At 64.8% G+C, this 111,569-nt stretch carries 106 protein-coding genes, 1 tRNA gene, 1 other RNA gene and 8 pseudogenes (2 of these 116 running past the window's edge); 60 read left to right on the forward strand and 56 right to left on the reverse strand.

Annotated features, from left to right (window positions below; translation table 11 throughout):
* The 3 genes from HYN69_RS14345 to HYN69_RS14355 form a co-directional block, all read left to right on the forward strand.
* Positions 1 to 1,328: the 3' end of a PAS domain-containing hybrid sensor histidine kinase/response regulator gene (locus HYN69_RS14345; RefSeq protein WP_108436340.1), read on the forward strand. 1,690 nt of this gene lie to the left of the window's left edge; the window shows 1,328 of its 3,018 coding nt (coding positions 1,691-3,018); the start codon falls outside the window, past its left edge; its stop codon occupies positions 1,326 to 1,328.
* A 112-nt stretch (positions 1,329 to 1,440) separates the two neighbouring features.
* Complete coding sequence (locus tag HYN69_RS14350) at positions 1,441 to 2,658, forward strand: FAD-binding domain-containing protein (protein ID WP_108436341.1); 1,218 nt, start codon at positions 1,441 to 1,443, stop codon at positions 2,656 to 2,658.
* Between the two features lie 307 nt (positions 2,659 to 2,965).
* A complete protein-coding gene (locus HYN69_RS14355) occupies positions 2,966 to 4,855 on the forward strand; it encodes a family 16 glycosylhydrolase (protein WP_108436342.1) in 1,890 nt (629 codons plus the stop codon).
* Between the two features lie 86 nt (positions 4,856 to 4,941).
* Here HYN69_RS14355 and HYN69_RS14360 read toward each other — a convergent pair whose 3' ends face one another.
* Positions 4,942 to 6,039, reverse strand: coding sequence for an alkene reductase (locus tag HYN69_RS14360; protein WP_108436343.1), 1,098 nt, complete (start codon positions 6,037 to 6,039; stop codon positions 4,942 to 4,944).
* Positions 6,040 to 6,297: 258 nt separating this feature from the next.
* Between HYN69_RS14360 and HYN69_RS14365 the strand changes: the two are divergent.
* Positions 6,298 to 8,261: pseudogene (locus HYN69_RS14365) on the forward strand (3-hydroxyacyl-CoA dehydrogenase NAD-binding domain-containing protein).
* A 10-nt stretch (positions 8,262 to 8,271) separates the two neighbouring features.
* Here the strand turns inward: HYN69_RS14365 and arsJ are convergent.
* From arsJ to HYN69_RS14380, 3 genes are read right to left on the reverse strand one after another with little or no spacing between them, the layout of a single operon-like run.
* Complete coding sequence (gene arsJ / locus HYN69_RS14370; RefSeq protein ID WP_230426567.1) at positions 8,272 to 9,537, reverse strand: organoarsenical effux MFS transporter ArsJ; 1,266 nt, start codon at positions 9,535 to 9,537, stop codon at positions 8,272 to 8,274.
* A 2-nt stretch (positions 9,538 to 9,539) separates the two neighbouring features.
* Positions 9,540 to 10,547, reverse strand: a complete 1,008-nt coding sequence (locus HYN69_RS14375) for an ArsJ-associated glyceraldehyde-3-phosphate dehydrogenase (protein WP_108436344.1) — start codon at positions 10,545 to 10,547, stop codon at positions 9,540 to 9,542.
* Positions 10,548 to 10,550: 3 nt separating this feature from the next.
* Positions 10,551 to 11,396, reverse strand: a complete 846-nt coding sequence (locus HYN69_RS14380) for a metalloregulator ArsR/SmtB family transcription factor (protein WP_108436345.1) — start codon at positions 11,394 to 11,396, stop codon at positions 10,551 to 10,553.
* 228 nt (positions 11,397 to 11,624) lie between these two features.
* Here HYN69_RS14380 and HYN69_RS14385 point away from each other — a divergent pair, with 228 nt between their 5' ends.
* From HYN69_RS14385 to HYN69_RS14405, 5 genes are read left to right on the forward strand one after another with little or no spacing between them, the layout of a single operon-like run.
* Positions 11,625 to 12,491, forward strand: coding sequence for a PhnD/SsuA/transferrin family substrate-binding protein (locus HYN69_RS14385; RefSeq protein WP_159082490.1), 867 nt, complete (start codon positions 11,625 to 11,627; stop codon positions 12,489 to 12,491).
* 3 nt (positions 12,492 to 12,494) lie between these two features.
* Positions 12,495 to 13,298 (forward strand): phosphonate ABC transporter ATP-binding protein, encoded by an 804-nt coding sequence (locus HYN69_RS14390; RefSeq protein WP_108436347.1) that lies wholly within the window; start codon positions 12,495 to 12,497, stop codon positions 13,296 to 13,298.
* The gene (gene phnE / locus HYN69_RS14395; RefSeq protein WP_108436348.1) at positions 13,295 to 14,092 is read left to right on the forward strand and encodes a phosphonate ABC transporter, permease protein PhnE; all 798 of its coding nucleotides are present in this window, start codon (positions 13,295 to 13,297) and stop codon (positions 14,090 to 14,092) included. Before HYN69_RS14390 ends, phnE (HYN69_RS14395) begins: the two co-directional genes overlap by 4 nt.
* A gap of 5 nt (positions 14,093 to 14,097) precedes the next feature.
* Positions 14,098 to 15,357 (forward strand): alpha-D-ribose 1-methylphosphonate 5-triphosphate diphosphatase, encoded by a 1,260-nt coding sequence (locus HYN69_RS14400; protein ID WP_108436349.1) that lies wholly within the window; start codon positions 14,098 to 14,100, stop codon positions 15,355 to 15,357.
* Positions 15,354 to 16,229 (forward strand): lysophospholipid acyltransferase family protein, encoded by an 876-nt coding sequence (locus HYN69_RS14405; RefSeq protein ID WP_108436350.1) that lies wholly within the window; start codon positions 15,354 to 15,356, stop codon positions 16,227 to 16,229. The genes HYN69_RS14400 and HYN69_RS14405 overlap by 4 nt, the downstream gene beginning before the upstream one ends.
* A gap of 4 nt (positions 16,230 to 16,233) precedes the next feature.
* On the opposite strand, the gene phoB is transcribed toward HYN69_RS14405, so the two are convergent.
* From phoB to HYN69_RS14420, 3 genes are all read right to left on the reverse strand, one after another.
* Positions 16,234 to 16,935 carry a phosphate regulon transcriptional regulator PhoB gene (gene phoB, locus HYN69_RS14410; RefSeq protein ID WP_108437234.1) on the reverse strand — a complete coding sequence of 234 codons (702 nt, stop codon included), beginning with the start codon at positions 16,933 to 16,935 and terminating at the stop codon, positions 16,234 to 16,236.
* A gap of 60 nt (positions 16,936 to 16,995) precedes the next feature.
* Positions 16,996 to 18,048 carry a PstS family phosphate ABC transporter substrate-binding protein gene (locus tag HYN69_RS14415; RefSeq protein ID WP_108436351.1) on the reverse strand — a complete coding sequence of 351 codons (1,053 nt, stop codon included), beginning with the start codon at positions 18,046 to 18,048 and terminating at the stop codon, positions 16,996 to 16,998.
* A gap of 98 nt (positions 18,049 to 18,146) precedes the next feature.
* Complete coding sequence (locus HYN69_RS14420; protein WP_108436352.1) at positions 18,147 to 19,010, reverse strand: CHAD domain-containing protein; 864 nt, start codon at positions 19,008 to 19,010, stop codon at positions 18,147 to 18,149.
* Positions 19,011 to 19,174: 164 nt separating this feature from the next.
* Between HYN69_RS14420 and phnC the strand changes: the two genes are divergently transcribed.
* From phnC to HYN69_RS14445, 5 genes are all read left to right on the forward strand, one after another.
* Positions 19,175 to 19,999: a phosphonate ABC transporter ATP-binding protein gene (gene phnC / locus HYN69_RS14425; protein ID WP_407925231.1), complete on the forward strand. Its 825-nt coding sequence runs from the start codon at positions 19,175 to 19,177 to the stop codon at positions 19,997 to 19,999.
* A 34-nt stretch (positions 20,000 to 20,033) separates the two neighbouring features.
* Positions 20,034 to 20,945, forward strand: coding sequence for a phosphonate ABC transporter substrate-binding protein (gene phnD / locus HYN69_RS14430; protein WP_108436353.1), 912 nt, complete (start codon positions 20,034 to 20,036; stop codon positions 20,943 to 20,945).
* Positions 20,946 to 21,020: 75 nt separating this feature from the next.
* Entirely contained in the window at positions 21,021 to 21,902 is an 882-nt protein-coding gene (gene phnE, locus HYN69_RS14435; protein ID WP_108436354.1) for a phosphonate ABC transporter, permease protein PhnE, read from the forward strand.
* Complete coding sequence (phnE, locus tag HYN69_RS14440) at positions 21,903 to 23,222, forward strand: phosphonate ABC transporter, permease protein PhnE (protein WP_108436355.1); 1,320 nt, start codon at positions 21,903 to 21,905, stop codon at positions 23,220 to 23,222.
* Between the two features lie 2 nt (positions 23,223 to 23,224).
* Positions 23,225 to 23,842 carry an LbetaH domain-containing protein gene (locus HYN69_RS14445; RefSeq protein ID WP_230426430.1) on the forward strand — a complete coding sequence of 206 codons (618 nt, stop codon included), beginning with the start codon at positions 23,225 to 23,227 and terminating at the stop codon, positions 23,840 to 23,842.
* An 8-nt stretch (positions 23,843 to 23,850) separates the two neighbouring features.
* On the opposite strand, the gene HYN69_RS14450 is transcribed toward HYN69_RS14445, so the two are convergent.
* On the reverse strand, positions 23,851 to 25,032 hold the full coding sequence (locus HYN69_RS14450; protein ID WP_108436357.1) for an alpha-D-ribose 1-methylphosphonate 5-triphosphate diphosphatase: 1,182 nt from the start codon (positions 25,030 to 25,032) through the stop codon (positions 23,851 to 23,853).
* A gap of 68 nt (positions 25,033 to 25,100) precedes the next feature.
* Positions 25,101 to 25,808 carry a phosphonate metabolism transcriptional regulator PhnF gene (gene phnF / locus HYN69_RS14455; protein WP_108436358.1) on the reverse strand — a complete coding sequence of 236 codons (708 nt, stop codon included), beginning with the start codon at positions 25,806 to 25,808 and terminating at the stop codon, positions 25,101 to 25,103.
* A gap of 104 nt (positions 25,809 to 25,912) precedes the next feature.
* On the opposite strand from phnF, the gene phnG reads away from it, so the two are divergent.
* The 8 genes from phnG to phnN all read left to right on the forward strand — a co-directional run bounded on the left by phnG (position 25,913) and on the right by phnN (position 31,469).
* Entirely contained in the window at positions 25,913 to 26,359 is a 447-nt protein-coding gene (phnG, locus tag HYN69_RS14460; protein ID WP_108436359.1) for a phosphonate C-P lyase system protein PhnG, read from the forward strand.
* Complete coding sequence (phnH, locus tag HYN69_RS14465) at positions 26,356 to 26,925, forward strand: phosphonate C-P lyase system protein PhnH (RefSeq protein ID WP_108436360.1); 570 nt, start codon at positions 26,356 to 26,358, stop codon at positions 26,923 to 26,925. Before phnG ends, phnH begins: the two co-directional genes overlap by 4 nt.
* The gene (locus HYN69_RS14470; RefSeq protein WP_108436361.1) at positions 26,925 to 28,013 is read left to right on the forward strand and encodes a carbon-phosphorus lyase complex subunit PhnI; all 1,089 of its coding nucleotides are present in this window, start codon (positions 26,925 to 26,927) and stop codon (positions 28,011 to 28,013) included. Before phnH ends, HYN69_RS14470 begins: the two co-directional genes overlap by 1 nt.
* Before the next feature lie 200 nt (positions 28,014 to 28,213).
* Complete coding sequence (locus tag HYN69_RS20670) at positions 28,214 to 28,561, forward strand: endonuclease domain-containing protein (protein ID WP_159082491.1); 348 nt, start codon at positions 28,214 to 28,216, stop codon at positions 28,559 to 28,561.
* Positions 28,558 to 29,433 (forward strand): alpha-D-ribose 1-methylphosphonate 5-phosphate C-P-lyase PhnJ, encoded by an 876-nt coding sequence (locus HYN69_RS14480; protein ID WP_108436363.1) that lies wholly within the window; start codon positions 28,558 to 28,560, stop codon positions 29,431 to 29,433. Before HYN69_RS20670 ends, HYN69_RS14480 begins: the two co-directional genes overlap by 4 nt.
* Positions 29,433 to 30,242, forward strand: a complete 810-nt coding sequence (gene phnK / locus HYN69_RS14485; RefSeq protein ID WP_108436364.1) for a phosphonate C-P lyase system protein PhnK — start codon at positions 29,433 to 29,435, stop codon at positions 30,240 to 30,242. The genes HYN69_RS14480 and phnK overlap by 1 nt, the downstream gene beginning before the upstream one ends.
* A 4-nt stretch (positions 30,243 to 30,246) precedes the next feature.
* On the forward strand, positions 30,247 to 30,930 hold the full coding sequence (gene phnL / locus HYN69_RS14490) for a phosphonate C-P lyase system protein PhnL (protein ID WP_108436365.1): 684 nt from the start codon (positions 30,247 to 30,249) through the stop codon (positions 30,928 to 30,930).
* On the forward strand, positions 30,927 to 31,469 hold the full coding sequence (gene phnN, locus HYN69_RS14495; RefSeq protein ID WP_108436366.1) for a phosphonate metabolism protein/1,5-bisphosphokinase (PRPP-forming) PhnN: 543 nt from the start codon (positions 30,927 to 30,929) through the stop codon (positions 31,467 to 31,469). Before phnL ends, phnN begins: the two co-directional genes overlap by 4 nt.
* Here the strand turns inward: phnN and HYN69_RS14500 are convergent.
* Positions 31,451 to 32,137: a DUF1045 domain-containing protein gene (locus HYN69_RS14500; RefSeq protein WP_108436367.1), complete on the reverse strand. Its 687-nt coding sequence runs from the start codon at positions 32,135 to 32,137 to the stop codon at positions 31,451 to 31,453. The two genes, phnN and HYN69_RS14500, sit on opposite strands and share 19 nt — an antisense overlap.
* Positions 32,138 to 32,229: 92 nt before the next feature.
* Here HYN69_RS14500 and HYN69_RS14505 point away from each other — a divergent pair, with 92 nt between their 5' ends.
* Complete coding sequence (locus HYN69_RS14505) at positions 32,230 to 33,372, forward strand: alpha-D-ribose 1-methylphosphonate 5-triphosphate diphosphatase (protein WP_108437236.1); 1,143 nt, start codon at positions 32,230 to 32,232, stop codon at positions 33,370 to 33,372.
* 617 nt (positions 33,373 to 33,989) lie between these two features.
* Here HYN69_RS14505 and HYN69_RS14510 read toward each other — a convergent pair.
* The 3 genes from HYN69_RS14510 to rpoN all read right to left on the reverse strand — a co-directional run bounded on the left by HYN69_RS14510 (position 33,990) and on the right by rpoN (position 37,548).
* A tRNA-Met gene (locus HYN69_RS14510) sits at positions 33,990 to 34,066 on the reverse strand.
* A 61-nt stretch (positions 34,067 to 34,127) separates the two neighbouring features.
* On the reverse strand, positions 34,128 to 36,149 hold the full coding sequence (locus HYN69_RS14515) for a hydantoinase/oxoprolinase N-terminal domain-containing protein (RefSeq protein WP_108436368.1): 2,022 nt from the start codon (positions 36,147 to 36,149) through the stop codon (positions 34,128 to 34,130).
* A gap of 151 nt (positions 36,150 to 36,300) precedes the next feature.
* Entirely contained in the window at positions 36,301 to 37,548 is a 1,248-nt protein-coding gene (gene rpoN / locus HYN69_RS14520; RefSeq protein WP_108436369.1) for an RNA polymerase factor sigma-54, read from the reverse strand.
* A 289-nt stretch (positions 37,549 to 37,837) separates the two neighbouring features.
* Here rpoN and HYN69_RS21950 point away from each other — a divergent pair.
* Positions 37,838 to 38,800: pseudogene (locus tag HYN69_RS21950) on the forward strand (FAD-dependent oxidoreductase); the annotation flags it as partial.
* A gap of 123 nt (positions 38,801 to 38,923) precedes the next feature.
* Positions 38,924 to 39,937 carry a selenide, water dikinase SelD gene (gene selD / locus HYN69_RS21955; RefSeq protein WP_407925259.1) on the forward strand — a complete coding sequence of 338 codons (1,014 nt, stop codon included), beginning with the start codon at positions 38,924 to 38,926 and terminating at the stop codon, positions 39,935 to 39,937.
* A 123-nt stretch (positions 39,938 to 40,060) separates the two neighbouring features.
* Here selD and mnmH read toward each other — a convergent pair whose 3' ends face one another.
* Both mnmH and argE read right to left on the reverse strand, forming a co-directional pair.
* Positions 40,061 to 41,104, reverse strand: coding sequence for a tRNA 2-selenouridine(34) synthase MnmH (mnmH, locus tag HYN69_RS14530; protein ID WP_108436371.1), 1,044 nt, complete (start codon positions 41,102 to 41,104; stop codon positions 40,061 to 40,063).
* Complete coding sequence (argE, locus tag HYN69_RS14535) at positions 41,104 to 42,258, reverse strand: acetylornithine deacetylase (protein ID WP_108436372.1); 1,155 nt, start codon at positions 42,256 to 42,258, stop codon at positions 41,104 to 41,106. The genes mnmH and argE overlap by 1 nt, the downstream gene beginning before the upstream one ends.
* Before the next feature lie 117 nt (positions 42,259 to 42,375).
* On the opposite strand from argE, the gene HYN69_RS14540 reads away from it, so the two are divergent.
* From HYN69_RS14540 to HYN69_RS14550, 3 genes are all read left to right on the forward strand, one after another.
* Positions 42,376 to 43,029, forward strand: a complete 654-nt coding sequence (locus HYN69_RS14540) for a hypothetical protein (RefSeq protein WP_108436373.1) — start codon at positions 42,376 to 42,378, stop codon at positions 43,027 to 43,029.
* Positions 43,030 to 43,216: 187 nt separating this feature from the next.
* Positions 43,217 to 44,203 carry a class I SAM-dependent methyltransferase gene (locus tag HYN69_RS14545; protein WP_108436374.1) on the forward strand — a complete coding sequence of 329 codons (987 nt, stop codon included), beginning with the start codon at positions 43,217 to 43,219 and terminating at the stop codon, positions 44,201 to 44,203.
* A gap of 29 nt (positions 44,204 to 44,232) precedes the next feature.
* Entirely contained in the window at positions 44,233 to 45,054 is an 822-nt protein-coding gene (locus HYN69_RS14550; protein WP_108436375.1) for an SDR family NAD(P)-dependent oxidoreductase, read from the forward strand.
* Between the two features lie 12 nt (positions 45,055 to 45,066).
* On the opposite strand, the gene HYN69_RS14555 is transcribed toward HYN69_RS14550, so the two are convergent.
* Positions 45,067 to 45,465 (reverse strand): hypothetical protein, encoded by a 399-nt coding sequence (locus HYN69_RS14555; protein ID WP_108437237.1) that lies wholly within the window; start codon positions 45,463 to 45,465, stop codon positions 45,067 to 45,069.
* Between the two features lie 125 nt (positions 45,466 to 45,590).
* On the opposite strand from HYN69_RS14555, the gene hemF reads away from it, so the two are divergent.
* Entirely contained in the window at positions 45,591 to 46,451 is an 861-nt protein-coding gene (gene hemF, locus HYN69_RS14560) for an oxygen-dependent coproporphyrinogen oxidase (RefSeq protein ID WP_108437238.1), read from the forward strand.
* A 48-nt stretch (positions 46,452 to 46,499) separates the two neighbouring features.
* The gene (locus HYN69_RS14565; RefSeq protein ID WP_108436376.1) at positions 46,500 to 46,844 is read left to right on the forward strand and encodes an Imm10 family immunity protein; all 345 of its coding nucleotides are present in this window, start codon (positions 46,500 to 46,502) and stop codon (positions 46,842 to 46,844) included.
* 119 nt (positions 46,845 to 46,963) lie between these two features.
* Here the strand turns inward: HYN69_RS14565 and HYN69_RS14570 are convergent.
* A pseudogene (locus tag HYN69_RS14570) lies at positions 46,964 to 49,470 on the reverse strand (ABC transporter permease).
* On the reverse strand, positions 49,467 to 50,138 hold the full coding sequence (locus HYN69_RS14575) for an ABC transporter ATP-binding protein (RefSeq protein ID WP_108436377.1): 672 nt from the start codon (positions 50,136 to 50,138) through the stop codon (positions 49,467 to 49,469). Before HYN69_RS14575 ends, HYN69_RS14570 begins: the two are co-directional and overlap by 4 nt.
* On the opposite strand from HYN69_RS14575, the gene HYN69_RS14580 reads away from it, so the two are divergent.
* From HYN69_RS14580 to HYN69_RS14590, 3 genes are all read left to right on the forward strand, one after another.
* Positions 50,137 to 50,832: an arylesterase gene (locus HYN69_RS14580; RefSeq protein ID WP_108436378.1), complete on the forward strand. Its 696-nt coding sequence runs from the start codon at positions 50,137 to 50,139 to the stop codon at positions 50,830 to 50,832. The two genes, HYN69_RS14575 and HYN69_RS14580, sit on opposite strands and share 2 nt — an antisense overlap.
* Positions 50,833 to 50,969: 137 nt before the next feature.
* Entirely contained in the window at positions 50,970 to 52,391 is a 1,422-nt protein-coding gene (locus tag HYN69_RS14585) for an FAD-binding oxidoreductase (protein ID WP_108436379.1), read from the forward strand.
* The gene (locus HYN69_RS14590) at positions 52,388 to 53,578 is read left to right on the forward strand and encodes an MFS transporter (RefSeq protein WP_108436380.1); all 1,191 of its coding nucleotides are present in this window, start codon (positions 52,388 to 52,390) and stop codon (positions 53,576 to 53,578) included. Before HYN69_RS14585 ends, HYN69_RS14590 begins: the two co-directional genes overlap by 4 nt.
* Positions 53,579 to 53,585: 7 nt before the next feature.
* On the opposite strand, the pseudogene hemE reads toward HYN69_RS14590, so the two are convergent.
* Positions 53,586 to 54,616 (reverse strand): annotated as a pseudogene (hemE, locus tag HYN69_RS14595) (uroporphyrinogen decarboxylase).
* A gap of 96 nt (positions 54,617 to 54,712) precedes the next feature.
* Here hemE and hemC point away from each other — a divergent pair.
* Positions 54,713 to 55,657 carry a hydroxymethylbilane synthase gene (gene hemC, locus HYN69_RS14600; protein WP_108436381.1) on the forward strand — a complete coding sequence of 315 codons (945 nt, stop codon included), beginning with the start codon at positions 54,713 to 54,715 and terminating at the stop codon, positions 55,655 to 55,657.
* A gap of 9 nt (positions 55,658 to 55,666) precedes the next feature.
* Here hemC and HYN69_RS14605 read toward each other — a convergent pair whose 3' ends face one another.
* Positions 55,667 to 56,464, reverse strand: a complete 798-nt coding sequence (locus HYN69_RS14605) for a glutathione S-transferase family protein (RefSeq protein ID WP_174213626.1) — start codon at positions 56,462 to 56,464, stop codon at positions 55,667 to 55,669.
* A gap of 157 nt (positions 56,465 to 56,621) precedes the next feature.
* Here HYN69_RS14605 and HYN69_RS14610 point away from each other — a divergent pair, with 157 nt between their 5' ends.
* Together HYN69_RS14610 and iolG are read left to right on the forward strand one after the other, a co-directional pair.
* The gene (locus HYN69_RS14610; protein WP_108436382.1) at positions 56,622 to 57,404 is read left to right on the forward strand and encodes an SDR family oxidoreductase; all 783 of its coding nucleotides are present in this window, start codon (positions 56,622 to 56,624) and stop codon (positions 57,402 to 57,404) included.
* Between the two features lie 53 nt (positions 57,405 to 57,457).
* Positions 57,458 to 58,459 carry an inositol 2-dehydrogenase gene (iolG, locus tag HYN69_RS14615; protein WP_108436383.1) on the forward strand — a complete coding sequence of 334 codons (1,002 nt, stop codon included), beginning with the start codon at positions 57,458 to 57,460 and terminating at the stop codon, positions 58,457 to 58,459.
* 197 nt (positions 58,460 to 58,656) lie between these two features.
* On the opposite strand, the gene clpS is transcribed toward iolG, so the two are convergent.
* Complete coding sequence (gene clpS, locus HYN69_RS14620; RefSeq protein ID WP_174213662.1) at positions 58,657 to 58,986, reverse strand: ATP-dependent Clp protease adapter ClpS; 330 nt, start codon at positions 58,984 to 58,986, stop codon at positions 58,657 to 58,659.
* A 200-nt stretch (positions 58,987 to 59,186) separates the two neighbouring features.
* Here clpS and HYN69_RS14625 point away from each other — a divergent pair, with 200 nt between their 5' ends.
* The gene (locus HYN69_RS14625) at positions 59,187 to 59,894 is read left to right on the forward strand and encodes an HAD family hydrolase (protein ID WP_108436385.1); all 708 of its coding nucleotides are present in this window, start codon (positions 59,187 to 59,189) and stop codon (positions 59,892 to 59,894) included.
* A 174-nt stretch (positions 59,895 to 60,068) separates the two neighbouring features.
* Entirely contained in the window at positions 60,069 to 61,706 is a 1,638-nt protein-coding gene (locus tag HYN69_RS14630; RefSeq protein WP_108436386.1) for a D-alanyl-D-alanine carboxypeptidase family protein, read from the forward strand.
* 126 nt (positions 61,707 to 61,832) lie between these two features.
* Here the strand turns inward: HYN69_RS14630 and ccoS are convergent, their stop codons facing one another.
* From ccoS to ccoN, 8 genes and pseudogenes are all read right to left on the reverse strand, one after another.
* Positions 61,833 to 62,003 carry a cbb3-type cytochrome oxidase assembly protein CcoS gene (gene ccoS, locus HYN69_RS14635; RefSeq protein WP_108436387.1) on the reverse strand — a complete coding sequence of 57 codons (171 nt, stop codon included), beginning with the start codon at positions 62,001 to 62,003 and terminating at the stop codon, positions 61,833 to 61,835.
* 3 nt (positions 62,004 to 62,006) lie between these two features.
* Entirely contained in the window at positions 62,007 to 64,196 is a 2,190-nt protein-coding gene (locus HYN69_RS14640; protein WP_108436388.1) for a heavy metal translocating P-type ATPase, read from the reverse strand.
* Between the two features lies 1 nt (position 64,197).
* Positions 64,198 to 64,647, reverse strand: a complete 450-nt coding sequence (locus HYN69_RS14645; RefSeq protein ID WP_108436389.1) for a FixH family protein — start codon at positions 64,645 to 64,647, stop codon at positions 64,198 to 64,200.
* Positions 64,648 to 64,649: 2 nt separating this feature from the next.
* Positions 64,650 to 66,068 (reverse strand): cytochrome c oxidase accessory protein CcoG, encoded by a 1,419-nt coding sequence (gene ccoG, locus HYN69_RS14650; protein ID WP_108436390.1) that lies wholly within the window; start codon positions 66,066 to 66,068, stop codon positions 64,650 to 64,652.
* 334 nt (positions 66,069 to 66,402) lie between these two features.
* Positions 66,403 to 67,284 (reverse strand): cytochrome-c oxidase, cbb3-type subunit III, encoded by an 882-nt coding sequence (ccoP, locus tag HYN69_RS14655; protein WP_108436391.1) that lies wholly within the window; start codon positions 67,282 to 67,284, stop codon positions 66,403 to 66,405.
* A 3-nt stretch (positions 67,285 to 67,287) separates the two neighbouring features.
* Positions 67,288 to 67,482: a cbb3-type cytochrome c oxidase subunit 3 gene (locus HYN69_RS14660; RefSeq protein WP_108436392.1), complete on the reverse strand. Its 195-nt coding sequence runs from the start codon at positions 67,480 to 67,482 to the stop codon at positions 67,288 to 67,290.
* 12 nt (positions 67,483 to 67,494) lie between these two features.
* Positions 67,495 to 68,220: a cytochrome-c oxidase, cbb3-type subunit II gene (ccoO, locus tag HYN69_RS14665; protein WP_108436393.1), complete on the reverse strand. Its 726-nt coding sequence runs from the start codon at positions 68,218 to 68,220 to the stop codon at positions 67,495 to 67,497.
* 13 nt (positions 68,221 to 68,233) lie between these two features.
* Positions 68,234 to 69,834: pseudogene (gene ccoN / locus HYN69_RS14670) on the reverse strand (cytochrome-c oxidase, cbb3-type subunit I).
* A gap of 288 nt (positions 69,835 to 70,122) precedes the next feature.
* On the opposite strand from ccoN, the gene HYN69_RS14675 reads away from it, so the two are divergent.
* Positions 70,123 to 70,971 (forward strand): universal stress protein, encoded by an 849-nt coding sequence (locus tag HYN69_RS14675; RefSeq protein WP_108436394.1) that lies wholly within the window; start codon positions 70,123 to 70,125, stop codon positions 70,969 to 70,971.
* Between the two features lie 285 nt (positions 70,972 to 71,256).
* Here the strand turns inward: HYN69_RS14675 and fnrL are convergent, their stop codons facing one another.
* A complete protein-coding gene (fnrL, locus tag HYN69_RS14680) occupies positions 71,257 to 72,003 on the reverse strand; it encodes a transcriptional regulator FnrL (protein ID WP_108437240.1) in 747 nt (248 codons plus the stop codon).
* Positions 72,004 to 72,087: 84 nt separating this feature from the next.
* Between fnrL and hemN the strand changes: the two genes are divergently transcribed.
* Positions 72,088 to 73,443: an oxygen-independent coproporphyrinogen III oxidase gene (hemN, locus tag HYN69_RS14685; protein WP_108436395.1), complete on the forward strand. Its 1,356-nt coding sequence runs from the start codon at positions 72,088 to 72,090 to the stop codon at positions 73,441 to 73,443.
* Here hemN and HYN69_RS14690 read toward each other — a convergent pair.
* The 6 genes from HYN69_RS14690 to HYN69_RS14715 all read right to left on the reverse strand — a co-directional run bounded on the left by HYN69_RS14690 (position 73,440) and on the right by HYN69_RS14715 (position 81,191).
* Complete coding sequence (locus HYN69_RS14690) at positions 73,440 to 74,669, reverse strand: glycosyltransferase (RefSeq protein ID WP_108436396.1); 1,230 nt, start codon at positions 74,667 to 74,669, stop codon at positions 73,440 to 73,442. The two genes, hemN and HYN69_RS14690, sit on opposite strands and share 4 nt — an antisense overlap.
* Complete coding sequence (locus tag HYN69_RS14695; protein WP_108436397.1) at positions 74,666 to 76,261, reverse strand: ABC transporter ATP-binding protein; 1,596 nt, start codon at positions 76,259 to 76,261, stop codon at positions 74,666 to 74,668. The genes HYN69_RS14690 and HYN69_RS14695 overlap by 4 nt, the downstream gene beginning before the upstream one ends.
* The gene (locus HYN69_RS14700) at positions 76,258 to 77,367 is read right to left on the reverse strand and encodes an ABC transporter permease (protein ID WP_108436398.1); all 1,110 of its coding nucleotides are present in this window, start codon (positions 77,365 to 77,367) and stop codon (positions 76,258 to 76,260) included. Before HYN69_RS14700 ends, HYN69_RS14695 begins: the two co-directional genes overlap by 4 nt.
* 3 nt (positions 77,368 to 77,370) lie before the next feature.
* Positions 77,371 to 78,519 carry a microcin C ABC transporter permease YejB gene (locus HYN69_RS14705; protein WP_108436399.1) on the reverse strand — a complete coding sequence of 383 codons (1,149 nt, stop codon included), beginning with the start codon at positions 78,517 to 78,519 and terminating at the stop codon, positions 77,371 to 77,373.
* 22 nt (positions 78,520 to 78,541) lie between these two features.
* Positions 78,542 to 80,440, reverse strand: a complete 1,899-nt coding sequence (locus HYN69_RS14710) for an extracellular solute-binding protein (protein WP_108436400.1) — start codon at positions 80,438 to 80,440, stop codon at positions 78,542 to 78,544.
* A 226-nt stretch (positions 80,441 to 80,666) separates the two neighbouring features.
* Positions 80,667 to 81,191: a c-type cytochrome gene (locus HYN69_RS14715; protein WP_108436401.1), complete on the reverse strand. Its 525-nt coding sequence runs from the start codon at positions 81,189 to 81,191 to the stop codon at positions 80,667 to 80,669.
* A 121-nt stretch (positions 81,192 to 81,312) separates the two neighbouring features.
* On the opposite strand from HYN69_RS14715, the gene HYN69_RS14720 reads away from it, so the two are divergent.
* Positions 81,313 to 82,146: a prephenate dehydratase gene (locus HYN69_RS14720; RefSeq protein WP_108436402.1), complete on the forward strand. Its 834-nt coding sequence runs from the start codon at positions 81,313 to 81,315 to the stop codon at positions 82,144 to 82,146.
* Between the two features lie 5 nt (positions 82,147 to 82,151).
* On the opposite strand, the gene HYN69_RS14725 is transcribed toward HYN69_RS14720, so the two are convergent.
* Both HYN69_RS14725 and nudC read right to left on the reverse strand, forming a co-directional pair.
* Positions 82,152 to 82,610, reverse strand: coding sequence for an SRPBCC family protein (locus HYN69_RS14725; protein ID WP_108436403.1), 459 nt, complete (start codon positions 82,608 to 82,610; stop codon positions 82,152 to 82,154).
* Between the two features lie 63 nt (positions 82,611 to 82,673).
* The gene (gene nudC, locus HYN69_RS14730) at positions 82,674 to 83,624 is read right to left on the reverse strand and encodes an NAD(+) diphosphatase (RefSeq protein ID WP_108436404.1); all 951 of its coding nucleotides are present in this window, start codon (positions 83,622 to 83,624) and stop codon (positions 82,674 to 82,676) included.
* 224 nt (positions 83,625 to 83,848) lie between these two features.
* Here nudC and HYN69_RS14735 point away from each other — a divergent pair, with 224 nt between their 5' ends.
* From HYN69_RS14735 to ffs, 3 genes are all read left to right on the forward strand, one after another.
* Positions 83,849 to 85,648, forward strand: coding sequence for a bifunctional 2',3'-cyclic-nucleotide 2'-phosphodiesterase/3'-nucleotidase (locus HYN69_RS14735; RefSeq protein WP_159082492.1), 1,800 nt, complete (start codon positions 83,849 to 83,851; stop codon positions 85,646 to 85,648).
* A 39-nt stretch (positions 85,649 to 85,687) separates the two neighbouring features.
* A complete protein-coding gene (locus tag HYN69_RS14740) occupies positions 85,688 to 86,314 on the forward strand; it encodes an HAD family hydrolase (RefSeq protein WP_108436406.1) in 627 nt (208 codons plus the stop codon).
* A 64-nt stretch (positions 86,315 to 86,378) separates the two neighbouring features.
* Positions 86,379 to 86,476: signal recognition particle sRNA small type (ffs, locus tag HYN69_RS14745), an RNA gene on the forward strand.
* Here ffs and HYN69_RS14750 read toward each other — a convergent pair.
* Positions 86,471 to 86,941 carry a protein-tyrosine phosphatase family protein gene (locus tag HYN69_RS14750; RefSeq protein ID WP_108436407.1) on the reverse strand — a complete coding sequence of 157 codons (471 nt, stop codon included), beginning with the start codon at positions 86,939 to 86,941 and terminating at the stop codon, positions 86,471 to 86,473. The genes ffs and HYN69_RS14750 overlap by 6 nt on opposite strands.
* Positions 86,942 to 87,014: 73 nt before the next feature.
* Between HYN69_RS14750 and HYN69_RS14755 the strand changes: the two are divergent.
* The 3 genes and pseudogenes from HYN69_RS14755 to recR all read left to right on the forward strand — a co-directional run bounded on the left by HYN69_RS14755 (position 87,015) and on the right by recR (position 89,745).
* Positions 87,015 to 88,777: pseudogene (locus HYN69_RS14755) on the forward strand (DNA polymerase III subunit gamma/tau).
* A 12-nt stretch (positions 88,778 to 88,789) separates the two neighbouring features.
* Positions 88,790 to 89,143 carry a YbaB/EbfC family nucleoid-associated protein gene (locus HYN69_RS14760; RefSeq protein ID WP_108436408.1) on the forward strand — a complete coding sequence of 118 codons (354 nt, stop codon included), beginning with the start codon at positions 88,790 to 88,792 and terminating at the stop codon, positions 89,141 to 89,143.
* On the forward strand, positions 89,143 to 89,745 hold the full coding sequence (gene recR, locus HYN69_RS14765; RefSeq protein WP_108436409.1) for a recombination mediator RecR: 603 nt from the start codon (positions 89,143 to 89,145) through the stop codon (positions 89,743 to 89,745). The genes HYN69_RS14760 and recR overlap by 1 nt, the downstream gene beginning before the upstream one ends.
* 202 nt (positions 89,746 to 89,947) lie before the next feature.
* Here recR and HYN69_RS14770 read toward each other — a convergent pair whose 3' ends face one another.
* A complete protein-coding gene (locus HYN69_RS14770) occupies positions 89,948 to 90,700 on the reverse strand; it encodes a DUF1013 domain-containing protein (protein ID WP_108436410.1) in 753 nt (250 codons plus the stop codon).
* Positions 90,701 to 90,841: 141 nt separating this feature from the next.
* On the opposite strand from HYN69_RS14770, the gene HYN69_RS14775 reads away from it, so the two are divergent.
* On the forward strand, positions 90,842 to 91,483 hold the full coding sequence (locus HYN69_RS14775) for a ribonuclease T2 family protein (protein WP_108437241.1): 642 nt from the start codon (positions 90,842 to 90,844) through the stop codon (positions 91,481 to 91,483).
* 85 nt (positions 91,484 to 91,568) lie between these two features.
* Here the strand turns inward: HYN69_RS14775 and HYN69_RS14780 are convergent, their stop codons facing one another.
* Together HYN69_RS14780 and HYN69_RS14785 are read right to left on the reverse strand one after the other, a co-directional pair.
* Positions 91,569 to 92,561 carry an NAD(P)H-quinone oxidoreductase gene (locus HYN69_RS14780; RefSeq protein ID WP_108436411.1) on the reverse strand — a complete coding sequence of 331 codons (993 nt, stop codon included), beginning with the start codon at positions 92,559 to 92,561 and terminating at the stop codon, positions 91,569 to 91,571.
* 13 nt (positions 92,562 to 92,574) lie between these two features.
* Positions 92,575 to 93,272, reverse strand: a pseudogene (locus HYN69_RS14785) (COQ9 family protein).
* 105 nt (positions 93,273 to 93,377) lie between these two features.
* Here HYN69_RS14785 and rpsU point away from each other — a divergent pair.
* Complete coding sequence (rpsU, locus tag HYN69_RS14790; protein WP_108436412.1) at positions 93,378 to 93,584, forward strand: 30S ribosomal protein S21; 207 nt, start codon at positions 93,378 to 93,380, stop codon at positions 93,582 to 93,584.
* Positions 93,585 to 93,681: 97 nt separating this feature from the next.
* On the opposite strand, the gene HYN69_RS14795 is transcribed toward rpsU, so the two are convergent.
* A complete protein-coding gene (locus tag HYN69_RS14795; protein WP_108436413.1) occupies positions 93,682 to 94,065 on the reverse strand; it encodes a hypothetical protein in 384 nt (127 codons plus the stop codon).
* A gap of 67 nt (positions 94,066 to 94,132) precedes the next feature.
* Positions 94,133 to 94,594 carry an Lrp/AsnC family transcriptional regulator gene (locus HYN69_RS14800; protein WP_108436414.1) on the reverse strand — a complete coding sequence of 154 codons (462 nt, stop codon included), beginning with the start codon at positions 94,592 to 94,594 and terminating at the stop codon, positions 94,133 to 94,135.
* Positions 94,595 to 94,739: 145 nt separating this feature from the next.
* Between HYN69_RS14800 and ald the strand changes: the two genes are divergently transcribed.
* Positions 94,740 to 95,858 (forward strand): alanine dehydrogenase, encoded by a 1,119-nt coding sequence (gene ald, locus HYN69_RS14805; protein WP_108436415.1) that lies wholly within the window; start codon positions 94,740 to 94,742, stop codon positions 95,856 to 95,858.
* Positions 95,859 to 95,916: 58 nt separating this feature from the next.
* Here the strand turns inward: ald and mscL are convergent, their stop codons facing one another.
* The 6 genes from mscL to mobA form a co-directional block, all read right to left on the reverse strand.
* Positions 95,917 to 96,342, reverse strand: a complete 426-nt coding sequence (gene mscL / locus HYN69_RS14810; RefSeq protein ID WP_108436416.1) for a large conductance mechanosensitive channel protein MscL — start codon at positions 96,340 to 96,342, stop codon at positions 95,917 to 95,919.
* Positions 96,343 to 96,466: 124 nt separating this feature from the next.
* Positions 96,467 to 96,805 (reverse strand): GNAT family N-acetyltransferase, encoded by a 339-nt coding sequence (locus HYN69_RS21500; RefSeq protein WP_230426431.1) that lies wholly within the window; start codon positions 96,803 to 96,805, stop codon positions 96,467 to 96,469.
* On the reverse strand, positions 96,757 to 97,041 hold the full coding sequence (locus HYN69_RS21505) for a hypothetical protein (RefSeq protein ID WP_230426432.1): 285 nt from the start codon (positions 97,039 to 97,041) through the stop codon (positions 96,757 to 96,759). Before HYN69_RS21505 ends, HYN69_RS21500 begins: the two co-directional genes overlap by 49 nt.
* On the reverse strand, positions 97,041 to 97,916 hold the full coding sequence (locus HYN69_RS14820; RefSeq protein ID WP_108436417.1) for a hypothetical protein: 876 nt from the start codon (positions 97,914 to 97,916) through the stop codon (positions 97,041 to 97,043). The genes HYN69_RS21505 and HYN69_RS14820 overlap by 1 nt, the downstream gene beginning before the upstream one ends.
* Positions 97,913 to 98,422, reverse strand: coding sequence for a molybdopterin-guanine dinucleotide biosynthesis protein B (mobB, locus tag HYN69_RS14825; protein WP_108436418.1), 510 nt, complete (start codon positions 98,420 to 98,422; stop codon positions 97,913 to 97,915). Before mobB ends, HYN69_RS14820 begins: the two co-directional genes overlap by 4 nt.
* The gene (gene mobA / locus HYN69_RS14830) at positions 98,419 to 99,003 is read right to left on the reverse strand and encodes a molybdenum cofactor guanylyltransferase MobA (RefSeq protein WP_174213627.1); all 585 of its coding nucleotides are present in this window, start codon (positions 99,001 to 99,003) and stop codon (positions 98,419 to 98,421) included. The genes mobB and mobA overlap by 4 nt, the downstream gene beginning before the upstream one ends.
* Before the next feature lie 67 nt (positions 99,004 to 99,070).
* Here mobA and HYN69_RS14835 point away from each other — a divergent pair, with 67 nt between their 5' ends.
* Both HYN69_RS14835 and HYN69_RS14840 read left to right on the forward strand, forming a co-directional pair.
* The gene (locus tag HYN69_RS14835) at positions 99,071 to 99,772 is read left to right on the forward strand and encodes an AzlC family ABC transporter permease (RefSeq protein WP_108436420.1); all 702 of its coding nucleotides are present in this window, start codon (positions 99,071 to 99,073) and stop codon (positions 99,770 to 99,772) included.
* Positions 99,769 to 100,095 carry an AzlD domain-containing protein gene (locus HYN69_RS14840; RefSeq protein ID WP_108436421.1) on the forward strand — a complete coding sequence of 109 codons (327 nt, stop codon included), beginning with the start codon at positions 99,769 to 99,771 and terminating at the stop codon, positions 100,093 to 100,095. The genes HYN69_RS14835 and HYN69_RS14840 overlap by 4 nt, the downstream gene beginning before the upstream one ends.
* A 78-nt stretch (positions 100,096 to 100,173) precedes the next feature.
* Here the strand turns inward: HYN69_RS14840 and HYN69_RS14845 are convergent, their stop codons facing one another.
* From HYN69_RS14845 to HYN69_RS14870, 6 genes are all read right to left on the reverse strand, one after another.
* Positions 100,174 to 100,587 (reverse strand): thiol-disulfide oxidoreductase DCC family protein, encoded by a 414-nt coding sequence (locus HYN69_RS14845; protein WP_230426433.1) that lies wholly within the window; start codon positions 100,585 to 100,587, stop codon positions 100,174 to 100,176.
* A gap of 105 nt (positions 100,588 to 100,692) precedes the next feature.
* A complete protein-coding gene (locus HYN69_RS14850) occupies positions 100,693 to 101,301 on the reverse strand; it encodes a hypothetical protein (RefSeq protein WP_108436422.1) in 609 nt (202 codons plus the stop codon).
* Between the two features lie 22 nt (positions 101,302 to 101,323).
* Positions 101,324 to 101,467: an aa3-type cytochrome c oxidase subunit IV gene (locus HYN69_RS14855; protein WP_108436423.1), complete on the reverse strand. Its 144-nt coding sequence runs from the start codon at positions 101,465 to 101,467 to the stop codon at positions 101,324 to 101,326.
* A 90-nt stretch (positions 101,468 to 101,557) separates the two neighbouring features.
* Entirely contained in the window at positions 101,558 to 102,013 is a 456-nt protein-coding gene (locus HYN69_RS14860) for a DUF6173 family protein (RefSeq protein WP_230426434.1), read from the reverse strand.
* Positions 102,013 to 102,336, reverse strand: a complete 324-nt coding sequence (locus HYN69_RS14865) for a hypothetical protein (RefSeq protein ID WP_108436425.1) — start codon at positions 102,334 to 102,336, stop codon at positions 102,013 to 102,015. Before HYN69_RS14865 ends, HYN69_RS14860 begins: the two co-directional genes overlap by 1 nt.
* Positions 102,333 to 104,024, reverse strand: a complete 1,692-nt coding sequence (locus HYN69_RS14870; protein WP_108437244.1) for an acyl-CoA dehydrogenase family protein — start codon at positions 104,022 to 104,024, stop codon at positions 102,333 to 102,335. The genes HYN69_RS14865 and HYN69_RS14870 overlap by 4 nt, the downstream gene beginning before the upstream one ends.
* A gap of 94 nt (positions 104,025 to 104,118) precedes the next feature.
* On the opposite strand from HYN69_RS14870, the gene HYN69_RS14875 reads away from it, so the two are divergent.
* The 8 genes and pseudogenes from HYN69_RS14875 to HYN69_RS14910 all read left to right on the forward strand — a co-directional run.
* Positions 104,119 to 105,069 carry an L-threonylcarbamoyladenylate synthase gene (locus HYN69_RS14875; RefSeq protein WP_108437245.1) on the forward strand — a complete coding sequence of 317 codons (951 nt, stop codon included), beginning with the start codon at positions 104,119 to 104,121 and terminating at the stop codon, positions 105,067 to 105,069.
* Positions 105,070 to 105,242: 173 nt separating this feature from the next.
* On the forward strand, positions 105,243 to 105,803 hold the full coding sequence (locus tag HYN69_RS14880; protein WP_108436426.1) for a NifU family protein: 561 nt from the start codon (positions 105,243 to 105,245) through the stop codon (positions 105,801 to 105,803).
* Between the two features lie 17 nt (positions 105,804 to 105,820).
* Positions 105,821 to 106,459: a tRNA (adenosine(37)-N6)-threonylcarbamoyltransferase complex dimerization subunit type 1 TsaB gene (gene tsaB / locus HYN69_RS14885; RefSeq protein WP_108436427.1), complete on the forward strand. Its 639-nt coding sequence runs from the start codon at positions 105,821 to 105,823 to the stop codon at positions 106,457 to 106,459.
* A gap of 52 nt (positions 106,460 to 106,511) precedes the next feature.
* A complete protein-coding gene (locus HYN69_RS14890; protein ID WP_329608585.1) occupies positions 106,512 to 106,859 on the forward strand; it encodes a GNAT family N-acetyltransferase in 348 nt (115 codons plus the stop codon).
* A gap of 172 nt (positions 106,860 to 107,031) precedes the next feature.
* Positions 107,032 to 108,027 carry a BMP family lipoprotein gene (locus HYN69_RS14895; RefSeq protein WP_108436428.1) on the forward strand — a complete coding sequence of 332 codons (996 nt, stop codon included), beginning with the start codon at positions 107,032 to 107,034 and terminating at the stop codon, positions 108,025 to 108,027.
* Positions 108,027 to 109,609 (forward strand): annotated as a pseudogene (locus tag HYN69_RS14900) (ABC transporter ATP-binding protein). Before HYN69_RS14895 ends, HYN69_RS14900 begins: the two are co-directional and overlap by 1 nt.
* On the forward strand, positions 109,609 to 110,703 hold the full coding sequence (locus HYN69_RS14905; RefSeq protein ID WP_108436429.1) for an ABC transporter permease: 1,095 nt from the start codon (positions 109,609 to 109,611) through the stop codon (positions 110,701 to 110,703). The pseudogene HYN69_RS14900 and the gene HYN69_RS14905 overlap by 1 nt, the downstream one beginning before the upstream one ends.
* Positions 110,703 to 111,569: the 5' portion of an ABC transporter permease gene (locus HYN69_RS14910; protein ID WP_108436430.1), read on the forward strand. 102 nt of this gene lie beyond the right edge of the window; 867 of the gene's 969 nt are visible here — the first part of the coding sequence; its start codon is at positions 110,703 to 110,705; the stop codon falls past the right edge of the window. The genes HYN69_RS14905 and HYN69_RS14910 overlap by 1 nt, the downstream gene beginning before the upstream one ends.

Raw genomic sequence — 111,569 nt, forward strand, 5'->3', positions numbered from 1 at the left:
CCGATGCGGTCGGGCGCGAGGAGGAATGGCTGGAAGAGAGGATGCAAAAGCATCTGAATCCCGGCCCGATGATCGAGCAGCGCCTGGGCAGCGGGCGGGTGCTGCGTATCTTTGAACGCAAGACGCCGGACGGGGGCAGCGTCGGTCTGCGCGTCGATGTGACCGAGTTGCACGATGCCCGCAAACGCGCCGAAGAGGCGAGCCGCGCCAAATCGCTGTTTCTGGCCAATATGAGCCACGAAATCCGCACGCCGCTGAACGGTATTCTGGGCATGGCCGATATCCTTGCCTCCGAACTGACCGATCCGGACCAGACCCAGACGGCCCGCACGATCCGCGAATCGGGCGAGACGTTGCTGACGATCCTGAACGATGTGCTCGACATGTCGAAGATCGAGGCGGGCAAGCTCGACCTTGAACGCAAGGTCTTTGCCCCCGCCGAAGTGGTCCGCAAGGTCGAGGCGCTGCACCGCCTGCGCGCGCGTGACAAGGGGCTGACCTTTCACGTCGATCTTGGGCAGCATCTGCCGCAGCGGCTTGGCGATCCGCATCGGGTGGCGCAGATCCTGCACAACCTGCTGAGCAATGCAGTGAAATTCACCGCGACCGGCAGCGTGGTAATGCGGTTGCGCGGCGGGTCGCGGGGGCCTTTGGTCATCGAGGTGGAAGACACCGGCATCGGCATGACACCCGAAGAGATCGGGCGCGTCTACGAGGATTTCGAGCAGGCCGATCCCAGCGTGACGCGGCGCTATGGCGGCACGGGGTTGGGCATGTCGATCCTGCGACGGCTGACCGCGATGATGGGCGGCAGCATCGACATTTCCAGCACCCCGGCCCAAGGCACGCTGGTGCGGGTGACGCTGCCCTTGCCCGCGATCAAGGCCGCCCCCTTTGAGGCGGCGACCGAGGCGGTCGAGCCTGAAACCGATCTGGCGGGCTTGCGTGCGCTGGTGGCCGATGACAACCCGATCAACCTGCGGATCATGGATGCGTTCCTGAAGCGGCTCGGGGTCGATACCGTGCTGGTCGAGAACGGTCGCGCCGCGGTCGAGGCATGGGCACCGGGGCGGTTCGACCTGATCTGTCTGGATATCGCCATGCCCGAACTCGACGGTGTGTCGGCCTTGCGCGAAATCCATCGGCTGGCGGCGGAACAGGGCGGCGATGTGCCGCCCGCGCTTGCCGTGACGGCCAACGCGATGGCGCATCAGGTGGCCGAATACCTGCAAGCCGGTTTCGCCGCGCATCTGGCCAAGCCCGTGCGCCGCACCGAACTGGCGCAACTGGTCGCCACGCTGAGCGGGCGGGCGGCGATGGCACCCTGAGGGCGGGCTGGCTTGGCAAAATGCCGCGCCCCCGCTTGGGTTGGCTTGCGTTGATTTCCCGCAGCATCGCGCCATTTCCGCCGAACCCGAGCCTGCAGGAAGACCTTGAACCATGACCCACCCGATCGATCCGACCCGCGCCGCAGGGCTGGCTGCGATGCAGGCTTTCGTGCCGCGCATGGGCGGGCGCTATGCCAGCGGGCGGAACTATGACAACGGGCGCGGCAAGCATACCGCCGTGTCGCAACTGTCGCCCTATATCCGCCGCAGGCTGTTGACCGAAGCCGAGGTCGCCCAAGCGGCGCTTGACGCGCATGGCGCCGAAGCAGCCGAGAAGTTCCTGCAAGAGGTGCTGTGGCGCGGCTATTTCAAGGGCTGGCTCGAGCATCGCCCGCAGGTCTGGGGGGCTTACCAGAGCGGGCTTTTGGCCGATCTGGCCGCACTCGACCGCGACCGCGCCCTGCGGCGCGAGGTGGCAAAGGCCGAGGGCGGGCAGACGGGGCTGGAGTGTTTTGACGCATGGGCCGAAGAGCTGGTCGAGACCGGCTATCTGCACAATCACGCCCGCATGTGGTTCGCCTCGATCTGGATTTTCACCTTTGGCCTGCCGTGGCGGCTGGGCGCGGATTTCTTTTACCGTCATCTGCTCGATGGCGATGCGGCGTCGAATACGCTGGGCTGGCGCTGGGTGGCGGGGCTGCATACGCGGGGCAAGGCCTATCAGGCGCAGGCGTGGAACATCGCCAGTTTCACCAACGGGCGCTTCACGCCGCGTGACGCCGACCTTGCTTTGGTGACGGCGGGGCTGGAGGCGACCGAACCCGACGGCTTGCCGCCCTTGTTGCCCTTGCGCGGATTTACCCTGCCGCAAGCGGGCGTTCCCACGGCGCTGTTGCTGACGGATGAGGATTGCCGGATCGAAGAGTTCGACCTTGGCGCGCTGGATATCCGCGCGGCGGCGATGCTGGCCACGGGCCATCTTCGGTCGCCCCTGCCGGTGGTACAGATGGTTCTGGACTTTGAAGCGGGCGCATTGGCCGATTGCGCGGGCCGTGCGGGTGTGGCTATGACGCCGATGCGGGCGGGCAACGCAAGCGATCTTGCCCGCTGGGCGGCAAAGGCGGGGGCGGTGCAGATCGTCACCCCCTATGCCACGCGCGGCCCGCTGCACGACTGGCTGACCGAGGCTGCGCCTGCGCTGGAAGCAATGGGGATCACGCTGGCCGAATGGCGCAGGGAATGGGACGGCGACATCTGGCCCCATGCGAAGGCGGGGTTCTTCAAGGTCAAGGCGCAGATGCCGCGCCTGCTGGGCGCGATGCAGGCGTAAGACCCATACTTCGGGACCGGAGCGACCCATACCGCGCCTGCCGGAAGGTGGGGACCGGCAGGCGGTCACGGCCTGTTCCACCCCATCGGACGCCTTTGGCCTGACAAAGGGGGCAGCGCAGCCCCCCGCCATACCACCGGCCCCCTGTGCCAGCGGATTGGACGGCTGGGGCGAGCGGACTGCCCTTGCTACAACCAAGAGATGAAGCGGGCAGGGACTGCGCGCTTTGCCATCCCTGCGCGCAAGCCACGGAAAACCCCCATCGGGGGACCGATCTCGGCATGCCGAACGCCAAAGGACAGATGCCATGACGCTGAACCCGCAAATCTCGCTTTTCACGATCAACCAGACCCAGCCGACCGACGGCTGGCTTTTGTCGGATTGGGCTGCGGGCCAGACCTCGATCATGAACTGGGAAGACCAGAACGTGACCAAGACCGCGACAGGCGAAGTGCAGTTGAAACTGGGGGCCGCCCCTTCGGGGTCGTCGCGCCCGTACAACGGGGCGGAATTCCAGTCGAGCGAGGTCGCCACGACAGGCGCGTTCAGCTGGACGGCGCAGGCCCCCAAGATGGTGGATGGTGCCGTATTCGGCATGTTCAGCTACAAGGCCGACTGGCAGAACCAGCCCTGGGTCGAGTTCGATTTCGAATTCGTGGGCAAGGACACGACCAAGGTCCAGTTGAACATCCACATGGAGGACGCAAACGGCAGGCATATCTCGCTCGATCAGGCCAAGGGCGGGTCGATCATCGTCGATCTGGGGTTCGACGGGGCGCAGGGGATGCATACCTATGACGTGACCGTCGCGAACAATTCCGCGACCTTCCGGGTCGATGGCCGCGTGGTCGGGGTTTACGGGGCCGCCGACATGCCGGGCGGTGTGTGGCAGATCGGTCCGCAGAAAAGCTATGTCGATCTGTGGTGCGCGTCGGGTCTGGACAGCTGGACGGGCAAGTGGGCCTATGACGGCACGCCGCTGGTGGCGAGGGTGCAAGGTGCCGATGTGCGGCCGGGCGATCTGACGGGGCTTGCGACCACAGTCGCGCCTGCGCCTACTCCCACGCCTGTTTCGCCTACGCCCGTCGAACCCGCCCCCTCGTCGCTGAACGGCGATACGGGCAACAACGCCCTGACCGGCACGTCGGGCAATGACAGCATGGCAGGGAATGGCGGCAACGACACGCTAGCCGGAGCGGCGGGGCATGACAGCCTGTTTGGCGGTGACGGCAACGACATGCTGCGGCTCGATGCGGGCAACGACCTGCTCGACGGGGGCAACGGGTCGGATTGGCTGGATGCGGCGGGAACGGTGGCGGTGCGGGTCGACCTTGGGCTGACCACCGCGCAGGCGACAGGCTACGGCACCGACACGCTGCGCAACATCGAGCATTTCTCGGGCGGGTCGGGCAATGACGTGGCTTTGGGCAACGACGGCGGGAACCAGATGAACGGCAATCTCGGCAACGACCAGCTTTCGGGTCTGGGCGGCAACGACACGCTGACCGGCGGCGCGGGCGACGATGTGCTGACCGGCGGCGTGGGCAACGATCAGGTGTTCGGTGGAGACGGGTCCGACCGCATGTCGCTGGGCGGGGGCGACGACCTGATCGACGGCGGCGCAGGGTCGGACTGGGCGACGGTAACGAACGCCATTGCCATCACGGTCAATCTGGGCGTGACCACGGCGCAGAACACCGGTTCCGGCTACGACACGATCCGCAACGTCGAGAATGTCACCGGAAACGCGGCAAACGACCGTTTGACCGGCAATTCCGTGGCCAACATCCTGCAAGGGATGGGCGGAAACGACACGCTTTCAGGCGCAAGCGGGGCCGATACGCTGGAAGGCGGCAGCGGAACGGATGCGCTTTACGGCGGGGCCGATGCCGACCGCGATGTCTTCGTGTTCAAGAGCGCGTCCGAAAGCACGGCGGGTTCGGCACATGACACGGTGTTCAGTTTTGTGGCGGGGGTCGACGATTTCGACCTGCGCGGCATCGATGCGAATACCGCCCAAGCGGGCGATCAGGCCTTTGCCTTTACCGGCAGCACAGCCTCGGCTTACGGCGTCTGGGCGGTGGCGAGCGGGTCCGACATGCTGCTGCGGGCCGATGTGAACGGCGACAAGGTTGCCGATTTCGAGGTTCTCGTGGTCAATGCCCATACAGTAAACGCAGGTGATTTCCTGCTTTGACGGCAGAACCATCGGGGCGGCTATTGGCGTTTCCGCCCCGATGTCGCGCGACCCGTGGTTTCGGGCCGCGCCTTTTCAGTGCTGGCTTACGCCTCGGCGGATTGCAGGGTCGGGTAATCGGTATAGCCCTTGGCCCCGCCGCCGTAGAACGTGGCCTGATCGGGCGTGTTCAAGGGCGCATCGGCCTTCAGACGCTCGACCAGATCGGGGTTTGCGATGAAGGGGCGGCCAAAGGCGACCATATCGGCGCGGCCCTGTTCGACCGCCTCGATCGCCAGATCGCGGGTGTAGCCGTTGTTGGCGATATAGACACCGCGGAATTTGGCCCGCAGCGCCGCGATATCCTGCCCCTCGGCCAAATCACGCGACCCGCCGGTCTCGCCTTCGACCATGTGCAGATAGGCAAGCCCCGCCGCGTCGATGATTTCCACCGCGCGGGTGAAGGTCGCCACCGGATCACTGTCGGACACGCCATTCGCACCCGAAAACGGGCTGAGGCGGATGCCGACATGGCCTGCATCCCATGCGCCCACGACCGCGTCGATCACCTCGGACAGGAAGCGGGTGCGGTTCTCAAGGCTGCCGCCATAGGCATCGGTGCGGGTGTTCGAACCATCGCGCAGGAACTGGTCGATCAGGTAGCCATTGGCCGCATGGATCTCGACGCCGTCAAAACCGGCCTCGCGGGCGTTACGGGTGGCTGCGGCATATTCGGCGGCGATGCGTGGCATCTCGTCGAGGCCGAGGGCGCGGGGCATCGAGGTGGGCAGGAAATTCTCGCCGTCGAAGGTGCGGGTTTCGGCGGCAATGGCCGAAGGCGCGACGGGCGGCTGCCCGTCCGGCTGCAACACGGTATGGGACACACGGCCCACGTGCCATAGCTGGATTACGATCTTGCCGCCCTTGGCATGGACCGCATCGGTCACGGCTTTCCAGCCTGCGACCTGTTCGGGACTGTAGATGCCCGGCGTCCAGGCATAACCCTTGCCCTCGGGCGAGATTTGCGAGGCTTCGGTGATGAGCAGGCCCGCCGTGGCGCGTTGGGCATAGTATTCGACATGCAGGGCGTGGGGGGTATCGTCTTCATGCCGCGCGCGGTTGCGTGTCAGCGGTGCCATGACGACACGGTTGGCAAGGTCGATCGCGCCGACGCGGAGGGGGGTGAAAAGTTTGGCAGTCGTCATGAAACACAGTCCTATCTGGGGTCGGCCCGCAATTGGTGGCAGGGCCTGCCGGTAATATATATACGTTTCCGTTCAGATTTAAAGGGCAGAGGGCGCGACTCGCAGGATTTAGCCGTCCGTAGGGGTGACGGGCGGCTGCGGCCCGCGGTACTTTGAGTTTAAAGGATTGCGAAACCGGCCGCCTTGCCCTAGCCCTGTCTTGCCGGTCCGCGTCATCCGGGTCACGGTCGAAGTCGGGTTTTGCAGGGCCGAACCAACATGAACCTCATCCTTGAACGCCGCGGTGACGTGGCTGTCGTCACACTGGAAAATCCGCCGGTCAATGCGCTGGGGCGTGCGATGCGCGACGCCCTGCTTGCGATGGTCGACAGGCTGGACGGCGACGAAAGCGTTCGGGCCGTGGTCCTGACAGGCGCGGGAAAGCTGTTTGTCGGCGGCGCGGATGTTTCGGAATTCGACCACCCGCCGCAAGCGCCGCATCTTCCAGATGTGCTGGCGCGGATCGAAGACGCCCGCGCGCCATGGATCGCGGCGGTGCATGGCATGGCGCTTGGCGGCGGGCTGGAATTGGCACTTGCCTGCCGCTACCGGATCGCGGCGGCAGACGCGACATTCGGGCTGCCGGAAGTCAACCTCGGGATCATTCCGGGTGCGGGGGGAACGCAGCGCCTGCCACGTCTTGTCGGGGTAGAGGTTGCCGTGCCGGTCATCGCCGAAAAACGCATGCTGGATGCCGCGCAGGCGCTTTCGTCGGGCCTTGTCGACCGTATTGCGGCGGGCGACCTTGTGCCTGAAGCCGTGGCCTTTGCGCACGAGGTTCTGTCCGCCCCGCCTGCCCTGCCCGCAGGCGACCGCGCCGTGGCTGACCCCGGCGAAACGTTCTGGCACACGGCGAAGGCCCGGATCGCAAAGGCATCGAAAGGCCAGAGCGCACCCCTGCTGGCGCTGGAAGCCGTGCGGCTTGGCGTGGCCGAGGGACAGGGGCCGGTCTGGCCTTTGAACGCGCGACCTTTCTGCGCCTGCGCGAAACCGAGGAAGCAGCGGCGTTGCGCTATCTTTTCTTTGCCGAACGCGCCGCCCTGCGCCCCGCCGATCTGCGCGGTGTCACGGCAAGACCGCTTGGCACGGTCGGTGTCGTGGGTGGCGGCACGATGGGTGTGGGCATCGCCGCAGCCCTGCGAAACGCCGGGATCGCCGTTGTGCTGTCCGAGCGCGACCAAGCCGGACTGGAGCGTGGCATGGCCACACTGCACGCGCTGTTCGACGGCGCGGTCAAACGCGGCAACCTGACCGCCGAAGCAGCGGCCGGGCGTTTGGCAGGTGTGACCGGAACCATAGGCTTTGGCGGTCTGCAGGGCTGCGATCTGGTGATCGAGGCGGTCTTCGAAGACCTCGCCGTCAAGCGCGAGGTGTTTTCGGCCTTGGCCAGCCTGTGCGATCCGGACACGATCCTTGCCACCAACACCTCGTATATCGACCCGCGGTCGATCTTCGACGGGCTGCAAGGGCAAGAGAGGTTCATCGGGCTGCATTTCTTCAGCCCGGCGCAGGTGATGAAACTGCTCGAGATCGTGCCCCTGCCCGACACGTCGCCGCAGGTGCTGGCCACCGCGTTCGGGCTTGCCGCGAAGCTGGGCAAAGTGCCGGTCAGGTCGGGCATCTGCGACGGCTTCATCGGCAACCGTATCCTGCGCCATTACCGGCACGAGGCCGAGGCGATGCTGCGCGAAGGCGTGCCCTTTGCCGCAATCGACGCCGCCATGCGCGGCTTCGGCTATGCGATGGGCCCGTTCGAGATGCAGGATCTGGCCGGTCTCGACATCTCGTTCATGCACCGCGAGGCGGCACGGGCGCGGGGCGAGGATGTGCCCGAAACGCCGGGCGACATATTGGTGCGCGCAGGGCGCAAGGGGCAGAAAACCGGTGGCGGCTGGTATGATTACCGCGTCGGAGACCGTGCCCCGCATCCGTCAGCCGAAGTGGCGCTTTTGCTGTCGCCCATAGGGGGCGCCGCCCGTGACATGCCCGCAGCCGACATCGCCGACCGTCTGGTCGCGGCCATGGCCGCCGAAGGCCGCCGCATCCTTGACGAAGGCATAGCCGCCTCGCCGCAGGACATCGATCTGGTCGAAGCGCATGGCTACGGTTTTCCCCGCACCAAGGGCGGCCCGATGTTCCTTGCGGCGAGACGGCAGCCAGCCGCAGGGTCGGCCCAAGCATGACGCCCGTCGTTCAGGCCTTAAGCAGGCGGCGGGCGGCGAGCCAGTTTGCGAGCGCCATCGCTCCGGCAGAAGCAAGGCATAGGGGCAGACCCCCGAACTGGTAGCTGATGCCCGACACAAGCGTGCCGAAAAGGCGTCCGGCGGCGTTGGCCATGTAGTAAAACCCCACATCGCGCGTAATGCGCCCGGCCGATCCGAAGGCAAGGATCAGGTAGGAATGGACCGAAGAATTGACCGCGAAGACGAAGCCGAAGCCGAGCAGGCCGAGGATCAGTATCGCCGTCAGCCACGGGGTCGGTTCGCCCGCCAGCATGGCCGCCGCCGAGAGCAGAAAGGGGATCGGCACCAGCGCTGCAGCCCAGCCCACGGCGGCCTTTGTGGCCTTGGCTTCCGATTGCCCCTTGGGGCCGAGCAGACGCGGGGCGAAGCCCTGCACCGCGCCGTAAGCGATGATCCACAGCGCCATGAAGCCGCCGACGAGGAAGAACGCCTCGCGCCGGCCTTCGGCGGTGCCTTCGGACAGGACGGACTGGAAGTAGACCGGAACGCCGACGACGAACCAGACGTCCCTTGCGCCGAAGAGGAACAGGCGGGCGAGCGACAGGCGGTTCACGCGGGGGTCTTTCGACCGCCAGCCACCCCAAGCCTCGTCGGCTTTCATCCGCCCCGGAAGGCCTGCAGGGAGGAAGAGCACGACAGCCGACAGGATAAGCGCAAGCACGCCTGCCATGGCCCAGACCGCAGTCTGGAAGCCCGCAACCGCAAGGAGGGCCGCGCCGAGGAAGAAGCCGAGGCCCTTGATCGCGTTCTTCGATCCGGTAAGGGCGGCGACCCAGCGGAACAATCCGCCATCCGCAGCGGGGGCCAGCAGTTTGACGGCGGATTTCGAGGACATCTTGGCAAGGTCCTTTGCCACGCCCGACACGCCCTGCACCGCCATGACGAAGGTGACCGAGGCGGCAATCGACCATGCAGGGTCTAGCCGGGCAAGTGCGGCCAAGGCCCCGATCTGCAAGGCCAGCCCCGCGTAAAGCGTCGCCGCAAGGCCGAAGCGGGCCGCCAGCCATCCGGCGGCAAGGTTCGTGACGATCCCCGCAAGTTCGTACAGCAGGAACAACCATGCAAGCTGGATCGGGCTGAAGCCCAAGCCATTGAAATGCAGCAGCACCAGCATCCGCAGCGCGCCGTCCGTCAGCATGAAGGCCCAATAGGCCGCCGTGACCGCCGCATAGGCGCGGACCGGATTTGGCGGCGGGCTGGCCATTGCGGCGGGCATGGTCACAGCGACCCTGCCACCATGCGGGCGACATCGGCAAGGCGGCAGGAATAGCCCCATTCGTTATCGTACCACGCATAGATTTTGACCTGCGTGCCGTTGATCACCATCGTCGAGGGCGCGTCGATGATCGACGAGCGCGGATCGTTGGTGAAATCGGACGAGACGAGGGGGCGCGTTTCATAGCCGAGGATGCCTTTGAGTGGCCCTTGGGCGGCGGCGGCAAACAGGGCATTGACCTCGGCCACCGTCGTTGCCCGCTCGACCTCGAACACGCAGTCGGTGAGCGAGGCGTTCAGAAGCGGCACGCGCACGGCGTGGCCGTTCAGGCGGCCCTTGAGTTCGGGGTAGATCAGGGTGATCGCCGTGGCCGACCCTGTCGTGGTGGGGATCAGGTTCAGCAGCGCCGACCGCGCGCGGCGCATGTCTTTAGCGGGGCGGTCGACGATGGTCTGGGTGTTGGTCACGTCATGGATCGTGGTGATCGACCCGTGGCGGATGCCGAGGCTCTCGTGGATGACTTTGACGATCGGGGCGAGGCAGTTCGTTGTGCATGAGGCTGCGGTGACCAGGGCTTGCGAGCCGTCGTAGAGCGCGTGGTTCACCCCGTAGACGATATTGAGCGCGCCGCCGTCCTTGACCGGGGCGCTGACCACAACCTTTTTCACGCCCGCCGCGTAATAGGGCGCGAGTTTGGCTGCGGTCTTGAAGACGCCCGTACAGTCGATGACCAGATCGACGCCGAGCTCCGCCAACGGCAGGGCGTCGATGGTCTTTGCCTGCGTAAGGCGAAGGGTCTGTCCGCCAAGAACCAGCGCCCCGGCAGTGTGGCTGACAGGAGTTTTCCAGCGACCGTGAACGGAGTCGAACTCCATCAGCAGGGCATGCTGTTCGGCATCGCCCACGGGATCGTTGACCAAGACGATCTCTCCGCCCGCGCCTGTATCGATCAGGTCGCGCAGGACAAGTTTTCCGATCCGGCCAAGGCCGTTGAGGGCGATACGGGGCATGGGTCAGCCTTTCCGGGCGATGGGTTGGGCCGTGCCGATGTCATCGACGAGGCCTTGTAGGGCGATGCGGTTCAACTGCTCGAACGGCAATTCGACGAAAGCCGCGATCCGGCGGCGCAGGGCGGCGTAAGTCTGGGCGAAAACCAGGCCCTTCTCGGCTTCGGTGCCGGTTGCCTTTACCGGATCGGGCAGGCCCCAATGGCCGGTGATGGGCTGGCCGGGCCAAGGCGGGCACTCTTCGGCAGCCGCCGCGTCGCAGACGGTAAAGACGAAATCCATCACCGGTGCATCTGGTTGCTGGAACGCGGCGATGTGCTTGGATCGCATGTCCGCGGTGTCATGACCGTTCCGCTTCAGGACATCGAGCGCAAAGGGGTTCAGCGCGCTGCCGGGTCGGGTGCCCGCCGAGAAAGCCTGGAACCGGCCCTTGCCCAGATCGCGGAGCAGCGCCTCGGCAAAGATGGAACGGGCGGAATTGCCCGAACATAGAAACAGCACGTTGAAGGCGGAGCTTTGCATGGGATCCTCAGGGGCGGCGGGCAAAAGGGATGAAAGCAGATCCGGTCTCGCCCGTCCGACATCAAGCGCGAGATAGCCGAAGATCGCCTCTGTCCGGTCAAGATCGACCGAGTAGAACAGCGACCTTCCCTGACGTTCGGCCCGCACCAGACCACATGCGGCAAGATCGGCAAGGTGATGGGAAAGCGTGTTCTGCTTGAGCTTCAGCGTGTCGGCGATTTCGGTCGGACGGACACCATGCGGGGCAAATCGCATCAAAAGCCGGAAGACGGCAAGGCGACCGGGATGGCCGAGCGTGGCGAAGGACTCTGCGGCGAGTTTTATTTCCATAAATCAGGATTTATCGAAAAGATTGCGCGAGTCCAGTGAAGGTTTTGTAACGGGTGGCCTTGGCCTGACCCGCACCACGAAGCATCCGACCCGAAACATCATGGTCAGGATGCGCGGCACGTTGGGGCCATGACCCGTTGCGCCTGTCACGCATTCTTCATGCGGCCGAAATCATCCTGTCACCGAACCGAATTAGTCCGGCGTCATCAGCATCAGTTGGGGACGACAATGAAGACCATCTTGCAAGCCGGCCTTTTCGCCTTCGCCACCCTCACCGCCCAAGTGGCCGTGGCCCAAGACACGATCCGCTTCGCCGTAACCGACATCGACGGCATGGAAGCCCTGCAAAAGGAAATGGGCCCCTTCAAGGACGCCTTCGAAGCCGCATCCGGCCTCAAGGTTGAGTTCTTCCCCGTCTCGGGCCGCACCATTGCGGTCGAGGCGATGGCCGCCGACCAGATCGATTTCGTGCTGACCGGCCCTGCCGAATACGTGGTGTTCAACGCCCGCCTGAAAGCCCAGCCGGTCGTGACGTGGAACCGTCCCGACTATTACGCCAACGTGGTCGTGCTCGACGCCTCGCCCGTCAAATCCGCCGCCGACCTGAAGGGCCAGAAAATCTCGTTCGGCGAGATCGGCTCGACCTCGCAGCACCTGTCGCCCGCCAGCATCCTTGCCGAGGCGGGGCTGGTCTACGGCACCGATTACGAACCCGTCTTCCTCAAGCGCAACGTGGCGATGGAAGCATTGATCGCGGGCGACATCGCGGCCATCGGCCTGAACAAGACCCATATCGACCAGATCACCGAGAAATTCCCCGACCAGAAACTGCGCGTCCTGCTCAAGGGCGGCGAACTTCCCAATGACGTGCTTCTCGCTTCGGCCTCGGTCGCGCCCGAAGTCGTCGATGCGGTCCGCAAGACGTTCACCGAACATGGCGACGAACTTCTCGCCGCGATCACCGCAACCGAAGAGAACGCGAAATTCATCGGCGGCGGCTTCACCGCGACCGTGACCGATGCCGACTATGACAACGTCCGCAAGATGTTCGAAAATGTCGGCGTGACAGAGTTCACCCAAATCCTGGGCGAGTAATCCTTGAACGTCGCACTTCGCCCCGCGATTGCCCCCACCGTCCCCGCGAAAGCGGGGCCGGTGCTTTGCGTCTCGAACCTGTTCAAGTCCTTCGGCACCAATGACGTGTTGCGCGGCATCGACCTGACCGTTGCCCCCGGCATCGCCACGGCGCTGATCGGCGCGAACGGGTCGGGCAAGTCGACCGCGCTGAAATGCCTGATCCGGCTGGTCGAACCCACCTCGGGCAAGATCGAGCTTCTGGGCCGCGACGTGCTGACCATGAACCCGCGCGACCTGCGCCGCTTCCGGTCGACCGTCGGCGTGGTCTGGCAAAAGCATAACCTCGTGCCGCGCTTGTCCGCGCTGACCAATGTGATCCACGGCGTGCAAGCGCGCACTTCGGGTCCGCGCACATGGTTCCAGTCGCTCGCCACGGCCGAAATGCGGACCGAGGCGCTCGCCTGCCTTGATCGCGTGGGTCTTTCCGACAAGGCGCTGGAACGTGTCGATAGCCTGTCCGGCGGCCAGCAGCAGCGCGTCGCCATCGCCCGCATGCTGATGCAGCGCCCGCAGATCATCCTTGCGGATGAACCCGATGCCAGCCTCGACCCGCAATCGGGCGAAGAGGTCATGCGGATCCTGTCGGGGCTTGCACGGCAGGACGGGCTGACGCTGATCTTCATCTCGCACCGGATGGAGCACACGCTGGAATTCTCGGACCACATCCTTGGCCTGCAGGGCGGGCATATCGTGATGAACCGCGCCACCGCCCAGACCGATGCCACACATCTGCGCCGCTTCTTCGACCATCAGGAGCGGACATGACCGCCGCAAGCGCCCTTCCCCGTTTCCGCCACCGCAGCCTGCCGGAATACGCGGGGTTGCTGATCGTCGCGGCTTTGGTCCTGTCCAGCATCGCCGCAACCGCCCCGCAGGTCGATGCGCTGGGGCGTGGCCTGACGCGGCTTGTCGCGCCCTCGGGCCTGCTTGCGCAGATGTTCCCGCCCGACCTGACACGCATCGACCGCATTGCGCTGAAGCTGCTTGAAACCCTGCAAATGGCCATTGCGGGCGCTGCACTTGGCCTGATCTTCGCCGTTCCCTTTGCCATCCTTGCCACCGACCGCCTGTCGCCCCACCCCGCCATCCGCATCGCGGCACGCGGGATTATCGCGCTGTTCCGCACCATCCCCGACCTTGTCTGGGCGATCTTCTTCATCATCATGGTCGGACTTGGCCCCGCCGCAGGGGTGCTGGCCATCATGGTCGACAAGATTGGCTTTGCCGGCCGCTTCTTCGCCGAAGCGATGGAGGAAGCCGACACCGGCCCGCAGGATGCGCTTCGCGCCATCGGCGCCAGTCGCATGGGCATCATCTTTTCGGCGGTGTTTCCGGCCTGCCTGCCCTCGTTCACCGCTACCTCGCTTTTCGCGCTGGAAAAGGCGGTGCGCGGGTCTGCGGCGCTCGGCCTCGTGGGTGCGGGCGGGATCGGCGTCGATCTCAAGGTCGCTTTCGACCTTTTCAACTATGACGAGGCGCTGACCATCATCCTGATGCTGCTCGGCCTCGTCCTGATCGTGGAACAGGGATCCAACTGGATCCGCTCGAAACTGATGTGAAGCGCATGAACCAGCACAGCCACCCGCCCGCGACCGTGATCGAAGGCGCAAGCGTCATCTTCCCCGACCGCATCGAACGCGCTTCGGTCCGCATCGAGGGCGGCACCATCACCGGCATCGACACGCCCCGCGACGGCGCGCATGTGATCGACGGTCGCGGCAAATTCCTTGCCCCCGCCTTTGTCGACATCCACGGCGACGCCTTCGAACGCCAGATCATGCCGCGCCCCGGCGTGACCATCCCCATCGACATCGCCCTGCTGGAAACCGACCGCCAGCTTGCCGCCAACGGCATTGCCACCGCCTATCACGCGCTCACCCTCAGCTGGGAGCCGGGGCTTCGGTCGGTCGAAACCGGCTGGGCCATGCTGCGCGCCCTTTCGCGCCTGTCGCCGCGCCTGACGGCTGAAAACCGCCTGCAACTGCGGTGGGAGACCTTTTGTCCCGAGGCGCATTCGCTGATCGCCACCGCGATGAACCAGACCGACACGCCCGCCTTGGCCTTCAACGACCACACCACAGCGGCGCTGCTTCACCCCGCAATCGCGCTGCACGACAGGCCCTTCGACCTGATCCCCGATTACCCCGTCACCGAAACCGACGCGCCCAAGTTCCGCGCCAAGATGGACGCGCGGGCCAAGCGGTCGGGCATGACGCTGGACGATTACATCGCCCTGATGCTTTCGGTCTGGGAGCGTCGCCCGATGGTGCCGCACCACATCGAAACAATGGCGGCTCTGGCCCGGTCCAGCGGCGCGCCGATGCTCAGCCACGATGATACCCAAACCGAAACCCGCGACTTCTACCGCGCCAAGGGTGCCACAATCGCGGAATTCCCGATGCACGAGCGCGTGTTCCAATCCTCCCGCGACGCTGGCGACTGGATCGTGCTCGGCGCGCCCAACGCCATGCGCGGCGGCAGCCACCTTGGCTCGCCGGGGGCTGCCGAGATGATCGGCCGCGGACTGTGCGATATCCTTGCCTCGGACTACTTTTATCCCGCGATGCTGGGGGCCATCGCCCGCCTGCACGCCGACAGGACAGCACCCCTGAACGCCCTGTGGAAACTCGTGGCGCAAAACCCAGCCACCGCCTTGAACCTGATCGACCGCGGCCACATCGCCATCGGACAGCGCGCCGACCTGTTGCTGCTCGACTGGCCGGACCAGTCCGCCCCTGCCCCCCTGCGGACATGGGTTGCCGGACGCGGCGGCTATTCTGCCCTGAACGATTATTCCCTCCCCGTCACCGGAGTCCCCGCATGACCGATGCAGCCTTCCATCCGCAACCCGACCCCGGGTTCACTTATTCCCATCCTGCCCAGTCGCGCCCGCGCCGCGCCCTGATCCGCACGGTGGAACGTATCAGCGGACAGCCGAAACTGCGGAACCTCTATCTCGGCTGGGCCGCCTCGCCCCGACGGAGCGAGCCTGTCTTCGACGCCGCCCTGCGCCTGCTCGACATTGCGCCCCAGCACCACTGGACCGTGCCCGCAGCCCATATCCCCGCCACGGGCGGCCTGCTTCTGGTGGCGAACCACCCCTACGGCATCGTCGACGGGCTTGCGCTGTGCCAGCTTGGCATGGAACTGCGCGGCAACGTGCAGATCCTGACCAACTCGGTCCTCTGCCAACCCGCCGAGGTGACGCCGCACCTTTTGCCGATCGACTTTTCCGGCACGCCGCAGGCGCGCAAGACCTCGGCCACCAGCCGCAGGCTTGCCATCGACCTGCTGGCTGCGGGCAAGACCGTCGCCATGTTTCCCGCGGGCGGCATCGCCACCGCCAACGCGCCCTTGCGCGGCGCGGCATATGATGCCGAATGGCACGGCTTCGTTGCCCGCCTTGCACTGATCGCGGGCGTCACCACCCTGCCGGTGCATTTCGGGGGCCGCAACTCGCGCCTGTTCCAGATCGCAAGCCACCTGTCCTATCCGCTACGCGTGGCGCTTGTGTTCCACGAAACGCGCCGCCTCTGCGGCAAGCCGCTTCCCATGACCATCGGCGCGCCCGTTACGGCGGCCGAACTGTCATCCCTGCCGAAAGAGGCCGTTGCCGCAGACCTCCGCCGCCGCACGATGGCGCTGGGTGGCACGGGGGACGAGGTGTTCCACTGGCCCGCCCATGTGAAGTGGTAAAGGTTCAGCCCAGCGCATAGCCCGATCCGCGCACGGTGCGGATCGGGTCGTCATGGCCAAAGGCGCAGATCGATTTGCGCAGCCGTCCGACATGGACATCGACGGTGCGCGTATCGACATAGATGTCGCGCCCCCAGACACGGTCGAGCAATTGTTCGCGGCTCCACACCTTGCCGGGTTTTTCCAGAAAGGTCGCAAGCAACCGGAATTCGGTCGGGCCGAGCTTGAGCACATGATTGCCGCGATGCACCCGGTGGCTTTCGGGATCAAGCCGCAGGTCGTCATATTCCAGCCCCACGCCGGCGGTCGAAGGCCGCACGCGGCGCAACTGCGCTTTGGCGCGGGCGATCAATTCGACCATCGAATAGGGCTTGACCACATAGTCATCCGCTCCGGTCTCGAGGCCCCGCACGCGGTCCACCTCTTCGGCGCGCGCAGATAGCATGATGATCGGGATAGACCGTGTCTCGGGCCGCATCTTCAACTGGCGGCAGACCTCGATCCCCGACAGCTTGGGCAACATCCAGTCGAGGATGATGATATCGGGCGCATCCTCGTCGACCAGCATAAGCGCATCCTCGCCATTGTCGGCGGTGATCACGGCAAAACCTTCGGACTCGAGGTTGTAGGACACGGCCTCGCGCTGCGCCGGTTCATCCTCGACCAGAAGAACGCGCGGCTGCATCGTCCGTTTATCACTTCGCATCAGATGAAGCTCCGTTGAAAGGAAAGGGGCGGCGCATCGCTGCGCCGCCCCCTTGGTCATTTATTCCAGCGGGCCCATCACCGTCTCGGCGGCAACGGCGGCTTGCGTTGCGGCAAGCTCGGGGTCGGAGACCAGACCGTAGGCCGCGAGCGGGCCATCGGGGCCGGCCATTTCGTCGGACAAGAAGAATTCGATGTATTCCTTGAGTCCCGGGATCACGCCGATATGCTGCTTTTTCACGTAGAAGTAGAGCGGGCGCGACACGGGGTAGTCGCCCGAAGCGATGCTTTCGGTCGAGGGCACGACGCCCGACATGGTGGCGACGCGCAGCTTGTCGGTGTTGTTCTGGTAGAACGACAGGCCGAACACGCCGATCGCGGTCGGGTTGGCATCGAGCCGCGCCAGCGTTTCGGTGTAATCGCCGTCGATATCGACCGACACGCCATCGGTACGCAAGCCGTGGCAGGCCTTCTTGGCGTTGTCGGCCTTTTCCTTGTCATCGGCCCCTTCGGCAGCGGCGAGGAACAGGTCATAGGCCCCCGTCTCTTTGCAGCCCGCTTCCAGAACCTTTACGTCGAAGACTTCGCGCGTGCCGTGCTTCGATCCGGGCACGAAGGCCAGAATGTCTTGCGCCGGAAGGGCGGCGTTCACATCGGCCCAGCTTTTCGCGGTGTTGGCGGCAAGCGCGCCGTCCTTGGCCACCTGTGCGGCAATCGCGAGATACCAGTCGGACGGGGTAAAGGCGAATTCGGCGCCGTCGATCTTGGAGGCGAAGACGATCCCGTCATAGCCGATGCGGACTTCCATGATGTCGGTCACGCCATTGGTCTTGCACAGGTCGATGTCGCTCTGGCTGATCCGGCTCGACGAGTTGGCGATGTCGATCGTGGTGTCGCCCACGCCTTCGCACAGCTTCTTGCGGCCCGCACCCGAACCGCCCCCTTCAACGACCGGCGTCGGGAAGTCGAAGTTCTCGCCGAACGCCTCGGCTACGATGGTGGCATAGGGCAGAACGGTCGAAGACCCCGCAACCTGCACGTTGTCGCGCGCCTGGGCCGCGCCCGTGGCGGCAAGGATCGCCAAGGCCGAAACGGTGAATTTCATGGCAGACATCGAGATAAACTCCTGTTTGGCAGCGCGCCCGCCGTCGGACGCCTTGGCAACGGAATTACTGCGCCTGCATGACAATCGGTTGACAGTTACATGACAGTTTAATGAACCTTGACGGCCCCGCCCCGCCACCACGGACGGTGCAGACGCAAGGCCGCCCAGACCTCGGTCGCCTGATCGATGGCCTCGCGCACCGCGTCGCGGTCCACCACGGCCGCCGATTTGCGACGCATCGCCTTGGCAAGTTGTGCATCCGTGGCAACACCCAGCAAATCCTGCATCCGCTGCATCTCGGCCCGGAACGTTGTGGCGCCCTCGGTCGGCAGGAAGGGCGTGAAGAATTCGGACAGATAGCGCAGCGTCTTCAGGTCTTTGCGAAACCCGTGCAGCGCCTGTGCCCGCAAGGCGTCGATATCAGCGCCCCGCCTGCCGCAGCGCTTCCACGACGCATCCAGCGCCGCGACCGCGATCTGCCCGACCCCCGCCGCGCGCATCGCCCGTGCCCTCTCGCCCGTGCGGAAGACCGAGCCATCCTCGACCTTGCGCGCAAGGACGGGCGAGAACAGCACCGCATTTCTTTCGCGCAACCGCAGCCGCAGCTTGACGCGCAGACGCGCGGTCTCGGCCTCGAGCTTTGCACTCCGCTCCTCGGGCGGAACGGCGGCCAGCAACACATCCTGATCGCGCAGCTTGCCCAAGGCGCGGAAGATGTCCTTGGCCTCGGCCCGCAATTCTGCGGTCGCCTTGCGCTTGAGCACAGGCGCAAAGGCATCGAGCGCCGTTACCGTCCGCCGCAGCCAGACCCGCGCCTTGTGCGGCCCCGCCGCATCGTCGCTGTCCAGCACAAGCGCGAGATGCCCGTCGATCTCCGAGCAGCACCGTTGCAGGATATGGCGCAGCGCTGCCTCGGCGGTCATCCCCGGTCCGGCCTTTGCCGCAACCGGCACGTCTTCGTCTTCGTCCATGCCATCCCCCGACCCCGACCCTGTCGAAGGGTTGGTTAAGACGGCTTTGTAAAAGTCTGGCGTCAGTTTTGCCCGCCTTTCGTTGCGAAACTTTCACCAAATCGCAGTCGATGCGTCACGAAGCCCCCGTATGACCCTTTCATCACGAAGCCAAAGGGGGCCACATGCTGCTGCAAGTCCGGAACGTGACGCGCCTGTTCGGCCAAAAGGCCGCCGTCGACAACGTCAGCTTCGATGTGGCGAAATCGGGCTTTGTCGGCATCATCGGCCGCTCGGGTGCGGGCAAATCCACCTTCCTGCGCCTGATGAACCGCCTGACCGATGCGACCTCGGGCGAGATCAGCTTCGAAGACCAGAACGTTCTGGCCCTGCAAGGCGCCGACAAGCGGGCATGGCAAAGCCAGTGCGCGATGATCTTCCAGCAGTTCAACCTCGTGCCGCGCATGGATGTCGCCTCGAACGTGCTGCATGGTATCCTCAACCGTCGCTCGACCGTTTCGACCATGTTCAATTTCTGGCCCGATGACGACGTGCTCAAAGCCCTTGCCATCCTCGACCGTCTGGGTATCGCCGAACAGGCCACCAAGCGCGCCGAGGCGCTGTCGGGTGGCCAGCAGCAGCGCGTCGCCATCGCCCGCGCCCTGATGCAGGACCCCAAGGTCATTCTGGCGGATGAACCCATCGCCAGCCTCGACCCGATGAACGCGCAGATCGTGATGGACAGCTTGCGCCGGATCCATGACGAGGACGGCCGCATGGTCATCGCCAACCTGCACACGCTGGACACCGCGCGCCGCTATTGCGACCGCGTGATCGGGATGCGCGACGGACGCATCGTCTTTGACGGCACGCCCGACCAGCTGACCACGGGCGTCGCCCGCGACATCTACGGGGCCGATGCCTCGTTTTCCGAAAGCGCGACCTCGACCTCGATCGATGCGCTTCCCAGCGACGCCGACGCCGATTACGCGCGCCGGATGTTGGTCTGACCCTTTTCCTTCGCAATCCAACACGGAGACGACAATGAAAACGCTTCTCAGCCTTCTTGCTGCGACCACGATGCTTGCCCCCGCCTTGATCGGTGCCGCACAGGCCCAGGAAATCAAGGAATTCAACATCGGCATCCTTGGCGGTGAAAACGCGCAAGACCGCATGACCTCGAACGAGTGCTACCGCGCCGCGATCGAAGCGTCGCTTGGCGTGCCGGTCAAGGTCTTCACCCCCGCCGATTATGACGGCGTGATCCAGGGTCTGCTCGGCGGCACGCTCGACATGGCGTGGCTTGGCGCTTCGGCCTTTGCCAAGATCTACCTGACCGACGCTTCGGCCGTCGATCTGGCCCTGACCAAGCAGAACATGGACGGCTCGACCGGCTACTACTCGATCGCCTTCGCCCGCAAGGACAGCGGCATCACCAAGCTGGAAGACGCCAAGGGCAAGGTCTTTGCCTTTGCCGAACCGAATTCGACTTCGGGTTACCTCGTGCCTGCCGCCGAACTGACCGAAACCTACGGCGACCTGAAGCAGTACTTCTCGGATGTGAAATTCTCGGGCGGTCATGAGCAGACCATCGTCGGCGTCGCCAATGGCGATTTCGCCGCGGGCGTGTCGTGGGCCGATGGTCTGGGCAACTGGGAAGACGGCTACAATTCGGGCGCCTTCCGCAAGGCCGCCGATGCGGGTCTTGTCGACATGAACGATCTGGTCGAGTTGTGGAAGTCGAAGATCATCCCCGAAGGCCCGATGGTTGTCCGCGCCGCCCTGCCGCAGGACGTGAAGGACAAGGTGACCCAGCTTACCGCCGACCTGCACGAAACCGACAAGGATTGCGCTTACGGCGTTGCCGCAGGTGAGGCCAAGGATTTCATCCCCGTCACGCTCGACGCCTATCAGGGTGTTATTGCCGCCCGCAAATTGCAGGAAGCGTCGCAGTAATTTCAGCACGTAACCAAGGCCGGACCCTTCCCCAGAGGGTCCGGCCATTTCTTTTCCCAAAGCGGATCATCCCCCATGGTCGATATCGCCTTCGGGCCAACCCCCGGCAAACGCCCCGACCCGCAGGCCGCAGGGGCCGCCTATCTGGCCATGACGCGCCGCAAGCGGCTTTATGGCGGGCTGATCCTTATCGTCTTCGTGGCCATGCTTGCTTCGGGCTTTCACATCGCCGAAACCCGCAACGCGGGCGGCTTCCTGTCGGGCCTGTCACAACTCGACGACTTCCCGCGCGAAGTGCTGGCCGAGGCTTGGGCCAAACGCGCCAACCTGCCCGCCCTGATGTGGGCCGCGCTTCCCTCGCTGATCGAAACCGTCAACATCGCCGCCGTCTCGACGCTGCTCGGCGTGCTTGCCGCAAGTGTCCTGTCGCTGCTGGCCACCCGTGGCCTTGCCCTCTGGCCTGCGTTGACCCCCGTGGTCCGCCGCCTGCTCGACGCGATGCGCGCTGTCCCCGAAATCGTCATCGCCCTTATCCTGATCTACATCCTCGGCGGCGGCCCGATTCCCGCCATGGTCGCAATTGCCATCCACACCACCGGCGCGATGGGAAAGCTGTTTTCGGAAGTCGCCGAAAACGCCGATCTCAAACCCGTCGAGGGGCTGGCCTCGGTCGGTGCCAACTGGTCACAGCGGATGTGGCTTGGCATCATCCCGCAGGTGGCACCCAACTGGTTTTCCTATGCGCTGTTGCGCTTCGAGATCAACGTCCGAGCCTCGGCCATCCTTGGCTTCGTCGGCGCGGGGGGCATCGGCTACGACCTCAAGATCGCGATGCAATGGGGCGGGGGGCGTTACGATCAGGTGGTCGCAATCTTCCTTGTCCTTTTCGTCACCATCGTGCTGATCGACCAGTTGTCCGACCGCCTCCGCCACCGTCTCGTGAAAGGGGCCGCTTGAATGACCGCCGCCACCCACAGCCTTGCGCCCGCGCTGCTGGCAGGCTTTCATCGCCGCAAGATGCAGGCCCTCGCCATCCCCGCGCTGATCCTGCTTTACCTTGGCTACACCTTCTTCGCCTTTGACGTGCCAAGCCTTTTCGCCAAGGCCCGTCTGGACAACGCAGCCATCCTTGCGGGCGATTTCTGGTCCTACAAGACCCATGTCACCCGCGACAACCGCACCGGCCGCGTGACTGCGGCGGTCGAAGGGGAAAACAAGGGCGCCTATCCCGCGGGCACCTTGCCCGACTGGGTCACGCAATCGGGCGATACCACCACCATCGACCTTGGCACCGGCCATGTCGTCACCTATGCGGGCAAGGGCGCCAGCTTCGCCGTCCCCGGTTACGGCACGATCGACATCCAGCCCCAAGACGGCGGCCTGAAACTGACCGCCCCCGAACCCTTGCCCGACTGGATCAACGCTTCCGGCAACCGCGTGTCGGTCACCACCGACGCGGGCCGCTTCACCTATACCCGCTCCAAGGTCGAAACCTTCCGCTACTCGGCAGGGTGGGAGTTGTTCTTCTTTACCCTCGACAGCCCCTTTGCGTGGAAAAGCTGGCCCGAACTCGCCGCGCTTGCCCTTTGGGGGGACCGCATCGACCCCGCGCGGAGCAACATCGCAGGCATGGTCGATGATTTCTGGCACAACGGTATGTGGCACCATTCCGATGTCGCAGGCGCGATCTTCGAGACGATGCTGATGGCCTTCCTCGGCACCTTCGGTGCTGCCATCATTGCCCTGCCGCTTGCCTTTGTCGCCGCCCGCAACATGAACCGGCTTGCTCCGCTGCGATTTGCGCTGCGCCGCGTGTTCGATTTCACCCGCGGCGTCGACGGGCTGATCTGGACGATCATCCTGTCGCGCGCCTTTGGTCCCGGCCCGATGACGGGGGCCTTGGCCATCCTGATCACCGACACCGGCGCCTTCGGCAAATCCTTTTCGGAGGCGCTTGAAAACATCGACGAAAAGCAGGTCGAGGGCATCCGCAGCACAGGCGCGAACGCCTCGCAACGCGCCCGCTTCGGCGTGATCCCGCAGGTCACGCCCGTGCTGCTGTCCCAAGTCCTCTACTTCCTCGAATCGAACACCCGCAGCGCCACCGTGATCGGGGCCATCGTCGGCGGCGGCATCGGCCTGTTGCTGACGCAAGCGATCCAGACCCAGAAGGACTGGGAAGAGGTCGCCTATTACATCACCCTCATCATCCTGATGGTCATGGCGATGGATACGCTTTCAGGCTGGCTGCGCCGAAAGCTGATCAAGGGCGAATGACCGTGCCGAAACTTATCCCCGACGCACCCTTCCTGCACCCCGAAACCGAGATCACCAACGCCACGTTCGGCGCCTATGTCGAAATCGGACGCGGGTCGCGCATCCTGAACACGACCTTCCACGACTACGCCTATTGCGACCGCTACGCCGATATCGCCAATACCAGCGTCGGCCGCTTTGCCAACATCGCGGCCTTTACCCGCATCGGCCCGACCGACCACCCCTATACCCATGCGGCGCAACACCATTTCCTTTACCGCTCGAGCTATTACTGGGACGATGCGACAGACGACCCGGCCACCTTTGCCGCCCGCGCCGCCCGCCGCACCACACTCGGCCCCGATACGTGGATAGGCCACGGCGCGATCATCAAGCCCGAAGTCACCATCGGCGCTGGTGCAATCGTAGCCTCGGGCGCGGTGGTGACAAAGGACGTGCCCCCCTTCCACATGGTCGCTGGCGTCCCCGCCCAACCCCTGCGCCCGCGCTTTTCGCAACCTGTCATCGACCGTCTGATGGCGCTGGCGTGGTGGGATTGGAACCACAGCCGCCTGCGCGCTGCGCTTGACGATCTCAGGTCACTGGAAGCCGAAGCCTTCCTTGAAAAGCACGGCGGCTGAACGGCGGGTTATTCCGCCGCCATCCGCATCACCTGCCGCGCTGCCATGAAGCGCTGCCCTGCCTCGCCCGCCAGATAGGTCAACCGCCCGCCCGCAATCGTCGCCTCGACGGCCCGCGTCGCTGCATTCACCACGGTCAGATCGGCCCGCAGCCCCGCTGCGATGCGCCCGCGATCCGCCATCCCCAGCACATCGGCCGCGTTCGATGACACCATCGCCCAGGCCTGCGCCATGGGCAAAATCCGCTCGTCGACCAGCTTCCACACCGCCAGCACGAGCGCGGGAATATGGTAATCCGAAACCAGCACATCGCAAAGCCCGTCGCGCAGCAAGGCTTCGGCGGCGATGTTCCCCGCCTGCGACCCGCCGCGCACCACATTCGGCGCGCCCATGATCACGGGCGAGCCGAGCGCCCGCGCTGCTGCCGCCGCCTTGCGCGAGGTCGGGAATTCAGCCACCCGCGCGCCCAACATCGCGTAAAACTGCCGCGTCTCGGCATCGGGGTCGTCATGGCTGCCATAGGTGACGCCCAGCCTCTCTAACCCGTTGGACAGGGCACAAAGCACGCGCGGCACTTCCCGCGTCCGCGCCCGTGCCGCCTCCATCCGGGCGAACAACTCGTCCGGCGACAGCGCGGCCTTGCGCGCCCAATGGGCAAATCCGTCGGTGTTCGACCGCCACATCTGGAAGCCTTCCTCCAGATGGTCGTTGAACACCACGTAATCGACCCCGAACCGCTCGACCGTCGCAAGCAGACGTTCCGCCGCCTCGACCAGATGCGTCTCGGCCCGGATTTGCACGCGCAGATCGGTCAGGGCAGGATATTCCCTGACTGCCGCCAGCAGGGCCTCGGCCTGATCGGGGCCACGGTGCCCGCCCTCCCAGCTCCAGCTTTGTGCCAGATAGGCTGTCGTCACCCCATGCGCCGCCGCCTCGCGGTCGGTCGCGGCAAGGCCGGAGGCGATGGGAAAGGGCGCAGTCGGGCGCGGGAAGATCTGGCGTTCGAACCCGTCACCATGCAGGTCGATGATGCCGGGCATGACCCAGAAGCCCGACAGATCGACCTCGGGCAGAAAGGCATCGACGAACCGCCCCTGCGACAGGCCGACCGCCTCGTGCCGCATCGCGCCGTCTTGCAAAACCTCGGCCCCCGTCAGACGCAGGTCGGGCAGAAAAGACAGGTCCGGCATGGTGATTTCCGTTTTGGCTGAGGGAGTAAGCCTGTGGATAACACCCGCCTGCAACGGAGCCGTGACAGTCAGACCGATAATGTCAGCGTCACCCGCTCGCCCGCGAACCATGTCAGCCCGTATTCCACGGGCACAGCCGCGCCGTCCACATTCACCGCTTCCGTCCGCAGGATCGGTGCGCCCTCGCGCAAGCGCAAGCGCAGCGCCTGCACGGGTTTCGCCGCCTTCGCCGTCACCCGCGTGCTGGCCCGCACGTAATCGTCCACCCCCGCCGCAGCCAAGGCCATCGTGATCGACGGCACCTCGCGCAATGCGTCGAGCAAACCGGAAAACCGCGCCGCCGGAAAGACCGACCGGAACATGGCAATCGGCTGGCCATCCGCAAGGGATACCCCCTCGACCACCTGCACCAAAGCGCCCGGCTCCAGCCCCAGCGCCGCCGCTTCGTGCCCTGCTGCAACCCGCGTTTCCAACCGCGTCAACTCGCGCGAGGGCACCTGCCCCGCCGCCGTGACGTTCTCGTTGAACCGCACCCGGCGCCCGATGGCGTAATCGGTCGGACGGCTGGCCACAAAGACACCCGCCCCGCGCCGCGACACCACTAGCCCCTTGGCCGCCAGATCGGCCAGCGCATGGCGTACCGTATGCCGGTTCACCCCGAAGCGCGCCGCCAGTTCCGCCTCGGTCGGCAGCTTCGCCCCCGCCGGATAAAGCCCCTGCGCCAGTTCCCCCGCGAGGGTGCCCGCAATCGCCGCCCAGATCGCACCCCGCGCCATCGTCCCGCCTGTCATCAAAAATTCACGGGACTCGGCCCGCCCGTACAGGTATCAATTTGTATAGTTGTATAGAACACTAGACAACCCCGAAAGATGTTTAGCCCATGACCGAAAATCCCCGCCGCGACTGGATGGGCCTTCTGGCCCGCGCCCCGGCAGACCGCGTGGCGGACCGCCTTGCCACCCTGCTGCCCGACCTGCCCGAAACACAGGACCTGCGCCCGCCAGAGGTTGGCACCGTCATGGTCCGTGGCCGCATCGGCGCGACAGGCGCCGCCTTCAACCTTGGCGAGATGACTGTGACCCGCTGCTCGCTGCGCCTTGGTACAGGCCAAGTCGGCCACGCCCATGTGCAGGGCCGCGACAAGGCCCACGCCCGCCGCGCCGCGATCATCGACGCACTGATGCAGACAGATCGTGCATCCGATGTGCAGTCCCGCATCCTGACGCCGCTCGCACAGGAAGAAGCCAGCCGTCGCGGCACCCGCGCCGCCAAGGCCGCCGCCACCCGTGTCGAATTCTTCACACTCGTAAGAGGAGAGGACAAATGATCGAAGCAGCCCTGACCGGAGGCTTCTCGCACGCCCCCACCCAATCCGCCCGCGCCTTTCGCGCCATCCTCGACGCCCTGTCGCGCCCCGGCACGATCCATGATGTGACCGGAGCCGCCCCGCCCGCGCCGCTGTCCTGCGCCGCTGGTATCGTGCTTCTTACCCTCGCCGACGGCACGACTCCCGTGCATCTGGCGGGCGAGGCGGACACGCCAGAAACCCGCGACTGGATCACCTTCCATACCGGCGCGCCCTTGGTCGCAGCCGAACAGGCAACCTTCGCGGTCGGCACATGGGACGCCCTGCACCCCGTCGACCGCTTCGCCATCGGCACGCCGGAATATCCCGACCGCGCCGCAACGCTGATCGTCGAATGTCCCGCACTTGCCGCCACAGGCCCGCGCCTGACCGGACCGGGCATCAAGGACCACGCCAGCCTGTCGCTGCCCGAAACCGCCGCCTTCCGCGCCAATCGCGCGCTTTTCCCGCTTGGCTTCGACTGCATCTTCACCTCTGGCCACCGGATCGCCGGCCTTCCCCGTTCCACCATCGTCGAGGAAACCTGATGTATGTCGCCGTCAAGGGTGGCGAACGCGCCATCGAAAACGCCCATGCCTTCCTTGCCGAGGAACGCCGTGGCGACCCCGCCATCCCCGAACTGACCATAGCGCAGATCCGCGAACAGCTGCGCCTGTCGGTCAACCGCGTCATGGCCGAAGGCTCGCTTTACGACCCGGACCTTGCAGCACTTGCCATCAAACAGGCACGCGGCGACCTGATCGAGGCGGTCTTCCTGATCCGCGCCTACCGCACCACGCTGCCCCGCTTCGGCGCATCGCACCCCGTGGAAACCGGCGCCATGGCCTGCACCCGCCGCATCAGCGCCACCTTCAAGGACGCGCCGGGCGGACAGATCCTTGGCCCGACCTTCGACTACACCCACCGCCTGCTCGACTTCAAACTGCTGGCCGAAGGCGGGACACTCCCCGCCGTCGCGACCGCACCCGCCGACACGGCCCCGGTGCCCCATATCACCGAATTCCTGGACAAGGACGGGCTGATACAGGGCGAAGCCCGCCTTGAGGACACTCCGCCCGACCTGACACGCGAACCGATGGAGCTTCCCGCGAGCCGCGCCCTGCGCCTGCAAGCCCTGACCCGCGGCGACGAAGGCTTCATCCTGTCGCTCGCCTATTCCACCCAGCGCGGCTATGGCCGCACCCATGCCTTCGTCGGCGAGTTACGCATCGGCACGGTGGCTGTGGAAATGGACATCCCCGAACTGGGCTTTGCGGTCGAGATCGGCGAGGTCGAATTGACCGAATGCGAAACCGTCAACCAGTTCGCGGGGTCAAAGACCGAACCGCCACAATTCACCCGCGGCTATGGCCTGACCTTCGGCCAGACCGAACGCAAAGCCATCGCCATGAGCCTTGTCGACCGCGCCCTGCGCTGGAAGGAACTGGGCGAGGACGACATCGGCGCTCCGGCACAAGACGAGGAATTCGTGATGATGCATGCCGACAACGTGCAGGCCACGGGGTTTCTCGAACATATCAAGCTGCCCCATTACGTCGATTTCCAAAGCGAACTGGAACTGATCCGAAAGCTGCGGGCCGAGGCTTTGGCAGCAAAGCAGGAGGCGGCAGAATGATGCACCCCTGCCCCCTCACCCCGACCCTCTCCCCCAAGGGGAGAGGGAGGCGCCCCACTTGTGCCATCGGCGCAACCGGATCGCTACAGCCGTCCGGTTTTCGTCCGCAGCTTCACCGCCTGTTAACCGCTCGCACACCAGACTGTACTCCTGGTTTCCCTCCCCCAGCATGGGGGAGGGTCAGGGAGGGGGTCGCCACCGTGCCAGCCTATCGCGACGACAGCCAGCGTCTGCACGCCCGCGCGCAACGTGCCGCGATGACACCCGCCGAAGCCGCGCTGTGGCACCATCTGCGAAACCATCGCTTCCTTGGGCTTTCGGTCCGCCGCAAGGCGCCGGTCGGACCATGGATCGCCGATTTCCTGATCCCGGCCCGCCGCATCGCCATCTGTATCCTGCCCGAAACCGCGTTCCGGGGCAGCGATCACCCGCCACCGGGCGCGCTCGAACGGCTCGGCTACACCGTCCTGCGACCCTCGGCCAATGACCTGAGCGGGTCGCACATCGCCGCTTTGCTTCACCGCCTCGCCGCAAGGGTCACACCATGACCGACCAGACCTACAACTTTGCCTATCTCGACGAACAGACCAAGCGCATGATCCGCCGCGCCATCCTCAAGGGCGTGGCCGTTCCCGGCTATCAGGTGCCCTTCGCCAGCCGCGAGATGCCGATGCCTTATGGCTGGGGCACGGGTGGCGTGCAGGTCACCGCCGCCTGTCTTGTGCCCGAAGATGTGCTCAAGGTCATCGACCAGGGCGCGGATGACACGACAAACGCCGTCTCGATCCGCAAGTTCTTCCAACGCACCGCAGGCGTCGCGGTGACCGAGGCGACGGCAGATGCAACCGTGATCCAGACCCGCCACCGCATCCCCGAACAGGCGCTGACCGCAGGCCAGATCCTCGTCTACCAGGTGCCGATCCCCGAACCGCTGCGCTTTCTTGAACCGCGCGAGACCGAAACCCGCAAGATGCACAGCCTTGAAGAATACGGGCTGATGCATGTGAAACTTTACGAAGACATCGCCCGCCACGGTGCCATCGCCACCGCCTATGCCTACCCCGTGCGCGTCGAGGGGCGCTATGTCATGGATCCCTCGCCCATCCCGAAATTCGACAACCCGAAACTCTCGGACAGCCCCGCGTTGCAGTTGTTCGGCGCGGGCCGTGAACAGCGCATTTATGCCCTGCCACCCTTTACCCGCGTCGTCAGCCTCGATTTCGAGGACCACCCGTTTGAGCCCACCAAGGCCGACCACGACTGCGACCTGTGCGGCGCAGGCGGCAGCTACCTCGACGAGGTGATCATCGACGATGCGGGCGGGCGGATGTTCGTCTGCTCGGACACCGACTTTTGCACCAGCCGCCGCGCGGCAGGGCATGTCGGGCGGTTGGGCGAAACGGCAGGGGGGATCGCGTGATGCTGGCCGCAGAATCGAGTATTTTCGCAAAGGTGAAGCCGCAAGCGCCGCTTCTTTCCGTCAAGGGGCTGACCAAGCGCTACGGCAGCCGCATCGGTTGTGCGGATGTGTCATTCGACCTTTGGCCGGGCGAGGTGCTGGGTATCGTCGGCGAAAGCGGATCGGGCAAATCGACGCTGCTGTCATGCCTTGCGGGACACCTGACCCCCGATCGGGGCGAGGTGATCTTTGCAACCGCGACGGGCCCGCGCGACACCGTGACCATGTCCGAACCCGACCGCCGCCGCCTTGCCCGCACCGACTGGGCCTTTGTCCACCAGAACCCGCGCGACGGCTTGCGTATGGGCGTCACCGCAGGTGGCAACGTCGGTGAGCGGCTCATGGCGGTGGGCGCGCGGAACTACGGCACCATCCGCGATGCCGCGACCGACTGGCTGGGCCGCGTGGAAATAGACGGATCGCGCATCGACGACCGGCCGAGCGCGTTCTCTGGCGGTATGCAGCAGCGGTTGCAGATCGCCCGCAACCTTGTCACCGGCCCGCGCCTTGTCTTCATGGACGAACCGACCGGCGGTCTGGACGTTTCGGTGCAGGCCCGCCTGCTGGACCTTTTGCGCGGATTGGTGCGCGAGATGGGCCTTTCGGCGATCATCGTCACGCATGACCTTGCCGTGGTGCGCCTGCTGGCCGACCGGCTGATGGTGATGAAATCGGGCCATGTGGTCGAACAGGGCCTGACCGATCAGGTGCTCGACGATCCGCAGCACGCCTATACCCAGCTTCTCGTATCCTCCGTCCTTCAGGTCTAAGCCCATGATCAAAATCGAGAACCTGTCCAAGTCCTTTACCCTGCACAATCAGGGCGGCGCGGTGATCCCCGTCATGGCGGGGGCAAACCTGACCGTAAGCCCCGGTGAATGTGTGGCCCTCGTCGGCCAGTCGGGCGCAGGCAAGTCCACCCTGATGCGGATGATCTGGGGCAATTACCTTTGCCAGACCGGCAGCATCCGTATCGGCGCAACCGATGTCGTCACCGCCGCCCCGCGCGAGATCCTTGCCCTGCGCCGCCAGACGCTGGGCTATGTCAGCCAGTTCCTGCGTGTCGTGCCCCGCGTGCCCACCGTCGATGTGGTGGCCGAACCGCTCCTCACCCTTGGCGTGCCGATGGCCGAGGCGCGTGCCCGCGCCGAAACCCTGCTGGCACGGCTGAACATCCCGCAGCGGCTTTGGTCGCTTTCGCCCACCACCTTTTCGGGGGGCGAGCAGCAGCGCGTCAACATCGCGCGCGGCTTTGCCCATGCCTACCCCGCGCTTTTGCTCGACGAGCCGACTGCCAGCCTCGACGCTGCCAACCGCGAGGTCGTGCTGACCCTGATCGAGGACGCAAAAGCCCGCGGTGCCGCTATCATCGGCATCTTCCACGACGAAGCCGCCCGCAACCGTCTGTGCGACCGCACCGTCGACGTGACCGCATTTACGCCGAAGGCCGCCGCATGAAAGGCCGCCTTTTCGCTGTCGTCGGCCCCTCTGGCGCGGGCAAGGACACGCTGATCGACGCCGCCCGCGCCGCCCGCCCCGATCTGGTGATCGCGCGCCGCGCCATCACCCGGCCCGCCTCGGCAGGGGGCGAGGATTTCGAGGGCGTCAGCGTTTTCGAATTCACCGCGCGCAAGGTCAATGGCGGCTTCGCACTCGACTGGAAGGCGCATGGGTTGAGCTATGGCATCCCTGCCGAAACGCTGGCGAAACGCGACGAAGGCTTCGACGTCCTGTTCAACGGCTCGCGCGCGGCACTCGACGCCGCAGCCTGCCGCTTCCCCGAGATGACCGTGATCCGCGTCACCGCCCCGTCTACCGTGCTGATGGAACGCCTGCTCGCCCGTGGCCGCGAAACCCGCGAGGAAATTGCCGAACGCATCAGCCGCGCCAGCTATGACATCCCCGCCGGACTAAAGGTTATCGACGTGGTCAACGACGGACCGCTTGCCGTTGCCACCGCCCGCTTCCTTGCAGCCCTTCAACCGGCCAGCGCGTAGCGGTGTACAAGATGAAAGCGCCCGTCCGCCGCCTCGCCGAACAGGCACAGATCCTCGATCCGGAACGGCTCGGGCAGCGCGGGGCCGAACCAGCCCTGCGCCACGGGCATGACGGCTTGCGCCATGTCGGCGGCAAGATCGCCCGTCAGCGTCAGATGGAAGCGGAACTCCTCCATGACGTAAGGATACCCCCAGCGGTCCAGCAATTCGCGCTGCCGCGACGTCAACCGCTCGGGTCTGCGCCGCGCGATATCGGCTTCGGTCAGGGGGGCGCGGAACCGGTCGAGCGCCGTCACGACCTCGGCCCCGAGCGCCTGCAAGGCCGCCTGATCGCCCTCGGGCACCAGCGCGAGAAACCCGCCGATCCGTTCGAGCCGCAAGCGTGCGAAGCTGACCGGGCCAATCCTTGCGGCAAGGGCCGCGACCGCCTCGTGCATGTCATGGGCCCCCACGCCCGCAGCCAAGGCGAAGGGCGGCTTGATCGTGCCGTGAAACCCGTATTTGCGCGGGGTGGCGGTCAGCGCGTGCAAGGGCAGCGGCAATCCCGCAACTTCGGGATGCGGAACCTCGCCCCGTTCGGCGCTCCACCCCAGCCAAGCCGCCGCACGGTCGGCAAAGTCACCCGCACGGGGCGCGAAATAGATCGCATAGCGTCGAAACTTTTCCATGGCCCCCGCTTACCCGCGTTTTGTCACGCCGCCGTGACACGGCCCCGACATAGTCGCACCCCGCGCTTTACCGCAATATCCGGACTGGAATGATGACCGAAACGATCCTTGCCAACGCAACCCTCGTGCTGCCCGCCGAAACCCTGCGCGGGTCGGTCCTTATCCGTGACGGCGTGATTGCCGCGATCGACAGCGGCGCTGCGGTCGCGTCGGGTGCCATCGATTGCGGCGGCGACCTTATCCTGCCCGGCCTGATCGAGCTTCACACCGACAACCTCGAACGCCATATCGAGCCCCGGCCCAAGGTCGACTGGCCCCACACCGCAGCGATCCTCGCCCATGACGCCGAACTTGCCAGCGTCGGCATCACCACGGTCTTCGACGCGCTGCGCGTCGGGTCCGTCACCTCGAAGGCCAAGGCCAATTATGGCGAATACGCCCGCCATCTGGCCGACGAGATCATCGCCCTGCGCGACGCAGGAAGCCTGCGGATCAACCACCTTCTCCACCTGCGGGCCGAGGTCTGTTCGGAAACGCTGGTCGAGGAAATGGCCAAATTCGGCCCCGAAGACGGCATCGGCATCGTCAGCCTGATGGACCACACCCCCGGCCAGCGCCAGTTCCGCGACATGACCCAGCTTAAAAACTACGTCTGCGGCAAACACGGCTTTTCCGACGCCGAGTTCCTCGACCATATCGCCGCGCAAAAAAACCTGTCCGCACGCGTGGCCGACCTGCACGAAGCCACCGCCGTGGCCGAGGCGCGGCGCTACGGCGCGGTCCTTGCGAGCCATGACGACACCACCGAAATCCATGTCGCCCGCTCGGCCGGACACGGCGCGCATTTCGCCGAATTCCCCACGACACCCGAGGCCGCGCAAGCCTGCCGCGACCACGGAATCGCGGTGATGATGGGCGCGCCGAACCTGATCCGCGGCGGGTCACATTCCGGCAATGTCGCGGCCAAGGCTTTGGCCGAAAGCGACCTGCTTGATATCATCTCCTCCGATTACGTCCCTTCGTCGCTGCTTTCGGCGGGCCTGATGCTCGGCGATCTGTGGGGCGACATGGCGCGCGGCATCGCAACCGTCACCTCGGCCCCCGCCCGCGCCGCAGGCCTGACCGACCGTGGCACCCTGACGCCCGGCACCCGCGCCGACATCATCCGCGTCGCCCGCATCGGCACTGCAGGCGCGTTGCGCGGCACATGGGTCGCGGGCGACCGCGTCGGCTGAACGCCGCTCTCTCGCGGGTTTCTTTGCAGTGGCGTCACGGCATCGTTTCCGCATGTCCGGTTTTTCACAGGGCGGTTCCTTTGCCGAACGATCCTGATTGAGCCGCAGAGGCGGGACACGATCCCGTCGGCGTTCAGCCGTGCCAATCCTTTGGCGTCACGGGCGCAGCGAGCAAAGCGATGCCCTGACAGGCTTTAGGACACGGAAAACGAATGCCCCCAGTAGCGGCGCGAAGATCAACAAGCATGGAATGACGCATGAGATATCTTCGGGCGTCTAAACGGACGACGGCCCCAGTCGCGGAAAGGTGTTCGTCGGCTTCGGATAGCATGGCACCCGTTCACGAAGCAGAACAAGACCATGACGACCGCGCTTGCGGCCAGCGAAGACCAAAAGGACAAGGTCGACATCGATGTGCAGATCGTCAATGGCGAAGCATAAAAGCAGACCTGCCAGATCAATGCGATGGTCGAAGCGGGTGCTTTATGCAGAAGCATCAGCGCCATGAGTCGGCGAAACCGACCCGGTCATGCGTTTTGACGGGTGGTAACAAGAGTGGCACAAACTAGGGGCAAAAGGCTGCGGCAGCCTTATGATTTTCAACGCTTTTGTAGAATTGGTGGCGAGGGGGGGACTCGAACCCCCGACCCCATGATTATGAGTCATGTGCTCTAACCAGCTGAGCTACCTAGCCACTGGGGCGCTGACTAAGGCCAGTGTGGGGGGGCGTCAAGCCTTAAACGTCATGCGGGGCGTCAGGCTTCTGCGTCTTGTCGGGCATGGGCGACGCGGGGGCGGCCGGATGCGGTGGCGGTGAGGGTGGCTTCGATGAACATGGCGCGGCCTTCCACCTCGGCTTCGCGGATGTCGCGGGTCGTGGTCACGCGCAGCTCTTCGGCTCCGGCCATGCGGGCGCGGGCACTGGCATCGGCGACGAGCGCCGCTTCCATGGCCGCAAGGGCGGCGTCGCGGTCGCCAAACATCTGGAGGCCCGCGGCGAAATGGGCTGTAAAGCGGCCCTCGCCCGCGCTGCTGACAAGGCCCGTCGCCCGCTGGCTGACCTGTCCGACCACCGCGCCGATGGCATTGGCGACACCGGCATGTTCGGGCAGGATCATCCTTGCCCCCAACCTGTCACCCACCGCGCCGTAGTACGAAGGCGCGGACGCGCCAAGCCCGATCACCGGCACGCCAAGGCGCAACGTCACCTCTACCACGCCGCGATGTCCGGCAATGCCTGCGGCCGTCAGGCGATGGCGCGCCAGCACCTCGGGCACATCGCCCGCAAAGGCGGGGTCTTCGCCGAAGGCCGCTTCGAGCAGGCAATCCACGGTCTGGGCGGTCAGCTGGTCGACGATCTGCTGCGCCAGCGTCGCGGCATCGGGGGCAAAGCGTTCGCCCTTGCCGTTGCGGCGTTTGGCCAGCAGGCGCACTGCTTTTTCCGCAGCCACCGCGTCCCATGCGCCAAGGCGCCCCAGCACGTGGCTTGCATCCGAAGGCGTGACCCCCGCGATCATCACCAGCCCCCGCGCCACCAGCCGCTCCAGCGCCGCCACTTCCAGCCGCGAGGTCAGCGCGGCGACCACCGGCATCGGTTCTGTCACGCGGGCCAGCACAGCCATGTCACGCGGGCCAAGCCCGCCTGCATTGCCGCCCATCGGGATGACGAAGCGCCCGTCATGTTCGCCCACCGCATCGGCCGACAGCCAGCGGTCGAGCGCGCTATGCACCATGGCCGCATGGTCAACCGCAAGCAGCGACACGGGCACGAGGCGGCGCGGGCCAAGGCGCAAGCCGCCATCCAGCCCTTCGGTCACCAGATGCACCTCGCTGTCGCCGCCTAGGCCCGTGGTCCGCATCGCCACGGCTTCCACCATGGTGCGGAACCCGCCGACCCGCGCACCTTGCGGGTCGATCTCGGGCAGGCCGCCGCGCAACAGGGCGACATCGGTCGTGGTGCCGCCGATGTCGGACACCAGCGCATCGCTTTCGCCCGTCAGCCAGCGCGCACCCACGATGCTGGCAGCTGGGCCGGAAAGGATCGTCTCGATCGGGCGTTCGCGCACCATTGCAGCCGAGATCAGCGCCCCGTCACCGCGCACCACCATCAGCGGTGCTGCGATGCCCACCGCCAGCAGGTGCCGTTCGCAGGCGGCGACAAGACGGTCGATCATGCCGATCAGGCGGGCGTTCAGCACCGCCGTCAGCGCCCGTTTCGGTCCGTTCAACTGGGCAGAAAGTTCATGCGAGCATGTCACGGGGCGCCCCGTGGCGCTGCGGATCAGGTCGCGCACCGCAATCTCGTGCGCGGGGTTGCGCGTGGCGAAGCGGGCGGCGACGGCAAAGCCCATCACGCTGTCGCCCAGCGCGGCAAGTTCGGCCTGAAGAGCCGCCAGATCGAGCGGCTGTCCTTCGGTTCCGGCATGGGTGTGTCCACCGGCCAGACGGATGACCGGATCGCCCTTGAGCGCCTCGGTCAAGCCGCCACGGTCGAGATCGTCGGGATCGAAGCCGATGAAGACCAGCGCGACGCGCCCGCCCTGCCCTTCGACAAGCGCATTGGTGGCGAGCGTGGTCGAAAGCGACACCAGCGCAACCTCGGCGGCCGCGATGCCTGCACCCGCCAAAGCCGCATCCACGGCCTTGCCGATGCCGATGGCCAGATCGCCGCGCGTGGTCAGCGATTTGGCCGATCCGATCACGCGGTCGGCGGCTTCGTCCACGATCACCGCATCGGTATAGGTGCCGCCGGTATCGACACCCAGAAAATACGCCATGCACCCGTTCCCTTGCAGCCCACCCCGCACCTAATGCGAAGCGACGCCAAGGTCATCCCCAAGCGCGACGTTTTTCGTCGCTGCAAAGACAGGCGGGTGCGACACTCGCCGAAAACATCTGCGAAAACGCCCGCCCCAAACGCAGCGGCCCTTAGGTCTTGCGGCGGCGATGGGCGGCGGGGATGCCCAGGGTGTCGCGGTATTTCGCGACCGTTCGGCGCGCCACCAAAGCCCCGCCGTCCGACAGCGCCTGTGCCAGAGCCGCGTCCGACAGCGGTTTTCGCGCATCCTCGCGCCGGACCAGATCGGCCAGCATGGCGCGCAATGCGGCGGCGGAATGCGAAGCGCCGACCTTGACGCTGAACAGATGCCGAAGCCAGAGCGTTCCGCGCGGCGTGTCGATGCTGGTTCCCGCAACCACCCGGCTGACGGTGCTTTCATGCAGGCCCAACGCGTCGGCCACGTCGCCCATGGTCAGCGGCCGCAGCGCGGAAAGCCCCGATTCCAGCGCCGCTTCCTGACGGCGCAGCACATCGGCGCCGATGCGCAGAAGTGTCGCGTTACGGCTTTCGACCAGACGGATCACCGCCCGCGCCGCCCCGCGCCCGTCGCCCCGCCCCGCGCTGACCGACATGGATGGCAGCGAGGACCGGTTCAGCGACACGACCCAGCCTTCCACCCGTTTTCTGACGATCAGATCAGGCTCGCGCACCTGTGCCGACAGGGCGGAAAAATGCGCGCCGGGCTTGGGGTCGAACCGCCGGATCACGCGAAACCTTGCCTGCACCTCGTCAGCCGGAACGGCCAGCAGGCGCGACAAGCGCGCCACATCGCCGGCAGCCATAAGGTCGAGATGCAAGAGCACCCCGCGCAGCACCGTGTCATCCACCCCGGCCTCGACCGCCTGCAAAAGCAGACATTCCGACAGCGAGCGGGCGAAAAGACCGGCAGGCTCGATGCGCTGCAAACGGGCAAGCACCGTTTCGGCAAGGCCGTAGGGCACCCCCGCCTGCCCCGCCACCACGTCAAGAGCGCAGCCCAGCCAACCCGTGGGCTCCAACGCCTCGGCCAACAGTCCGGCAACCCGCAACTCCGGCCCCCTGAGGTCCATCGCGGCGATCTTTTCCGTCACATGCGCCATGAGGCTTGGCCCGACACCCGCCGCGAGATCGGGGTCGAGCCCGCCGCCGGAAAAGGCCCGCTCCCAGCGCGGCGACCAATCGGCAGGGTCCTGTGGCGGCGCGTCGAGCACAAGGCGGGGATTTTCGGCGGCCTGTTCTTCGAGAAAACGGGTCAGACCGCCGGCATCCGCCTTCAACAGCTTGATCGACGCCTGCAAGCCAAGGTTCAGCTGCATGCGCTGGCTTTGCGTGACCCTGATGTTCTGCCGCGTCTCCATGCCGTGCACTATGGCCCTGCCTGACGCGCCAAGACAACCTTCGCGCAACGTCGTCGCGTGGCGCAGCCGTCAAAGCCCCCTCGCCATTCGCGGCATCCGGCTTTAATCTTGCCACAGTCGGGGGGCTTCGCGCCCCCCGACGCCCGCCGGTTTCACCGGCAGGCTTCCCCCCGCGGGATATTTGAACCAGCATGAAAGCCGCAAGATGAACGAACCGCTTCCCCTTGTGCAGGACGTCGTCTTGATCGGCGGCGGCCATACCCATGCCCTCGTGCTGCGGATGTTCGCGATGAAACCGCTGCCGGGCCTGCGGCTTACGGTCATCAACCCCGACCCTGCGGCACCGTATACGGGCATGCTGCCGGGCCATATCGCAGGGCATTATCCACGCGATGCGCTGATGATCGATCTGGTGCGCCTTGCCCGTTTCGCAGGGGCGCGGATCATTCTTGACCGGGCCACCGGGATCGACCGCGAGACGCGGCGCATCCTTCTTGCCGGGCGTCCGCCGATCCGCTTCGATCTATGCTCGATCGACATCGGCATCGGCTCGGGCCTGCCCGACGTGCCGGGCTTTGCCGAACACGGGGTCGCTGCCAAACCGCTGGGGCATTATGCCGACCGGTGGGACGCGTTTGTCGCCCGCGCCCTGCCCGCGCCGCGCCTCACCATTCTGGGCGCAGGCGTTGGCGGGGTGGAACTGGCTCTCGCCTCGGCCTACAGGCTGGGCATGCTGGGAGCGAAGGCACAGATCACCCTGATCGACCGCAGCGAGACGCCGCTTGCCGGTCTGGGCACGTCAGCCCGCACGGCGCTGCTGGGCGCGCTTGCAAGCGCCGGCGTAACAGTGCGGACCGGCACCACCGCCCGCGCCGTGACCGAAAGCGCGGTCGAACTGGCGGATGGCACGCTTCTGCCGTCGGATTTCACCCTGTCGGTCGCCGGAGCACGCCCGCAGGGCTGGCTGGAAGGCACCGGCCTGACCCTGCATGACGGCTTCGTCACCGTGTCGCCCACCTTGCAGACGTCGGACCCCGCGATCCTTGCGGCGGGCGATTGCGCGCATCTCGGCTTTGCCCCGCGTCCCAAGGCCGGGGTCTATGCCGTCCGCGCCGCACCGGTGCTGCATCACAACCTGCGTGCCCTGCTGACCGGCAAGCCCTTGCAGCGCTTCCGCCCGCAGCGCGATTACCTCAAGCTCGTCTCGCTGGGCGGCAAGCGGGCGCTGGCCGACCGGTCGGGCCTTGGCACGGGCGGCGCTTGGCTGTGGGGGCTGAAAGACCGCATCGACCGCAAATTCATGGCAAAGTTCGAAGACTACCCCGCGATGGCGCGCCCGCTTCCCGCCAACCCGGTGGCGGGCCTTGCCGAGGCGATGGGGGCAAAGCCGCTCTGTGGCGGTTGCGGCGCCAAGGTCGGCGCGGCGGCCCTGTCCGACGCGCTGGCCCGTCTGCCCGCCCCCGCCCGCGCCGATGTGCTGTCCGGCCCCGGAGACGACGCCGCGATCCTGACCCATGGCGCGGGCACGCAGGTCATCACCACCGACCACCTGCGCGCCACCTGCGGCGATGCCCGCCTGATGGCCCGCATCACCGCGATTCACGCCATGGGCGATATTTGGGCGATGGGCGCACAGCCGCAAGCCGCGCTGGCCCAGATCACCCTGCCCCGCATGAGCGCAGCCCTCCAGGCCGAAACGCTGGCCGAGATCATGGAGGAGGCCGCCGAGATCTTCCGCGATGCGGGGGCCGATATCGTCGGCGGCCATACGTCCATCGGGGCCGAACTGACCATCGGCTTCACCCTGACAGGGCTTGCCACCAAGCCGGTCACGAAGGCGGGCGCGAAACCGGGCGACGCCTTGATCCTGACCAAGGCGATCGGCACCGGCACCATCCTCGCCGCCGACATGGCGCTCGCCCGCATCCCCGGCCTGATCCTCGGCCAAGCGGTGCAGGCGGCCTATGCCAGCATGTCGCGCCCCCTTGGCCCGGCAGCGGCGATCCTTACCCCCCATGCCCATGCCATGACCGATGTCACGGGCTTCGGCCTTGCAGGGCATCTTCTGGAAATGCTCGACGCATCGGGCGCCGCCGCAACGATCACGCTCGACGCCGTGCCCTTCCTTGCAGGCGCAGAGTCCCTCGCCGCAGCGGGACACGAAAGCTCGCTCGCCCCTGCCAACCGCCTTGCCGCCAACTGGCGCGTCCGCGCACCGCAAGACGCCAGAGCAGCACTCCTCTATGATCCGCAAACCGCAGGACCCCTTCTCGCCGCGGTCCCAGCCGACAAAGCCGCGTCCCTGCTCGCCACCCTGCACGCCCTTGGCGAACCTGCCTCCCTCATAGGACATGTCACGGCCGGAGACCCCTTCCTGACAGTCCTCTGACCCTTTCACACTCGCTCAAATATCCTCGGGGGTGAATTGCCGCGGAACGCGGCAAGAGGGGGCGAGCCCCCCCTACGCCCGAGCGCAAGCGAGACAAAAGGCGTGCGGCGGAACGCCGCTCCATCAGATCACCGACCGGATGGCATCGGCGACGCGGGCGGCCACGACGTCGAGGTCGTCCAGCCCTTCGACCGGCACTTCGGCAAAGGGCACCTCCATCCGCGCCCGGTGCTTGCCATAGCGCGGGTCGTAGTGGTGCTCCATCAGCGCTTCTGCCAGTTCGACGAACCGCCCTGCTGCCGCCATGACGCGCCAATCGGCGATCACATCCGCCGGATGCGCCGCCCGCAGGCTGGCCAGAATCCCGTCCAGCCGCGCCGGATCGGCGACCATGTCGGCATAGGCGGTGACCAGATAGCCCGCCCGCGCCGCCCTTGACGCTGCAATCGCCACGCGGGGGGCCGCCACCATCGCCCGCCAAAGTTTCGGCGGCAGACGCACCTCGCCCACTTTCGAGCTTTCCGCCTCGACCACCACGGGCCGCGAAGGGTCAAGCCGCGCCAGCGCAATGGCAAGCCGTCCCTCGAATGCCTTCTGGCTTGGCTGGTCGCCCATATGGCCAAAGAGCGACCCGCGATGGTTCGCCAGCCCTTCAAGGTCGATCACCTGAAAACCCAGCGCGGGCAGGCGGTTGAGCACATCGGTCTTGGCCGACCCCGTATTGCCGTCAAGCACCACCACGGGGCAGGGAAAGACATCGTCGTAAAGCGCATCGACCACCAGATGCCGCCAGCTTTTATAGCCGCCCTCGATGATCTCGACCCGCCAGCCGATCTGGGCAAGGATCGAGGCGAAAGACCCCGACCGCTGCCCACCCCGCCAGCAATAGACCAAGGGGCGCCACCCCCCCGGTTTGTCGGCCAACGGTCCTTCCAGATGCTTTGCGGCGTTCTTTGCCACCAGCGCCGCCCCGATCTTGCGCGCGGCAAAGGCGGCGACCTGCTTGTAGATCGTGCCCACCCGCGCCCGTTCGTCATCGTCCAGCACCGGAAGCGAAATCGCGCCCGGAACATGGTCTTCGGCCCATTCGGCGGGCGCGCGCACGTCGATGATGTCATCGAACCCGAGGTCGAAGATCTCGAGCAATCCCCCCAGCTTGACCGCCATCAGAACCCCGCCTCGGCCTGCGCCACCAATGCGGCCAGCATCGCCTCGCAGCGCGCGATCTGCTCGATGCTTACGTATTCGTCGGGCTTGTGGCCCTGCGCCATCGACCCTGGCCCGCAGATCACCGTGGGAATGCCCAGACGCGCGTCGAACAGCCCGCCTTCTGTGCCGAAAGCCACCTTGATCGTGCCATTCGCCCCCGTCAGGCGCTTGACGAAATTCACCACCTCGGCCCCGACCGGCGTGCCCAGACCGGGGTAATCCCACAGCCTTTCCACCTTGATCGCCGCTTCGGGGAATTCGGCCCGCAGGGGTGCCACGATGGCCTCGGCCCCTGCTTCGACCTCCGCAATCAGGGCCGCGACATCCTCTCCGGCGAGCGAGCGGATTTCCCAGTCGACCACCGCTGCATTGGGCACGATGTTGACCTGCACGCCGCCGTTCAGCTTGCCCACATGCAGCGTGCTATAGGCGACATCGTAATCGCCGTCCCGCATCCCGTCGGCCGCCACACGCGCCTGCACGCGCCGCACGACGCCCACGAAGTCGGCTGCCAGATGCAGCGCGTTCAGCGCAAGCGGGGCCAGCGCGGAATGGCCCTCGCGCCCCGTGCAGGTGGCCCGCAGCGCCACCTTGCCCTTGTGGCCCGTTGCGACCTGCATCCCCGTGGGTTCGCCCACAATGCAAAAGCGCGGCCGCACCGGGGCCGCCTCCAGCATGTCGACCAAAGACCGCACGCCCATGCAGCCGATCTCTTCGTCGTAAGACAGCGCCAGATGCAGCGGCACGCGCAACTCGCGCCGCGCCGCCGCCAGCATCGCGGTCACGGCGCAGGCGACGAACCCCTTCATGTCGGCAGCGCCGCGACCGTAATAGCGCCCCGCTTCTTCTGTCAGCGCAAAGGGCGGCTTGGTCCATGCCTGCCCTTCGACGGGCACCACATCGGTATGGCCCGAAAGCATCACCCCACCCACGCCTTCAGGCCCAACCGTGGCGTAAAGATTGGCCTTGGTGCCGCCCGCATCGGGGATCAGCACCGACCCGATCCCGGCCGTCGCCAGCACTTCGCGCACGAACTCCATCAGCGCGAGGTTGGGCTTGTGGCTTACGGTATCAAAGGCGATCAAACGGTCCAGAATTTCGCGGGTCTGCATGGGGGCACTCCTGTCGGCCCACCTAACCGCAAACCGCGAGGGGGCGAAAGGGGCCGACCTTGCCCCTGCGGCGTTGCGGGTGCAAAGGTCGCACATTGCCGAAAGGGCCGATTCCCCATGCTCCGCCTGTTTTTGCCCGCCCTTCTTGCCTGCCTGCCGCTGACCGCGCCGGTTCGTGCCGAAACCGTCACGCTTACACCGCCCGCCGCCAAAACCCCCGGCGCGGTGTCGCAATTCATGGCGGCTCAGGATCTTTTCGCCCTTGGCCGCGCGCAGAACGACCCGCTCGCCGTGCTGGCAGCAGCCCGCCTTTCTGCCCGCATCAAGGCGACCGAGGCAGACCGCACACCCGAACCAAAGGCCGAGGCGCTGCCCCACAGCCACCCCGACGCCACCACCATGTTCACCGCCGCCAAGGCACTGGCCGCCGAGGACACAGGCGTGACCGACCTGATCGCCCGTAGCGAGGCCGAGGCCACGCTTCTGCCCACGCGCACGCTGCTGTCCAGCACGCGCGGTATCGAGGGCGCAGGAAGCCAGACCTACACGCTGCCGTTCTTTGCCGGATCCTTGGCCGAAATCGGCCTATTGGGCGATGGCAAGGCCAACCTAGACCTGACGGTTGTTGTGGGCGAGGAAACGCTTTGCCTGAACCGCGATCCCGCCGATCGCGCGCTGTGCAGCTTTGTCCTGCCCGAAAATGCAAGTGTGACCGTGACCATCACCAACCGCAGCGAAACTGCAGCAAGTTATAGCCTTCTGACGAATTGACCACTAGCCAAGCCGTTGATTTCGCATAATTGCTGCGCAGCATTCGTGCAGCATTTTCCCGCTGGATCCTGCCGCATGGCGCGACCCGCAGGGTGGTGTCACCCCCGCCCCCTTTTCCCGCCCCCGCCCAGCCTGTAAGAAGGCGCTTCCGAAGCCCAACGAAAGGACCGGCCGCACGCGGCCCCCCATGCGAAGCGCCCGACTTTCCCGAGCCATCGACACCGGACTGTTCACCCTGCCGTCCGAAGGCCGCATCGCGGTTCTGCGCCCCCGCATCGGCGACGAACTTGGCGACCTGCCGCGCGACCGCCTGCTGGTCGCGACCGGCTTTCGCCCCGATCACGATTGGTTTGCCGCCCGTGGCTATGCCTGCGCCCCCCACGCGACCGGAGAGTTTGCCGCCGCCATCCTGTGCCTGCCCCGCGCCAAGGCCCATGCCCGCGCCATGCTCGCCGAGGCGTCGCTGCTGGTGGCCAAGGGTGGTCCCGTCGTCGTCGACGGCCAAAAGACCGACGGTATCGACGCGGTGCTGAAAGACCTTGTCCCCCGTGTCGCTTTGTCGGAACGGCTGTCGAAGGCCCACGGTAAACTTGCCGTCTTTGCCGCCGGAGCCGATCTGTCGGACTGGGCAGCCCGCCCCGCGCAGGTCGACGGTTTCACCACGCTTCCGGGGGTGTTTTCCGCCGATGGAATAGACCGCGGCTCGGCCCTTCTGGCCGGGGCACTTCCCGCCGACCTGAAAGGCCGCGTGGCCGATTTCGGCGCAGGCTGGGGCTATCTGGCCCGCAAGGTGCTGTCCCTTTCCGCCGTCAAGGAATGTCATCTGGTCGAGGCCGAGGCCGATGCGCTGGATTGCGCGCGGCTCAACATCGTGGACGACCGCGCCCAGTTCCACTGGGCCGATGCGACCACGTGGAAAGCGCCGCGCGGGATGGACCATATCGTGATGAACCCGCCCTTCCACACCGGACGCGGCGCCGATCCGGCGCTTGGCGCGGGCTTCATCGCCGCCGCCGCCCGCAGTCTGAACCCGCAGGGCGCGCTGTGGATGGTGGCGAACCGCCACCTGCCCTATGATCGCAGCCTGACCACCCTGTTCCGCGAGGTTGCCGAAATCGGCGGTGACGGCGCCTACCGCCTGACCCGTGCCGCCTTTCCGATCCGCGCCCGCTAGCGCAACCCAAGACCGCACGAAAGGACGCCATGTCGTTTTCCATCTCGGGCAAGACCGCCATCGTCACGGGTGCCGCCAATGGCATCGGCCTCGCCATCGCGCGCCATCTGGTGGACAAGGGCGCGAACGTGATGTTCGCCGACATCGACGAGGCGCGGCTTGAAGAAGAGGTCGGCACTGACGCCCGCGCCGAAGGCCCCGTCCGCATGTTCGCGGGCGACCTGCGCGAGAAGCTCACCATCGCCAACCTGCTATCCGCCACCATCGACGCCTTCGACCGCGTCGATGTGCTGGTGAACGCCAGCCGACAGTTTTCGACCTCGGACGTGCTCGATCCTGAAAACGATTGTGTCGAGGCGCTTCTGGACCAGAACCTGATGACCGCGCTGCGCCTGTCGCAGATGACGGCGAAGCGGATGATCCAGCGCGCCGCCAAGGACCGCAGCGACGAAGGCGAAGGCCAAGGCGTGATCGGCTCGATCATCAACCTGTCCTCGCTTGCCGCGACCCGCACGCAGGCCAATCTGCTGGGCTATTCCATTTCCTGCGCGGCGGTCGAACAGATGACGCGGTCACTTGCGGTGGCGCTGGCTCCGCGCGGCATCCGCGTGAACGCGGTCGCCTTCGGCTCGGTGATGAGCGCAAGCCTGCAGGCCGCATTGCGCGATACGCCCGACTGGCGCCCCGCCATCGAGACTTGCACGCCCCTTGGCCGCATCGCATCAGCCGACGAATTGGCGGAAACGGTACATTTCCTCGCCTCCGACGCCTCGGCCTTCATGACGGGCCAGATCCTGACGCTCGACGGCGGGCGCGGTCTGGTCGATGCGGTGGTCGCATCGGCGCATTGACCGCCTGCGATGTCAGCTTTCGGGATATTGCGCCTTGCACTGGGCAATGACCGGTTGCGCCTCGCGCGCAAGTTGGTCGCGCTTGGTGAACAGGCTTTCCAGCTTGGCCCGCTCGGCATTCAGGTCGATCGCCACGGGGCGGGTGCGGGTCTCTACCTCGTCTTCAAGGCAGGGCCGCGTCACGGCAGGCTGGGCCGGATCGGCCGAAGGCACGACGCATTGGCGCCAGACCGGGACAGTGACGGTATAATCCTCGATGGCATAGCCGCGCGCGAGATTGCCCTGCACTTCGGTTATCAGCTTTTCCACGGTCCGCAGATCGCGCGTGTTGCGGTTGATGCATTGTTCCTGCGGTGTTCCGCAAGCGGCAAGCAACGACAGGACGGACAGCGACAGGATCAGGCGGCGCATGGTATGGACCTTATGGAAAGCGATTTGGGCCAAGCTTAAGCCCTTGGCCAAGGGTTGCCAAATGCCATGTTGGCGCGGCTTGTTCCATTTGCTAGGCATGCGACTGTAAACTGATGGAGACACCGATGACCGACCCGTTCGATACCCGCAAAGCCGAAGCCGCCGCATGGTTCCGGACATTGCGCGACCGGATCGTCGCATCGTTCGAAGACCTCGAAGACCGCTATGGAAGCGGCACGCCGGGCCGGTTCGAAGTGACCCCCACGACCCGCGCCGATGGGGGCGGCGGGTTGATGAGCGTGATGCGCGGCGGGCGCGTGTTCGAGAAGATCGGCGTGAACGTGTCGCAGGTGCACGGCACGCTGGGCGAGCGGGCGCAAAAGGCGATGGCCGCGCGCGGCGTTCCCGGCATGGACAAGGACCCGCGCTTCTGGGCCAGCGGGATCAGCCTCGTCGCCCATATGGTCAACCCCCATTGCCCTGCCGTGCATATGAACACCCGCATGTTCTGGACGCCGCACGCCTGGTGGTTCGGCGGCGGGGCTGACCTGAACCCGTGCATCGAGTATGCCGAAGACACCGCGCATTTCCACGGCCAGATGCAGGAAGCCTGCGACGCGCATGACCCGGCCTATTTCCCGAAATTCAAGGCTTGGGCCGACGAATACTTCTTCGTTCCGCATCGGGGCCGGGCGCGTGGCGTCGGCGGCATCTTCTACGATGATCTGAACACCGGCGACTGGGAGGCCGATTTCGCCTTTACCCGCGATGTCGGCGCGCATTTCCTGCCCGCCTTCGTGCCGCTGACCGAACGTCGGGTGAACACCCTCTGGACCGAGGCCGACCGCGAGGCGCAGCTGGTCCATCGCGGGCTTTATGCCGAATACAACCTCGTCTACGACCGTGGCACGAAATTCGGACTGGAAACCGGCCATGATGCCAATGCGGTCCTGATGAGCCTACCGCCCATCGCCAAGTGGACATGACGCGCCCTGCGGGCTAAGGCAGGGCCGCACATCAGAGGCGGAACCGACATGGCCGATATCGAAATCAGGGCACAAGCCTTCTGGACCGACACCGAAGACGGCACAATAGCGGTGGGCTTTGCATCGAGCGAAGATCCCGATGACGGCTATGTCCTGTTCGAGGGCACAGCGGGCGCTCCGGTCAAGACGGTCTATGTCGAGGTGTCGGACGAGATTTTCGGCTCGGACGATGCGATTGAAGCGGTCGCCTTCACCGACACCGGTTTTACGCTGACGCTTACCCCCCGCGCGGCAAGCAAGTTCGGCATGGTGCGCGAGGTCGAGGTGCATGTCGCCCCCGATGACGCGGGCGGTGCCGCAGCACTTGTGGCCCTGAAATCGCTGCTTGGCTGACAGGGCACAAGATTTTTCCTCAAAAAATCTTGTGCCGCCCTTGGCCGTAAATCTTTCGTCGAAAGATTTACGGCCTGCCTGCGCCAAAATTATTCTGGAATAATTTTGGCGCGATGGCGCTATTCCTGCCCGCGCAGCACCTGCGCCGGACGCGACGCCAAAGGCCGCAGCGCAAACAGCAGCCCCGCCACGGTCGTCGCCAGCACACCGCCCGCGACGATGCCAAGCGCGGACGCGGGTTCGAAGCGGTAGCTCGCCTCCATCACCCAGACCATCACGGCCCATCCGGCAAGCCCCCCCGCAACGATCGCCACCCCCCCTGCCGCCGCCCCCATCAGGGCCGAGCGCAGGGCGAAGGATGCAAGGATACCGCGCCGTGTGGCGCCCAGCGTCTTGAGCACCGCCGCCTCGTAAACGCGGGCAGGCTCTCCGGCCGCCGCCGCGCCGATCAGCACGACGAAGCCGGTCAGCAAGGTCGCCGCCGCCGCCCATGCCGTTGCAGTGGCGATGGCCGACAGCGCCTCGGTCACGCGGTCGATGGCGTCGCGGATGCGGATTGCGGTCACGTTGGGCATCGCCTTGGTGATGTCGCGCAAGAGCGGTGCTTCCGCCGCCTCCTCGGCATAGACCGTGGCGATGAAGGTGTGCGGCGCACCTTGCAGCGCGGCGGGGTTCATAGTCATCACGAAACCCATTCCGGCGGAAGAAAAATCGACCTGCCGGAAACTGGTGATGGTGGCGGGAATATCCCGCCCCAGCACGTTCACCACCAGCGTGTCGCCCAGTTCCAGCCCGATCTCTTCGGCCTCTTCCGCCGCAAAAGACACCTGCGCGGGGCCGGCGTAATCCTTGGGCCACCACGTCCCGGCCACGACCTTGGCATTGGCCTGCGGTTCGGCCGAATAGGTCACGCCACGGTCGCCACGCACCACCCAATGCTCGCCCGCCACCTCTTTCGCCGGTCGCCCGTTGATCTGGGTCAGCACGCCGCGCAGCATCGGCGCGCTTTCCACCTTGCTTACCTTGGCATCGCCCTCGACCCGCGCCAGAAACGGCGCTATCTGGTCGGGTTGGATATCGACGAAAAAGAACGCAGGAGCCCGTGTCGGCAGGTCGGTCGCGATGGCCGACCGCAGGTTCGAATCGATCTGTCCCACCGCCGCCAGTACCGAAAGCCCCAGCCCCAGCGACAGGATCACCGCAGACGCCTCTTCCCTTGGCCCGCCGATCGCCGCCAGCGCGAGCCGCAGCCCCGTGCGCCCTCGCGCAAAGCGCCGTCGCGCCGCCCAGCGTGTTGCCCGCCGCAGGCCAAAGGCCGCCAGCCACAGCACCAGTAGCGCCCCGATCACGCCGACCGCAGCACCTGTCGTCAGCTTCCAGTTCCCCGAAAACCACGTGGCCCCGCCCAGCAGCAAGGCCGCCAGCGCCACGACCCCCGCCACATGCCGCCCCGCCGGCCGACCTGCCCCGGCAGCCCCACGATACAGCGCCGCCGCCCGCAGCTTTTCGGTCCGCGCTAGTGGCCAGAGCGTGAACAGGAAAGCGGTGACAACCCCGTAGAACGCAGCCTCGATCAAGGGCGCGGGGTAGACCCCGATATCGGCGGGAAAGGGCAAGGACGCCTCGATCAGCCCGCCAAAGGCCAGGGGAAGTGCGGTGCCAAGCATCAGGCCAAGCGCCACGCCAAACCCGGCAAGGGTTGCGATCTGCAACAAATAGATGCGGAAGATCAGCCGCCCCTCGGCCCCCAGTGTTTTCAGCGTGGCGATGGTGGCGGTCTTGCCGTCCAGATAGGCCCGCACCGCCGCCTGCACGCCAACCCCGCCGACCGCCAGCCCCGCGATGCCCACCAGCACCAGAAAGGCCCCCATCCGGTCGACGAACCGCTCGACCCCCGGTGCCGCGCGGCGGCTGTCGGACCAGCGCATCCCCTTGTCGGCAAAGGTCGCCTCGGCCTCGGTCTCCAGCGCCGCAAGATCGGTGCCCGCTGGCAGGCGCAAGCGGTATTCCGTCTCGAACAACGATCCGGCTTCCAAGAGGCCCGACCCTTGCAATGCTTCGGTCGCCACGATGGTGCGCGGCCCCAGCGAAAAGCCGCCATTGGCCGAATCGGGTTCACGCAGCAGCACGGCCCCCAGCCGGAATTCCTGTGTGCCCAGCGTGAAGCGGTCGCCAAGGGCCAGCCCCAGCCGGTCGACCAGCACCTTGTCCATCGCCGCGCCCGGCACGCCATTCGCCACGGCCAGCGCCTCGGGCAGGGTTCCGGCCTCCAGCGTCACTGCACCCAACAGCGGATAGGCCCCGTCGACCGCCTTGATCTGCGTCAGCGCGGAATCGTCCCCCACCACGGCCATCGACCGGAAATCGACGATCTGCGACACCGCGACAGCCCGCGCCTCCATCCATGCCCGCTCTTCCGGCGTGGCGAAGCGATAGGTGAATTCCATCTGCGCGTCGCCGCCCAACAGCACCGCGCCCTGTTCCTCTAGCCCCGCCTCGATGGCCGACCGCACCAGCCCCACGGCAGCAATCGCAGCCACCCCAGCGCAAGACAAGCGAGGAAGACGCGAAACCCGCGCAAGCCGCCGCGCAATTCGCGCCGCGCGATCCGCCACGCAAGGCTCATGCCGCGACCCGCCCGTCTGCCAGTTGCACCACACGGTCACACCGCGCCGCAAGCTCGGCGGCGTGGGTCACCAGAACCAGCGTCGCCCCGTGCCGGTTGCGAAGCCCGAACAGCAATTCCATGATCGCCGCACCGTTCACCCCGTCGAGGTTTCCGGTCGGCTCGTCCGCCAGCAAAAGCGCGGGCCGGGGCGCCGCCGCACGCGCCAAGGCAACGCGCTGCTGCTCGCCGCCCGACATCTGGCTGGGGTAATGGTCCATCCGCGACGCCAGACCCACGGCGCGCAATTCCGCCTCGGCGCGGGCAAAGGCATCTTCCGCCCCCATCAATTCCAGCGGCACGGCCACATTCTCCAAAGCGGTCATGGTCGGGATCAGGTGAAAGGACTGGAACACCACCCCCATCCGCCCGCGCCGGAACCGCGCAAGCGCATCTTCGTCCAGCGCGGTCATATCCTGACCAAGCGCCATCACGCGGCCCGCCGTGGCGCGTTCCAGCCCGCCCATCAGCATGAGAAGCGAGGATTTGCCCGAACCCGAAGGCCCGACCAGCCCTACCGTCTCGGCAGCATGAACTTCCAGTGATATGCCCTTCAATATCTCGACCGGACCCGCATTTCCCTGCAAGGTCAAACGCGCATCTTCCAGCGCCAGAACGGTATCCGTCATGCAATTCGCCTCTATTCTTTCGGTCACATATGGCGCGTCGCGCCACATCCGCAATGTCACGATTGCGTTTCTGGCGCTCATCGCGGGCTTTGTGGCGCAGGCGCGGGCCGAACCGCTGACTTTGGTGGCATTCGGCGACAGCCTGACCCAGGGCTACGGTCTGCCCGATGGCGATGGCCTCGTGCCGCAACTTCAGGCATGGCTCAACGCCAATGGCGCCGATGTCACGGTGCTGAACGCGGGCGTCTCGGGCGATACCACGGCAGGGGGCCTGTCGCGCATCGCATGGACCCTGACACCTGAAGTGGACGCGATCATCGTCACGCTTGGCGGCAATGACCTGTTGCGCGGCATCGATCCGGCCGAAACCCGCCGCAACCTCGACGGCATCCTGACCGAGACCAAAGCCCGCAGCCTGCCCACGCTTCTGGTGCCCATGGTCGCCCCCGGCAATTTTGGCGCCGCCTACAAGACCGCCTTCGACGCGCTCTACCCCGACCTTGCCGTCACCCATGGCGCAACCCTCGCCCAACCCTTCTTCGCGCCCCTCACCGGTGGCAGCCAAGACCCCGCCGCCATGCAGCAATGGCTGCAAGCCGACGGTATCCACCCCAACAAGGAAGGCGTGGCCAAGGTGGTGGAAGTCCTCGGCCCCGAAGTGCTCGCCCTGCTGCAAACCCTACCCGTGAACTGACCCCTTTCACGCTGGCGCAAATATCCTCGGGTGGGTCCGGGAGGGCGGAAAGCCCTCCCGGCGCTTTCAGGCTGCGCTCTGCTTGCATCTTCCGCGCTCCCGTCGGATCAATCACCGTCAATCCAAGGCCGCGCCCCATGTCCCTGATCTCCGACCTCACCGCCCTCGTCGGCCCCGCCCATGTGCTGACCGGCGCCGATGCGACCCGCCTCGGCCATGACTGGACCGGCAATTACCGCGGCCAACCCATTGCCGCCGTCCGCCCCGCAAACACGGCCGAGGTCGCCGCCGTGGTCAAACTCGCAGCCGCCCGCAAGACCGCCGTCATCCCCGTGTCCGGCAACACAGGCCTTGTCGGCGGCAGCTTTACGGACGGCGGCCTTCTTTTGTCGCTCGAACGCCTGAACCGCATCCGCGACATCCGCCCCGAAGCCCGAATCGCCGTGGTCGAGGCGGGGGTAATCCTGTCGCGTCTGCATGACGCGGCCGAAGCGCAGGGCCTTTACTTCCCGCTCTGGTTCGGCGCGCGTGGCTCGGCGATGATCAGCGGGGTGCTCTCGACCAACGCGGGCGGCTCGAACGTGCTGCGCTACGGCTCGACCCGCGCGCTTTGCCTCGGGCTCGAAGTCGTGCTGCCCGATGGGCGCGTGCTCGACCTGATGTCGGAACTGCACAAGGACAATTCCGGCTACGACCTGCGCGATCTGTTTATCGGCGCCGAAGGCACGCTTGGCATCATCACGGCTGCCGTGATGAAACTGGTGCCTGCGCCGCGCGCCCATGCGACCGCCGCCGTGGCGCTGGACACGCTGTCCGACGCGCTCACCCTGCTCAACCGCCTGCAATCCGCCAGTGGCGGGCTGGTCGAGGCCTTCGAATTCATGCCCGCAACCTACAGCCGCCGTCTGGCCGAAGTGCGCCCCGACCTTGGCCTTCCCTTCGCCACCATCCCGCCCGTCACCATCCTTGTCGAACTCGGCGCCACCGCCCCGATGCTGACCGACCCCGACGACAGCGGCGCAATCCCCCTGACCGCCCTTTTGCAAACCGCCCTTGCCGCGGCGCTGGAAGAAGGGCTGATCCATGACGCCGTGATCGCCCAGACCGAAACCCAGCGCCGCGCGCTTTGGGCACGGCGCGAGGCTGCGGCCGAGATCACCTTTGCCAAGCGCCCCTTCATCGATACCGACATCGCCGTCCCTCTCGACTGCGCCGAAGCCTTCCTGACCGCGATCCACGACCGCCTGCCTGCCATCGCACCCGATGCCGAAACCCTGACGGTCGCGCATCTGGGCGATGGCAACCTGCATTTCACCGTCTTTCCCGCCACCGCCGACAAGGCGCTGCACGACCGCGTGGTCAGCGCCATCGAAGACGTTGTGCAATCCTTGCGCGGATCGTTCAGCGCCGAACATGGCGTGGGCCTGTCGAAGCTGAACTCGATGCAGCGCCGCAAAGACCCCGTGGCGCTCGATGTGATGCGGGCGATCAAGCACGCGCTTGACCCTGACGGCATCATGAACCCCGGCAAGGTGCTGCCCGCCGGGGCCGCCAAGTGACCGTGTCCCACGTCCTGCGCGACCCGACGCTGCGGCTGATCGCCTTTGCCCTGCTGCTGATGGGGGCGCTGAACGCCTCGGTCTATCCCTACCAATCGCTTGTCGGGATCGAACGGATCGGCCTGTCGGAACCGCATTTCGCGCTTGTCCTCGTCATGGCCTCGGTCGTCGCCGTCACCGCCTCGGTGCTTTTGGGCATCCTTGGCGACCAGCGGGCCGGACGCCGCCGCATCGCGCTGCTTACCGCCTGTTCGGGTGCGTCAGGCGTTGCGCTGATGATGGTATCGCCCGGCGTCACCGCGATGATCCTGTGCCACGGGCTGCTCTTGCCCGTCGCCTCGTCGCTTTACGGCCAGTTGTTCGCCCTTGCCCGCCTTGCCCGCACCGAGGATGGCGCGGTGCGCGATGCGATCACGGGCACGGTCCGGTCGGCCATGTCGCTGTCCTTCCTTGCCATGCTGGTGTTCTGGAAATTTGCATTTGGCGCGGGCGTCGATGTCATGGCGGTCTATGTCTCGGCGCTTGTCGCCGCGGTCTGCATGACCTGCCTGCTGGCGCTGTTCTGGCCGAAGGATGGCGCGACCGCGTGGAGCGACCGCCCGTCAGGCCTGAACCTGCGAGCCGCCATGTCGGAAATGGCGCGGCCGAAAATCCTGATCCGCGTGCTGTGCCTTGGCGCGGTGGCGGCGTCGGGCAATCTTTACATGGTGCTGACCACGCTGATTTTCGATGCAAGCCCGGTGCGCGACCAAGGCGACGTGGCACTTTATGTCGGCATGGTCGCAGGCTGGGAAGTGCCCTTCATGCTGCTTTTGCCGCGAATCGCGGGGCGGATGAAACGCCAGACCCTGCTGGCCTGCGGCGCGGCGCTGTACTGCGTGCATCTGGCGCTGTTGCCGGTCTTGGCCGACCATTGGTCGGTCTGGGTGCTGACGCTGTTTGCGGGGCTTGGCGGAACGGCGATCATCACCCTGCCGATCACCTATTACCAGGACCTGCTCGCAGACCGCCCCGGCACGGCGGGGGCGATGCTTGCGGTGCAAAAACTGGTGGCCGACACGATGGCCGCATCGGCCTTTGCGCTTGGCACAACCCTCGGAGGGTTCACCCTGACCGCGGCGCTTGGTGCCACCGTCGCGCTGTCGGGCGCGGCGGGGCTGCTTTGGGTCGACAGGCGGCGGGCTTGAGCGCCACTCAGGCCGAGCGCACGGTTTCGATCATCAGCGCCACGTTGTCGGGGTTCGCATCCGGCGTGATGCCGTGGCCGAGGTTGAAGATATGCGGCCCCTTGCGGAAGGCTTCGACCACCGCGCGGGTTTCGCGCACCAAGGCCTCGCCCCCGTTACCATATGTTCGGGCGCAAGGTTGCCCTGCACGCAGCCGTCTTTCTGCACGTTCTCGGCCCCCCAAGCGGGCGTCACCGAATTGTCGAGCGCCACGCAATCCGCACCGGTCTTATTGGCGAACCCGATATAACCATTCCCTGCCTCGCGCGGGAAGGCGATGATGGGCAGGCCGGGGTGGCGCATCCGCAAGGCTGCTATGATGCGGGCGGCGGGTTTCACCGCGAATTCCTCGAAATCCGCGCCCTTCAGCGATCCGGCCCATGAATCGAACAGCTTGACCACTTCGGCCCCTGCCTTGACCTGTTCCGAAAGGTAATCGACCGTGGCTTCGGTGATCACGTCGATCAGCGCCGAAAACGCCTCGCGGTCGGTATCCTTCAGCGCATGCGCCTTGCCCTGATCTTTCGAGCCTTGGCCCGCGATCATATAGGTCGCCACCGTCCAGGGTGCTCCGGCAAAGCCGATCAGCGTGGTTTCCTTGGGCAGTTCGCGCGACAGAATCTTGACGGTCTCGTAGACCGGCGACAGCGTCTCGTGGATAAGATCTCTGGATTTCAGCGCCCTGACCTGCGCGAGCGAGGTCGTCGTTTCCATCCGCGGGCCTTCGCCGTTCTCGAACCACAGCTTCGGGCCAAGCGCCTGCGGCAACAAAAGGATATCGGCAAACAGGATCGCCGCGTCGAACCCGTAGCGGCGGATCGGTTGCAGCGTCACCTCGGCGGCGAGTTCGGGATTGTAGCAAAGCGACAGGAAATCGCCTGCAATCGCCCGCGTGGCGCGGTATTCCGGCAGGTAGCGCCCCGCTTGCCGCATCATCCAGATCGGCGGCGTCGGCAGAACCTCGCCCTTGAGCGCCCGCAGGATCGTCTTTTCCGTCATCCGTCTGCCCCTTTTCTATCGCCCCCATGGGTCGGGGTTGTGCGGCTGCTTGTCAAGAGTTGTCAGGCAAACCTTACACATGTAAGGCTTGCATTCATGACCTATCCGCTCCCCTCCCCCGACCAACCGCTGAAAATCGGCACCCGTGGTTCCCCGCTCGCGCTGTGGCAGGCGCATGAGACGCGGCGCAGCCTTATGGCGGCGCTGAACCTGCCGAACGAAGCCTTCGAGATCGTCATCATAAAGGTGACGGGCGACCAGATCCTCGACAAGCCGCTGAAAGAGATCGGCGGCAAGGGGCTGTTCACCCGCGAGATCGAAGAGGCGCTGCTCGCAGGCGGCATCGACATCGCGGTCCATTCGATGAAGGACATGCCGACCCTCCAGCCCGAGGGGCTGGTGCTCGACTGCTACCTGCCGCGCGAAGATGTGCGCGACGGCTTCGTGTCACCGCAGCACGGCGGGCTGGCCGACCTGCCGCAAGGCGCGGTCGTCGGCTCGTCGTCCCTGCGGCGCAGGGCGCAATTGGCACTCAAACGGCCCGACCTGAAGCTGGTCGAATTCCGCGGCAATGTACAGACGCGGATGAAAAAACTGGATGACGGCGTGGCCGTGGCGACCTTTCTTGCCATGGCGGGATTGAACCGGCTGGGCATGGCCCATGTGGCCCGCGCGGCAATCGCCCCCGAAGAAATGCTACCCGCCGTGGCCCAAGGTGCTATCGGCATCGAACGCCGTATCGCCGATGCGCGGGTGGAATGGATGCTTTCGCAGATTCACGACGGCCCCACGGGTCTGCGCCTTGCCGCCGAGCGCAACTTTCTGCTGCGGCTTGACGGGTCGTGCGAGACGCCAATCGCCGGTCTGGCGCTGCTCGACGGCGAAACGCTCTGGCTGCGCGGCGAAATCCTGCGCCCTGACGGCAGCGAATCGATCACCGGCGAACGGCGCGGTCTGGCGAGCGACGGCGCGGCGATGGGCCGCGATCTGGCCGAAGAATTGCTCGGCCGCGCCCCCGAGGGCTTTTTCAGCTGGCACTAGGGGAAGCGGTCAGACCAACCCGAGCTCGGCATCGCTGGCGATACGGTCGTATTTGTCGGTGGGCGGCATCGGCCGGTCGCGCCAATGCGGGGTGAAACTGAAGGATGATTTCGCCCGCCCCTCGGGCAGCGCCCCGTTACCCGCGCCCACGGCGTAATCGTAGTAAAGCTTCACGATCTCGTCATAGCTGACCTGCTGCGCCGCCGGATGGGCCAGACAGGCCGCGCGCCATTTCGCCACGCGGGCAAATTCGGGCGCCTCGGGCAGGGTGAAGCCTTCGTAATGGTCCAGAAACCAGAACCGCATCATCAAGGGCGTATAGACCGCCTCGGCCCAGCCGAAGCGGTCGAACAGGAAGGTGCCGTCGGGGTTGTAGAAGCGCAGCATGTCGTCAAGCCACGCGTAATGATCGAGCAGCGCCTTGCGCCGTTCTCCGGTCTTGGCGCGGTCACGGTTCATCACCATGGAATAACCCGCATTGCCGAATGCCCCTTCGCGGCTGGCAAAGAGCCGCTCGACCGCCCGTTCGTACGGATCGGCCCGCGCCACCTGCACCTGCGGATAGCGTTCGTCGAAATAGGCCATCAGGATCAGGCTTTCCTTCAGGATGCGGCCTTGCTCGTCTTCAAGCACCGGAAGCGCCGTGGTGCCCCGTGTCTTTTCCAACAGCCACGCCTCGCGCGGGCGGGTGATATCGACCACCTCGAACCGCACCGCATCGCGCATGCCCTTCAGGTCTAGCACGATCTCGACCCGCTGCGAAAAGGGGCAGACCGGAATATGGTAGATGACGGGCTGCTGGGACATGGCTGGCCTTTCGATGCTGCGTGAAAAAGCCTAGATCGCACGGGCCTGCCAAGGCAACTGCCGAAGCCTGACGAATTTTGGAATTATTCCATTGAAAACTGCCGGAATTGGAATATCAGTTCCATCCGCAAAACACCCCATTCGGGGCGGAGGAAACATGCCCGACCACAAGGATACGGTAGCCGTCATCACCGGCGGCGCACAGGGTCTTGGTCTTGCCATCGCGCAGGCGCTTTTGGCCGATGGTTGCGGCAAGATCATCCTCGCGGGCCGCAACGTGACCAAGGGGGAAGAAGCCGCCGCCGCCTTGCGCGAAACCGGTGCGGACGTGCGCTTTTTGCCCGCCGACATGGCATCGGTTTCGGATGCGACCGAACTTGTCGACCGCGCCCTGTCGCGCTTTGGCCGCGTAACCGCGCTGGTCAATTCCGCCGCCTCGACCGCGCGCGGCTCGATCCTCGACACGACACCCGCGGGCTGGGATGCGGCGATGGACACCAACGCGCGCGGCCCCTTCTTCGCGCTGCAACGCTTTGCCCAAGCGGCGGTGGCGGCGGGGCATTCGGCAACGGCGGTCAACATCTGCACCATGTCGTCGCATTGCGGGCAAAGCTTCCTTGCCGGCTATTCCGCCTCCAAGGCGGCGCTTGCCAACATCACCAAGAACAGCGCCAACGCGCTGCGGCAGCACCGCATCCGCGTCAACGGCATCAATGTGGGCTGGATGGACACGCCGGGCGAAGACACGATCCAGCGCGAGTTCCACAACGCCGACCCCGATTGGCTGGCAAAGGCCGAGGCGAAGCAGCCGATGGGCATGCTGGTGAAACCCGCGCATGTGGCGGGGCTTGCGTCCTACCTGCTGTCGGATGCATCCGGCGTGATGACCGGCGCGATGGTGGATTTCGACCAGAATGTGAACGGCGCTTACGGCGAGTAAGCCCATAGGGACAAACCGTCCCCGGGCAGGGGGCAAGAGTGGAGACGACAGACATGACGATCAGATTCGGACTTCTCGGCGCAGGCCGCATCGGCAAGGTCCACGCCAAGGCGATCACCGGCGACGCAAACGCGCGCCTTGTGGCCGTGGCCGATGCCTTCCCCGCTGCCGCGACAGCCATCGCCGACCAGTACGGCTGCGAGATCCGCAGCATCGACGCGATCCTCGGCTCGAAAGACATCGACGCCGTGGTGATCTGCACCCCCACCGACACCCACGCCGACCTGATCGAAGCCTTCGCCCGCGCCGGCAAGGCGATCTTCTGCGAAAAGCCGATCGACCTGTCGCTTGACCGCGTGAAAGCCTGCCTGAAGGTGGTGCGCGATACGAAAGCCGTGCTGATGGTCGGCTTCAACCGCCGCTTCGACCCGCATTTCATGGCCGTCAAAGCCGAAATCGCCAAGGGCACCATCGGTGCGGTCGAAATGGTCACCATCACCTCGCGCGATCCGGGCGCGCCGCCGGTCGAATACATCGCCCGCTCGGGCGGCATCTTCCGCGACATGACGATCCATGATTTCGACATGGCCCGCTTCCTGCTGGGCGAGGAAGTGGCCGAGGTTTCGGCGCAGGCCTCGGTCCTCGTCGACCCCGCAATCGGCAAGGCGGGCGATTACGATTCGGTGCAGGTGATGCTGCGGACCGCGACGGGCAAGATGGCCGTCATCTCGAACTCGCGCCGCGCTACCTATGGCTATGACCAGCGCATCGAAGTGCATGGCTCGCTTGGTGCCGTATCGGCCGAGAATCAGCGCCCGGTGTCGATCGAAGTGGCCAGCGCCACAGGCTACACCCGCCCGCCGCTGCATGATTTCTTCATGACGCGCTACACCGAAGCCTATGCCGCGGAAATCGCCAGTTTCATCAATGCCATCGCGGGCAAGGCAGCGGCCACTCCGTCGGGCGAAGACGGGATGCTTGGCCTTGCACTGGCCGAAGCGGCGCTGAAATCGGTTGCCGAAGGACGCACGGTCAAGGTTTCGGAAATTCTCTGACCCGGTCCGGATAAGCTTTCGAAACGCCGTGCGAAACCCGCACGGCGTTTCTTTATCCAGCCCCGAATTTTCTGCGAAAATTCCCGCATCACCCCGGACCGTCGCGCCTGATTTTTCGCAGAAAAATCGTTGGCGCCGCGCAGGCGTCAGCCAAAAAGGAATGAGTATTTAGACAAAGGTGAAGCCGCAGGGGCGGTTCACTCTTTCTCCATCGTGCATTGCAGCGGATGCTGGTGGCGGCGGGCGAAATCCATCACCTGCGCGACCTTGGTTTCCGCAACCTCGAACGAGAACACGCCGACCACGGCGAGCCCCTTTTTATGCACGGTCAGCATGATGTCAAAGGCCTGTGCGTGGGTCATGCCGAAGAAGCGTTCGAGCACATGCACCACGAATTCCATCGGGGTGTAATCGTCGTTCAGCAGCATCACCTTGTACATCGGCGGACGCTGGGTTTTCGACTTGGTCTTGGTCAGCACAGACGCGTCATTGCCGGGGTTGCCCGGACCCTCGGGGGTGCCTGCCATTCGCATAGGGGTCGGGGTCACGGGAAAATTGCTCCGTCAACGTCGAGGATTCGGGCATGATTGTCCGATACGACAATATAATCCAATTCCGCCCCGCGCAAAGGGGGTCGCGCAAATCCCGCCGATACCTGTGCCTTGAACGGCTTGCACGGGCCTCTGTGTCGCGGCATCAAGGGCGGGTAACGAACGGAACGCGTTTCATGATCACGACCATCGGCTTCGATGCCGACGACACGCTTTGGCAGAACGAGTCCTTCTTCCGCCTGACGCAAGACCGCTTCACCGCGCTTCTGGCCGATTATGCCGGGGCCGACCATCTGCACGACCGGCTTCTGGCCGCCGAGCGGCGCAATCTTGGCCATTACGGTTTTGGCGTCAAAGGCTTCACCCTGTCGATGATCGAGACCGCGATCGAGATCACCGAAAGCCGCGTCCCCGCCGCCGTCATCGCCGAGATCATGGCAGCCGGGCGCGAGATGCTGGCCCATCCGGTCGAACTTTTGCCCCATGCCGAGGCCGCGGTCACCACGCTTGCCCGAGACCACCGCGTGATCCTCGTCACCAAGGGCGATCTTCTGGATCAGGAACGCAAACTGGCGCAATCGGGACTTGGCGACCTGTTTCATGCGGTCGAGATCGTATCCGACAAGACCCCTGCGGTCTATGCCAGCATCTTTGCCCGCCATGGCGACGGGGCCGAGCGGGCGCTTATGGTCGGCAACTCGTTGAAATCCGACGTGATCCCCGCAATCGCGGCGGGAGGGTGGGGCGCGCATGTTCCCCACGGGCTTATCTGGGCGCTCGAACATGCCGACCCGCCTTTGGGCAATCCACGGTTCCTGACGCTGGGCGATCTGGGGGAATTGGCCGATGCGGTAGAAGCGATTAAGTCCAACCACAACATCTAGCGCACCGGCAGGCACCCCCAAGCCGCCGATCCCCCGTACACTTGTCTGCGGTTTCCTGCCAAACCCTTTGAATCAAGGGGGTTTTCGCACGCCTCCCCCTGTGCTAACATTTTGGCGAGGCAGAAAAACGGCCCTATAAAAATCGGGGCAACCGCAGGACAAGGGACAGGCGACGTGACATCGCTTTCAGGGCAATTTGCCCGCAGATTTTCTTATTGGCTGGTCGTGACGCTTGCCTTGGTGCTGGCACCTACCGGTATTTTCGCAGCACCTCACGCCTCGATCGTGATCGATGCCCGCTCGGGCGAGGTGCTGCACGAAGAAAACGCCGATGCGCGCCTGCATCCCGCCTCGCTGACCAAGATGATGACGCTCTACATCACGTTCCAAGAACTGGAACGCGGCTCGATCAGCCTCGACAGCATGGTCACGGTCACGAAACACGCCGCCTCGCAGCCCCCGTCGCGGCTTGGCCTGAAGCCGGGGCAAAAGATCGCCGTGCGTTACCTGATCCGCGCCGCCGCGATCAAATCGGCCAACGATGCCGCCGCCGCCTTGGGCGATTTCATCGGCGGAAATCAGGATGATTTCGCCCGCCGCATGACCCGCACCGCCAAGGCGCTGGGGATGACGAACACTACCTTCAAGAACGCCAACGGTCTGACCGCACCGGGGCACCTGTCGTCGGCCCGCGACATGAATAACCTTGGCCGCCACCTGTTTTACGACTTTCCCCAATATTACAACATCTTCTCGCGCCGTTCGTCCGATGCGGGCATTGCCACGGTCAACAATACCAACCGCCGTTTCCTTGATGCCTACAAGGGCGCAGACGGCATCAAGACCGGCTATACCGTCGCCGCCGGCTTCAACCTGACCGCCTCCGCCGAACGTGATGGCAAGCGCCTGATCGCCACGATCTTCGGCGCGACATCGACCCCGAACCGCAATGCGGAAATGACCAAGCTGCTGAACAAGGCCTTTGAAAAGGCCCGCAAAAACGCCCCCTTCAACCCGCCTGATGCCCCCGGCGCGACCGATGCGCTGGTGGCGCAGGCCGATACCGCCCTTCCCGAAGTCGAAGGCGGCGCGGGCAAGACACTGCGCGTTACGACCGGAATGGCGACCTCGCCCCGCCCGCAGGCCCGCCCCGCCGCACCCGCGCCCGAAACCCTGACCGCCGCCGCCGAGGCCGTCGACGAAATGCAGGACGGCATCCTTGGCGCGCTGGCCGAGGCGACCGGAACCGACCTGCTTGCCGAACAGGCCAGCGAAGTCGCCGATGCCACCGTCCCTGCGGCCGCACTCGCCGTGGAAGGGGTCGAACTCGCCTCGGCCGAAACGGGCGAGGCGCTGCCATCCGAAGACGCGCTGACCGAAGCCGTCGCCAACCTTCCCGCCGACGCCCTGCCTGCAGTCGACACGGCGGCAGTGACGCCCGAAGAATTGCCCTTCCAGATCGCCTCGGCTGCCGCCGCCGTGGCCCCGCCCAAACGCCGCACACCAATTTACGACGATGCCGCAACCGGCCCCGCCCCCGCCGAACAGCAAGAGGTCGTCTCGTTCTCGACTTCGGGCGACCGGCACTGGGCAATCACCGTCGGGCGCTACAATTCCAGCTACGAGGCGGAAAAGGCGCTGCTCAAGATGCAGTTGGTCGAAAGCGCCACGCTGAATGCATCGCTGCCCAAGGTCATGCAGAAATCCGGCGGGTTCGAGGCGACCTTTGTCGGCCTGACGCAAGATCAGGCCGATCTGGCCTGCCGCCGCCTGCAAGCGCGGTCTGTCACCTGCTTCACCATCGGCGAATAGACCCGCCGCCTGCCACTGCCCGACCGCCGATTTCCGACGCAGAAATCGGGACGGAGTTTGACGCAAACTCCGTAGACCTTCGGGCGGGCACCGATTTCTGCGTCAGAAATCGGCGCGGAAAATGCGTCATTTTCCGCTCTGGCGCTTGGGCTTGTCGTCGAAGTCCTTGGTCAGGATCCGGCTGGCATCGCCTTCGGGGTCATCGAATTGCTTGTTCTTCATCGCCCAGAAGAACGCGGCCAGCCCGACCCCGCCAAGAAACAGCGAGATGGGGATCAGGAATGCCAGAATGTCCATCGCCTACCTCAGCCGCAGCGCGTTCAGCGATACGGTAATCGACGACAGCGACATGGCAAGTGCTGCGGCCAGCGGTGTCGCCAACCCGACCAGCGCCAAGGGCACCGCGATCACGTTGTAAGCGGCCGAAATGGCAAAATTCTCGACGATGCGCCGCGCCGCCTGCCGACCGATCCGCACGGCATCGCCGATGGGGGCAAGGTCTTGACCCAGCAGCACGATATCGGACGCCACCCTTGCGGCATCCAATGCGCTTGCCGGTGATACCGACACATGCGCCGCAGCCAGCGCCGCCGTGTCGTTCAGCCCGTCACCCACCATCAGCACCCGATGCCCCGCCGCCGTAAGCGCCGCGACCTTGGCAGCCTTTCCGGCGGGCAAGACCCCGTGGTGCCAGTCTTCGATGCCAAGCCGCGTCGCCAGTTCGGCAACCGGAGCCTCGGCATCGCCCGACACCAGCAGCACCCGTAGCCCCTGCCCCCGCAGCGAGGCGACGGCCGCCTCGGCCCCCGGACGCAAGCTGTCGGCAAAGCTGAAGGCATGGGTGACACCCGCACCATCCACCAGATAGGTCGATGTCGCACCAACTGGCACGGCACCGCACCACTCCGCCCGCCCGAGCCGCACCCGGCGCCCCTGAAACAGGCCCTCGACCCCGTATCCCGGCACTTCGCGCAGCCCCGTCACCGCAGCAGGAGCGGCCACGCCCGCCAAAGCCACGGCCAGCGGATGCGACGACGCCCCCGCCAATGCAGCCGCGAGCGCCAGAACATCGGGCGCGTGATCGGCCAGATTGGTCGGCTTGGGCGCGCCCATGGTCAGCGTGCCGGTCTTGTCGAAGACCACGGTATCCACCTCGGCCAGCCGTTCCAGCGCCGTGCCATGCTTGATCAGCAGGCCCTTGCGGAACAGCTTGCCGCTTGCCGCCGTCACCACCGCAGGCACCGCCAGCCCCAGCGCACAGGGGCAGGTGATGATCAGCACCGCGGCCGAGATGTTGATGGCAAAGCGCAGATCGCCGCCGGTCTGCCACATCCAGAAGCCGAATGCGCCGAACGACATCATATGCACCAGCGGCGAATATAGCCGTGCCGCGCGTTCGGCGAGCGACGTGTAGCGCGTCTTGGCGCTTTCCGCGACCGCGACCAGATCGGCCATGCGGTGCAACGACGATGACCGCCCCGCCGCCGTGACGCGCAGGGTCAGCGGCCCCGTCAGGTTCACCTCGCCCGCCGAAACAGCCATGCCTACACCGGCAAAGACCGGCAGGCTTTCACCGGTAAGCAGCGACCGGTCGATCTCTGACTGCCCTTCGGTCACCACCCCGTCGACAGGCATCCGCCCGCCCGGACGCACGCGCACCATATCGCCCGCCGCGACCTCGGCAATCGGCACCACCGCCTCGGCACCGCCCCGCAGCACCGTGGCCCGTGGTACCTCCAAAGCGGCCAGTTCTTCCGCCGCCGACCGCGCCACCGCCCGCGTGCGATGGTCGAGATAGCGCCCCGCAAGCAGGAAGAAGCATAGCATCACCGCCGCATCGAAATAGGCGTGATGACCGCCCTTCCACGTCTCGAATAGGCTGATCGTCGAGGCAAGGATCAGCGCCAACGAGATCGGGACATCCATCCCCAACCGCCCCACCCGCAAACTGGCCCATGCCGATTTGAAGAACGGCTGCCCCGCGAAAATCACCGTAGGCAAGGCAATCGCCGCCGAAATCCAGTGAAACAGGTCGCGCGTCGCATCCTCGGCCCCCGACCAGACGGCGACCGACAGCAGCATCACGTTCATCATCGAAAAACCGGCCACACCCAGCCGCATCAAAAGCTCGCGCCCCTGACGATCCGTCTCGGTCGTGCTCAGCAGGCCGGGGTCAAGTTCATGCGCCTCGTAGCCCACGCCGCGCAGCGCATCGACCAACTGCTGGGCCGTCACCCCCGCCGCTGCATCGACCGACACCCGCCGCAGCGTCAGGTTAACCCGCGCCGAAGTCACCCCCGGCACCACCGCCAAGGCATGTTCGACCGTGCTGATGCAGGCCGCGCAATGCGCCGTGGGCAAGGACAGCATCAGCCGCGCCGAATGCGGCATCGACAGCGCCGCGATCCGTTCGGCACTTGGCGCCGCCACGCAGGCGGGACAGGCCGAAAGGCTACCATGGCCGGTATCGGGGCCCAGAGCCATGCTCATGTCACTTCCCCACGAACAGGTCGAGCCGCTGGCGGAACACCGTGCCATCGGGCGCTTTAGCCTTGATCATCATCATCCATTTTCCGGGGTTAAGCTGCACATCGCTGACCCAGACGCCGTTCTGTCGTACGAAGACGGGGTTCGTGTCCTCGCTCGCCTCGGTCGTCCGCCCCAGAAGCACGTCGAGCGTGGTGACCGGCGCCGCCTCTGCCCCCTTGCGGATGTCGATGCCCAACCGCCCGTTCGCATAGCCGTGGGTCAGCTTCCAGCCCAGCGCCTCTTGCGCCTTTCTATCGGCGTCGAAACTCTGGCTCGCGACATAACCATTGTCGACTTCCAGCCCCGGAAAGGTGCTGACCGCCTTGACCGCCATCACCACATTCACGCCGATGATGATGGAAAACGCCCCGACCGTGATCCCCAGCACATGCTTGCCCGTCAACTCGCCCATGGTCAGTCGTCCTTTCCGTTGAACACCGTGTCATGCGACACGCGCTCGGTTCCGTCCTCGTTCGCGATCCACAGGCGGATCTCGCTGCGCTCCTCGGTCGCGCCCTCGCTGCCGGGGGGCGCTTCGACATAGACGCGCTGCTGGTAGGTTTCGTTCGCGGGTACCAGCACTTTGGCTCCTTCCTCGCCTTCCAGCGCCACCGTGAACCGGCTGCCACCCGTCAGGGTGATCCAGTACCACTTGTCGGTCCCCGATTTGTTACGCAGCCGGATGTCATAGGTGTTGCGGATCGTGCCATCCGACAGCGTCACGTAAAGCGGGTTCCGGACCGGCGTCACGCTGACATCGATAGGCGAGCGCAAGAACAGCGCGACCACGAGGCCGACCCCGACCGCAGCCCAAAGCACGGTATACATCATCGTACGCGGGCGAAACACATGGGCCCAAACGCTTTTGGGCGGCTTGCCGGCACGTTCCCGCGTCTCGTCCGTAAGGGCGAAATAGCCGACGAGGCCACGCGGCTTGCCGATCTTGTCCATCGTGTCGTCGCAGGCGTCGATGCACAGCCCGCAGGTGATACAGGCCATCTGCTGGCCGTCCCTGATGTCGATCCCCATCGGGCAGACGTTGACACAGGCCATGCAGTCGATGCAGTCCCCGTTGCCTTCCACCGTCTGCTTGCCACGCGGTTCGCCGCGCCAGTCGCGGTAGGCGATGGTGATCGTATCCTCGTCCATCATCGCCGCCTGAATACGCGGCCAGGGGCAGGCATAGATGCAGATCTGCTCGCGGGCGAAGCCGCCAAAGGCAAAGGTCGTCGCGGTCAGGATCAGCATCGTGGTATAGGCGATCGGATGGGCATTGCCGGTGACCAGATCGACGGCAAGCTGCGGCGCATCGGTGAAATAGAACACCCAAGCCCCGCCGGTGCCGAGGCCGATCAGAAACCAAAGCGACCATTTCGCCGCACGCTTCCTGAGCTTTTCGCCATCCCATTTCTGCCGGTGCAGGCGGATGCGGGCGTTGCGGTCGCCTTCGACCCAGCGTTCGACCAGGATGAAAAGATCGGTCCAGACGGTTTGCGGGCAGGCATAGCCGCACCACACGCGGCCCGCCGCACTGGTGAACAAGAACAGACCAAGGCCCGCCATGATAAGCAGGCCCGCAACAAAATAGAATTCATGCGGCCAGATCTCGATCATGAAGAAAAAGAAGCGCCGGTTCGCCATGTCGATCAACACGGCCTGATCGGGCAGGTTCGGCCCACGGTCCCAGCGCAGCCACGGGGTGATGTAATAGATCCCCAGCGTCACGGCCATGATCCACCACTTCAGGGTGCGGAAACTGCCTTTGACGCGGCGCGGAAAGATCGGCTCGCGGGCAATATACAGGCTGGCGGGTTCGGGTGCGGGCGATGACAAGGCGGACTCCGGGGTTCATGACCTGTGGCGGGTATCGCCGTTTAAGCCCGCGCATTCCTTGACATGCATCAAATCGGCATCTGCGATGCAGCTTTGGGCTGCGACATTCGCGCACGCCAACGATTTTTCTGCGAAAAATCAGGCGCATCAAAGGGGGCAAGGTAAGCCGCCTGATTTTTCGCAGAAAAATCGTTGGCGGCAGGATGCAAAAGGGCGGGGCCACGGATGGCCCCGCAGTCAGGGGAAGGACAGCATCGGCGCACCCATGGGAAACGCGCGAACAGGTGCGCCGATGCCGGACCCGGCGGAAGGGAAGGTCGCCGCCGGGGTTGGTTTACTCGCCGCCGCCGCGCGAATGGACATAGGCGGCAACTGCGCGGATCTCGTCCTCGCTCAGACGCGCAGCCCAGGGGGGCATCACGCCGAAGCGGGCATAGGTGACGGTGTGGTTGATCGTTGCGCGATCACCGCCATAGAGCCAGATCGCATCGGTCAGGTTCGGCGCACCGACAGTGCGGTCGCCCTTGCCCTGCTCGCCGTGGCAGGCCGCGCAATTGTCGGCAAAGACCGTCGCACCCTCGGCAGCCTTGGCAGCGTCATGATCCTGCCCCGAGATGGCCAGCACATGTTCGACCACCGCGTCGATCTGCGCCGGTTCCAGCAACCCGTCCACGCCGAATTTCGGCATTTCCGAATAGCGGGCATCGGGGTCCATCGTGTTCCTGATACCATGGGTGATCGTGGTATGGATCGCCTCCATATCGCCGCCCCAGAGCCAGTCGTTGTCCAAGAGGTTGGGATAGCCCTTGCCCTGAACCCCTGCCGCGCCCGAGCCGTGGCACTGCGCGCAGTTGTTGCGGAACACCGAGGCCCCCGCCGGTTCTGCATAGGCCATCAAGGCCTTGTCCGCAGGAATCGCCGTCAGGTCAGCCGCGACGAGGCTTGCCTTTATGTCGGCGTTGGCGGCATCGAAGCGGTCGATCTCGGCCTGCACATCGGCGCGGGTCGAGGCCTGCAACAGGCCCGGTGTCGCACCCTTGATCAGTGGCCATGCCGGATAGGCGATGACATAGCCGATCGACCATATGATGGTCAGGTAGAACACCCAGACCCACCAGCGTGGCAGCGGGTTGTTCAGCTCTTCGATGCCGTCCCAGCTATGTCCGGTGGTGCCGACCTCTTGGGTCGGCTTTTTGGTGATTTGCTTGGCGCACATCGCTCACGCCTCCACTTTGCCGCGACGGTCGTCGGCGGCAGGTTTCGTGTCATTGCGGAAGATCGTGGCGGCTGCGTCGTCATGCAGCCGCTTCGATCCGGGACGATAGGCGAAAAAGATCACGCCCACGAAAACCGCCGTCAGGGCGACCAGCGCCCAGCTGTCGGCGATGAAGCGCAGAAAACCATAGGTATCCATCGGCTTTCCCCTTTACCGGCTTGCGTCTGGCGTGAAGGTCGAGAAATCGACCATCGTGCCCAGCACTTGCAGATAGGCGATCAGCGCATCCATCTCGGTCACGCCCGCCTGCCCGTCATAGTTCGACACCGCGGCCTTGCCGTAGCGTTCCAGCAAACCGCTGGTATCGGCATTCGGATCGGCTTGCGCCGTAAAATCCGCCACCGCGTTCTGCATCTGCGCGTCGGTATAGGGCACGCCCACGATCTGCTCGGCCCGCATCCTGTCGCCGATATACTTGCCGTCGAGCTTCACGGTGGACAGAAAGCCATACTTCGGCATCACCGATTCCGGCACCACCGATTGCGGATCGGTCAGGTGGTCGACATGCCAGGCATCGGAATACTTGCCCCCCACACGGGCAAGGTCGGGCCCCGTGCGCTTTGACCCCCATTGGAACGGATGGTCATATTGCGATTCCGCGGCCAGCGAATAATGCCCGTACCGTTCCACCTCGTCGCGCATGGGGCGGATCATCTGGCTGTGGCAGACATAGCAGCCCTCGCGCAGATAGATCTCCTGCCCCGCCAGTTCCAGCGGTGTGTAGGGGCGCATGCCTTCGACGTTCTCGATGGTGTTTTGCAGGTAGAACAGGGGCACGATCTGCACGATCCCACCGATTGCCACCACCAGAAGCGACAGCACCATCAAGAGTGTCGCATGCGTTTCGATAGCCTTGTGCTTGTCAAGAAAAGCCATTGTCCCTGCCCCCTTATTCCGCAGGAACAACCGAGCCAGCGGCACCGGCCCGGACGGGCTGGGCGCGGACGGTCATCCACAGGTTGTAACACATGATCAAGGCACCGGTCAGGAACATCACGCCCCCCAGACCGCGCACCACATACATCGGGAACTTGGCGGCCACGGTGTCGGCAAAGGCGTTCACGAGGAAGCCGTTGGCATCCACTTCACGCCACATCATCCCTTCCATGATGCCCGTCACCCACATCGCCGAGGCGTAAAGCACGATCCCGATGGTCGCCAGCCAGAAGTGCCAGCTCACCAGCTTCAGGCTATACAGCCCCTCGCGGTTCCACAGCCGCGGGACCAGGAAGTAAAGCACCCCGAATGTGATCATCCCGTTCCAGCCCAGCGCGCCGGAATGCACGTGGCCGATCGTCCAGTCGGTATAGTGGCTGAGGGAGTTGACGGCCTTGATGCTCATCATCGGGCCTTCGAAGGTCGACATCCCGTAAAAGCCGATGGAAACCACCATCATGCGGATGATCGGATCGGTCCGCAGCTTGTCCCATGCGCCCGAGAGCGTCATCAGACCGTTGATCATGCCACCCCAGCTTGGCATCCACAGCATGACCGAAAACACCATGCCAAGGGTCGAGGCCCAGTCCGGCAGCGCGGTGTAATGCAGGTGGTGCGGGCCCGCCCAGATATACAAAAAGATCAGTGCCCAGAAGTGGATGATCGACAGCTTGTAAGAATAGACCGGCCGTTCCGCCTGCTTGGGCACGAAGTAATACATCATGCCCAGAAAGCCTGCGGTCAGGAAAAAGCCCACCGCATTATGGCCATACCACCATTGCACCATCGCCGATTGCACGCCCGAAAAGAGCGTGATCTCGGCCGAACCGAAGACCGAAACGGGAATGGCAAGGTTGTTGCCGATGTGCAGCATGGCGACGGTCAGGATCATCGCCAGGAAGAACCAGTTGGCCACATAGATATGCGGCTCGCGGCGCCTCATCACGGTTCCGGCGAATGCGACAAGATAGGCGACCCAGACGATGGTCAGCCAGATGTCGACGTACCAGACCGGTTCGGCATATTCCTGTGCCTGCGTGGCACCAAGCACATAGCCGGTCGCGGCCAGCACGATGAAAAGCTGATAGCCCCAGAACACGAACCAGCCAAGCGAACCACCAAACAGCCGCGCCGCACTGGTGCGCTGGACGACATAGAAGGATGACATGATCAGCGCGTTACCGCCAAAGGCGAAGATCACGGCGCTGGTATGCAGCGGGCGCAAACGGCCGAAATTCAGATATGGCTGCGCCCATTCGAAATTGAGCGACGGAAACGCAAGCTGGAAGGCGATGACCACGCCCACCAGAAAGCCCACCACCCCCAGAATGCCGTGGCGATTGCCCCGGCCTTGATCACGCTGTCAAAGTATTCTCCCGGATCAGCCGGTTCGGTTTCACCCATGGTGCGCAGCGTCCACAGAAAGACGATGGCGGCTGCCAGCATCACTTCCACGGCGTTGACCATATAGGCGAGGTCGCGCGCATAGTTGGCGGCGATGGCGGCACAGACCGCAATCACACCCAGCACGACCAGTTTCACGTAATCCCACATGTTTCGTCCCTTCGTCCCTTGGCCTTCGTCTCTTGGCCTTCGTCTCTTGGCCTTCGTCTCTTGGCCTTCGCAGTCGGCCTTCGTCTCTTGGCTGCCGCACATTTTCCCAGGCTTCCGCAGGGGCAAAGGCGCGGCTTGCGGCGCCTTGCGACTGACTTGCTTTTGCAGCCGCAGCGAAAATGCTGCCTTGATCCATATCAACCGCTTGCGCACCCCGCCTTGACAGAGGTCAATGTCACGCAGGCTGAACCTGTTAAGGTTTGTGCATCACACCGGAAGGAGGCACTCATGGCCTACAAATCGTTGTTCACAGTTGTGACCCATCCCGCGCAGGCCGAAGCGGCCATCGCGGGGGCTGCGAAGATTGCGGCGACGCATGACGCGCATCTCGATATTCTGGCGCTCGGCGTCGACCGGACCCAGATCGGCTATTCCTATGTCGGCTCGGGCGCGGTGGTGCTGCAAGCCGCGATGGACCGGGCCGAGCAGGACGCCCGCGATGTCGAAGCCGCCGTCAGAAAAGCGGTGGGCGAACAACTGCCCACGCTGCGCTGTTCAATCGAAGCAGCCGTGACGCAGCTGGGTGCGCTGACCGATATCGTCGCGCAGCGGGCAAGGTTCGCCGATCTCGTGGTGCTGCCCAAACCCTATGGCAACGGGCAAGGCACCGAGGCCGAAGCCGTGGTCGAAGCCGCCCTTTTCGAAGGCCACGCGCCGGTTCTGGTGCTGCCCGCCACGGGCGCGGGCAACGCCGCCAGCCCCCGCCGCATCGTGGTGGCTTGGAACCAGAGCGGCGAAGCGATGGCTGCGATCCGAAAGGCGCTGCCGACGCTGAAACAGGCCGATACCGTGAACATCGCGGTGATCGACCCACCGCAGCACGGCCCCGAACGGTCAGACCCCGGCGGTCTTTTGTGCCAGATGCTGGTGCGCCACGGCGTCCGCGCCGAAGTGTCGGTGCTAGCGCGGTCGCTTCCCCGCATCTCGGACCTTTTGGCCCGCCATGTGCTCGATCAAGGCGCCGACATGCTGGTGATGGGGGCCTACGGCCATTCGCGCTTTCGCGAGGCCATTCTGGGGGGCGCCACGCGCAACATGCTGGAACAGGCCGAGGTGCCGGTGCTGATGGCGCATTGACGCAACAACACACCCCTCCCCTACCCCTCCCCTGCAGGGGAGGGGGCGTTGGGCTGTCAGGCGCGGCACCCCTGCCCGGTGTTGCCAGATGAGTATTTGGGCAAGGGTGAAACGGCGGATTCAGCCGATCCTTCGGGGGGCCCGTTAACCTTAACGGGGTGTTTGCGGATCAGGGCGGCGCGAAAAGGTTAATGCGCGTTCATTGTTTTGGCGCATGTGTACGGGCTGGTCGTGCATCGCCCGTGCATCAGGTCGCGAGTCGGACGCTCCCGAAACGAGAGTTTATCAGGCCAGATAGCCGCCGTCGCTGTCGTCGCCGGCCTCTTCCATAAGACGGTCGAGGTTGGGGATGATGACGTGGCGCTTGCCCTGCAATTCGATCACCCCGTCACGCTTCAATGCGCTGATCTGACGGCTGACCGTTTCCAGCGTAAGGCCAAGATAATCGGCCATTTCTTCGCGCGTCAGCGGCAGGTCGAACACGAGCGAGCCTTTGGGGGTCTTCAGCTTCAGGCTCGCATCGCGCCGCGCGATGATCGCCAGAAGCGAGGCGATCTTTTCCCGCGCGGTCTTGCGACCCAGCAAAAGCATCCATTCCCGCGCGGCATCCAGTTCGTCCAGTGTCATTTCCAGCAGGCGCTGCGCGATGTGCGGGGTGGTTCCCATCATCTCTTCGAAGGGCTTCTTGCGAAAGCAGCACATCACAAGATCGGTGGTCGCGGTCACGTCATAGGCGGCCTTGTCGCGCCCCGGTCTGCCAACGAAATCAGAGGGTAACAGCAATCCGACCATCTGCCGGCGACCGTCTTCCATCGTCTGCGTCAGGGTGGCGATTCCGGTCACGACCGAGGCTACGAAATCCATCCGGTCGCCCGACCAGACCACCGTCTGGCCAGCCTGATAGCTGCGGTAAAACTTGATCGCTTCCAGATGTTGCAGTTCATCCGACTCGCAGCGCGCGCAAACCGCACGATGGCGGATCGGGCAATCACCGCACTGCTGATGAACAACGCTCAGATCATGATGTGCCACAGGATGGCCTTTCGTTGCGCCGCGAATTTCGCGGATTTGATCTGCATCAAGGTTGCTTTTCCCCGATGAGACAAAGGTAAACACATGACACAGGAATCGCAACTCACCCGTCTCGGGCTTTTCGACGCACGGGTTCCCCGCTATACGAGCTACCCGACTGCGCCGCATTTCGCGGGTGGGGTCACCTCTGCAACATTCTCGGATTGGGTGGAAGCGATTCCTGCGGGTTCGCAGATCTCGCTTTACCTCCACGTCCCGTTCTGCCGCCGGTTGTGCTGGTTTTGCGCCTGCCGGACGCAAGGCACCACGTCGGACGCGCCGGTCATCGCCTATGTCGCAACGCTGAAGGCCGAGCTTGCAATATTGGCCCGCCACCTGCCACGTAACGTCAGTCTTGCACGCCTGCATTGGGGTGGTGGCACGCCCACGCTGCTGTCTGCTTCCCAGATCAGCGATCTTGCCGCATCGGTGTTTAACGTTTTGCCCATGGCAGCGAACGGTGAGTTTTCGGTCGAGATCGACCCGAACGAAGTGGACGAGGCCCGCCTTGACGCCTTGGCGGCGGCGGGTATGAACCGCGCCTCGATCGGGGTGCAGGATTTTGATCCAGAGATTCAAAAGACCATCGGGCGCGAACAACCCTATGACCTGACGCGTCGCGTGGCCGGAATGATCCGAGAGCGCGGGGTGAAAAGCCTGAACGCCGATATTCTGTACGGCCTGCCGCACCAGACACGACCGCGCATCGCCGATTCGGTGCAGAAATTATTGACGCTGTCCCCCGACCGCGTGGCGCTTTACGGCTATGCCCATGTGCCGTGGATGAGCCGCCGCCAGCAGATGATCCCTTCGGATTCAATGCCCACACCTGAGGAACGTTTGCGTCTGTTCGAAACCGCGCGCGAACTGTTCGTATGGGATGGCTACCGTGAAATCGGGATCGACCATTTTGCGCGCCCCGAAGATAGCATGGCCGTGGCACAGCATACCGGACATTTGCGGCGCAATTTCCAAGGCTACACTGCCGATACCGCACCGATCCTGATCGGGCTTGGCGCATCGTCGATCTCGCGCTTTCCGCAGGGTTACGCGCAAAACGTGTCAGGCACGTCTGATTATACCAAATCCGTGCGGGCGGGCCACTTTGCAACGCATCGGGGTCATGCCTTCAGCGCAGAAGACCGGCTGCGCGCCCGCATCATCGAAGCGTTGATGTGCGATTTCCATGTCAACCGCGCCGAGCTGCTGCGCGATTTTGGCGCTTCGCCAGATCATATCGAACGTTTGTTCACAAATGCAGCCCGCGCCTTTGACGGCATGGTCAAGCTCGACGCAAACGGTCTGACGATCCTGCCGCAGGGCAAGCCGCTGACCCGCATGATCGCGCGGGCCTTCGATGCCTATGACCAGACCAAGGCGCAGCATTCCGCCGCGATCTAGGCTTTGGGTCCGAAACTTTCGACGTAATCGACCATCTGCGGCAGGCAGACGCTGCGAAGGTCATAGCGTTCCAGCACAGTCTTGCGCGCCGCCTTGCGAAGGGGCGCATATTTCGCCGGATCGGCCAAGGTGTCGGTCAGGGTTCGCGACCATGCGGCCACATCGAAGAAATCGACCAGAAGCCCGTTCTTGTCATGCGCGATCACCTCGCGGACGGGGGCGGTATCTGAACCAACGACCAGCGCCTCGGCGGCCATGCTTTCCATCATCGACCAGCTCAGGACAAAGGGATAGGTCAGATAGGCGTGCACGCGGCTGACCTGCATGATGGAAACGAAGGTCGGATAGGGCACCTTGCCCATGAAATGCACGCGGTTCAGGTCGAGCCTGTCTTTCACCTCGGACAGGAAGCGTTCCTTCCAGCTTGTGCCATCGGCAGGCGGCGATCCGTAGCTGACCTCGTTGCCGCCCACGATGATCACCTGTGCCTGCGGTCGCGCTGCCAGCACATCGGGCAAGGCCCGCATGAAGGTGTGATAGCCGCGATAGGGTTCGAGGTTGCGGTTGACGAAGGTCAAAACCTCGTCCCCCGCCCGCAGCACACGGCCATTGGGCAAGGTGACCTCGGCCTTGGGGTCGGGTGCCATCACCGCACTGTTCACCCCGTCAAAGATCACGCGGATCATGCCTTGCAGCACGGGCGGATAGGTCGAGGCCTGCCAGAGCGTCGGGGACAATCCGGCATCGGCGTGCAGCAGGGCTTGGCCCAGATGTGCGGTGCGGCCTTGGGCGATCATCACCTGATCGAAGCTGCTGGTGCTGAATTCAGGGTCAAACCCGGTGTCCGCACCGACGCCGCGATAGTAGTATTCGGCATAGACGATCAGCTTTGCCTCGGGCCAGACCTCTTTCAGAAACAGCGTCTCGCCCCAACCGGAATGACCAAAGATGACATCGGGGATATAGCCCTTTTCGTCGCGCAGCCGCTTGCAGGCCCGCGCCACCACCACGCCCCGGTCGCTTTGCTGGGTGTAGTTGCGGCCAAGGCGGCAGGCATTGGGCTCGACCTTTTGCGCCTCGTATTTGTAGCGCAGCGTCGGAGTTGCCGATTCCCGTTTGTTCGTCAGGTCGGTCAGCGCGGTTACGTCATGCCCGCGCCGGATCAGTTCGGGCGCGAGATGCAGGAACTGGGCGGGGTAATTCTGGTGGACCAGCAGTATCTTCATGTGTTTCCGTCCCCGAAGGCGGCAGCCATCAGGGCACGGGTGTAACTGCTTTGCGGGTTGGAAAACACCGCCTCACTCGTACCGGATTCCACCACATCACCTGACTTCATCACCATCACCTTATGAGACAAGGCACGCACCACGCGCAAGTCATGGCTGATGAAGATATAGGCCAAGCCCCATTTACGTTGCAAATCGCGCAGCAAATCGACGATCTGCACCTGCACCGTCATGTCCAGCGCGCTTGTCGGCTCATCCAGAACCACTAGCTTCGGACGCAAGATCATCGCGCGGGCGATGGCGATGCGCTGGCGCTGGCCACCGGAAAATTCGTGCGGATAGCGCGCCATCCATGCCGGATCGAGCCCGACCTCGGCCATGATCGCGGCCACCATCTCGCGCCGGTCGCGGCCCGGTTCCACCCCGTGCACGCCCAAGCCTTCGGCGATGATCTCGCCCGCCGTCATGCGTGGCGAAAGGCTGCCGAAGGGGTCCTGAAACACCACCTGCATATTGCGCCGCACGTCGCGCATGGCACTGCGGCCTGCGTCGCGCAGGTCGCGACCCATAAAGACCACGGGTCCGTCAGACTGGGTAAGCCGCAGGATCGCCAAGGCCAGCGTCGTCTTGCCCGACCCGCTTTCGCCCACGATACCCAGCGTCTCGCCCGCCCGCACCGACAGCGTGGCGTCATTCACCGCTTTCACATGGCCCACCGTGCGCCGTAGCAGCCCTGCCGTGATCGGGAACCAGACGCGCAGGTGTTCGGTCCTGATGACTTCTGGCGCGCCCTCGGGCACCGGACCGGGTAGGCCCTTGGCCTCGGCCGCCAGCAATTTTTGCGTATAGGGATGTTGCGGGTTGGCGAAAATCTCTGCCGCCGGTCCCTGTTCGACGATCTCGCCGCCCTGCATCACGCAGACGCGGTCTGCGATGCGCCGCACGATCCCCAGATCATGCGTGATGAACAACAGGCTAAGCCCCTCGCGCCGCTTCAGATCGGCCAGCAGTTCGAGGATTTGCGCCTGTATCGTCACATCAAGCGCGGTCGTCGGTTCGTCTGCCACCAGAAGCTCCGGCCCGTTCGCCAGCGCCATGGCGATCATCACGCGCTGCCTTTGCCCGCCGGACAATTGGTGCGGATAGGCTTGCAGGCGGCTTTCGGCCTCGGCGATTCCGACCTTTTGCAACAAGTCGATGATCCGCGCCCGCGCCGCGATGCCTGTCAGCCCCTGATGCAGCGCGAGCGATTCGCCCAATTGCTTTTCGATGGTGTGCAGCGGGTTCAGGCTGGTCATCGGCTCTTGGAAGATGAAGCTGATGTCATTGCCGCGCACCTTGCGCAAAGCCGCTTCGGACGCGCCAACCATCTCGGTCCCCAGATAGCGCACCGATCCCTGCACATCGGTGCCCTCGGGCAAAAGCGACACGGTCGACAGCGCCGTCACCGACTTGCCCGAGCCCGATTCGCCGACCAGAGCGACCGTCTCGCCCTTGCCCACCGCAAAGCTGACGCCCTTGACCGCTTCGACCACGCGGCCATCCTGCCGGAAACGCACGGTCAGGTTCGACACCGTCAACACCGCGCTCATCGAAAGGTCTTTCTGGGGTCAAAGGCATCGCGCACGCCTTCGAAAACAAAGACGAGCAGCGACAGCATGATGGCAAAGGTGAAGAACGCCGTGAACGCCAACCAAGGCGCTTGCAGGTTCTGCTTGGCCTGCTGGGTCAACTCGCCAAGGCTGGGTGCCGATTGCGGCAAGCCGAAGCCGAGGAAATCGAGCGTGGCCAAAGCCCCGATGGTGCCGGTGATGATGAAGGGCAGCATGGTCAGCGTGGCGACCATCGCGTTTGGCAGCACGTGGCGCAGCATGATCACGCGGTCGGGCACACCCAAGGCCCGCGCCGCACGCACGTATTCAAAGTTGCGCGCCCGCAGGAATTCGGCCCTGACCACGCCGACAAGCGAAGTCCAGCCGAACAGCACCATCAACCCGATCAGCAGCCAGAAACTCATCTGGAAAATCGCACCGACGATGATGATGACGTAAAGCGTCGGCGTCGCCCCCCAAAGCTCGATGATCCGCTGGAAAACCAGATCGACGAGTCCGCCGAAATAGCCCTGCACCGCCCCTGCCGCGATGCCCACGACGCTGGTGATAAGCGTCACGATCAAGGCGAAGCTGACCGACAGGCGGAAGCCATAGATCACCCGCGCGAGCACGTCGCGCGCGGTGTCGTCGGTGCCAAGCCAATGGTTGCGGTCAGGGGCCGAAGGGGCCGGCCCGTCCAGATCGTTGATCGTGTTGAATTTATACGGGATCAGCGGCCAGAGGATCCAACCCTTTTCGATAGGTTCACCCAGAGCCGTGCCCTTTTCCGTCGCCTCGGCCAAAATGCCTTCGGGGTCGTCCCAGCAGGCTTCCGATCCGCCCGCAGCGATAAGGCAGCGCACTTCCACGTCGGAATACTTGGCTTCCGTCTTGAAATCGCCGCCGAATTTCGTTTCAGGGTAGAACTTCAGGAAAGGCGTGTGCAATTCACCGCGATAGCTGACGATCAGCGGGCGGTCGTTGGCGATCACTTCCGCAAACAACGAAATCCCGTAAAGCAGCAGGAACAGCCACAGCGACCAATAGGCCCGCCGGTTGGCGCAGAAATTCCGCCAGCGCCGCTGGTTAAGTGGGGACAATGCCATGCGTTACCCCCTTTTCCCGAAATCGATGCGCGGATCGACCCAGACATACATCAGGTCGGAAATGATCCCCATCACCAGACCGATCAGGCCAAAGAAGAACAGCGTGCCGAAGATCACCGGATAATCCCGCTCGACCGCGGCCTTGAAGCCCAGCTGCCCCAGACCGTCGAGCGAAAAGATCGTTTCGATAATCAGGCTGCCGCCGAAGAAAACGCTGACGAAGAGCGCCGGAAACCCGGCGATGACGATGAGCATGGCGTTGCGGAAGACATGGCCGTAAAGCACGCGGCCTTCGGTCAGGCCCTTGGCGCGGGCGGTCATCACATATTGCTTCTTGATCTCTTCCAGAAAGCTGTTCTTGGTCAGCAGGGTCAGCGTGGCAAAGCTGGAAATCGTGCTCGCCACCACCGGCAGGGTGATGTGCCACAGGTAATCGACGGCCTTGCCCCACCATGACAATTCTTCCCAATTGTCACTGGTCAGCCCGCGCAGCGGGAACAGCCGGAAGTAAGAGCCGCCTGAAAACAGCACCAGAAGCAGGATGGCAAACAGGAAACCGGGGATGGCGTAGCCCACGATGATCGCGCCGCTGGTCCATGTGTCAAAGGTCGAACCGTCGCGCACCGCCTTGCGGATGCCCATCGGGATCGAGATGAGATAGGCGATCAGGGTCGACCACAGCCCCAGCGTGATCGACACGGGCATCTTTTCCAGTACGAGGTCCATCACGTCGATCGACCGGAAGTAGCTTTGGCCGAAGTCGAAGCGCAGGTAATTGCCCATCATGGTAAAGAACCGCTCGGCGGGCGGGATAACCTCTTTGCGGCATTCGGGCGCCTTGATGCTGGGCTTGCCGGTGAAGCCCTCGTCGCAGACGATGCGAGCGAAACCGAACTGCACCTCGAGTTGCGCCAGAAATTCGGGCGGCAGGCCGCGTGCGCCGATATAGCCCTCATCTTCTGCCGCCTGTATTCCGGCATCTGCCCCCGAACCGGAAACAGCCTCAAGCGCGTCGCCGCCGCCTTCCAGCCGTGCGGCGACCTGTTCTATCGGTCCACCGGGGACGAATTGCGTCAGGGCAAAGTTTATCAGCATGATCCCGAACAGCGTCGGGACGATCAGCAACAACCGCCGCAGGATATAGGCACCCATCGGGACGCGCCTTACTTTGCAATCACTTGAGGACGCCCGCCGCCTTCAACGCTGCGCCCTTCTCGGCATTGTACCACCAGAAATCAAGCTCGCCCGACGCATAGGGCGGCAATTGCTCCGGATGTTCGTACATGTCGTAATAGGCGACCGTGTGCTTGGCCTTGAACCACTGCGGCACCCAGAAGCGTTCGGCCCGCAGCACCCGGTCAAGCGCGCGGGTGGCGACCTTGAGCTTGTCGTTGCTGTCGGCGGCCATCACCACGTCGATCAGACGGTCAACGGCGGGCGATTTCAGCCCCATCAGGTTGAAGGCCGACACGTCGCTGGTTTGCGACCCGTAGTATTGTTTCAGGTCAGACCCCGGAATGTAATCTGACCGCGCATTGCCGGTGATGATGTCGAAATCATAGCTCGGCGGCCGGGTGCGCGATTCCATCTGCGCGTCGTCGATGCTGGTCATATAGGCATCGATCCCCAGTGCCTTGAGGTTTTCGATATAGGGCGTGAACACGCGGTCGAAACTCGGGCTGGCGTTCAGGAATTCGACCTTGAGTACCTCGCCCTTGTCGTTGCGGCGCATCCCGTCATCGCCCACGGTCCAGCCCGCCTGATCCAGCAGGTCGGATGCCGCGCGCAGGTTCTTGCGGTCCAGCTGCCGCGCGCCCGATGTGGGCGCCATCACTGCATCATCGGTCAAAATAGCCGCAGGCAAGGTGCCGTCATCGACCAGGGGCTGCAAAATCGCCACTTCTTGGGGCGAGGGCGTACCCGTCGCGGCGAGATCGCTGTTCTCCCAGACCGAATTGATCCGCGCGTAAAGCCCGTAGAACAGCGTCTCGTTCGACCATTCGAAATTGAACATCATCCCGATAGCCTCGCGCACGCGCGGATCCTTGAACTTGTCCTTGCGAAGGTTGAACAGGAACGCCTGCCCGTTCGCCTTGGCCCCCGATGGCAGTTCGGTCTTGATGATCTGGCCGCTTGCCACGGCGGGGAAATCATAGCCCGTCGCCCAAGTGATCGAAGACGCCTCGTTGCGGAAGGTGTAGTTTCCCGCCTTGAACCCCTCGAACGCCGCTTGATAATCGCCGTAATATTCGACGCGGATACGGTCGAAATTGTTGCGACCCTTGTTGATCGGCAAGTCCTTGCCCCAGTAATCGGGGTTCAACTTCCATACGATCGACTTCGACATATCCAGCTTGTCGAGCATGTAGGGGCCGGTTCCCAAAAACGGCGTCATGCTGCTTTCTTCGAGGTCGAGCGCTTCGCGTTCGTATTGCGCCTTGGAGAGCACGGGCAGACCGCCCACGCTGGAGGGCAGATCGCGCGTCGGCACGCCGGGCTTGAAGGTGAACTTCACACGATGCGGATCGAGCGCCTCGGCTTTCTCGACCTGCTGGCCAAAGATCGTGCGGAAATCCGTCAGACCCTTTTCGAGGAACACATCGAAGGAAAAAACCACGTCATCCGCCGTCATCGGCGTGCCATCGGCAAATTTCACCTCGGGGCGAAGATTGAAGATCACCCAAGACCGGTCTTCGGGATATTCCATAGTGGTGCACAGCAGGCAATAGCTTGTGCCGATCTCGTCCGAGGTTCCCGTCAGGATCGATTCGTAGGGCGCCGAGGCCAGCGCCGCCGACCGTCCCTTGACCGAATAGGGGTTCATCGAATCGAATCCGCCCGAGGTCCAGATGGAAATCTCGCCGCCCTTTGGCGCGTCGGGGTTCACGTAATCCAGATGGGTGAAATCTGTGACGTATTTCGGCGGATCGCCAAAGGTCGTGATCGCATGCGACGTGATCACCGTTTCGGCCCGGGCCGCCACGGCAAACCCCGCCAGCGCCAGAACGAGAAACCCCGCCCCGACCAGACGCACCGCCCTGCCGTCGCCTGTCTTAGCCCCAACCGCCGCCATACCCTGCTCCCACCTTGCCTGCGGTGGTATGCTAGCGGAACAATCCCAAGCCTCAAGTTGCGATTGCGTGAAAGCCCGCGCAGCCGGACCCAGGATTTTTCTCCGGGAAGAGCTTCTACGCCCGCGACCGGAATTCTTTCGTCGAAAGATCCCCTTGGAAACGGGGGCAAAGAACGAAAAAGGGCCGCTCCCCGCAGGAAACGGCCCCAAAATCCGGCGTGTCGCGTTATTTCAGCGTTGCCAGATAAGCGATGACGTTGGCACGGTCTTCAGCCTTCGGCAGACCGGCGAACGACATTTTGGTGCCGGGCGCATAATCTTTCGGGCTGTGCAGGAAATTGGACATGTTTTCCGGCGTCCAAGTGTCGCCTGCCATGCCGAGCAGGACTTCGGAATAACTGAAACCCGCCACCGAAGCCTTGGCGCGGTCAACGACCCCGTTCAGGTGCGGGCCGGTCGCATCGCCGCCATCGACCTTGTGGCAGGCCTTGCATTTGGCGAAAACCTTCTCGCCGGCGGCCGGATCGGCAGCGGCATAGACTGTCGCGAAATCCGGGCCTTCTTCGGCCGGAGCATCGGCGCTGGCCTCTTCAACACCGGTATCGATGCTGTAGGCCTGCGCCACTTCTTCGCCGTGGCCTTCGCCACCGGTGTGATAGAGCGATTCCGCCGCCCATGCGCCCAGCATGTAAACCAGCAGCGAGCCGCAAACCGCGCCGGTCACTTTGGTCAGAGTCATCGTGTCGAACATGTCGCGCCTTCCCTTGGCCGTCGTTTGGCGCGGTATGTATCCGCTTCCACCACCCTCTTTCAAGGTGTACTAGCGCGACCAATCGCCCCTGTGCAGGGGTTTTCGTGCAAGGGATAAAGAAATGCCCGGTCGTATCGCGTTTCAGGGGGAACTTGGCGCCTATTCGCATCAGGCCTGTCAGCAATCGCGCCCGGATATGGAAGCAGTCCCTGCGACCACCTTCGAAGAGGTTGTGGAAAAAGTCGCGCGTGGCGAGGCCGATCTGGGGATGCTGGCGGTCGAGAATTCCACCTATGGACGCGTTGCCGATGTGCATTCGCTCTTGCCGAAGTCAGGCCTTCATATCGTGGACGAGGCGTTCGTCCGCGTGCATGTCAACCTGTTGGGCGTGCCCGGCGCAACGCTTGCCGACATCACCGAAGCCCATGGCCATGTGGTCATCCTGCCGCAATGCGCGAATTTCCTGCGGGCACACAACATCCGCGGCAAGGTTTCGTCGGACAATGCCCGCGCCGCACGCGAAGTCGCCGAGCGCGGCGACAAGACCAAGGCTGCGCTCGCCTCCGAACTCGCGGCAAGCATCTACGGGCTGGACGTCATCGCCCCGCAGATCGAGGATCAGGCGAATAACACGACGCGGTTTCTGGTGATGTCCCGCACGCCCGACGACACGCGGCGCGGCGCAGGCAAGATGATGACGACCTTTACCTTTCGCGTCCGCAACATTCCGGCGGCCCTGTACAAGGCGCTTGGCGGATTTGCCACGAACGGCGTGAACATGACCAAGCTGGAAAGCTATATGGTCGGCGGCAGTTTTACCGCGACGGAATTCTATGCCGATATCGAAGGCCATCCCGCCGATGCCAACGTGGCTTTGGCGCTGGAAGAGCTGCGCTATTTCACCTCGCAGGTGAATATCCTCGGGGTCTATCCGACCGACCGTCAGCGCGGGTAGCCCGCTCAGGCCTGCCGCGCCTCGATGTCGGCGGCGATCTGGGCCAGCCGCCCGTCGAAGCGTTTCTGCACCCGCGTCTTGGCGAGTTTCAACGACTGGATGAACAGCCGCGCCGTCAGGGTACGGGGCTTTGCTTCGAGTTGCATCAAAAGCCGCGTGCGCTTGGCCGCCATCGACACAAGTTCGGCGTTCAGACGGCCTTCGACGGAGGGGCCGTCGAAATCGAGGGTCAACTGGCCGGCCGGGTCCAATGCTACGACCTTGATCTGCAACTCGCGCTCGCGCCCGCGCCATGCGAAACGCACGTGCCAGGTCATTCCCGGCCCCGGCTTCTTCAGCTTGTCCGTGCGCGTGACATCGGCACCACGGCGCAGCGCCGCCCGTTCCCAACCGTCGAAATCGGTCAGGAAGGCAAATGTTGCATCGAGTGATGCGCCGATATCGGTTCTGCCGCTCAGTTTCATTCACTCGCCCTTGACTGCCGCACCGCTTACTACGGGTTTTTCACCCTTTCGGTTAATGTCGTATCAATCGAGCCGGTCGGCAAGCCAGTTGGCGATAAGGAAATGCGCGATCGCGCCCTTTCGTGCCGGTTTCAGACGCGGATGCAGGCCCGCCATCGCCGAAACCATCTCTTCGCGGCTGACCCAAAGCGCATCTTCCAGTTCTGCCGGATCGAGCGTGATGGTCTCGTCAAGCGCCTCGCCAGCGCAGCCCAGCATCAGACTTGCCGGAAAGGGCCAGGGCTGGCTTGCAAGATAGCGGACCGCACCGACGCGGATGCCTGCCTCTTCGAAGACCTCGCGCCGGACCGCGGCCTCGATCGTCTCGCCGGGTTCGACGAAGCCCGCAAGAAGCGAATACATCCCCTCGGGCCAGTTGGCATTGCGACCGACCAGCAGCGAATTGCCCCGTGTGACAAGCATGATCACGACAGGGTCGGTGCGCGGAAAGTGATGCGCCGCGCAGGCCGGACAGTCGCGCTGCCACCCGCCTTGGGTCATCAGCGTCGCAGCACCGCAGGCCGCGCAAAAGCCATGGCTGCGGTGCCAGTGCAGCACCGCCTTGGCGCTTGCGGCCAGTTCCGCGGCCCTTGGCGTCAGCCGCACCATGACGCCGCGCAATTCGGCAAAGGCGAAGCTGTCGTCCAGCGCCGGATGCCGCTGCTCGGACGGATCGAAGAACCCGGCCTCGACGGCGGGCGCACCAGCTTCGGGCGACCAGTGCGAAATGTCTTGGGCGAACCGCGCGATCCCTTCGTCCAGTCCCAGAAACACGGCGGGGCCTGCCCCTGCCAGAACCGGACTGCCGGGCCCGACCCAACCCAGATCGTCACCGTTTATCAGGGGCTTGCCGCGCCATACCGGCAGCACCCGTCCTTGGGCCAAAGCCGCAGCCAGCGCCGCTGCGTCACCGCGCAAAGTCGCCGCACGGTCTAGCCCCGAACCGCCAAAGGTCACTGTTTCGGCATGCCGCATGTTCCGTCCCCGTGTCTGTCCGGGCTTTTGCGCGCCCGCCCGTCTCTGTGCCACGCAAGCCCCGCCAAGGCAAATCCACCAAACACAATCTGAGGTTGCGTTAACCAGTCAATCTGTATAAACATCAGCAGCGTGGCCTGCTGTATGAGGCCGCGGTTCCCTACGGTATCGATTTGACCAGACAGCCGCCCTCGTACCCGACGCACCCAGAGGGTGCAGGAACGGTGCAGCTTCGCCTTCTGGCCACCAGCGATCTGCACGCGCATCTGATGCCCTGGGACTATATCACGGACAAGCCTGCAAGCCTCGGACTCGCCCAGCTTGCGCCGATGATCCGCAGGCTGCGCGCCGAGGTGCGGAACTGTGTCCTTCTGGACAATGGCGATTTTCTTCAGGGCAGCCCGCTTGGCGACTGGCAGGAACGCCACGGGACGGCGGCCCATCCGATGGTCGTGGCGATGAATGCGCTGGGCTATGATGCGGGAACGCTTGGCAACCACGAATTCAGCCATGGTCTGGCGTTTCTCGAACGGGCGTTGACCGTTGCCCGCTTTCCCGTCGTTTCGGCAAACCTTGGCCGTGGGGGTGGCGGCCCGCTCGTCCCCGCCTTTGTGCTGCTCGACCGGACCGTGACCGATACCACAGGCCAAGACTGGCCGCTTCGCATCGCCATTACCGGCTTTGCACCACCGCAGACGGCGCTGTGGGAGGCGCTGCGCCTGAACGGCGCGGTGCAAGGCGAAGACATCCTGACAGCAGCAGAGCGGACATTGGCCGATCTGGCCGCGGAGAGGCCCGACCTTACGATTGCCCTCGCCCATTCCGGCATTGGTAGCGCCGTGCCGCATCGCAACATGGAGAATGCGGCAATCCCGCTTGCGAGTCTGCCGCAGGTCGACGTGATCGTGACAGGTCATACCCATCTGGTGTTTCCCGACACGCAGGCCGCTGGCCTGCCCGCCCCTGCCGATGCCACGACTGGCACGATCTACGGCAAGCCGGCAGTGATGGCAGGCTTTCACGGGTCCCATCTCGGGGTGATCGATCTGGAGCTGACGAACGGGCCGCAAGGCTGGCAGCTGTCCTCGCATCGGGTTCGGGCGGTGAAAAGCCCGGCGATCCCCGCCGCCGATCCCGAACTTGCGCGCCTTGCCACGCCCGCGCATCAGGCGACGGTCACGGCGATGCGCCGCCCTTTGGGGGAAACGACCCACCGTTTGCACAGCAATTTCGCACTGGTTTGCCCCTGCGCCACCCATCGGCTGATCGCCGAGGCGCAACTGGCCCATTGGAAGGACACCCTGCCACCCGGTTTCGCCGGTGTGCCCCTGCTGGCCGCGGTCGCTCCGTTCCGGACGGGTGGTCGCGGCGGACCGGGGAACTATTCGCATATTCCGCCCGGGCCGATCCTGCTGCGTCATATCGCGGGTATCTACACGCACCCGAATACACCCGTGCTTCTGGATCTGTCGGGTGCGGAAATCACCGACTGGCTTGAACGGGCCGCGATCCTGTTCCACCAGATCGCCCCGAAAGCAGCGGACGCAGCGCTGATCCGGCCCGACATACCGGGGTTCGACTTCGACCTGATCCACGGGCTTTCGTTTCGCATCGACCTGTCGCAACCGCCACGTTTCGATGCCAAAGGCAGCCTGATCGACGCCACGGCACGCCGCATCGGCCAGCTTTCTCTGGACGGACGCCCCATAGACCCCGAAGGCCGCTACCTGCTTGCAACCAACAGTTACCGCGCCGGCAGCGGCATCTATCCCGGAACATCCCGCCCCCCCGTTGCGCGAAGCGACATGCCGATTTCCGACCTGATCGCATGGCATGTCGAAACGCGCGGCACGATCGGAATCGAGGCCGGTCAGCCTTGGGGATTTGCCCCGATGCCGGGCACGACCGTCATCTTCGAGACCGGCCCCGAAGCCGCAGCCCTGCGCGCAGATATTCCGCAGTTCAGCCCCGAAGTGTTGGGCCAGACGGAAGCGGGTTTCCTGCGCTTTCGCCTTTCGCTGTGATCGGCTAGGAAGGCGCCGCACCGCGAAAGGACCGCCCCCATGTTCGACGCCGTCTTCTTCGACCTCGACGGAACGCTGATCGACACCGAAAGCCTGGCCATGACATCGGGCCTTGCCGCCTTTGCCGCCTGCGGCCATCCGGTGGACGAGGCTTTCATGCATGGCCTTGTGGGCAAAGCTGAACCGATGGCCGCAAAGATCATCCAAAGCACTCTGCCGCTGCTCGATCTTGTGCAGTTCCACGAGCATTGGCGTCTGGGCTTTGATAACGCCATGAGCGAGGGGCTGCCGTTGAAGGCGGGCGCGGTCGAATTGCTTGGCCGGATCGCGCATCCAATGGCGCTTGTCACCTCGTCCGGGCGCAAAGGGGCACATCACAAGCTGGGAATCGCCGGCCTGACCGCGCATTTCCGCGAGATCATCACCTTTGACGACGTGACTGCACCGAAGCCTGAACCGGAACCCTATCTGCTTGCGGCGGAACGTCTGGGCGTGCACCCGTCGCGTTGCCTTGTGTTCGAAGACAGCGATATCGGCGCCGAAGCCGCGCATCGTGCCGGTTGCGTGGTCGTGCAGATTCCCGACGTGGCGCCGACCGACGGCCGCTTTGCAGCCCATGTCGCGGCCGACCTTATGACCGGTGCCCGCCTTGCCGGTCTGATCTGAACGCAGCGTCAAAGCACTGTCCGGACCCGCTTGCGAATCCCGCTGTTGCCACCTATATGGGCCGTGAGAGGTTGGCGCGGGCGAGCGCCTCGCCAACCCGGTCAGGTCCGGAAGGAAGCAGCCGTAACGAGCCCCGCTTGGGTCGTTGTCAGCCTCTCACCTTTTCCATACACTTCCGGTCGTTGCCCATTCGTATTGTGCAGGCGTTTCGACCGCGCAGGGGCGCACCGACCGCAACCGCACCAGCGCCGCCGCAGGCGCTTCGCCCGATGCGACCATCAGGCGTAGGACAGCCGCACCCGATCGTCCGCATCCGGCCATGCAATGCACATGCACATGGCCGCCCCGCGCCAGCACATCGCGCGCCGCAGCCTCGGCGTCCGGCCAACCGGCCTCCGGCGCGCCGTAATCCCTGACCGGCACGTGCCGCCACACCACGCCCGCTGCGGCCAGCGCCTCGGGCAATCCAGCCGCGCCCACGCGCTCCATCTCGGCGCTCTCGGTCAGGCTGAGCACCAGATCGGGCGGCCCGGTCAGCAAGGTTACAAGGTCGCCCGCGAAATCTCCGCCCCGTCCGGCACAGGGACCGATAGATACCTCGCCCCCGCCGACCCTCAGAACCGCCATCGCCCCTCCCTTGGGTTTACGCCGCCCGCGCCCGGCCCTAGTGTAACCGCTGATTCAGGTGAAAGCGGTTCCCATGTCCGACGCTCCGGAAAAAGCCTATCAGGTCCTTGCCCGCAAGTACCGCCCGCAAACCTTTGCCGACCTTATCGGCCAAGAGGCGATGGTTCGAACCCTGAAGAACGCCTTTGCGGCTGACCGCATCGCCCACGCCTTTGTGATGACCGGCGTGCGGGGGGTGGGCAAGACCACTACGGCCCGCATCATCGCCAAGGGGTTGAACTGCACAGGCCCCGACGGCACCGGTGGCCCCACGACCGAACCCTGCGGCGTCTGCGAACCCTGCCGCGCCATTGCCGAAGGCCGCCACGTCGACGTTATGGAAATGGATGCGGCCAGCCGCACCGGCGTGGGCGACATCCGTGAAATCATCGATAGCGTGCATTATCGGGCGGCCAGCGCCCGCTACAAGATCTACATCATCGACGAAGTGCACATGCTGTCGACCAACGCCTTCAACGCGCTGCTCAAGACGCTGGAAGAACCGCCCGCACATGTGAAATTCATCTTTGCCACCACCGAAATCCGCAAGGTTCCGGTCACCGTGCTGTCGCGCTGCCAACGCTTCGACCTGAAACGGATCGAGCCCGAAGTGATGATGGCCCACCTTGCGCGGGTCGCTACGGCCGAAGGTGCAAGCCTTGCGCCCGACGCGATGGCCCTGATCACGCGGGCGGCCGAGGGATCGGTGCGCGATGCCATGTCGCTGATGGATCAGGCCATCGCCCATGGCGCGGGGACCACCAGCGCAGCGCAGGTCCGTGCCATGCTTGGCCTTGCCGACCGTGGCCGCGTGCTCGACCTTTTCGACATGATCCTGACGGGCGATGCCGCAGGGGCACTGTCAGAGCTTGCCGCGCAATATGCCGACGGAGCCGACCCCATGGCCGTGCTGCGCGATCTGGCCGAGATCACGCATTGGATTTCGGTGATCAAGATCACGCCTTCTGCAGCCGAAGACCCGACGACGCCGCCGGATGAACGCACGCGCGGGCTGGACATGGCCGAAAGGCTGCCGATGCGGGTTCTGTCGCGCATGTGGCAGATGCTGCTGAAATCGCTGGAAGAAGTGCCCTTGGCCCCCAATGCGATGATGGCCGCCGAAATGGCGGTGATCCGGATGACGCATGTAGCCGACCTGCCCGACCCGGAAGCGCTGATCCGCAAGCTGCAAAGCCAACCGCAACCGCCGATGGGCGGCGGCGCTCCGGCAGGGGGGGCGGCAGCGGCGGAATGGTTCACGGTGCATCCATGCGGATGGCACCCGCCGCCCCGATGCGCGGCCCGACGATGCAGGGCGGCACACAGGGCAATCAGGCGCTCGCCTTGGCCGAAGACCAGTTGCAGGTCTATGCAACCTTCGACGCGGTGGTCGAACTGATCCGCACCAAACGCGACATGAAACTGCTGTTCGAGGTCGAAACCAACCTGCGCCTCGCCCGCTACGCGCCGGGCCGCATCGAATTCCAACCCACTGGCGATGCCGCACCCGATCTTGCAGCCCGCCTTGGCCAGCGTTTGCAAGGCTGGACCGGCGCGCGCTGGGGTGTGTCGGTCGTGAATGACGGCGGTGGCCAGACCATCGCCGAATCCCGCGATGCCGACCGGCTGCAAGCCGAAGCCGAGGCACAGGCCAACCCTCTCGTCCAAGCCGTGCTGACCGCCTTTCCCGGCGCAAGGATTGCCGAGATACGTACCCCCGAAACCCTGGCCGCAGCCGCCCTGACCGAGGCCCTGCCCGAGGTCGAGGATGAGTGGGACCCGTTCGAAGACAGCTGAAAAGGACAAGATATGCTCAAAGGTATTCCCGGACTCGGCGCCCTTGGCGATATGGCCGGAATGATGAAAAAAGCGCAGGAAATGCAGACCAAGATGGCCGAGATGCAAGAGCAACTCGCCAATACGGTCGTTCTGGGCGAATCGGGCGCGGGGCTGGTCAAGGCCCGCGTGACGGCCAAGGGCGAGGTGACCGGGCTCGACATCGACCCGTCGATCCTCGTCGCATCGGAGAAAGAGGTCGTCGAAGATCTGATCGTCGCCGCGATCCGCGATGCTCAAAGCCGTGGCGCGCAGCGCATGGCCGATGAAATGCGAAAGATGACCGACGCGCTTGGCCTACCCGCCGACATGAAACTGCCGTTTTGATGCAGGACGACGCCCCGCGCGAAATCGAGGCGCTGATCGACCTCATGGCGCGGCTGCCGGGGCTTGGCCCCCGCTCGGCGCGACGTGCGGTCTTGACGCTTCTGAAGAAGCGCGGCCAGTTGATGGCCCCGCTCGCGCAGGCGATGGCAAACGTGGCGCTGAACGCGCGTGACTGCGTGATCTGCGGCAATATCGGCACCGCCGACCGCTGCGCGATCTGTGCCGACGACCGCCGCGCCATACCCGAAATCTGTGTGGTCGAGGATGTCGCCGATCTTTGGGCGATGGAACGCGCGGGCGTTTTCAAAGGCCGCTACCACGTGCTTGGTGGCACACTTTCGGCGCTCGACGGCATCGGCCCCGAAGATCTGCGTATCCCGCATCTCGCCGCCCGTGTCCGTGACGAAGGCGTAGCCGAGATCATCCTTGCGCTGAACGCCACAGTCGACGGTCAGACCACAGCCCATTACATCGCCGACAGCCTGTCAGGCGCAGGCGTGGCCATCACCTCGCTCGCCCAGGGCGTGCCCATCGGCGGCGAACTGGACTATCTCGACGATGGCACCATCGGCGCAGCCCTGCGTGCCCGCAAACGGTTCTGACAAGAAGCGCCCGCCCCTTCATCTTGGCAAAAATACTCAAACACATCGCGTCCCCCCTTGCACCGCACCAGAACCATCGCCTCCCTCCCCCCAATGGGGGAGGGCTGGGGTGGGGGGGGACGTCAAGCAACGGCAAGCGGCAACAAGCAGAAAGCCCCGATCCAGCGGACGGGGGCTTTCTTGAACAATCCGGACGATACGATCAGCGGCGCGGGCTGTCGTCTTCGTCATCCTCGTCGTCATCATCGTTTGCGGGAAGGTTGAAGAAGCTTTCCGCATCCGAGAAATCGGCCGGCTTTTCTTCCCGCTCGGTCCGCGCGAACTGCTCGAGGCCCGAAGGCATCTTCGGCTCGGTGTCCATGCCAAGCGATTGCTCGGTCGACACCAGCTTGCGCCGCTCGTCATCCGTCATCACGGTGCCTTCCGAGGCCTTCTTGCGGGCGGCAGCCTGCACGGCGGAATCAAGCTCGGACTGACGGCACAAGCCCAGCGCAACCGGATCGATCGGCGAGATGCCGTTGATGTTCCAGTGGGTCCGCTCGCGGATCGACTGGATCGTGGGCTTCGTGGTGCCCACAAGCTTGCCGATGGCCCCGTCCGACAGTTCGGGGTGGAACTTGACCAGCCACAGAATCGCGGCCGGACGGTCCTGTCGCTTGGAAAGCGGAGTGTAACGCGGTCCGCGACGCTTTTCCTCGCCCACGGCGGCGGCGTTGAACTTGATCTTCAGCATGTAAAGCGGGTCTTTCTGACCCTTCTCGATCTCGACTGCATCAAGCTGGTTGTTCGCGACCGGATCGAAGCCCTTGACGCCCGTGGCAACATCCCCGTCGGCGATGCCCTGCACTTCCAACTCGTGCATCCCGCAGAAACCGGCGATCTGGCGGAAGGACAGCGTGGTGTTGTCGACAAGCCAGACAGCGGTGGCCTTGGCCATAAGCGGCTTCGTCGTCATCGGATGCTCCTTTACAAAATCTCTCGTGGCCATGAAACCGTAGGCCGGTAAATCGGCTGCGACCGGGGCCGCCTTTCCACGATTTCGGGGAAGTTCAACCGCGCGTATAGTGAGTTTTCGGGTAAGAGGAAAGTGGAAATGATGTTGCATCGCTTGGCCCTGATCGCGGCCCTTTCGACGATGGCAAACCCCGTGCGGGCCGAGGGAGAACGCGCCGGTGATTTCGATTACTACGTGATGGCGCTGTCGTGGTCGGCGACATGGTGCAGCCTGACCGGAGATGCGCGGGGCGATCCGCAATGCGACGCGGGGCGCGGTTTCGATTTCACCCTGCACGGGCTTTGGCCGAATTACGAAGACGGCTTTCCCTCGTTCTGCCGCACAGGACAGCCAGACCCGACACGGGGCGAGACGGCGGCCATGTCCGATATCATGGGCGGCGCGGGCCTTGCATTCTATGAATGGAAGAAACACGGCCGCTGCTCGGGCCTGTCGCCGCGCGACTATTTTGCCGCCTCGCGCCGCGCCTATGACAGCGTGACCATCCCGCCCGTCCTGCGCGGATTGCCCAAACGCGTCACACTCCCCGCGAGCGTGGTCGAAGACGCCTTCGTCGAGGCCAACCCGCAACTGTCCCGCGACGCAATTACCGTCACCTGCGATGACGGCATGATAGAAGAGGTCCGCATCTGCCTGACGCGCGACCTCGAACCCCGCGATTGTGGCGTGGATGTCCGCCGCGATTGTTCGCTGAAAGACGCCGTTCTGGTACCCGTCAGGTAGGGTGGGTGGTTCCGCGACTGCGCGGGTTCACCCACCCTGGGCACAGGTGGGTCAACCCGTCTGCACGCAGCCGGAACGACCCACCCTACGCTTCGACCTTCAGGACGATCTTTCCCACATGGCCCGAGCTTTCCATCCGCTCATGCGCCTTTGCTGCATCTTCCAGCACGAACTCGCTGTCCATCACCGGTTTGAACTTGCCGCCCGCGATCATCGGCCAGACATTCGCCTCGACCTCGGCGGCGATGCGCGCCTTGGCAAGGTCGCTTTGCGGGCGCAAGGTCGATCCGGTAATCAGCAGACGCCGCATCATCACCTCGGCAAAGTTCAGCTCCACCTTCGCACCGGTCAGGAAGGCGATCTGCACCAGCCGCCCCTCGGTCGCCAAAGCCTTCACGTTGCGCGGCAGGTATGATCCGCCGACCATGTCGAGGATAAGCTGCGCGCCCCCCTCGTCATGCATCATCGCCACGAAATCGCCGGTGCGATAGTTCAGCGCCTTGTCGGCCCCCAGCGCCTCGCAGGCGGCACATTTCTCGTCAGAGCCCGCAGTCGTAAACACCCGCGCACCCAGCGCCTTGGCGATCTGTATCGCGGTCGTGCCGATCCCGCTTGACCCGCCATGCACCAGGAACCGCTCGCCCGCCTTGAGCCCGCCGCGCATCACCACGTTGGACCAGACGGTAAAGCAGGTTTCCGGCAGGCAGGCCGCCTCGCGCAGGCCCATTCCCGCCGGCACCGGCAGCGCGTGGCTTTCGGGAGTGGTCACGTATTCCGCATAGCCGCCCCCCGGCAGCAAGGCGCAGACCTTGTCGCCGATGGTCCAGCGCGTCACCCCCGGCCCGACCTCGACCACCGTGCCCGACGCTTCAAGCCCCGGCAAGGGCGAGGCATTGGCGGGCGGCGCATAGGACCCTGCCCTTTGCAAGGCGTCGGGCCGGTTCACGCCCGCATAGGCTACACGTATCACGATCTGCCCGTGTTTCGGCACCGGCACAGGCTTTGTCACGGGCACCAGCACCTCTGGCCCGCCGGGTTCGCGGATCTCCACGGCGCGCATCGTGTGGGACATTTCCATTTCTTGGGGCCTTTCAGCGAAACCGGTCCATCATTCGCCCCGGCAAATCGTCAGGCACCGTGGGCACGCGCCATTTCTCCATCAGCTTCGCCGGGCCTGCAAGCAGCGCCTTTCCCAAAGCGTTGTCCTTGATCGCCGCCTTGGCCTTTTCGATCTGCATCACATCCCCGATCCGCCGGTCGAGGAAATCCCACGTTGCCTGATTGCCAGTCGAATCGTCGCCCAGCCAGTAAAGCACCGTCGAGCCATAGACCGCCGAAAGCGTTGCCCGCTTGGAATACCAGCTAAAATCGCGCGCGGTGTCACCCAGCGCGACCCAGATCGCATCTGCCGTGCCCCAGATCAGCTTGGCTCCTTCAGCCGCATGCTGTGGCAGGGCGAAAAGGGTGGTGCCGCGGCGCACCAACTCGCGCTCGCCGACGGCCTCGAGCCGCAAACGCACCGCATGGGCGACCTTGTCACGAAAGCGCATCGCCGAAAGGTCACTTGCCCCCAGCGCGTCGCGCATCATCCGGTCGCCGCGCAGATGGTAGGCCACGGCCAGATCGATCCCACCGCGCGGGAACAAAGCCCGCGCGAGGGCAGGCGCACAACCCGAATCGGCAATCGCCGCCCGCAGCGTCGCCTCGGACCAGCCGTCAAAGGGACATGCACCAAGGCGGCATCCAGAACCGCTTCTTTCCAGTCGATCGCAGCCGTATAGGTCGTCATCGCCAGTCTCCTTCGCTTTGGTGGACAAACCCCGTCGCAGTTGTTATAGGGCGCTCGCCTGCACTCTCACGTGCAACTTTAACCTAGGAAGGTGGTGACAACCACATGCAGGTCAGCGTCCGCGACAATAACGTCGAACAGGCACTCCGTGCCCTCAAGAAAAAGCTCCAGCGCGAAGGCGTGTTCCGCGAAATGAAGCTCAAGCAGCATTTCGAGAAACCCTCCGTCAAGAAAGCGCGCGAAGAAGCCGAAGCCGTTCGCCGCGCGAGGAAACTCGCACGGAAGAAGCTCCAGCGCGAGGGCGGCCTCTGAGCCGTTAGCGACACTGGGGAAGGCTCCGTCAGGGGCGTTCCGATACGATCAACCCCCGTCCGTCAGGCCGGGGGTTTTTCATTTTCGCAATGCGAACCTAGCCGCAGAACACCCTGACCACGCGCGAAGCCGGGTCGGCCACCGCATCGACCGCCGATCCGCTGTGCACGAAATTCAGCCTCGAGGGCACGTTGGTCGCCACGGGTTCATCGCTGCCGTAATGGCGCGATGAGCCCGGGATGTTCAGCGAAACCGCCGCCATCGAAGGGCCGCCAACCAGCGATTGATATTGCGACGCCCCGCAAGCATCGGTGCTTTTTGCGACATTGACCGCCTGGTAGGTCGGCGCCGTCTGGTAGGGCGCGGCGACCACGGCCCCGCTTCCCATCGCGGCGGCCGTCACTTCGTAGGGGGACGGGCCCGAGCAGGCAGTAAGGCTTACCAAGGCCAAAAACGCGGGAACGATCACAAAGGGCTTCACGGGATCACCTTTCACTGCACGAAGACGCGCACAGGCTAAAGCTGCATGTAAAGCCTGTCAAACGGGGTCAGACCGCCAGCGCCGTCGTCTTGACCACGGTCCGCAGGGAGAAGCTGGAATGCATCTGCCGCACGCCCGGCAGCCTGCTCAGGTATTGGCGGTGGATGCGGGCGAAATCCTCGGTATCCTCGGTCATGATCTTGAGCAGATAGTCCGCCTGCCCCGCCATGAGGTGACATTCCAGAATGTCCGGGATCTTGGCCACCTCGCGCTCGAAGGCGTCGAGCAACTCGTCGGCCTGTCCCTGAAGCGTGATTTCGACGAACACGGTCGTCGGCCGCCCGAGCCGGCGCGCATCGAGGAGTGCCACATATCCGGCAATGAAGCCTTCTTCCTCCAGCCGTTGCGTCCGCCGGTGGCAGGCCGAAGGCGACAGGTTGACCCGTTCCGACAGTTCGGCGTTGGTGATCCGGCCCTCCCTTTGCAAGACGGTCAGGATGCGGCGGTCGGTTGCGTCAAGTTCCGGCATGGCGGTGGATTCTTTCCCGTAAACTGCGATTTTCGCGCGATCCTACCGCCTGCACAGCGGGCCGTCATGCAGAATTCAAAGTTTCTGCGTTCGGGTTGGACAAAGCTGTCTGCAAGGACGAAGCGTCCGTCAGGGAGTGAAAGACATGAAGATCGGTTGCCCGAAAGAAATCAAACCACAGGAATTCCGCGTCGGGATGACACCCGACGCGGTTCACGAAGCGGTCGCGCACGGCCATAGCGTCATGATCGAAGCCGGAGCGGGCCTGGGCTCGGGGTTCAGCGATGCGGCCTATGCCGCTGCCGGTGCCAGCATCGCCGCCACGGCCCAGGAAGTGTTTGCCAAGTCCGAGATGATCGTGAAGGTCAAAGAGCCCCAGCCTGCCGAACGCGCACGGCTGCGCGACGGCCAGCTATTGTTCACCTATCTTCACCTCGCGCCCGATCCGGACCAGACGCATGACCTGCTGAAATCGGGCGTCACGGCCATCGCTTACGAAACCGTGACCGATGCCCGTGGCGGTCTGCCACTGCTGGCTCCCATGTCCGAGGTCGCCGGACGGCTTGCGCCGCAAGTCGGCGCCTGGACTTTGCAGAAAGCCAATGGCGGGCGCGGCGTGCTGCTTGGCGGCGTTCCCGGCGTGTCCCCCGCAAAGGTCGTCGTGATCGGTGGCGGTGTCGTCGGAACCCATGCGGCCAGGGTTGCGGCGGGGATGGGTGCGGACGTAACCGTGCTCGACAGGTCGCTGGTGCGGTTGCGCTATCTTGATGACGTGTTCGGCGGCCAATTCAAGAACGGCTACGCCAGCGCCGCGACCACAGCCGCTTTGGTGGCCGAGGCCGACATGGTCATCGGCGCGGTCCTGATCCCCGGCGCTGCCGCGCCAAAACTGGTCAGCCGCGCCCAGCTTTCGACGATGAAACCCGGAGCGGCCATCGTCGATGTCGCCATCGATCAGGGTGGCTGTTTCGAGACGAGCCACGCCACGACCCATCAAGACCCGATCTACGAGGTCGACGGCATCCTGCACTACTGTGTGGCCAACATGCCCGGTGCGGTTGCCCGCACCTCGACCCAGGCGCTTGGCAACGCCACGCTGCCCTTCCTGCTGGCCTTGGCCGACAAGGGCTGGCGTCAGGCCTGCGCCGACGATCCGCACCTGCTCAACGGGCTGAACACCCACGCGGGAAAACTGACCTATGCCGCCGTGGGCAGCGCACTTGGCCTGCCCACCATCCCGGCCGCCGAGGCGCTGAAACTCTGACGCGAAAGGCCCGTCCGGTGCGAACCGGACGGGCGACTGTTGCTTGGGTCTTCGCCGCTTACTTCTTCAGTGCGTCGCGAATCTGCAGAAGAACCTCAATCTCGGTCGGTCCGGCCGGGGTTGCCGCAGCAGTTGCAGCTTCTTTTTTGGCGGTCGCTTCTTTCAGACGGTTCACGGCTTTGACCAGCATGAAAACCACCCAGGCGATGATCACGAAATTGATCACGGCGGTTATGAAGGCGCCGTAAGCAAAAACCGGAACGCCCGCTTCCCGTGCCGCGGCAAGCGAGACCGGAGCGGTGCCCGACAGATCGATGAAGAGGTTCGACAAATCGACCCCGCCCGTAACGAGGCCGATGATCGGGTTGATCAGATCGCCGACCAGCGAATTGACGATGGCGGTAAAGGCCGCGCCGATGATGATACCTACCGCCAGATCGACAACATTTCCTTTGGCGATAAAGGCCTTGAACTCGTTCAGCATAGTGACTGTCCCCTGTTTACTTGATCGGCCCCGTCTCTCCGGTGCCGTTTGCCGCACCTTGGCGCGGTGGCGGGACTATGCCACAGGAATTTCCGGCGATACATGCAAATCTACCTTCTTTCGGCTATAGATAGCGCACCATCGTATGGGTGACGCTATAGCCGAACACCAGGCCAAGCGGCCCGACAGGGGTGCTGTGGTCCAGCACGAAGCCGCGCCTTTCGTAAAGCGACCGGGCGCGGGGGTTGGTGTCCACCACATCCAGCCTGACCGTGTTGAAGCCCCGCGCTGCAGCTTCCGTGCAGATCGCCTCGATCAGGGCCGAACCGACGCCACGCCCCCGCGCCTGTGGCTGGACGCAAAGACCGTCGATCAGGAACAGCCCGGTTTCGCCTTCCCCGCCCGCAAGCTGCATCACGCCGCTGCGCCAAGCCCCGCCAAGCCGCCCGTAGACCTGCCGCATGTCGTCGGGCGTCCCCCCGCGAAACTGCCCGCATCGGATTTGAACCCGATCAACCCGGTCAGGCCCCCGTCCCCCATGGCGCAGATGCATTGGTCGGGCCTTATGACCCGCTCGACATAGGCGAGTGCCAGCCGGTCAGGCCCCAGGACGCGCCCGAGCTTGCCGCCGAAAGCCTGCCAGTACAACGCCGCCGCAGCGGTGCGGTAGGCTTCTGGCAGACCGCGTACCATCCGCATCAGACCTGCTCCAGCGCGGCGAGCAAGGCGGCCTCGTGCCCTGCGCCCAGTATCCAGCCTTCCTCGGCAGCGGCGGCGTCGGGCAGCGCGAAAAGTGCGTCCAGTTGGCCCGCCTGCGCCAGACGCCACAAGGCCCGCGACAAAAGCCGCACCTGTGCCGCGTCCTTGATGCCGTCTTGCAGGGCGACGACCCGCGCAAGAAGCGAGGGGTAGATTTCAGCCAGAACCACGCTAGCAGATGCAACTTTTTGCGGTTCGTCGAAGGGCCAGACAGCCACCGCTGCCCCCTGCGCCAGACGATGCACCAAGGGCAGACCCATCAGAACCTGACTGCCGACCGACCCCGTGGTGTAAAGTTTCCAGACCGGCTGTGCGCGCGGCACGCGGCATTCGACCGCCCGCCGCTCGGGCAGGCCGAGTGCCGCGTAATCGACCGCTTTGGTCGCCGGCAAAGCGGTAAGCGCAAGCGAGGCCGGACGCCCCCAGAACGGCCCCGCCCCGCCGAAGCGCCGGTTCACCGCATCGGCCACCTGAAAGCGGTCGTTGCGATTGTCCGGCCCATCGGTGATCTGCGCTGCCATCCACGCCCAAACCGCGCGGGCGCTCGCCTGCCCTGTCAGGCGCGCGGCAAAGCCTGCCGGATAGCCCAGAGCGAAATCGAAGCCCGCCAGAACCCGTCGCCCCGCCGCCTGTTCGCCGGCCAGAAACCGGCGCAACGCGGCTTCGGCCGCTGCCCGCGTGCGATAATACCCGACGGTTTCCCCGCCCGCGCCCGCAGCGCCGATCCAGATCGCATCGCGAGACGGTCTGGCGGGCGAAGGCGCAGATGCCGCCGACCAGTCAACGACCACGACCGTGTCGAAAGGCCCGCTCACCCGCCAGGCCGCGCTTGGGCAAGCCCGACTTCGCCAAGGATAAAATCCGCGACCGCTGCGGTATCGTTCAGGTCGAGCACGGGCACCGGCAGGGACAAGGGCTCGTCTGTCGCAACCGCCCGCACCAAGGCGTCTTGCGGCTGGATCAGGTCATGCCCGGTCACGCGGCGCCAGACCTCGACCTTGGCATGGGGATCGCGTTTGTAGCCTTCGACCAGCACCAGATCGACCGGTTTCATGCGCGCCAGAACCTCGGCCAGTTCGGGTTCCGGCCCGCGATGTTCGTGCAGGATCGCAAAGCGATGGGCCGAGGCGAGCACAACTTCGGATGCCCCCGCCGCACGATGCCGCCACGTGTCCTTGCCCGGTTGATCAAGGTCTACATCGTGATGCACATGCTTGACGGTCGACACCGTGAAACCGCGCCCTGTGATTTCGGCCACAAGCCGCTCCATCAGGCTGGTCTTGCCCGAATTCTTCCAGCCGATGACGCCATAAACCTTCATGCCAGCAGCGCCTCGGCCCGCGCCAGATCATCGGGGGTGTTCAGGTTGCCAAAGGCTCCGTCATCGGGGAAATCGGCGCGCACCGCGGCATGCATGTCGGCGAAGGCCCGAACCCTCGGCTTTTCGCCGCTTGCCAGAAACGCCCGCAGCGCATCGCGCAGACCTACGGGCCACAGGCCGAACGTCGGGTGGTCGTCCCCGCCCGACCGCGCAAGCGCCACCCCGCCAGCCGACCGCTCGGCCGCAAGCGCAAGTTGCGGCACCAGATCGCCGGGAAAGAACGGGCAATCCACCGCCACGGTCACGATGGCCGTGGCCCCGCCCGCAACGGCCCAGTCCATTCCCACCAGCACGCCCGACAACGGCCCCTCGGACCGCGCATCGGCCAGCACGGGCAGGCCGAGCGCCGCGAAGCGCGAGGCATCGCCATTGGCATTGATCGCCAGACGCTCCACCTGCGGCTCGAGCCGCCCGACCGCCCGCGCCAGCAGCGTCTGCCCTGCCAGACGCAGCAGGGCCTTGTCGGCCCCGCCCATGCGCCGCCCCTGCCCGCCCGCAAGGATCACCCCGAACAGCCGCACCGGCAGCCCCCCTTTTCCTTCTTCCCCGAAAGGCGTAAGCCCTGACGCTCCCAAGGTAAAGCCGCGCATGTCACCAACCCGCTCCGCCTATTTCCGTGGCGTCTACGCCGCCCTTCCCTTCGTGGTCATCGTCATCCCCTTCGGCATGCTTTTTGGCGTGGTCGCGACCGAGGCGGGGCTGCAAGTTTGGGAGACGATGGTCTTCACCCTTGCGGTCTTTGCCGGCGCGTCACAATTCGCGGCGATCCAGACGATGCAGGAAAATGCCCCCGCTGCAATCGTGCTGGTGACCGCGCTGGCAGTGAACCTGCGGATGGTGATGTATTCAGTCGCCCTCGCCCCGCATTACGGCGAGGCCCCGCGCTGGACGCGCGCAATCATGAGCTATTTCCTCGTGGACCAGACCTTTGCCACCGCAACGGTCGAGTTCGAGAAACGGCCCGACCTGACACTGTCCGAAAAGATCGCCTTCTTCTTCGGATCGGTCACACCCGTCGCTCCGGTCTGGTTCGCGGCTTCGCTGTGCGGGGCGCTGATCGGGCGGGCGGTGCCCGCGGAATGGGCGCTCGACTTCGCTTTGCCGATCACCTTTCTTGCCATGGTGGCGCCCATGCTGCGGAGCCTGCCGCATATCGTGGCGGCGGGTCTTTCGATCCTGTTGTCGCTGGGGCTGGCATGGATGCCTTACGGAACCGGCCTTCTGGTCGCCGCAGGCCTGTCGATGACGGCGGGCGCAGCACTCGACGCCTGGCTGGAGCGGCGGACATGATAGACCGAAGCACATTCTGGATCGTCGTGCCGCTTCTGGCGATCGGCACTTATCTGATTCGCTTTTCGTTTCTCGGCACGCTTGGCAACCGCCCGCTTCCGGCATGGCTGACGCGCGCTTTGAAATTCACCGCCGTGGCAATCCTGGCGGCACTTGTCGCACCCGGCGTCTTGTGGCCTGCAGCGACGGGCGGTCAGACCGACCCTGCCCGTCTGGTCGCCGCCGTGGTGACGCTTGCGACCGGCATCGCCACCCGCAGCACGATGGGCGCAATCGCCGCAGGCGCGGCCGCACTTTACGGGATGCTGTGGCTGATGTCCTGACGGGGCGGTGGGTGCAAAGCACCCACCCTACGTCATGCCCCGCCACGGCGCCAAGATCGCCCGACAGCAGCAGCACCCTCACCGCAATATACGGCGTTGAAAGGCGGGATCGGGCACGGCGCAATAGCTGCCACGCCCGAAGACCGTGTAACGGTTACGTGCCACGCGCCGGTAAAGCCAGTCCCGCAGAGGGCGCGGGAATATCCTCAGGGCCTGCGTCGGCCAGGCCATGCCCCCAAAGCGCCGTCCGGCTTCGATCACGGCGTCGAAATCGGCATGCGCAAAACCATCGGCGATGAAAAGCCAGCTTTCGGGATTGCCCGGTTCCATCCCGTAATGCCGCAGCAGCGCGGCACCGAGCGGGGATTGCACCGGACAGATCCGCACAGTCCCGGAACGGTCGAGCCGGTGGATCATCTGCGCGCCCCAACTGCAAAGGGCACATTCGGCGTCCATCACGGCCAGCGGCGCGATATCATCAAACCGCGGCACAGAAGGATCGTCACGAAAGGAAAAAGCACCCGCACGCATGGGTTGCAGGATGCACCCGTCGCAGCTGCAGGGCAAGCCATCCTGACTGACCAGCGACCTTTCGCTTCAGTTCGGGCCTTCGCCCGCCTGCACCAGCAAGACGCCATGGTTGCTGTCGGCATCCTCGTCGCGGATTTCGCGTTCGGTCACGCCCGGCATTGTGGCAAACGCATCGTGCAGTTTGTTCGGGAACCACGTAGACGGCAATGCCTCGAACCCCGGCACACCACGCAGGATGCTCGATATCGAATTGGCGCATTGCGCCTTTGGCACCGCGCCATAGGCCTTGGCCCGCGCCATGACCATTTCGGCCACTTCGGGGCTGACCACCAGTTTTTGTTCCTGCACGCGGAAGGTTTCACGCGCGTGATAGTCGATGTAGAACAGCACCATCTTGTCGGTGATGCCGTAATGAACGTCATTGCGTTCGGGCAGGGCCGGATGGTGCCAGGTGCCCGCCGGATCGAACAGCACACGTTCCGATGCGTTGATCAAAAGCCCGCTGTGCGCGCCCGCGCCCGACGTGTTGTTGACCACGGTGTACAGCGTGATCGTTTTCGGACCCTCGGCCACGAAACGCGCGGCGGCCACAGCTTCGTCGGGCGCATAGACCGATTGGGCACCGCAGCCCGCAAGGCCCAGCGCCACACAGAAGGCGGCGATCAAACGCATCATGGCAAAAGGCTTTCCCAAAAAGTCAGGCGTTCACGAGTGCCATGAAGATCAGGATGCAGATCACGACGACGGCACCACGCGATACGAACCACATGAAGTTGTCGAAGGTCTTTTCCTGCACGCGGATGTCCATGTTGCCGGGTGTGTAGTCTTTGTGGTCGGCCATGACGGTTCCCCTTGGTGTCGCTTTTGCAGGCCACATACCTGATTCACTCCCGCCTGTCACGGGGCGATCGCCCGCGCCTGTCGTCGCACCCTAGGCCGAGGCGTCGCCCGACTCGCCGCCTTCCCACTGGCTCATCATCGCAAAGCCGATCCGGCGCGGCGGTTCGGAGGGCCGCTCTTTCGGCACCGCCCGCAAGATGACGTTCAACTGCGTCACGTGCTGGATCATCTGGGTCTTCAACCCATCCTCGTCGCGGCCGTAAAAAGTCACCAGATCGGGGTCGTAGAACCCGACCCCCTCGATTTGCAACACGCCGCCCGCACCGCCGGTAAAGCCCATCGCCACTTCCTGCGAGGCGTCCAGACCCTGTTCGAAACGCTGGATATAAAGCAAAAGCCGCTCGTAAGCCCATTCCGCAGCGCTCTTCTCGGCCAGCGGACGCTTTGCCATGACCTCGGGCAGAGGTGTCGTTTCGACCGTGACGACCTGGCCTTCGTCACAATGCACCGCTCCGGCGCGCGGCGCGTCGTTCTTCGTCCTCGTCATCACCATCTCTCCCCTAACCACGGCAACGCGCCGGTTTCCGACAGCCTGCGCCCGGCCGACCCGCGCAGCGGCAGACCGTTCAGCTGCGCTACGGCCTCGACCGGTGCCGGCCCCTGCTGCGCCCCGCCGATCTCGCGCGTGAAAAGCGGCGTGACACATCCGGTCGCCATATTGGGCGTGGCAAGATGTCCAAGCAAGCGGTCCGATGCAAGGTCGTGGTCCTCGATCATCTGCACCAGCCCAGGCGCACGCCTTTGCCGGTCATGCGACCGGGCCGAAGGCATGTCCTCGGCGGGAGACGCCCCGAACAGATGGCGGATCACGATACCGGGCCATCGGCATAAAGATCGCCGGCCCCCAACCGCACCTGCGCCAGAAGGCCGCGGTACTCCGGCAAAACGCGTCCGACAGCCACCCGCGCCAAAGCCGCGCGTGCGGGATCGGCCAGTGCCGCCCGCAGATGGAAATGCGCCCCCAGAACCAGCGCAAAGGCCCGCAGATAGGCCGCGGCCCCCGCCTGCCTGCCCACCGCCCGCATCGAAAGCAAGTCGCTCGTCGCGCCGCGCAAATCCTGGGCAGCAACCATGACCAGCGATGCAAAACCGGCCCCTGCCGCAAGCGCCGCCTCGGCCCCCGCACCCACCTCGTCGATCAACGCAAAAGCAGCCGCCGCATCATCTGCCAGCTTGCGCGATACGAGGTCCATCGCCTGAATACCGTTGGTACCTTCGTAAATCCGCGTCACGCGCACATCGCGCAACAGTTGTGCGACGCCGGTCTCTTCGATGACGCCCATGCCGCCATGAACCTGTATCGCCATGTCGGCAACGGCGCTTCCGGTATCGGTGCCATAGGCCTTGGCAATCGGCACCAGAAACGCTGCGCGCCGACGCCATGCCGCGTCGCCCGTTGCTGTCGCCATATCGCCCGCCACGGCGCAGGCAAGCGCGATCGCCCTTGCTGCAAAGACTTCGGCCCGCATCACCGCAAGCATGCGGCGCACATCGGCATGGCCGTTGATCGGCCCATTCCCCAACGGCGTGATGCCCTGCACCCGACCCGCCGCGAAAGCCTCGGCGCGCTGCAAGGCGGCTTCGGCAACGCCGATCCCCTGCACCGCCACGCCAAGCCGCGCGTTGTTCATCATGGTGAACATAGCCGACATGCCACGATGTGGCTCTCCCACCAGCCAACCGACGGCGCCGTCATAATCCATCACGCAGGTCGGGCTGCCATGCAGCCCCAGCTTGTGTTCGATGCCGATAACCGTCACCGCGTTCGGCTTGACGAAATCGCCCGCTGCATCGGGCAAATACTTCGGCACCAGAAACAGGCTGATCCCCGCCGTGCCCGCCGCGCCATCCGGCAAGCGCGCCAGCATGAGGTGACAGGTGTTCGCCATGAAATCCGCATCCCCCCATGTGATGTAGATCTTTTGCCCTTTCACGGCGTAGCGCCCGTCACCAAGCGGTTCGGCCCGCGCACGGAGCGCGCCCACATCCGACCCGGCCTGCGGTTCGGTCAGGTTCATCGTGCCGTTCCATTCCCCTGAAACCAGTCTGGGCAGGTAAATCGCCCTGATCTCGTCCGACCCATGCGCCGCGAGCGCCTCGATCTGGCCCTGCGTCAGCAATGGGTTCAGTTGCAGCGCAAGACAGGCGCCGGAAAACATCTCGTTCACCGCCGCCGTCACCGCGACGGGCAGCCCCATCCCGCCATATCCGGGTGGCGCCGAACAGCCGACCCAGCCACCTTGGGCAATCGCCCGATATCCATTGGCAAAGCCCGGCGGCGTCAGCGTCACACCTTCCACCAGTCGCGCGGGGAGGTGGTCGCCGACAGCGTTCAGCGGCGAGAGCACTTTTTCGGCAAGTTGCCCCGCCTCGGCCAGCACCGCCGCCGTCACATCTGCCGCCGCATGGGCGAAACGGTCGGTCGCCGCCACGGCGGGAAACCCCACCACATGATCCAGAACGAAGCAAAGTTCGTCCACGGGCGCGCGATAGGTCATGGCAATCTCCGGCATCGCTTGTGCCCAAGGGGGCGCAAGGTTATGGCGGTCAGGTTAACCCATGGTCCTGCCGCCACAACCCGAACGCTGCGTCATGCACACCGAACACCTTTCGCCCGATGCCAACGGCCTTGACCGCGCCGCAGCGATCCTGTCGGCGGGCGGGCTTGTCGCATTTCCGACCGAAACGGTCTACGGCCTGGGCGGCGATGCCCGCTCTGACCATGCCGTTGCCCGCATCTTCGACGCCAAGGGACGGCCGCGCTTCAACCCGCTGATCGTCCATGTCCCCGACATTGCCTCGGCCAGCCGATACGCCACCTTCGACGCAACGGCGCGGTTGCTTGCAGCCACATTCTGGCCCGGCCCGCTGACACTCGTCCTGCCGCTCCGTGACGATGCGGGTCTGTCGCCGCTGGTCACGGCAGGCCTTTCCACCGTGGCGATCCGCGTGCCAGCCCACCCGCTTGCCCGCGCCCTGCTCACCGCCTTCGGAGGCCCGCTTGCGGCACCGTCGGCCAACCCGTCGGGCAAGGTCTCCCCCACCCGCGCCGAACATGTCGCGGCAGGGCTGGCGGGCAGGATCGAAGCCATCCTCGACGGCGGGCCCTGCGCGGTCGGGGTAGAATCCACCATCCTCGGCCTTCAGGGCGCGCCCGCGCTCCTGCGCCCCGGCGGCATCGCGTCCGAAGCGCTGGAAGCCGCCCTCGGCCAACCGCTCGCCACCGGCGGCGACAGCGCCAAGCCCAGCGCCCCCGGCCAACTCGCCAGCCATTATGCACCGGAAGCCCCCATCCGCCTGAATGCCACCGCCGCCTCCGCAGGCGAAACATGGGTCGGCTTTGGCCCCTGCGCGGGCGCGGCGCTCACCCTCTCGCCCTCGGGCGACCTGATCGAAGCGGCTGCCAACCTCTTTGAAACACTACGCCGCGCCGACACGCTCGCAGGGCCGAACGGCAAGATCGCCTTCGCCCCTGTCCCCGATATCGGACTCGGTCGCGCAATAAACGACCGCCTGACCCGCGCCGCCGCCCCGCGCCCCTGATTTCACGCTGGGTCAAACATCCGCGGGTAGAGGTCCGGGGGTGAGGGGTCCGGGGAGAGGGCAAACCGCCCTCTCCCCGGCCTTTCCGCCTGTTCGACCGATTTAGAACCGTTCCAACATTGACAGAAGCCCCGTGCGGGCGCATATCCGACTGGAATAGTCGGAGAAGCCCAATGTTCATCCAGACCGAGTCGACGCCGAACCCCGCCACGCTGAAATTCCTGCCGGGTCAAACCGTGCTTGACCTTGGCACCGCTGATTTCCCCAACGCGGACGCGGCGGCGAAATCGCCTCTCGCGCGGCGCATCTTTGCCACGGGCGGCGTGACCGGCGTGTTCTTCGGCGCCGATTTCGTGACCGTGACGAAAGCCGACGGTATCGAATGGGACCATGTGAAACCCGCCATCCTGGGTGCTATCATGGAGCACTACCAGTCGGGCGCCGCCACGATCGAGGGCGAAACCACCGGCGGCGGGCACAAGGAACATACCGGCGAAGATGGCGACATCGTCCGCCAGATCAAGGAGCTGCTCGACACCCGCGTGCGCCCTGCCGTGGCGCAGGACGGGGGCGACATCACCTTCCACGGCTTTGATCGTGGCGTGGTCTATCTGCACATGCAGGGCGCTTGCGCGGGCTGCCCCTCGTCGACGCTGACGCTGAAGATGGGCATCGAGAACCTGCTGCGCCATTACATCCCCGAAGTGCTGGAAGTGCGCCCGGTCGCCGCCTGAATACCGGGGCCTTACCGATGCGGACGCTTCTGGCTTTCGACACCTCGGCCGCGCATTGCGCGGCCGCGTTGCTCTGCGGCGACCGGATCGCCGCCGCCTGCTTCGAACCGATGGATAAGGGTCAGGCCGAGCGTCTGATCCCGATGCTCGAAGAACTGCTTGCAAGCGCCGGTCTGGCGTGGCCGGACCTTGACGCCCTTGCCGTGGGCACCGGACCCGGCAATTTCACCGGCGTCCGGATCGCGGTGGCCGCTGCACGGGGGCTGTCGATGTCCTTGGGGATTCCGGCGATCGGTGTGACCACGTTGGAAGCGCGCGCCTACGGCCTGCCCCGCCCCCTGACGGTGGTCGAGGATGCGCGGCGGGGCGAGGTCTACGTACAGGACTTCTACCACACCTCTGACGAAGCGCGGGTGACGACCCTCGCCGCCTTGCCCGTGGAATGTGACTTTCTGCGTTTTGCAGGCACCTCCGCCGATGCCGCCGCTGCTGCCACAGGCGGCATGGTGCTGGCCCAGCCCGTCGCGCTGGCCGAAGCGATTGCCCGCCTTGCCGCCACCCGCATCGGCACGGGCCAGCCGCGCCCCGCGCCGTTCTACCTTCGCGGCGCGGATGCCGCCCCGCCCAGCGACCCGCCGCCGGTGATCCTGCCGTGACGCCCGATGACCTTGCCCGCCTGCACGCCCTGTCCTTCACCACGCCCCGCCCGTGGAGCAGCGCCGAATTCGCCGACCTGCTGACGCGCGGCTTTCTGCTGACCGAGGGCGACGCCTTCTTGCTTGGCCGCGTGATCGTGGACGAGGCCGAGCTTCTGACAATCGCCGTCCCGCCCGACCAGCGCGGCAGGGGGCGGCAAAACGTCTCGTCGCGGCCTTTCTGGAACAATCGCGCGCCCGCGGGGCGACCGGCGCCTTTCTCGAGGTGGCGCAAGACAATGCCCCCGCACGGCGGGTCTATGCCCAGGCGGGCTTTGCCGAATCCGGCGGCAGGCGCGGCTATTACCGCAGCCCCGAAGGCCGCTATGTCGACGCCATCGTGATGACTTGCACGCTCTGACGCCAAGCGAACGGCTATAGTTTGATCATAAGACCGGACGCGCCCCGCGCCGCTCGCAAAGAGGTGTTGACCCCTCCACCGGAATCCGTCCTAAATTGCCCACGAACCGACCGGCACGACGAAGCGGGCGGGACAAGAATCGCACAACAACCGACACAACCGGGAGACACCCATGACCCTGATGAAAACGCTTCTCGGCGCAGCGGCCACGCTGGCGCTGACCGCAGGCATTGCTGCCGCCGATCCGGCGATCATCTACGACCTTGGCGGCAAGTTCGACAAATCCTTCAACGAAGCCGCCTTCGGCGGTGCGGAAAAGTGGGCCAAGGAAACCGGCGGCACCTACAAAGAACTGGAAATGCAGTCCGAAGCCCAGCGCGAGCAGGCCCTGCGCCGTCTGGCAGAATCGGGTGCAAACCCCATCGTCATGACCGGCTTTGCCTTCGGTGACGTGCTTAACACCGTTGCGCCCGATTTCCCCGACACCAAATTCGCGATCATCGACATGGTGGTGGAACAGCCCAACGTCAAATCGGTCGTCTTCACCGAAGATCAGGGCAGCTACCTTGTCGGCATGATGGCGGGCCTCGCGTCCAAGACCGGCACCGTCGGCTTCATCGGCGGCATGGACATTCCGCTGATCCGCCGCTTCGGCTGCGGCTATGCCCAGGGCGTTGTCGCCGCGAACCCGGATGCCAAGGTCGTCCTGAACATGACCGGCACCACCCCTGCCGCATGGAACGATCCGGTCAAGGGCGCAGAACTTGCCAAAGGCCAAAAGGCGCAAGGCGCGGACGTGATCTATGCAGCGGCCGGCGGCACCGGCGTGGGCGTCCTGCAGGCGGCGGCTGACGAAGGCATCCTCGGGATCGGCGTCGACAGCAACCAGAACGGCATGCACCCCGGCAAGATCCTGACCTCGATGATGAAGCGCGTCGACGTTGCCGTCTACAACGCCTTCATGGAAGGCGCCGACCTTGCGCCGGGCATCAACGTGCTCGACCTCAAGGCCGATGGCGTGGGCTATGCGATGGATGAAAACAACGCCTCGCTGGTGACGCCGGAAATGAAGGCCGCGGTCGATGCGGCTGCCGAAAAGATCAAATCGGGCGAGCTGGTCGTTCACGATTACATGTCGGACAACACCTGCCCGGCGGCAACGTTCTGATGCCATCTGTGGCAAGCACTTCGGGGCGGCAGGCAACTGCCGCCCCCTTTGCGTCGCCCTATGCGATCGAGCTGCGGGGTATTTCCAAAGCCTTCGGCCCGGTTCAGGCGAACAAGGATATTTCAATCGCCGTGCCGCGCGGCACCATCCACGGCATCATCGGCGAAAACGGCGCGGGCAAGTCCACGCTGATGTCGATCCTTTACGGTTTCTACCGCGCAGATTCGGGTGAAATCCTGATCAACGGCACCCCCACCACCATCCCCGACAGCCAGAGCGCCATTCGCGCCGGTATCGGCATGGTGTTCCAGCACTTCAAGCTGGTGCAGAATTTCACCGTTCTCGAAAACGTCGTCCTCGGCGCGGAAGAGGGCGCGATGCTGGCCGGATCGCTGGCCAAGGCCCGCCGTGCGCTGGCAGAGCTGAGCCGCGAGTATGAACTCGACGTCGATCCCGACGCGCTGATCGAAGACCTGTCGGTCGGTCACCAGCAGCGCGTCGAAATCCTCAAGGCGCTTTACCGTCAGGCCGATATCCTGATCCTCGACGAACCCACCGGCGTGCTGACACCGGACGAGGCCGACCACCTGTTCCGCATCCTGCGCGGGCTGCGCGACCAAGGCAAAACCGTCATCCTGATCACCCACAAACTGCGCGAGATCATGGAGACGACCGACAACACCAGCGTCATGCGGCGCGGCACCATGGTCGGCACGGTCAAGACCGCCGAAAGCAGCCCCGAGCAACTGGCCGAACTGATGGTCGGCCGCAAGGTACTGCTGGAAGTGGAAAAGGACGCGCCCAAGACCGGCAAGACCGTGCTTTCGGTGCAGAACCTGCATGTGCGCGACGAACACGGCGTCGAACGGCTGAAAGGCGTCAGTTTCGACATCCGCGCCGGCGAAATCCTCGGCATCGCGGGGTGGCGGGCAACGGGCAGTCGGAACTGCTGGAAGCCCTTGGCGGCATTGCCAACGCTACCGGACGGGTCGAGATGAACGGCATGGCACTTCCGCTTTCCGGCGCCTCCGCCAATGGCCAATCGCGGCGTGATGCGGGCATCGCCCATGTGCCCGAAGACCGCCAGCACCTTGGCCTGATCATGGATTTCGAGGCGTGGGAGAACGTGGCCTTCGGCTATCACAACGCGCCCGAATACCAGAAGAACGCCCTTTTCATGGACAATGACGCGCTGCGCGCCGACACGGCAAGGAAGATGGAGCGTTTCGACGTTCGCCCGCCGATCCCCACGCTGCCTGCGAAATCCTTTTCCGGCGGGAACCAGCAAAAGATCGTCGTGGCGCGTGAAATCGAGCGTAACCCGGACCTGTTGCTGATCGGCCAGCCCACGCGGGGCGTCGATATCGGGGCTATCGAATTCATCCACAAGCAGATCGTGGCGCTGCGCGATGCGGGCAAGGCCATCTTGCTCGTGTCGGTCGAACTGGACGAAATCATGTCGCTGTCGGACCGCATCGCCGTGATGTTCGACGGGAAGATCATGGGGTTCCGCGACCCCGAAACCACCAACGAGCGTGAACTTGGCCTGCTGATGGCGGGCGTGACCGGGGACAAAGCCTGATGGACCGTTTGCCGAAATGGGCCGATGTGGTGCTTGTGCCGCTGGTCAGCCTGCTCTTTGCCGCAGCAATCAGCGCCATCGTCATCAGCGCCATCGGGCAAAGCCCGCTCGAGGCGCTCGACGTGATGGTACAAGGCTCGCTCATGTCGGCCTATGGCTGGGGCTATACGCTTTACTACACCACCAGTTTCATCTTCACCGGCCTTGCCGTGACCATCGCCTTTCACGCGGGCATGTTCAACATCGGGGGCGAGGGGCAGGCGCAGCTTGGCGGGCTGGGCGTGGCGCTCGCTTGCCTGATGATCCCGTGGCCGCATTGGTCGGTGGCGCTGCTGGCGGCTTCGCTTTCGGCTGCCGCCTTTGGTGCGATCTGGGCGGCGGTTCCTGCCTATCTGGCGGCGAAACGCGGCAGCCATATCGTGATCACGACGATCATGTTCAACTACATCGCCGCCGCCCTGATCGTTTACCTGCTGGTCGACGTGCTGCGCCCTGCGGGCCAGATGGACCCGGCTACCGCCCGCTTCGCCAAGGAAATGGCGCTGCCGACGCTGAACCAGATCCCGATCCTCGACTGGTTTTTCATCAAGAAGGTGCCTGCCAACATCACCCTGTTCATCGCGCTTGCCGCCGCAGTGGTGGTCTGGGCAATCTTGTGGCGCACGCGGCTTGGCTACCAGATCCGCGCTTTCGGCAAATCGGAAGCCGCCGCGAAATATGCAGGCATCAGCCCGACCAAGATCATCATGGTCTCGATGATCCTGTCAGGCGCACTCGCGGGCCTAATGTCCGTCAACAACGTGATGGGCGAGGCGGGGCGGCTGTTGCAAAACTCGTCCGAAGGCGCGGGCTTCATCGGAATTGCCGTGGCGCTGATGGGCCGCAACCATCCGCTAGGTGTGGTGCTGGCGGCGGTGCTGTTCGGGTTTCTTTACCAGGGCGGGGCTGAACTGGGCCTCTGGACCTCGATCCCGATCGAACTTCGCATTGTCGTGCAGGGCTTGGTCATCCTGTTCACCGGCGCTTTGGACGTGATGGTGCGGATGCTGTTGGTCTGGCTGTTCTCGTTCGGCAAGAAACGGCAGGTGGCGTAATGGATTACGCAACGCTTCTACAAATACTCGACTCCACCCTGCGGCTTGGCACGCCACTCCTTTTCGCCTGCCTCGCGGGGCTGTTCTCGGAACGCGCGGGCATCTTCGACATCGGGCTTGAGGGCAAGATGCTGATGGCCGCCATGTCTTCGGGGGCGGTCGCTTTCCTGACGGGGTCGGTCTGGCTGGGGCTTTTGGCGGGGATCATGGGGTCGATGCTCTTCGCAGGGCTGCACGGCGTGGCATCGATCACCTTTCGCGGCAACCAGCTGATTTCCGGCGTGGCGCTGAACTTCCTCGCTTCCGGTATCACCGTGCTGATCGCCCAGCGCCTGTTCGGTCAGGGCGGGCGCACCCCGCCGCTTGCCGGTGATGCGCGTTTCAACGAAATCACCCTTCCCTTCGCCGAAAGTCTGCGCGGCGTGCCGATCCTTGGCCCGCTTTATGCCGATGTGATCTCGGGCCATGCGCTGCTGGTCTATGTCGCGCTTTTGTGCGTGCCGCTGTCGTGGTGGGTCCTGTATCGCACCCGTTTCGGCCTGCGCCTGCGCGCGGTGGGGGAAAACCCTGCAGCGGTCGACACCGCAGGCGTATCGGTCAAGGGGCTGCGCTTTGCCGCCGTGGGCATCACGGGGCTGCTGTGTGGTCTGGCGGGGGCCTATATGGCGACCGCGCTGCAAGCGGGCTTCGGGCGCGAGATGACGGCGGGGCGCGGCTATATCGCACTCGCGGCGCTGATCTTCGCCAAATGGCGGCCCTGGCATGCGCTTGGGGCCTGTATGCTTTTCGGTTTCTTTCAGGCGCTGGCGCTGCGGCCCGATGTGGTGACAGCCGTTATGCAGGTGAAGATACCCGTCCCCTTCCTC

Origin of the sequence: Gemmobacter aquarius, assembly GCF_003060865.1 — a bacterium.
Classification (GTDB): domain Bacteria; phylum Pseudomonadota; class Alphaproteobacteria; order Rhodobacterales; family Rhodobacteraceae; genus Paragemmobacter; species Paragemmobacter aquarius.

Excerpts from the sequence above, each read along its gene's own strand:
- HYN69_RS14770 (WP_108436410.1), bottom strand. The coding sequence starts at position 90,700 with ATGACGACGAAGCCGCTTATGGCCAAGGCCACCGCTGTCTGGCTTGTC.
- phnN (WP_108436366.1), top strand. The coding sequence starts at position 30,927 with ATGAAAGGCCGCCTTTTCGCTGTCGTCGGCCCCTCTGGCGCGGGCAAG.
- HYN69_RS14380 (WP_108436345.1), bottom strand. The coding sequence starts at position 11,396 with ATGGAAATAAAACTCGCCGCAGAGTCCTTCGCCACGCTCGGCCATCCC.
- HYN69_RS14575 (WP_108436377.1), bottom strand. The coding sequence starts at position 50,138 with ATGACGGATACCGTTCTGGCGCTGGAAGATGCGCGTTTGACCTTGCAG.
- clpS (WP_174213662.1), bottom strand. The coding sequence starts at position 58,986 with ATGGCAGGCACCCCCGAGGGTCCGGGCAACCCCGGCAATGACGCGTCT.
- ccoS (WP_108436387.1), bottom strand. The coding sequence starts at position 62,003 with ATGGACATTCTGGCATTCCTGATCCCCATCTCGCTGTTTCTTGGCGGG.
- HYN69_RS14740 (WP_108436406.1), top strand. The coding sequence starts at position 85,688 with ATGTTCGACGCCGTCTTCTTCGACCTCGACGGAACGCTGATCGACACC.
- HYN69_RS14350 (WP_108436341.1), top strand. The coding sequence starts at position 1,441 with ATGACCCACCCGATCGATCCGACCCGCGCCGCAGGGCTGGCTGCGATG.
- HYN69_RS14625 (WP_108436385.1), top strand. The coding sequence starts at position 59,187 with ATGATCACGACCATCGGCTTCGATGCCGACGACACGCTTTGGCAGAAC.
- phnE (WP_108436354.1), top strand. The coding sequence starts at position 21,021 with ATGGTCGATATCGCCTTCGGGCCAACCCCCGGCAAACGCCCCGACCCG.
- HYN69_RS14645 (WP_108436389.1), bottom strand. The coding sequence starts at position 64,647 with ATGGGCGAGTTGACGGGCAAGCATGTGCTGGGGATCACGGTCGGGGCG.
- phoB (WP_108437234.1), bottom strand. The coding sequence starts at position 16,935 with ATGCGAAGTGATAAACGGACGATGCAGCCGCGCGTTCTTCTGGTCGAG.
- mscL (WP_108436416.1), bottom strand. The coding sequence starts at position 96,342 with ATGCTGAACGAGTTCAAGGCCTTTATCGCCAAAGGAAATGTTGTCGAT.
- HYN69_RS14705 (WP_108436399.1), bottom strand. The coding sequence starts at position 78,519 with ATGGGTGCCTATATCCTGCGGCGGTTGTTGCTGATCGTCCCGACGCTG.
- HYN69_RS14545 (WP_108436374.1), top strand. The coding sequence starts at position 43,217 with ATGCGAAGCGCCCGACTTTCCCGAGCCATCGACACCGGACTGTTCACC.
- HYN69_RS14355 (WP_108436342.1), top strand. The coding sequence starts at position 2,966 with ATGACGCTGAACCCGCAAATCTCGCTTTTCACGATCAACCAGACCCAG.
- HYN69_RS14405 (WP_108436350.1), top strand. The coding sequence starts at position 15,354 with ATGACCGATGCAGCCTTCCATCCGCAACCCGACCCCGGGTTCACTTAT.
- argE (WP_108436372.1), bottom strand. The coding sequence starts at position 42,258 with ATGCAGACCCGCGAAATTCTGGACCGTTTGATCGCCTTTGATACCGTA.
- HYN69_RS14750 (WP_108436407.1), bottom strand. The coding sequence starts at position 86,941 with ATGGCGGTTCTGAGGGTCGGCGGGGGCGAGGTATCTATCGGTCCCTGT.
- HYN69_RS14385 (WP_159082490.1), top strand. The coding sequence starts at position 11,625 with ATGAAGACCATCTTGCAAGCCGGCCTTTTCGCCTTCGCCACCCTCACC.
- HYN69_RS14905 (WP_108436429.1), top strand. The coding sequence starts at position 109,609 with ATGGACCGTTTGCCGAAATGGGCCGATGTGGTGCTTGTGCCGCTGGTC.
- HYN69_RS14860 (WP_230426434.1), bottom strand. The coding sequence starts at position 102,013 with ATGACGAGGACGAAGAACGACGCGCCGCGCGCCGGAGCGGTGCATTGT.
- HYN69_RS14720 (WP_108436402.1), top strand. The coding sequence starts at position 81,313 with ATGCCCGGTCGTATCGCGTTTCAGGGGGAACTTGGCGCCTATTCGCAT.
- HYN69_RS14450 (WP_108436357.1), bottom strand. The coding sequence starts at position 25,032 with ATGCCGGACCTGTCTTTTCTGCCCGACCTGCGTCTGACGGGGGCCGAG.
- phnF (WP_108436358.1), bottom strand. The coding sequence starts at position 25,808 with ATGGCGCGGGGTGCGATCTGGGCGGCGATTGCGGGCACCCTCGCGGGG.
- HYN69_RS14715 (WP_108436401.1), bottom strand. The coding sequence starts at position 81,191 with ATGTTCGACACGATGACTCTGACCAAAGTGACCGGCGCGGTTTGCGGC.
- hemC (WP_108436381.1), top strand. The coding sequence starts at position 54,713 with ATGACCTATCCGCTCCCCTCCCCCGACCAACCGCTGAAAATCGGCACC.
- HYN69_RS14605 (WP_174213626.1), bottom strand. The coding sequence starts at position 56,464 with ATGTCCCAGCAGCCCGTCATCTACCATATTCCGGTCTGCCCCTTTTCG.
- HYN69_RS14855 (WP_108436423.1), bottom strand. The coding sequence starts at position 101,467 with ATGGCCGACCACAAAGACTACACACCCGGCAACATGGACATCCGCGTG.
- HYN69_RS14760 (WP_108436408.1), top strand. The coding sequence starts at position 88,790 with ATGCTCAAAGGTATTCCCGGACTCGGCGCCCTTGGCGATATGGCCGGA.
- rpsU (WP_108436412.1), top strand. The coding sequence starts at position 93,378 with ATGCAGGTCAGCGTCCGCGACAATAACGTCGAACAGGCACTCCGTGCC.
- ccoO (WP_108436393.1), bottom strand. The coding sequence starts at position 68,220 with ATGGCTTTTCTTGACAAGCACAAGGCTATCGAAACGCATGCGACACTC.
- ccoP (WP_108436391.1), bottom strand. The coding sequence starts at position 67,284 with ATGTGCGCCAAGCAAATCACCAAAAAGCCGACCCAAGAGGTCGGCACC.
- mnmH (WP_108436371.1), bottom strand. The coding sequence starts at position 41,104 with ATGGCGGTCAAGCTGGGGGGATTGCTCGAGATCTTCGACCTCGGGTTC.
- HYN69_RS14540 (WP_108436373.1), top strand. The coding sequence starts at position 42,376 with ATGCTCCGCCTGTTTTTGCCCGCCCTTCTTGCCTGCCTGCCGCTGACC.
- HYN69_RS14610 (WP_108436382.1), top strand. The coding sequence starts at position 56,622 with ATGCCCGACCACAAGGATACGGTAGCCGTCATCACCGGCGGCGCACAG.
- HYN69_RS14710 (WP_108436400.1), bottom strand. The coding sequence starts at position 80,440 with ATGGCGGCGGTTGGGGCTAAGACAGGCGACGGCAGGGCGGTGCGTCTG.
- HYN69_RS14420 (WP_108436352.1), bottom strand. The coding sequence starts at position 19,010 with ATGGACGAAGACGAAGACGTGCCGGTTGCGGCAAAGGCCGGACCGGGG.
- rpoN (WP_108436369.1), bottom strand. The coding sequence starts at position 37,548 with ATGGAGACGCGGCAGAACATCAGGGTCACGCAAAGCCAGCGCATGCAG.
- phnE (WP_108436355.1), top strand. The coding sequence starts at position 21,903 with ATGACCGCCGCCACCCACAGCCTTGCGCCCGCGCTGCTGGCAGGCTTT.
- HYN69_RS14415 (WP_108436351.1), bottom strand. The coding sequence starts at position 18,048 with ATGTCTGCCATGAAATTCACCGTTTCGGCCTTGGCGATCCTTGCCGCC.
- HYN69_RS14895 (WP_108436428.1), top strand. The coding sequence starts at position 107,032 with ATGACCCTGATGAAAACGCTTCTCGGCGCAGCGGCCACGCTGGCGCTG.
- HYN69_RS14835 (WP_108436420.1), top strand. The coding sequence starts at position 99,071 with ATGTCACCAACCCGCTCCGCCTATTTCCGTGGCGTCTACGCCGCCCTT.
- phnE (WP_108436348.1), top strand. The coding sequence starts at position 13,295 with ATGACCGCCGCAAGCGCCCTTCCCCGTTTCCGCCACCGCAGCCTGCCG.
- mobB (WP_108436418.1), bottom strand. The coding sequence starts at position 98,422 with ATGAAGGTTTATGGCGTCATCGGCTGGAAGAATTCGGGCAAGACCAGC.
- HYN69_RS14580 (WP_108436378.1), top strand. The coding sequence starts at position 50,137 with ATGCAATTCGCCTCTATTCTTTCGGTCACATATGGCGCGTCGCGCCAC.
- HYN69_RS14375 (WP_108436344.1), bottom strand. The coding sequence starts at position 10,547 with ATGCCCCGTATCGCCCTCAACGGCCTTGGCCGGATCGGAAAACTTGTC.
- HYN69_RS14400 (WP_108436349.1), top strand. The coding sequence starts at position 14,098 with ATGAACCAGCACAGCCACCCGCCCGCGACCGTGATCGAAGGCGCAAGC.
- HYN69_RS14480 (WP_108436363.1), top strand. The coding sequence starts at position 28,558 with ATGACCGACCAGACCTACAACTTTGCCTATCTCGACGAACAGACCAAG.
- ald (WP_108436415.1), top strand. The coding sequence starts at position 94,740 with ATGAAGATCGGTTGCCCGAAAGAAATCAAACCACAGGAATTCCGCGTC.
- HYN69_RS14500 (WP_108436367.1), bottom strand. The coding sequence starts at position 32,137 with ATGGAAAAGTTTCGACGCTATGCGATCTATTTCGCGCCCCGTGCGGGT.
- tsaB (WP_108436427.1), top strand. The coding sequence starts at position 105,821 with ATGCGGACGCTTCTGGCTTTCGACACCTCGGCCGCGCATTGCGCGGCC.
- HYN69_RS14360 (WP_108436343.1), bottom strand. The coding sequence starts at position 6,039 with ATGACGACTGCCAAACTTTTCACCCCCCTCCGCGTCGGCGCGATCGAC.
- HYN69_RS21505 (WP_230426432.1), bottom strand. The coding sequence starts at position 97,041 with ATGCGGATGGTACGCGGTCTGCCAGAAGCCTACCGCACCGCTGCGGCG.
- HYN69_RS14875 (WP_108437245.1), top strand. The coding sequence starts at position 104,119 with ATGCACACCGAACACCTTTCGCCCGATGCCAACGGCCTTGACCGCGCC.
- hemN (WP_108436395.1), top strand. The coding sequence starts at position 72,088 with ATGACACAGGAATCGCAACTCACCCGTCTCGGGCTTTTCGACGCACGG.
- HYN69_RS14690 (WP_108436396.1), bottom strand. The coding sequence starts at position 74,669 with ATGAAGATACTGCTGGTCCACCAGAATTACCCCGCCCAGTTCCTGCAT.
- HYN69_RS14780 (WP_108436411.1), bottom strand. The coding sequence starts at position 92,561 with ATGGAAATGTCCCACACGATGCGCGCCGTGGAGATCCGCGAACCCGGC.
- HYN69_RS14695 (WP_108436397.1), bottom strand. The coding sequence starts at position 76,261 with ATGAGCGCGGTGTTGACGGTGTCGAACCTGACCGTGCGTTTCCGGCAG.
- HYN69_RS14585 (WP_108436379.1), top strand. The coding sequence starts at position 50,970 with ATGTCCCTGATCTCCGACCTCACCGCCCTCGTCGGCCCCGCCCATGTG.
- HYN69_RS14675 (WP_108436394.1), top strand. The coding sequence starts at position 70,123 with ATGGCCTACAAATCGTTGTTCACAGTTGTGACCCATCCCGCGCAGGCC.
- HYN69_RS14550 (WP_108436375.1), top strand. The coding sequence starts at position 44,233 with ATGTCGTTTTCCATCTCGGGCAAGACCGCCATCGTCACGGGTGCCGCC.
- HYN69_RS14505 (WP_108437236.1), top strand. The coding sequence starts at position 32,230 with ATGACCGAAACGATCCTTGCCAACGCAACCCTCGTGCTGCCCGCCGAA.
- nudC (WP_108436404.1), bottom strand. The coding sequence starts at position 83,624 with ATGCGGCATGCCGAAACAGTGACCTTTGGCGGTTCGGGGCTAGACCGT.
- HYN69_RS14870 (WP_108437244.1), bottom strand. The coding sequence starts at position 104,024 with ATGACCTATCGCGCGCCCGTGGACGAACTTTGCTTCGTTCTGGATCAT.
- HYN69_RS14725 (WP_108436403.1), bottom strand. The coding sequence starts at position 82,610 with ATGAAACTGAGCGGCAGAACCGATATCGGCGCATCACTCGATGCAACA.
- HYN69_RS14775 (WP_108437241.1), top strand. The coding sequence starts at position 90,842 with ATGTTGCATCGCTTGGCCCTGATCGCGGCCCTTTCGACGATGGCAAAC.
- phnG (WP_108436359.1), top strand. The coding sequence starts at position 25,913 with ATGACCGAAAATCCCCGCCGCGACTGGATGGGCCTTCTGGCCCGCGCC.
- phnD (WP_108436353.1), top strand. The coding sequence starts at position 20,034 with ATGAAAACGCTTCTCAGCCTTCTTGCTGCGACCACGATGCTTGCCCCC.
- arsJ (WP_230426567.1), bottom strand. The coding sequence starts at position 9,537 with ATGCCCGCCGCAATGGCCAGCCCGCCGCCAAATCCGGTCCGCGCCTAT.
- HYN69_RS14850 (WP_108436422.1), bottom strand. The coding sequence starts at position 101,301 with ATGATGCGTTTGATCGCCGCCTTCTGTGTGGCGCTGGGCCTTGCGGGC.
- HYN69_RS14565 (WP_108436376.1), top strand. The coding sequence starts at position 46,500 with ATGGCCGATATCGAAATCAGGGCACAAGCCTTCTGGACCGACACCGAA.
- HYN69_RS14515 (WP_108436368.1), bottom strand. The coding sequence starts at position 36,149 with ATGGCGTATTTTCTGGGTGTCGATACCGGCGGCACCTATACCGATGCG.
- HYN69_RS14840 (WP_108436421.1), top strand. The coding sequence starts at position 99,769 with ATGATAGACCGAAGCACATTCTGGATCGTCGTGCCGCTTCTGGCGATC.
- iolG (WP_108436383.1), top strand. The coding sequence starts at position 57,458 with ATGACGATCAGATTCGGACTTCTCGGCGCAGGCCGCATCGGCAAGGTC.
- HYN69_RS14555 (WP_108437237.1), bottom strand. The coding sequence starts at position 45,465 with ATGCGCCGCCTGATCCTGTCGCTGTCCGTCCTGTCGTTGCTTGCCGCT.
- phnL (WP_108436365.1), top strand. The coding sequence starts at position 30,247 with ATGATCAAAATCGAGAACCTGTCCAAGTCCTTTACCCTGCACAATCAG.
- HYN69_RS14660 (WP_108436392.1), bottom strand. The coding sequence starts at position 67,482 with ATGGATACCTATGGTTTTCTGCGCTTCATCGCCGACAGCTGGGCGCTG.
- phnC (WP_407925231.1), top strand. The coding sequence starts at position 19,175 with ATGCTGCTGCAAGTCCGGAACGTGACGCGCCTGTTCGGCCAAAAGGCC.
- hemF (WP_108437238.1), top strand. The coding sequence starts at position 45,591 with ATGACCGACCCGTTCGATACCCGCAAAGCCGAAGCCGCCGCATGGTTC.
- HYN69_RS14640 (WP_108436388.1), bottom strand. The coding sequence starts at position 64,196 with ATGAGCATGGCTCTGGGCCCCGATACCGGCCATGGTAGCCTTTCGGCC.
- HYN69_RS14470 (WP_108436361.1), top strand. The coding sequence starts at position 26,925 with ATGTATGTCGCCGTCAAGGGTGGCGAACGCGCCATCGAAAACGCCCAT.
- HYN69_RS14800 (WP_108436414.1), bottom strand. The coding sequence starts at position 94,594 with ATGCCGGAACTTGACGCAACCGACCGCCGCATCCTGACCGTCTTGCAA.
- HYN69_RS14700 (WP_108436398.1), bottom strand. The coding sequence starts at position 77,367 with ATGGCATTGTCCCCACTTAACCAGCGGCGCTGGCGGAATTTCTGCGCC.
- recR (WP_108436409.1), top strand. The coding sequence starts at position 89,143 with ATGCAGGACGACGCCCCGCGCGAAATCGAGGCGCTGATCGACCTCATG.
- HYN69_RS21500 (WP_230426431.1), bottom strand. The coding sequence starts at position 96,805 with ATGCGGCAGGTCTACGGGCGGCTTGGCGGGGCTTGGCGCAGCGGCGTG.
- HYN69_RS14880 (WP_108436426.1), top strand. The coding sequence starts at position 105,243 with ATGTTCATCCAGACCGAGTCGACGCCGAACCCCGCCACGCTGAAATTC.
- phnH (WP_108436360.1), top strand. The coding sequence starts at position 26,356 with ATGATCGAAGCAGCCCTGACCGGAGGCTTCTCGCACGCCCCCACCCAA.
- phnK (WP_108436364.1), top strand. The coding sequence starts at position 29,433 with ATGCTGGCCGCAGAATCGAGTATTTTCGCAAAGGTGAAGCCGCAAGCG.
- selD (WP_407925259.1), top strand. The coding sequence starts at position 38,924 with ATGGGGGCAAAGCCGCTCTGTGGCGGTTGCGGCGCCAAGGTCGGCGCG.